This window comes from Arthrobacter sp. UNCCL28, from assembly GCF_900102805.1.
Taxonomy (GTDB): Bacteria; Actinomycetota; Actinomycetes; order Actinomycetales; family Micrococcaceae; genus Arthrobacter; species Arthrobacter nicotinovorans_A.
In genome coordinates, this window is record NZ_FMWE01000003.1 from 343,511 (window position 1) to 458,853 (window position 115,343).

At 61.8% G+C, this 115,343-nt stretch carries 99 protein-coding genes and 1 pseudogene (2 of these 100 running past the window's edge); 50 read left to right on the forward strand and 50 right to left on the reverse strand.

The genetic code is table 11. The annotated features are described in order from the left end of the window. On the reverse strand, window positions 1-1,196 hold the 5' portion of the coding sequence (locus BLQ01_RS10170; RefSeq protein WP_245232850.1) for an MFS transporter. Its footprint begins 157 nt before the window's first position; the window shows 1,196 of its 1,353 coding nt (coding positions 1-1,196); its start codon is at window positions 1,194-1,196; its stop codon lies beyond the left edge, outside the window. 182 nt (window positions 1,197-1,378) lie between these two features. On the opposite strand from BLQ01_RS10170, the gene BLQ01_RS10175 reads away from it, so the two are divergent. Both BLQ01_RS10175 and BLQ01_RS10180 read left to right on the forward strand, forming a co-directional pair. Then, complete coding sequence (locus tag BLQ01_RS10175) at window positions 1,379-2,005, forward strand: TetR/AcrR family transcriptional regulator (RefSeq protein ID WP_051420803.1); 627 nt, start codon at window positions 1,379-1,381, stop codon at window positions 2,003-2,005. Window positions 2,006-2,125: 120 nt separating this feature from the next. Continuing rightward, a pseudogene (locus BLQ01_RS10180) lies at window positions 2,126-3,579 on the forward strand (family 43 glycosylhydrolase). On the opposite strand, the gene BLQ01_RS10185 reads toward BLQ01_RS10180, so the two are convergent. Continuing rightward, window positions 3,571-4,053, reverse strand: coding sequence for a MarR family winged helix-turn-helix transcriptional regulator (locus tag BLQ01_RS10185; protein ID WP_091551574.1), 483 nt, complete (start codon window positions 4,051-4,053; stop codon window positions 3,571-3,573). The pseudogene BLQ01_RS10180 and the gene BLQ01_RS10185 overlap by 9 nt on opposite strands. A gap of 195 nt (window positions 4,054-4,248) precedes the next feature. Between BLQ01_RS10185 and BLQ01_RS10190 the strand changes: the two genes are divergently transcribed. Together BLQ01_RS10190 and BLQ01_RS10195 are read left to right on the forward strand one after the other, a co-directional pair. Then, window positions 4,249-6,081 carry a flavin-containing monooxygenase gene (locus BLQ01_RS10190; protein WP_026540417.1) on the forward strand — a complete coding sequence of 611 codons (1,833 nt, stop codon included), beginning with the start codon at window positions 4,249-4,251 and terminating at the stop codon, window positions 6,079-6,081. A gap of 32 nt (window positions 6,082-6,113) precedes the next feature. Then, complete coding sequence (locus tag BLQ01_RS10195; protein ID WP_217638370.1) at window positions 6,114-7,121, forward strand: SMP-30/gluconolactonase/LRE family protein; 1,008 nt, start codon at window positions 6,114-6,116, stop codon at window positions 7,119-7,121. Window positions 7,122-7,183: 62 nt separating this feature from the next. On the opposite strand, the gene BLQ01_RS10200 is transcribed toward BLQ01_RS10195, so the two are convergent. The 5 genes from BLQ01_RS10200 to BLQ01_RS10220 form a co-directional block, all read right to left on the reverse strand. After that, complete coding sequence (locus tag BLQ01_RS10200; protein WP_091551577.1) at window positions 7,184-8,005, reverse strand: HTD2 family dehydratase; 822 nt, start codon at window positions 8,003-8,005, stop codon at window positions 7,184-7,186. Continuing rightward, window positions 7,965-9,413 carry an MmgE/PrpD family protein gene (locus tag BLQ01_RS10205; protein WP_091551579.1) on the reverse strand — a complete coding sequence of 483 codons (1,449 nt, stop codon included), beginning with the start codon at window positions 9,411-9,413 and terminating at the stop codon, window positions 7,965-7,967. Before BLQ01_RS10205 ends, BLQ01_RS10200 begins: the two co-directional genes overlap by 41 nt. Beyond that, window positions 9,403-10,605, reverse strand: coding sequence for a cytochrome P450 (locus BLQ01_RS10210; RefSeq protein WP_091551581.1), 1,203 nt, complete (start codon window positions 10,603-10,605; stop codon window positions 9,403-9,405). The genes BLQ01_RS10205 and BLQ01_RS10210 overlap by 11 nt, the downstream gene beginning before the upstream one ends. Continuing rightward, window positions 10,602-10,793 (reverse strand): ferredoxin, encoded by a 192-nt coding sequence (locus BLQ01_RS10215; RefSeq protein ID WP_035760629.1) that lies wholly within the window; start codon window positions 10,791-10,793, stop codon window positions 10,602-10,604. The genes BLQ01_RS10210 and BLQ01_RS10215 overlap by 4 nt, the downstream gene beginning before the upstream one ends. A gap of 188 nt (window positions 10,794-10,981) precedes the next feature. Continuing rightward, on the reverse strand, window positions 10,982-11,881 hold the full coding sequence (locus BLQ01_RS10220; protein ID WP_091551582.1) for a LysR family transcriptional regulator: 900 nt from the start codon (window positions 11,879-11,881) through the stop codon (window positions 10,982-10,984). Between the two features lie 117 nt (window positions 11,882-11,998). On the opposite strand from BLQ01_RS10220, the gene BLQ01_RS10225 reads away from it, so the two are divergent. The 9 genes from BLQ01_RS10225 (at window position 11,999) to BLQ01_RS10270 (ending at window position 21,661) form a co-directional block, all read left to right on the forward strand. Beyond that, complete coding sequence (locus tag BLQ01_RS10225; RefSeq protein WP_026546638.1) at window positions 11,999-13,201, forward strand: FAD-dependent oxidoreductase; 1,203 nt, start codon at window positions 11,999-12,001, stop codon at window positions 13,199-13,201. A gap of 57 nt (window positions 13,202-13,258) precedes the next feature. Beyond that, on the forward strand, window positions 13,259-14,407 hold the full coding sequence (locus BLQ01_RS10230; RefSeq protein WP_026546639.1) for a CaiB/BaiF CoA transferase family protein: 1,149 nt from the start codon (window positions 13,259-13,261) through the stop codon (window positions 14,405-14,407). Beyond that, window positions 14,404-15,243, forward strand: a complete 840-nt coding sequence (locus BLQ01_RS10235) for an HpcH/HpaI aldolase/citrate lyase family protein (protein WP_051420764.1) — start codon at window positions 14,404-14,406, stop codon at window positions 15,241-15,243. Before BLQ01_RS10230 ends, BLQ01_RS10235 begins: the two co-directional genes overlap by 4 nt. 8 nt (window positions 15,244-15,251) lie before the next feature. Further along, on the forward strand, window positions 15,252-16,037 hold the full coding sequence (locus tag BLQ01_RS10240; RefSeq protein ID WP_091551584.1) for an SDR family oxidoreductase: 786 nt from the start codon (window positions 15,252-15,254) through the stop codon (window positions 16,035-16,037). 32 nt (window positions 16,038-16,069) lie between these two features. Then, window positions 16,070-16,786 (forward strand): alpha/beta fold hydrolase, encoded by a 717-nt coding sequence (locus BLQ01_RS10245; protein WP_026540425.1) that lies wholly within the window; start codon window positions 16,070-16,072, stop codon window positions 16,784-16,786. After that, on the forward strand, window positions 16,783-17,697 hold the full coding sequence (locus BLQ01_RS10250; protein WP_051420765.1) for a dioxygenase family protein: 915 nt from the start codon (window positions 16,783-16,785) through the stop codon (window positions 17,695-17,697). Before BLQ01_RS10245 ends, BLQ01_RS10250 begins: the two co-directional genes overlap by 4 nt. Then, window positions 17,694-18,770 (forward strand): maleylacetate reductase, encoded by a 1,077-nt coding sequence (locus BLQ01_RS10255; RefSeq protein ID WP_091551585.1) that lies wholly within the window; start codon window positions 17,694-17,696, stop codon window positions 18,768-18,770. Before BLQ01_RS10250 ends, BLQ01_RS10255 begins: the two co-directional genes overlap by 4 nt. 64 nt (window positions 18,771-18,834) lie before the next feature. Beyond that, window positions 18,835-20,109, forward strand: coding sequence for an NAD(P)/FAD-dependent oxidoreductase (locus BLQ01_RS10260; protein WP_217638371.1), 1,275 nt, complete (start codon window positions 18,835-18,837; stop codon window positions 20,107-20,109). Window positions 20,110-20,335: 226 nt separating this feature from the next. Continuing rightward, complete coding sequence (locus BLQ01_RS10270) at window positions 20,336-21,661, forward strand: MFS transporter (protein WP_043432139.1); 1,326 nt, start codon at window positions 20,336-20,338, stop codon at window positions 21,659-21,661. Between the two features lie 84 nt (window positions 21,662-21,745). On the opposite strand, the gene BLQ01_RS10275 is transcribed toward BLQ01_RS10270, so the two are convergent. After that, window positions 21,746-22,051: an antibiotic biosynthesis monooxygenase family protein gene (locus BLQ01_RS10275; protein ID WP_091551587.1), complete on the reverse strand. Its 306-nt coding sequence runs from the start codon at window positions 22,049-22,051 to the stop codon at window positions 21,746-21,748. A gap of 254 nt (window positions 22,052-22,305) precedes the next feature. Here BLQ01_RS10275 and BLQ01_RS10280 point away from each other — a divergent pair, with 254 nt between their 5' ends. Beyond that, window positions 22,306-22,494: a hypothetical protein gene (locus BLQ01_RS10280; protein ID WP_091551589.1), complete on the forward strand. Its 189-nt coding sequence runs from the start codon at window positions 22,306-22,308 to the stop codon at window positions 22,492-22,494. Between the two features lie 15 nt (window positions 22,495-22,509). Here BLQ01_RS10280 and BLQ01_RS10285 read toward each other — a convergent pair whose 3' ends face one another. Further along, complete coding sequence (locus BLQ01_RS10285; protein ID WP_217638372.1) at window positions 22,510-24,918, reverse strand: ATP-binding protein; 2,409 nt, start codon at window positions 24,916-24,918, stop codon at window positions 22,510-22,512. 445 nt (window positions 24,919-25,363) lie between these two features. On the opposite strand from BLQ01_RS10285, the gene BLQ01_RS10290 reads away from it, so the two are divergent. From BLQ01_RS10290 to BLQ01_RS10325, 8 genes are all read left to right on the forward strand, one after another. After that, window positions 25,364-26,554 carry an acyl-CoA dehydrogenase family protein gene (locus BLQ01_RS10290; protein ID WP_091551591.1) on the forward strand — a complete coding sequence of 397 codons (1,191 nt, stop codon included), beginning with the start codon at window positions 25,364-25,366 and terminating at the stop codon, window positions 26,552-26,554. A 13-nt stretch (window positions 26,555-26,567) separates the two neighbouring features. After that, the gene (locus tag BLQ01_RS10295; RefSeq protein ID WP_026540431.1) at window positions 26,568-27,074 is read left to right on the forward strand and encodes a flavin reductase family protein; all 507 of its coding nucleotides are present in this window, start codon (window positions 26,568-26,570) and stop codon (window positions 27,072-27,074) included. 45 nt (window positions 27,075-27,119) lie between these two features. Next, window positions 27,120-28,598 (forward strand): aldehyde dehydrogenase, encoded by a 1,479-nt coding sequence (locus BLQ01_RS10300; protein WP_026540432.1) that lies wholly within the window; start codon window positions 27,120-27,122, stop codon window positions 28,596-28,598. A 64-nt stretch (window positions 28,599-28,662) separates the two neighbouring features. Next, window positions 28,663-29,037 carry a nuclear transport factor 2 family protein gene (locus BLQ01_RS10305; protein WP_026540433.1) on the forward strand — a complete coding sequence of 125 codons (375 nt, stop codon included), beginning with the start codon at window positions 28,663-28,665 and terminating at the stop codon, window positions 29,035-29,037. A gap of 59 nt (window positions 29,038-29,096) precedes the next feature. Next, window positions 29,097-30,107, forward strand: coding sequence for a fumarylacetoacetate hydrolase family protein (locus BLQ01_RS10310; RefSeq protein ID WP_026540434.1), 1,011 nt, complete (start codon window positions 29,097-29,099; stop codon window positions 30,105-30,107). 70 nt (window positions 30,108-30,177) lie between these two features. Next, the gene (locus BLQ01_RS10315) at window positions 30,178-31,383 is read left to right on the forward strand and encodes a VOC family protein (protein WP_026540435.1); all 1,206 of its coding nucleotides are present in this window, start codon (window positions 30,178-30,180) and stop codon (window positions 31,381-31,383) included. 72 nt (window positions 31,384-31,455) lie between these two features. Further along, entirely contained in the window at window positions 31,456-32,397 is a 942-nt protein-coding gene (locus tag BLQ01_RS10320) for an NAD(P)H-binding protein (protein ID WP_091551593.1), read from the forward strand. Window positions 32,398-32,504: 107 nt separating this feature from the next. Further along, window positions 32,505-32,759: a hypothetical protein gene (locus BLQ01_RS10325; RefSeq protein ID WP_051420768.1), complete on the forward strand. Its 255-nt coding sequence runs from the start codon at window positions 32,505-32,507 to the stop codon at window positions 32,757-32,759. 135 nt (window positions 32,760-32,894) lie between these two features. On the opposite strand, the gene manA is transcribed toward BLQ01_RS10325, so the two are convergent. Genes manA through BLQ01_RS10365 form a run of 9 tightly spaced genes read right to left on the reverse strand, consistent with a single transcriptional unit; the run spans window position 32,895 to window position 43,623 of the window. Continuing rightward, window positions 32,895-34,082: a mannose-6-phosphate isomerase, class I gene (manA, locus tag BLQ01_RS10330; RefSeq protein ID WP_091551594.1), complete on the reverse strand. Its 1,188-nt coding sequence runs from the start codon at window positions 34,080-34,082 to the stop codon at window positions 32,895-32,897. A gap of 35 nt (window positions 34,083-34,117) precedes the next feature. Continuing rightward, window positions 34,118-35,059, reverse strand: a complete 942-nt coding sequence (locus BLQ01_RS10335; protein WP_091551596.1) for a BadF/BadG/BcrA/BcrD ATPase family protein — start codon at window positions 35,057-35,059, stop codon at window positions 34,118-34,120. Between the two features lie 15 nt (window positions 35,060-35,074). After that, window positions 35,075-35,551: a glycosyl hydrolase 2 galactose-binding domain-containing protein gene (locus BLQ01_RS22120; RefSeq protein WP_139183480.1), complete on the reverse strand. Its 477-nt coding sequence runs from the start codon at window positions 35,549-35,551 to the stop codon at window positions 35,075-35,077. A gap of 7 nt (window positions 35,552-35,558) precedes the next feature. Continuing rightward, entirely contained in the window at window positions 35,559-38,105 is a 2,547-nt protein-coding gene (locus tag BLQ01_RS10345) for a glycoside hydrolase family 2 protein (RefSeq protein ID WP_091551599.1), read from the reverse strand. 8 nt (window positions 38,106-38,113) lie between these two features. Further along, complete coding sequence (locus tag BLQ01_RS10350; protein WP_091551601.1) at window positions 38,114-39,028, reverse strand: ABC transporter ATP-binding protein; 915 nt, start codon at window positions 39,026-39,028, stop codon at window positions 38,114-38,116. Continuing rightward, window positions 39,025-39,924: an ABC transporter ATP-binding protein gene (locus BLQ01_RS22340; protein WP_175493409.1), complete on the reverse strand. Its 900-nt coding sequence runs from the start codon at window positions 39,922-39,924 to the stop codon at window positions 39,025-39,027. Before BLQ01_RS22340 ends, BLQ01_RS10350 begins: the two co-directional genes overlap by 4 nt. Then, window positions 39,921-40,916: an ABC transporter permease gene (locus BLQ01_RS22345; protein WP_175493410.1), complete on the reverse strand. Its 996-nt coding sequence runs from the start codon at window positions 40,914-40,916 to the stop codon at window positions 39,921-39,923. Before BLQ01_RS22345 ends, BLQ01_RS22340 begins: the two co-directional genes overlap by 4 nt. Before the next feature lie 13 nt (window positions 40,917-40,929). Then, window positions 40,930-41,919 carry an ABC transporter permease gene (locus BLQ01_RS10360; RefSeq protein WP_091551603.1) on the reverse strand — a complete coding sequence of 330 codons (990 nt, stop codon included), beginning with the start codon at window positions 41,917-41,919 and terminating at the stop codon, window positions 40,930-40,932. Between the two features lie 3 nt (window positions 41,920-41,922). After that, the gene (locus BLQ01_RS10365; protein ID WP_091551604.1) at window positions 41,923-43,623 is read right to left on the reverse strand and encodes an ABC transporter substrate-binding protein; all 1,701 of its coding nucleotides are present in this window, start codon (window positions 43,621-43,623) and stop codon (window positions 41,923-41,925) included. A gap of 151 nt (window positions 43,624-43,774) precedes the next feature. Here BLQ01_RS10365 and BLQ01_RS10370 point away from each other — a divergent pair, with 151 nt between their 5' ends. Further along, window positions 43,775-45,046, forward strand: coding sequence for an ROK family transcriptional regulator (locus BLQ01_RS10370; protein WP_091551606.1), 1,272 nt, complete (start codon window positions 43,775-43,777; stop codon window positions 45,044-45,046). Between the two features lie 17 nt (window positions 45,047-45,063). Continuing rightward, window positions 45,064-47,235, forward strand: a complete 2,172-nt coding sequence (locus BLQ01_RS10375) for an alpha-galactosidase (protein ID WP_091551607.1) — start codon at window positions 45,064-45,066, stop codon at window positions 47,233-47,235. 16 nt (window positions 47,236-47,251) lie between these two features. Here BLQ01_RS10375 and BLQ01_RS10380 read toward each other — a convergent pair whose 3' ends face one another. Further along, the gene (locus BLQ01_RS10380; RefSeq protein ID WP_091551979.1) at window positions 47,252-48,157 is read right to left on the reverse strand and encodes a LacI family DNA-binding transcriptional regulator; all 906 of its coding nucleotides are present in this window, start codon (window positions 48,155-48,157) and stop codon (window positions 47,252-47,254) included. Between the two features lie 59 nt (window positions 48,158-48,216). On the opposite strand from BLQ01_RS10380, the gene BLQ01_RS10385 reads away from it, so the two are divergent. After that, a complete protein-coding gene (locus BLQ01_RS10385) occupies window positions 48,217-49,440 on the forward strand; it encodes an ROK family transcriptional regulator (protein WP_175493412.1) in 1,224 nt (407 codons plus the stop codon). On the opposite strand, the gene BLQ01_RS10390 is transcribed toward BLQ01_RS10385, so the two are convergent. The 7 genes from BLQ01_RS10390 to BLQ01_RS10420 form a co-directional block, all read right to left on the reverse strand. Continuing rightward, a complete protein-coding gene (locus BLQ01_RS10390) occupies window positions 49,437-51,440 on the reverse strand; it encodes a glycosyl hydrolase (RefSeq protein WP_175493413.1) in 2,004 nt (667 codons plus the stop codon). The two genes, BLQ01_RS10385 and BLQ01_RS10390, sit on opposite strands and share 4 nt — an antisense overlap. 252 nt (window positions 51,441-51,692) lie before the next feature. Then, a complete protein-coding gene (locus BLQ01_RS10395) occupies window positions 51,693-52,061 on the reverse strand; it encodes a DMT family transporter (RefSeq protein WP_091551612.1) in 369 nt (122 codons plus the stop codon). Beyond that, the gene (locus tag BLQ01_RS10400; protein WP_091551614.1) at window positions 52,061-52,375 is read right to left on the reverse strand and encodes a DMT family transporter; all 315 of its coding nucleotides are present in this window, start codon (window positions 52,373-52,375) and stop codon (window positions 52,061-52,063) included. The genes BLQ01_RS10395 and BLQ01_RS10400 overlap by 1 nt, the downstream gene beginning before the upstream one ends. 249 nt (window positions 52,376-52,624) lie before the next feature. Then, window positions 52,625-53,842 carry a trans-sulfuration enzyme family protein gene (locus BLQ01_RS10405; protein WP_091551615.1) on the reverse strand — a complete coding sequence of 406 codons (1,218 nt, stop codon included), beginning with the start codon at window positions 53,840-53,842 and terminating at the stop codon, window positions 52,625-52,627. A 30-nt stretch (window positions 53,843-53,872) separates the two neighbouring features. Further along, the gene (locus BLQ01_RS10410; protein ID WP_091551617.1) at window positions 53,873-54,343 is read right to left on the reverse strand and encodes an Lrp/AsnC family transcriptional regulator; all 471 of its coding nucleotides are present in this window, start codon (window positions 54,341-54,343) and stop codon (window positions 53,873-53,875) included. Window positions 54,344-54,358: 15 nt separating this feature from the next. Continuing rightward, a complete protein-coding gene (locus BLQ01_RS10415) occupies window positions 54,359-55,096 on the reverse strand; it encodes a B3/B4 domain-containing protein (protein WP_091551619.1) in 738 nt (245 codons plus the stop codon). Further along, window positions 55,089-55,691 carry a helix-turn-helix domain-containing protein gene (locus BLQ01_RS10420; protein WP_175493414.1) on the reverse strand — a complete coding sequence of 201 codons (603 nt, stop codon included), beginning with the start codon at window positions 55,689-55,691 and terminating at the stop codon, window positions 55,089-55,091. Before BLQ01_RS10420 ends, BLQ01_RS10415 begins: the two co-directional genes overlap by 8 nt. 78 nt (window positions 55,692-55,769) lie before the next feature. Between BLQ01_RS10420 and BLQ01_RS10425 the strand changes: the two genes are divergently transcribed. Beyond that, entirely contained in the window at window positions 55,770-56,717 is a 948-nt protein-coding gene (locus BLQ01_RS10425; protein WP_091551622.1) for a LysR family transcriptional regulator, read from the forward strand. On the opposite strand, the gene BLQ01_RS10430 is transcribed toward BLQ01_RS10425, so the two are convergent. The 6 genes from BLQ01_RS10430 to BLQ01_RS10455 all read right to left on the reverse strand — a co-directional run bounded on the left by BLQ01_RS10430 (window position 56,693) and on the right by BLQ01_RS10455 (window position 64,837). Further along, window positions 56,693-57,625: an EamA family transporter gene (locus BLQ01_RS10430; protein ID WP_091551624.1), complete on the reverse strand. Its 933-nt coding sequence runs from the start codon at window positions 57,623-57,625 to the stop codon at window positions 56,693-56,695. The genes BLQ01_RS10425 and BLQ01_RS10430 overlap by 25 nt on opposite strands. A 467-nt stretch (window positions 57,626-58,092) precedes the next feature. After that, complete coding sequence (locus BLQ01_RS10435) at window positions 58,093-58,965, reverse strand: LysR family transcriptional regulator ArgP (RefSeq protein ID WP_091551625.1); 873 nt, start codon at window positions 58,963-58,965, stop codon at window positions 58,093-58,095. Between the two features lie 94 nt (window positions 58,966-59,059). Next, window positions 59,060-59,866 carry an amino acid ABC transporter ATP-binding protein gene (locus BLQ01_RS10440; protein ID WP_091551627.1) on the reverse strand — a complete coding sequence of 269 codons (807 nt, stop codon included), beginning with the start codon at window positions 59,864-59,866 and terminating at the stop codon, window positions 59,060-59,062. Next, on the reverse strand, window positions 59,863-60,852 hold the full coding sequence (locus BLQ01_RS10445) for an amino acid ABC transporter permease (RefSeq protein WP_091551629.1): 990 nt from the start codon (window positions 60,850-60,852) through the stop codon (window positions 59,863-59,865). Before BLQ01_RS10445 ends, BLQ01_RS10440 begins: the two co-directional genes overlap by 4 nt. Beyond that, window positions 60,849-61,874, reverse strand: coding sequence for an ABC transporter substrate-binding protein (locus tag BLQ01_RS10450; RefSeq protein ID WP_091551630.1), 1,026 nt, complete (start codon window positions 61,872-61,874; stop codon window positions 60,849-60,851). Before BLQ01_RS10450 ends, BLQ01_RS10445 begins: the two co-directional genes overlap by 4 nt. A gap of 584 nt (window positions 61,875-62,458) precedes the next feature. Beyond that, window positions 62,459-64,837 carry an alpha-L-rhamnosidase gene (locus BLQ01_RS10455; protein ID WP_254779349.1) on the reverse strand — a complete coding sequence of 793 codons (2,379 nt, stop codon included), beginning with the start codon at window positions 64,835-64,837 and terminating at the stop codon, window positions 62,459-62,461. 109 nt (window positions 64,838-64,946) lie between these two features. Between BLQ01_RS10455 and BLQ01_RS10460 the strand changes: the two genes are divergently transcribed. After that, window positions 64,947-65,594, forward strand: a complete 648-nt coding sequence (locus BLQ01_RS10460) for a TetR/AcrR family transcriptional regulator (RefSeq protein ID WP_254779351.1) — start codon at window positions 64,947-64,949, stop codon at window positions 65,592-65,594. On the opposite strand, the gene BLQ01_RS10465 is transcribed toward BLQ01_RS10460, so the two are convergent. Further along, window positions 65,591-66,418, reverse strand: coding sequence for an IclR family transcriptional regulator (locus BLQ01_RS10465; protein WP_216660100.1), 828 nt, complete (start codon window positions 66,416-66,418; stop codon window positions 65,591-65,593). The two genes, BLQ01_RS10460 and BLQ01_RS10465, sit on opposite strands and share 4 nt — an antisense overlap. A gap of 233 nt (window positions 66,419-66,651) precedes the next feature. On the opposite strand from BLQ01_RS10465, the gene BLQ01_RS10470 reads away from it, so the two are divergent. The 10 genes from BLQ01_RS10470 to BLQ01_RS10515 all read left to right on the forward strand — a co-directional run bounded on the left by BLQ01_RS10470 (window position 66,652) and on the right by BLQ01_RS10515 (window position 79,128). Next, window positions 66,652-68,208 (forward strand): ABC transporter substrate-binding protein, encoded by a 1,557-nt coding sequence (locus tag BLQ01_RS10470; RefSeq protein ID WP_026540495.1) that lies wholly within the window; start codon window positions 66,652-66,654, stop codon window positions 68,206-68,208. Window positions 68,209-68,259: 51 nt separating this feature from the next. Next, window positions 68,260-69,213 carry an ABC transporter permease gene (locus BLQ01_RS10475; RefSeq protein ID WP_026540496.1) on the forward strand — a complete coding sequence of 318 codons (954 nt, stop codon included), beginning with the start codon at window positions 68,260-68,262 and terminating at the stop codon, window positions 69,211-69,213. Then, window positions 69,210-71,261 (forward strand): dipeptide/oligopeptide/nickel ABC transporter permease/ATP-binding protein, encoded by a 2,052-nt coding sequence (locus BLQ01_RS10480; RefSeq protein WP_091551634.1) that lies wholly within the window; start codon window positions 69,210-69,212, stop codon window positions 71,259-71,261. The genes BLQ01_RS10475 and BLQ01_RS10480 overlap by 4 nt, the downstream gene beginning before the upstream one ends. After that, on the forward strand, window positions 71,258-72,265 hold the full coding sequence (locus BLQ01_RS10485) for an oligopeptide/dipeptide ABC transporter ATP-binding protein (protein ID WP_091551635.1): 1,008 nt from the start codon (window positions 71,258-71,260) through the stop codon (window positions 72,263-72,265). The genes BLQ01_RS10480 and BLQ01_RS10485 overlap by 4 nt, the downstream gene beginning before the upstream one ends. Before the next feature lie 137 nt (window positions 72,266-72,402). Next, entirely contained in the window at window positions 72,403-73,281 is an 879-nt protein-coding gene (locus BLQ01_RS10490) for an alpha/beta hydrolase (RefSeq protein WP_245232856.1), read from the forward strand. Continuing rightward, window positions 73,278-74,267: an alpha/beta hydrolase fold domain-containing protein gene (locus tag BLQ01_RS10495; protein WP_091551637.1), complete on the forward strand. Its 990-nt coding sequence runs from the start codon at window positions 73,278-73,280 to the stop codon at window positions 74,265-74,267. The genes BLQ01_RS10490 and BLQ01_RS10495 overlap by 4 nt, the downstream gene beginning before the upstream one ends. A gap of 94 nt (window positions 74,268-74,361) precedes the next feature. Continuing rightward, window positions 74,362-75,219: an alpha/beta hydrolase gene (locus BLQ01_RS10500; RefSeq protein ID WP_091551638.1), complete on the forward strand. Its 858-nt coding sequence runs from the start codon at window positions 74,362-74,364 to the stop codon at window positions 75,217-75,219. Between the two features lie 99 nt (window positions 75,220-75,318). After that, entirely contained in the window at window positions 75,319-76,176 is an 858-nt protein-coding gene (locus BLQ01_RS10505; protein ID WP_091551640.1) for a fumarylacetoacetate hydrolase family protein, read from the forward strand. Then, a complete protein-coding gene (locus BLQ01_RS10510; RefSeq protein ID WP_091551642.1) occupies window positions 76,176-77,897 on the forward strand; it encodes an FAD-dependent monooxygenase in 1,722 nt (573 codons plus the stop codon). The genes BLQ01_RS10505 and BLQ01_RS10510 overlap by 1 nt, the downstream gene beginning before the upstream one ends. Further along, window positions 77,875-79,128, forward strand: coding sequence for a DUF3500 domain-containing protein (locus BLQ01_RS10515; protein ID WP_091551643.1), 1,254 nt, complete (start codon window positions 77,875-77,877; stop codon window positions 79,126-79,128). Before BLQ01_RS10510 ends, BLQ01_RS10515 begins: the two co-directional genes overlap by 23 nt. A gap of 64 nt (window positions 79,129-79,192) precedes the next feature. Here BLQ01_RS10515 and BLQ01_RS10520 read toward each other — a convergent pair whose 3' ends face one another. The 4 genes from BLQ01_RS10520 to BLQ01_RS10535 all read right to left on the reverse strand — a co-directional run bounded on the left by BLQ01_RS10520 (window position 79,193) and on the right by BLQ01_RS10535 (window position 85,301). Further along, window positions 79,193-80,260, reverse strand: coding sequence for a quercetin 2,3-dioxygenase (locus BLQ01_RS10520; protein WP_026540505.1), 1,068 nt, complete (start codon window positions 80,258-80,260; stop codon window positions 79,193-79,195). An 82-nt stretch (window positions 80,261-80,342) separates the two neighbouring features. Next, a complete protein-coding gene (locus tag BLQ01_RS10525; protein WP_091551645.1) occupies window positions 80,343-82,622 on the reverse strand; it encodes a family 78 glycoside hydrolase catalytic domain in 2,280 nt (759 codons plus the stop codon). 48 nt (window positions 82,623-82,670) lie between these two features. Further along, on the reverse strand, window positions 82,671-83,942 hold the full coding sequence (locus BLQ01_RS10530) for a glycoside hydrolase family 1 protein (RefSeq protein ID WP_091551646.1): 1,272 nt from the start codon (window positions 83,940-83,942) through the stop codon (window positions 82,671-82,673). Between the two features lie 39 nt (window positions 83,943-83,981). After that, a complete protein-coding gene (locus BLQ01_RS10535) occupies window positions 83,982-85,301 on the reverse strand; it encodes an MFS transporter (RefSeq protein ID WP_091551649.1) in 1,320 nt (439 codons plus the stop codon). A 188-nt stretch (window positions 85,302-85,489) separates the two neighbouring features. Here BLQ01_RS10535 and BLQ01_RS10540 point away from each other — a divergent pair, with 188 nt between their 5' ends. From BLQ01_RS10540 to BLQ01_RS10555, 4 genes are all read left to right on the forward strand, one after another. Next, the gene (locus BLQ01_RS10540; RefSeq protein ID WP_091551650.1) at window positions 85,490-86,098 is read left to right on the forward strand and encodes a TetR/AcrR family transcriptional regulator; all 609 of its coding nucleotides are present in this window, start codon (window positions 85,490-85,492) and stop codon (window positions 86,096-86,098) included. Between the two features lie 61 nt (window positions 86,099-86,159). Beyond that, the gene (locus BLQ01_RS10545) at window positions 86,160-87,023 is read left to right on the forward strand and encodes a nucleoside hydrolase (protein ID WP_026540510.1); all 864 of its coding nucleotides are present in this window, start codon (window positions 86,160-86,162) and stop codon (window positions 87,021-87,023) included. 399 nt (window positions 87,024-87,422) lie between these two features. Next, window positions 87,423-88,523 (forward strand): ferredoxin reductase, encoded by a 1,101-nt coding sequence (locus BLQ01_RS10550; RefSeq protein WP_091551652.1) that lies wholly within the window; start codon window positions 87,423-87,425, stop codon window positions 88,521-88,523. Window positions 88,524-88,536: 13 nt separating this feature from the next. Beyond that, complete coding sequence (locus BLQ01_RS10555) at window positions 88,537-89,697, forward strand: fatty acid desaturase family protein (protein WP_091551653.1); 1,161 nt, start codon at window positions 88,537-88,539, stop codon at window positions 89,695-89,697. Between the two features lie 495 nt (window positions 89,698-90,192). On the opposite strand, the gene BLQ01_RS10560 is transcribed toward BLQ01_RS10555, so the two are convergent. Beyond that, window positions 90,193-90,681, reverse strand: a complete 489-nt coding sequence (locus tag BLQ01_RS10560; RefSeq protein WP_026540513.1) for a MarR family winged helix-turn-helix transcriptional regulator — start codon at window positions 90,679-90,681, stop codon at window positions 90,193-90,195. 106 nt (window positions 90,682-90,787) lie between these two features. Here BLQ01_RS10560 and BLQ01_RS10565 point away from each other — a divergent pair, with 106 nt between their 5' ends. Beyond that, entirely contained in the window at window positions 90,788-92,059 is a 1,272-nt protein-coding gene (locus tag BLQ01_RS10565) for an amidohydrolase family protein (RefSeq protein ID WP_091551655.1), read from the forward strand. A gap of 50 nt (window positions 92,060-92,109) precedes the next feature. Here BLQ01_RS10565 and BLQ01_RS10570 read toward each other — a convergent pair whose 3' ends face one another. The 4 genes from BLQ01_RS10570 to BLQ01_RS10585 form a co-directional block, all read right to left on the reverse strand. Further along, window positions 92,110-93,507 carry a TrkH family potassium uptake protein gene (locus tag BLQ01_RS10570; protein ID WP_091551656.1) on the reverse strand — a complete coding sequence of 466 codons (1,398 nt, stop codon included), beginning with the start codon at window positions 93,505-93,507 and terminating at the stop codon, window positions 92,110-92,112. A 399-nt stretch (window positions 93,508-93,906) separates the two neighbouring features. Then, the gene (locus BLQ01_RS10575; RefSeq protein WP_091551658.1) at window positions 93,907-95,316 is read right to left on the reverse strand and encodes an MFS transporter; all 1,410 of its coding nucleotides are present in this window, start codon (window positions 95,314-95,316) and stop codon (window positions 93,907-93,909) included. 601 nt (window positions 95,317-95,917) lie between these two features. Continuing rightward, on the reverse strand, window positions 95,918-98,134 hold the full coding sequence (locus BLQ01_RS10580; RefSeq protein WP_091551659.1) for a catalase: 2,217 nt from the start codon (window positions 98,132-98,134) through the stop codon (window positions 95,918-95,920). Window positions 98,135-98,293: 159 nt separating this feature from the next. Then, entirely contained in the window at window positions 98,294-99,178 is an 885-nt protein-coding gene (locus BLQ01_RS10585) for an aldo/keto reductase (RefSeq protein ID WP_091551661.1), read from the reverse strand. A gap of 166 nt (window positions 99,179-99,344) precedes the next feature. On the opposite strand from BLQ01_RS10585, the gene BLQ01_RS10590 reads away from it, so the two are divergent. Beyond that, window positions 99,345-100,226 (forward strand): helix-turn-helix transcriptional regulator, encoded by an 882-nt coding sequence (locus tag BLQ01_RS10590; protein ID WP_091551662.1) that lies wholly within the window; start codon window positions 99,345-99,347, stop codon window positions 100,224-100,226. A 174-nt stretch (window positions 100,227-100,400) separates the two neighbouring features. On the opposite strand, the gene BLQ01_RS10595 is transcribed toward BLQ01_RS10590, so the two are convergent. The 4 genes from BLQ01_RS10595 to BLQ01_RS10610 form a co-directional block, all read right to left on the reverse strand. After that, entirely contained in the window at window positions 100,401-101,168 is a 768-nt protein-coding gene (locus BLQ01_RS10595) for an SCO1664 family protein (protein ID WP_091551664.1), read from the reverse strand. Then, window positions 101,168-101,722: a DUF3090 domain-containing protein gene (locus BLQ01_RS10600; protein ID WP_091551666.1), complete on the reverse strand. Its 555-nt coding sequence runs from the start codon at window positions 101,720-101,722 to the stop codon at window positions 101,168-101,170. Before BLQ01_RS10600 ends, BLQ01_RS10595 begins: the two co-directional genes overlap by 1 nt. A gap of 18 nt (window positions 101,723-101,740) precedes the next feature. Next, entirely contained in the window at window positions 101,741-102,439 is a 699-nt protein-coding gene (locus tag BLQ01_RS10605) for a histidine phosphatase family protein (protein WP_091551667.1), read from the reverse strand. 68 nt (window positions 102,440-102,507) lie between these two features. After that, the gene (locus tag BLQ01_RS10610; protein WP_091551669.1) at window positions 102,508-103,917 is read right to left on the reverse strand and encodes a MocR-like pyridoxine biosynthesis transcription factor PdxR; all 1,410 of its coding nucleotides are present in this window, start codon (window positions 103,915-103,917) and stop codon (window positions 102,508-102,510) included. A gap of 114 nt (window positions 103,918-104,031) precedes the next feature. Between BLQ01_RS10610 and BLQ01_RS10615 the strand changes: the two genes are divergently transcribed. Then, complete coding sequence (locus tag BLQ01_RS10615; RefSeq protein ID WP_091551670.1) at window positions 104,032-104,919, forward strand: dihydrodipicolinate synthase family protein; 888 nt, start codon at window positions 104,032-104,034, stop codon at window positions 104,917-104,919. A 3-nt stretch (window positions 104,920-104,922) separates the two neighbouring features. Next, window positions 104,923-106,197: an MFS transporter gene (locus BLQ01_RS10620; protein WP_254779353.1), complete on the forward strand. Its 1,275-nt coding sequence runs from the start codon at window positions 104,923-104,925 to the stop codon at window positions 106,195-106,197. Window positions 106,198-106,221: 24 nt separating this feature from the next. On the opposite strand, the gene BLQ01_RS10625 is transcribed toward BLQ01_RS10620, so the two are convergent. The 3 genes from BLQ01_RS10625 to BLQ01_RS10635 are packed head-to-tail and all read right to left on the reverse strand — an operon-like array spanning window position 106,222 to window position 110,103. Further along, complete coding sequence (locus BLQ01_RS10625) at window positions 106,222-107,640, reverse strand: aspartate ammonia-lyase (RefSeq protein ID WP_091551672.1); 1,419 nt, start codon at window positions 107,638-107,640, stop codon at window positions 106,222-106,224. Next, window positions 107,637-109,064: an aldehyde dehydrogenase family protein gene (locus tag BLQ01_RS10630; protein WP_091551673.1), complete on the reverse strand. Its 1,428-nt coding sequence runs from the start codon at window positions 109,062-109,064 to the stop codon at window positions 107,637-107,639. Before BLQ01_RS10630 ends, BLQ01_RS10625 begins: the two co-directional genes overlap by 4 nt. Then, window positions 109,057-110,103: a homoserine dehydrogenase gene (locus BLQ01_RS10635; protein ID WP_091551675.1), complete on the reverse strand. Its 1,047-nt coding sequence runs from the start codon at window positions 110,101-110,103 to the stop codon at window positions 109,057-109,059. Before BLQ01_RS10635 ends, BLQ01_RS10630 begins: the two co-directional genes overlap by 8 nt. Window positions 110,104-110,476: 373 nt before the next feature. Between BLQ01_RS10635 and BLQ01_RS22635 the strand changes: the two genes are divergently transcribed. Both BLQ01_RS22635 and BLQ01_RS10645 read left to right on the forward strand, forming a co-directional pair. Further along, entirely contained in the window at window positions 110,477-111,166 is a 690-nt protein-coding gene (locus BLQ01_RS22635) for a GAF and ANTAR domain-containing protein (RefSeq protein ID WP_368086116.1), read from the forward strand. Window positions 111,167-111,264: 98 nt separating this feature from the next. Beyond that, window positions 111,265-112,299, forward strand: coding sequence for an AAA family ATPase (locus tag BLQ01_RS10645; protein WP_091551679.1), 1,035 nt, complete (start codon window positions 111,265-111,267; stop codon window positions 112,297-112,299). Window positions 112,300-112,305: 6 nt separating this feature from the next. Here the strand turns inward: BLQ01_RS10645 and BLQ01_RS10650 are convergent, their stop codons facing one another. Further along, window positions 112,306-113,334, reverse strand: a complete 1,029-nt coding sequence (locus BLQ01_RS10650) for a DUF808 domain-containing protein (RefSeq protein ID WP_091551680.1) — start codon at window positions 113,332-113,334, stop codon at window positions 112,306-112,308. Window positions 113,335-113,540: 206 nt separating this feature from the next. On the opposite strand from BLQ01_RS10650, the gene BLQ01_RS22790 reads away from it, so the two are divergent. The 3 genes from BLQ01_RS22790 to BLQ01_RS10660 all read left to right on the forward strand — a co-directional run. Next, the gene (locus BLQ01_RS22790) at window positions 113,541-113,669 is read left to right on the forward strand and encodes a hypothetical protein (protein WP_280642487.1); all 129 of its coding nucleotides are present in this window, start codon (window positions 113,541-113,543) and stop codon (window positions 113,667-113,669) included. A 166-nt stretch (window positions 113,670-113,835) separates the two neighbouring features. Further along, window positions 113,836-114,906: a LacI family DNA-binding transcriptional regulator gene (locus BLQ01_RS10655; protein WP_026540531.1), complete on the forward strand. Its 1,071-nt coding sequence runs from the start codon at window positions 113,836-113,838 to the stop codon at window positions 114,904-114,906. Between the two features lie 80 nt (window positions 114,907-114,986). Then, on the forward strand, window positions 114,987-115,343 hold the 5' end (the start) of the coding sequence (locus tag BLQ01_RS10660) for an ABC transporter substrate-binding protein (protein WP_026540532.1). Its footprint extends 1,317 nt past the window's final position; the window shows 357 of its 1,674 coding nt (coding positions 1-357); its start codon is at window positions 114,987-114,989; its stop codon lies off the right edge, out of view.

Genomic DNA, 115,343 nt, shown 5'->3' on the forward strand with positions numbered 1-115,343 from the left:
TTTTGGGCGAAGGCGACCACGGCCATGTAACGCGCCGTTTCGGTCCGGTTGGGCAGGATGGCGAAAATGATGGCCTGATCCACGGTGGCGAACACGGCAATGGCAGTCTGCATGAGGACCGCGCCAATGATCAGTTGGGGCAGCGACCACGCGAATGCCTCAGCCAATGCGCCGCCGACGAAGAGGATCGCAGCAACCAGGACAAACAAGCGCCGCCTCTTGAGCCTGTCTGACAGGAATCCACCCAGAAGCGCACCAGCCGCAGCGGCCACCACGCCAAGCATGCCGATGGTTGCCACGACTCCGGCCACTTCCCGTACCGGGAGATCAAGGCGCTGGGCGTAGAAAAAGGTGCCGAAGGTGGTGTTGAAGTACAGGCCCATAAAGAAGACGAAACGGCCCAACCAGTTCCACGCAAAGTCCGGGTACTTGCGGACGCTGAAACCATAGCTGGCAACAACTGACCGGAAGGTGACCCGCGTGTCGACAGGGATATGCTGCGAGCTTCCCTCCGGCTTGATGAGCGGGAACAGTGCCAGGAGGACTGCGCCGATCACGCCGGGTACCACGAAGACCAGGAAGGTGTTCGACGAAACAGCATACGCAACGCCAATGCCCAAAACAGGAGCGATCTGGGTCATCAGGCCGGTCAAAGCAGAGACCCGGCCCCGCTGGCCCTCGGGCAACTTATCAGCCATGAGGTTCTGGATGGCGGCACCGGATATGGACCAACCCGCCATGCCCAGGATCCATCCGGCGCCCACCAGCAGAAGGTTGGGTGCGAGCCCCATGACAACCAAGCCCGCAAGGCCGATGGCTGTTCCAAGGAAGATGAAGGGCGCGCGCCGGCCGAAGCGGGACCGCGTACGGTCACTCCAGATGCCGATGAGCGGGCTGACGATCAAATAGATTCCCTGCGCCGTGCCCGTAATGAACCCAAGCATCTGCTCCTGGCCGGGAGCGAGTTCGGTGATCCGCACAGCGATGCCATAGGACAGTGGCACCATCATGGCGATGGATGCCCCGAAGCTGGCAAGCATGAGCCAGAAAATGTAGCCCCTGCTCACGGGAATCTGGGGCTCTTCCGTGAGCTCCGGAAGTTCAACGGGGCCGAGCGGCAGATGACTGCCCGGCGATGGTTCGGCGGCTGCGATGCCGCCGGCGAGACGGGGAGCCCCGTGCTTGTCAGTAGTCACCAATGACTCCTCATTACAGTAGATGGCCCATCCGCTGCGTCGCGGATGAGAGCTGGGAAGTGTGGGGACTTCCCCAGCAAAGGGTAACCATGATGGTTACTATTCGTGAATAGTAGTCATAGTGGTTACAATTGACAAGACCCAGCGCAAAAATGGTTTCCGTTGACGAGAGAAGGCTGTTCGTGACCATCACTTCAGAGCAGAAGACCGGCAAAAAAGCCGGCTCCGGGCGGCGTGGCCCCTATGCCACGACACCGGCCCGTCGGGCGGAGATCGTGCGCGCAGCTTCGGCCAGCTTCGCTGAGCATGGCTACGAACGAGCCAGCCTCAGGGATATCGCCTCGCGGGCCGGTGTAACCCACGCAGCCCTCCTGCGTCACTTTGCCACCAAGGATGACCTCCTTCTGGCCGCCCTGGCGGAGCGGGATGCGGACGACGCCGAGCTGGCCAACCGCATCGTGCAGGCCAAAGTGCCGCGGGAGTCGGTGTTGAGCACCATTCTGGGCGAAGAATTCGCCAGGCCTGACCACATGCGGAACTGGCTCTCAATCACGATCGCGGCGACCAATCCCGAGCATCCTGCCCACGACTTCTTCATCGCCCGACGCGAGCGCATGCGTGATCACTTCACCAGCAAGCGGCTTGCTACGACAGAAGACAGCGAGGAGCTGACAGCCGACGACAAAGTCACCATGGTGATGGCCATGATCGACGGCCTTCGGATTCAGTTCCTCCTGGACCCGCAGCGCAAAACCCTGCACCTGCTGGAAACGCTCTTCCGGTTCATCGACTCGCCTGAAGAAGGCTGATGGTCCTCAAGGGGCGTTTGGTCATATCCCTGGTACGCAGTCATTCCATTACCGCCAGCTGATGCCGCCGCTTCGTGGGCTTACCCGGGATCAGAAATCGAGAGAAAGTCACCTACGCCAATGAGCACTCCAATCCTGCCGGGCTACCACCCGGATCCCTCAATATGTCGAGCAGGCGAGGACTACTTCCTTATTAACTCCAGTTTCGAATACTTCCCCGGAGTGCCGGTCTTTTCGAGCCGCGACCTACTCGAGTGGCACCAGATCGGCAATGTGCTCGACCGCGACGGCCAACTCAATGTGGTGTCCGGCATCGAGGGTGCGAGCGGGGGCATTTATGCCCCGACGATTCGCTATCACGATGGCCGTTTCTGGATGATCACCACGAACCTTCATGATGTGCGGGAGGGGCACATCATTGTCTCGGCCGATCACCCGGCAGGTCATGGACCGATCCGGTCTACACGCCGGGACTGATTGGCATTGATCCCGACCTTGCGTGGGACGAGCGAGGTGACTGCTATATCACGTGGGCAGACGTTATTAGAGGCGGCATTTCACAGGCGCGGATTGATCCGGTGACTGGAATCGCGTTGTCCCCGGCGCGGGAACTATGGCGCGGCTCGGGTGGTGCTCATGTTGAGGGGCCGCATGTCTACACACGCAATGGCTGGTGGTATCTCCTGACCGCGGAGGGCGGCACCGCAGCTGGTCACATGATCACAGTAGCCCGCGCAGAAGCCATTGGTGGCCCCTACTCACCTTGTCCTGCCAATCCGATTCTGACGCACCGCAGCACTTCACATCCCGTGCAGGCGGTGGGGCACGGTGACCTGTTCGAGCTTCATGACGGCAGCTGGGCGATGGTACATCTCGGGACTCGCCCACGCGGTTCTTTCCCCAAGTGGCACACCAACGGCAGGGAGACGTTCATCGTCGGAATCGACTGGGTGGAGGACTGGCCTGTCGTGGTAGAGGATCGATTCACGGAGCCTGAGATCGACACTTCGTTCGAGGACAGATTCCTTGAGGGCCGGCTACACCCGCGGTGGCTTGCGCCTGGAGTTAATCCGAGCTCCTTTGCCACGCCGGGCGAGAATGGACTGACGCTGCTTGCCGGCCGCCAGCCCGCGAACGCGCGGGCATTGCGGCTCCTCGCAGTTCGGGCTACGGACCTCGAATGGACCGCCAGCGTTCAGGGCATCGGTGACCTGGCGCTTACGGTGCGCATTGATGACCTTCACCAGGCAACTGTTCAACGGGTCGGAGGGAGGGTGGCGGCGCGTGTCGTCATCGGCCCCACGGATCAGGACCTCGCTGTTTTGGATGCCGTATCCGAGAGCAGCGCCCTGACAATCCGCTCGGTACCTTACGACAGCCCGGCCGGCCAACGCAAGGGGCCGGACCGGCTGGTCCTGGGAGTGGGCGCCGGCGCTGATTTCCAGGAACTCGCGGCCATTGATGGCCGCTACTTATCAACAGAGGTTGCGGGAGGTTTTACGGGTCGCGTCGTGGGAATGGAGGCCCTGGGCTCCAACGCCGTCATCAGCCGCTTCACGTACAGCTCACCTTAAGGTTTCCAGGCCGGCGTTCTCTGGGTTTTTTGCTTCGCGCAGTTCGCGGCCCACTGCCCTGAGGCCGGTTTCGAGCGCCTTCAGCTCTTCAAGCGTCAGTCCAGCCAGCACCTCGCCGCCCAATTCCGGACGCGCAGCCATGAGTTCACGAACTACAGACCGTCCAAGGTCGGTGGCAGAAATTCGCCTGACCCGCTGGTCGTCCGTATCAGTGGATCTGGCGACCAACCCCGCCGCCGCGAGGCGATCAACAAGCTTGGACATGGATGCCATCGAGACACCGAAGGTCTCTGCCAGCCCCACTCCAGTGGCTCCGCTCTCCGTGGTGACCACGACGGAGAGGACCTTCAGCTGTTGGATGGTCAGATCGGTGGTCAGTAGTGGCTGGAGGATGCGGGGGATGGAGCGGATCGTGATGGCTATGGCCAGAGCGTCTATGCTCTTCAGTGCTGATTCCCGATCTGATTCCACCATGCCACTAAAGATATCGCGGACCGGCTTTGCGAAATTACTTAGCTTAAGGCTAAGCTTTTTTCATTAGCCGACCCGTTGTCGTGTCGACGCGTACCAGAACCACCTGCCGGGCTCTTTCCCGGATCTGGGCGCGGGCGCGCATTGGGGGCGGTCGCGCAACGTGCGCATGGCGCAGTAGCGAAGCGAGGACGATTCATGGGCAGCGCCCACAACCTATCGAAGAACCCACAAGAGCTTGATGTTGAAGAGCTCCGCGCAAAGTACCGGCGGGAGCGCGACCGACGTCTCCGGCCAGAGGGCCTGGGGCAGTATCAAAGCGCAGCCGGTGAGTTCGGCTACTACTCGAAGGATCCTTACACCGAGCCAATACAGAGGGATCACCGCGCTGACTCAGTGGAGGTGCTGGTCATCGGCGCTGGATTCGGCGGACTGCTCGCCGCCGCGAGGCTGCGGGAAGCCGGGGTGGAGTCCATTCGCCTGATGGACGAGGCCGGCGATGTGGGCGGCACGTGGTACTGGAACAGGTATCCGGGCATCCATTGCGATATCGAATCGTACGTCTACATGCCACTTCTCGAGGAGGTCGGTTACATGCCGGCATGGCGTTACGCTCCCGGTGAGGAGATCCGGCAGCACGCCATCGCCATCGCGAAGCGTTTCGACCTGTATCGGGATGTACTTTTCCAGACCAGGGCAACAGCGCTGACCTGGGATGACGCCGCGGAGTTATGGACAGTCGAAACCGACCGCGGGGATCGGTTCCATGCACGTTTCGTCATCACATCGTCGGGGACTCTGACACAACCCAAGTTGCCGGGGATCCCTGGCATGGAGAAGTTTCGCGGACATACTTTCCACACCAGCCGGTGGGACTATGCCTACACCGGTGGCACCGCGGAAGGTGGCATGACCGGACTTGCCGACAAACGGGTGGCAGTAGTGGGCACAGGGGCCACGGGCGTCCAGGTCATCCCGCATCTGGGCCGCGATTCTGAGCAACTCCTCGTTTTTCAGCGGACACCGTCCACCATTGACGTTCGTGGAAACCGCCTGACGGACCCAGCGTGGGAAGCATCCCTCAAACCAGGCTGGCAGCGAGAACGGATGGAGAACTTTCTCTCCGTTCTCGCCGGGGAGCCGGTGGATGAAATCCTCGTCAAGGATGGGTGGACGGAAACCATCCAGCTGCAACGGCAGATCCTTTCCGGCGCGGTGGAGGCAGGCCTCACCCCAGCCGATCGGGAACGCAGGGATGAACTGAAGGACTTTGAAACCATGAACCGCCTCCGTTCGCGTGTGGATGAGGTAGTACTGGACAGCGAAACGGCAGAGGTTCTCAAGCCCTGGTACCGGTACATGTGCAAACGGCCATGCTTCAGCGATACCTACCTACAGGCATACAACCGGCCCAACGTGACGCTGGTGGATACTGCCGACCACGGCGGCATAACACGCCTGACTGAGACCTCGATCGTGGTGGGCGAAACGGCGTATGACGTGGATTGCATTATCTTCGCTACAGGCTTTGACGTTGGCGTTTCCGGTGTGCTTTCCGGCTCCTTGCCCGTCCGGGGGAGAGGTGGGCGCTCACTCCTGGAAACATGGGCGGGCGGACTGCGCACCCTCCATGGCTTTTACAGCCACGGCTTTCCCAACCTCTTCCACCTTGGCGCACTGCAGAACGCCAATTCCGTCAACTTTGTCCACATCCTGCAGGAGCAGGCTGAGCACATTGCCGCAGTCATCGCCAAGGGGCTGGCCGTCGGTTCGCGGGTGATTGAGCCGACCCTCGAGGCTGAGGATCGCTGGGTCAAGACTGTCAGTGACACAGCGGCCGATACCTCGCACTTCCAAGCAGAATGCACCCCTGGGTACTACAACGGTGAAGGTACACGGGCGATCTCCGGCAGCTCGTTCAGTCCAGGACCCGTAGCTTTTCACCGGATACTTCGGCAATGGCGGGAAGGCGACATGAGCGATGTCCTTGTTCCGGCGCCGCCGGCTGGCCAAACTGTGGCGGGCAAATGAGGCCTGATCGGGGGAAGCCACTCCGGACACGGTTGAATTTCATTGCGGTTGCGGTTGCGGTTGTCCTTGTCTTGTCCGGTTGCACGGCCGGTACTTCCGGCGAACCCGGGGCTGGAGCAGAAAAGCCCAAGCCGTCGGATCAGATTGCCAAGGCTTTGGCAAACGTCACATCGGTCCACCCATCCACCGGAATGACGCTGTTGGAGGGGCCCGTGGTGGGTCCTGACGGTGACCTCTATTTTGTGGACGTGACGGCACCGCCAGGGGCGCCCAAGGTCATGGCACTGGATGTGGGCTCCTTGGAGAAGAGGACCATTTTCACGGACGGCACCAGTGCTGTCACATCGGCTCAATTCAGCCCCCGCGATGGGCGCCTCTACCTGACGGACTACCTGGGAACCATCATCAGCATGACTCCTGAGGGCAAGGACCAGAAGGTGTTCCATTCCGGTCCCGTCAACGGAGCGACGCTGCACGCGGACGACATCAGCTTCGACCGTGCGGGCAACCTTTATGTGACGGATGCTGCGGGAGCCCAGGAACCCTATTGGAAACCGCAGGGAAGGCTGATTCGCATTGATGGTGCCACGGCGGAGCCAACGGTGCTGGCAGATCGTTTGGCCTCCCCGAACGGAGTCGCCTTTACACCTGGGTTTGACGGGTTGTGGATGAGCCTGAACACCGCAAACCAGATCGACTACATCCAGTTGACCGACGATGGCCGTGGAGTAAGCACAGCTCATCCGGCGATCCACGTCAGCGCGGGCATGGGCCAAATCGATTCCTTGGCCGTTGACGCTGATGGGAATCTCTACGTCGGCTTTCACAACCGGGCGGCAATAATTGTCTTCGACGCCACAGGACAACAAACAGCCACCGTCACCATTCCGTCCAAGGAAGGCGAGATAACGTCAGCTACCAACGTTGCTATCAAGCCTGGAACGAAGGACGCCTACGTTACTGCCAGTGGCAAAGGGGGCGGCTGGATCCATACCTTCACGGCGCTTGCGGAGGGGATACCCCAATCCAACGGTGGCTGATGGGCAGATGGTGGCACGCGCATCGGGAACCGGGTGGTGATCCCCTCCGGAGGTTACCTCTTTCAGACCTCGGAAAGGGTGCTGATCGCGCAAATTGCATCGTCGGCACTGCGGGCTTCCGCGCCCTTCTCCAAGCCGTCGGGGCCCGGCACAACCGAGAAGGTCTGCGGCTTGGTCATGGGGGAGGCAAGCCGGTAGCTGAAAGTTTTGCCCAACAAGCCGATTCCCTCACGGCGCATGTGCTCGCCCATCATCAGCGCCAGCAGCGGGCCGTGGATCACCAGCCCGTCGTACCCCTCGTTCAGGCACCAATTGTGGTCGTAGTGGATTCTGTGCGCGTTGTACGTGAGTGCGGAAAACCTGAACAGCAGGCGTTCATCGGCAGCTTGGCTCAGCACGGGACCCGCCGGCGGCGCAGGAGGGGATGGCGGGGCAGGGAGCGATCCTTTGCCAGGTGCGCGGTATACGATGTCCTGTTCTTCACGGATGACGAGCTGGTTGCTTTGGAAGATTTCATGACGGACCGTGGTGAACGTCAACGGTCCGGTCCGGCCCGTCTTCTCAACGGAGCCTGCGATGGAGATGACTTTTGTAGCCGGCGTTCCAACGGTCAGATGACCGAAGGTTGAGACGCGCCCTCCGGCGAACATCCTGCGCCGTCCGGGACTGGGGGGCGCAGGAATGCCTACGGTGGGATGTCCGTCCGGACCGAGTTCACTGTGGCGGTTCCGCTCCAACAAATAGAGCCAATGCCAGAGTGGGGGGACGGATGTGCCTTGGGTGAAAGGGACTTCGATGTCCAGTGCGGCAGCCAGGGCTTCTACGGGCTCAGAAGCGATGACTTCAGTGCGAACGACCTGCTCGGTCAAGGTTGTTGGTGTCATGATGGGTCTCTCTCCAATTGGCTAGGGGTGTGGCGCCCAGGGCGCTGACCAGGTTGTCAAGGGTGGGCTCGGAATCCAGATTTTCCACGGCGTCGATGAGTTGGGCGGTGGCCTCGTTGCCGTAGGGGCGGAGGAGGGACCGTGCTTTTGCGACCACCTCGTCATGGGTCATGGGGTTCTTTTCAGACCCCTTGGCATCGGTCGGGTTTCCGGCAAGGAGCGTGATTCTTTCACCGGACGTCAGCTCGAACTCAAGGCGCGGTCCTTCTTCAAGTTCGATTGAGGGGTCCAACACCATGGAGATCTTGGCGAAGGTTTCCTGGATGCGGGGTTCCGATATTCGGGGTGGATCGAATTGGTCCAGCCCGACTGAACGGTTTTCCAGCGCCACGCTGATGGCGTACGGCAGGCTGAACTGAGCGTCGAACACGGTTTCTATGGGATCAACGGTGAGCATGTTGATGGCAGTTGTCCCCGCGGTGACAGTGACGCTGCTGACATCGGAGGGCTGCAGGTTCCGCTCCGAGATCAGCTGCATCACGGCATCGATTGTCGAATGGCTTCCCCTGCAGCAGGCATATGGCTTCAGATAGGAAGTGGAGACGTTGAAGGTCCGGCCCAGTCCGGCAGTAACCCGTTCCGGAAAACCCCGGCCGCCGGCGTACGTGGCGATGATTCCACCCCACGGTGCCTCAAAGACCTGATGCGGGCCGGTGATGCCCGCCCTCGCCAGGAAGGCCGCGTCAATGCCCGATTCGCCGGCTTTACCCGGATGCAGCCTTTTGGTCCACGCACCGTCCTCGATGAATGCCCAAATTCCCCCGGTAAAGGAACCCGCAATTCCCAAAGCATTGGCGAATGCAGCAGGTTCCAAGCCGAGTATCTTCGCGCACGCGGCAGCCGCCGCGAAGGTGCCAAAGGTTCCGGTGGAGTGCCAGCCGCGGTCGGTGTGGGCAGCGAATCCACCGACTCCCTGCAAAAGCCGGTAGCTGATGTCGTATCCCGCGCACGCGGCGACGATGAGGTCCCGGCCGTTGGATCCCAGAAGTTCTGCAGCAGCAATCGCTGCTGGAAGGGTTGCAGAGCCGGCGTGACCAGGGCCGCCGCCGTCGTCGAAATCCCGGGCATGGGCGGAGGTTCCATTGGCAAGCGCCGCGTGGGCGGGATTCAGCCGATCGCGGGTACCCCACACAAGGCAGGGGCCGCCGTTGGACATGCCGGACAGCGCATGCCGGACACGGCGGGACTCCTCTGATGGGATGCCTGCCATCGCCACGGCCAAAGTGTCCAGGATGTGGTCCTTCATAGTGGACACCACGCCGGGCGGCAGGTCATCAAAGCTCATTCCGGACCAGTGCGCCGAGAGAATTTCCGTCAGCGACTGCGGGGAGGGGTTCTCAGATGTCATGGGTGTCCTCAGCCCGGGTGCCGGTCTCGACAGTGAGCTGCTTGATGGTCCATCGGCCGGCGGTCCGGGTGATTGTCGTGGCATCGTCAACCACCCGGGCGTTGGGATAATGGCGGGCCAGGTAACCAACTACCTCCTCGATTTCCACCTTTGCCAGTCCCTGTCCCAGGCAATTGTGCGGGCCTGTGCTGAACGTCAACGGCTGGTTCCGCTCCCTGCCCAGAATGAACTCGCCGGGGTTCTCAAAACGTTCCGGGTCCCGATTGGCGGACCATACGGCAACGTGTACGTCGGCCCCCGCCGGGATGGTGGTGCCGCCCACCTCGATTTCCTCTTCGGCGATCTTGCTGATCACACCTGTCCGGGGGTAGAGGCGAAGCGCTTCCATGACCGCAGCGGGTATCCATGAGGGATCGGCTACGATTTCACGCCAGACTTCACGGTTGCCCAGCAGATTCCACACGACCAGACCGATTTGGTGTCCCGTATTCACGGAGCTTGCCTCGAGCATGGACGTCGCTTCATCAAAGAGTTCCTGGTCTGTGAGTTTGCCGTCGTCGGCCAGTGTCATCAGATGGGACAGCATGTCCTCGCCCAAACCCGCTTGGCGTTTGCGCTGCATCAGATCCTGAAGGTACTGGAACAGTTCGTCGTACGCGGCCAGGATGTCGGGCTTGAGGCTGGGGTCCCGGGCAAGGAGGGCCAACGTCCGTTCTGACAGCTCCTGGACTTTGGGCGCGTCGCTTTGCGGGGCTCCGGCCAGGTGGCAGTAGACCAAGGAGGGGATTCTGCGATCCACGCTGGAATGGAAGTCCACCGGTTTCGTGTCGTCCACATCGTCGAAGATCCCCTGCACGATCTCCGTCAGCACCTCACGGGTGTTCTGGACTGTTGCCGGGCCCATAAAGCGGGCGAGTGGAGTACGCAACCGTAGTTGCTGCGCTCCGTCCTGCATGATGATGCTCCGCGCCCGGAATCCATGGACAGGGCCGTTGCTGATGCCAAATTCTTCCATCAGTCTCAATGCCGAGTTGGCGAACCGGGGATTGCGCAGCACCTCGGTGGCAAGTTGGTAGGAGAGTACGGCGTAACCGTCGGAACCGGCCGCGATTCCCCCTTGGGCCAGCGCACCGCCGGCGTGATCCGCAGCGTGCGGGGAGAAGAGCTCGAAGGTTGGCACTGTGGCGGTCATGACCGTGAGATCGCTCCCATCGGGCAGCAAAGAATCACTTCTTCAAGATCGTTTTCGCGATCATCCTGGACCTCTGATGCCAGCTGTACCAGGGTTCCGTCTTTTTCGATCTGGAACACGTCCGGCATTAAGGCTGCGCAGGTGCCATTGGCATCGCAGCGTTGCAGGTCCACGTTGACTTTGATCATGGGGATGCCCTTCCTCGTAAATCCTTGGGCCGTTGCGGCCCGGCTATCCGGGCAAGGGGTGCAGCGACCATTCAAATGGTTCATGGTCCAGATTGCTGCTGTTCGAGGTATTTCACAAATACCAATATTGCGGGGTACCCATCTACAGGATATATACCGTTTATTGCTGGTCGAGCTGCCCTGACTGCTCAGTCACCCTGAAACAGCTCGACAAATCGCTCCGCGATTGGCGTGACGATTCCTTCCTTGCGCCGCACGATGGCGATCGGGACGTTGGGCCATCCGCCCACCACAGGAACCTGGGCTACGTCGGGATGAAGGCGGGCCATTTCCAGGCTGGACAACGAAACCCCGACGCCGGCCCCCACCAGTTGCGCGGCGGTCATGACGGTAGGCACTTGAATTACCTCGGTGGGGGCCGCTCCGGATGGTGCAAATTTATCGGCCCAAATGCGCCAGAGAATGCGCACGCCGGGAATCCGCGCCGGAAGGATCCACGTGGAATCTTTCAGTGACGCCACATCCAAGGGTTCGGATTCATCCAAGCCCCAGGCCTTGGGGGCGATCAGCGTCAGGGGCAGCTCGTCCACCACTGTGACATCAAAATGCACCCCGTTGACGGCCTGCAGCGGCTCCTCGGCCACGATCGGCATGATGGCCAGGTCGAGTGTGCCATCAGCGAGCCGGTCCAGTTGCACCCTGGGATTGGCGTCTGTGAGATCGAGGGTCACATTGCGATATATCGAGAGGAACTGGGAAATTTTGGTACTGCCGATCCGCCATAGGCACATCGGTTCGCACCCAAGGTGCAGTTCGCCCGCAAGCCCCTGACCCATGGACTTGAGAGTGTCCGAGATCCTGCGCTCTTCAGCCAGGAGCCGGCGGCCGGCGTGGTGCAGGTACTCGCCCGCAGCCGTCAGTTCGATCCCCCGGGGCTTCCTGTCAAACAGGGTCACTCCCAGCTCCTTCTCGAGTTTGGCCATGGCCATGCTCAACGGCGGCTGGGATATGCGCAAGGCATTGGATGCCTCAGTAATGGAGCCGTTCTCGGCCACGGCAATGAAGTACCGAACGTTTCGAAGATCCATCCATTCAGTATATGGAAACCCCTACAAATTGGTATTTGAAGTATGACGTCCGGTGGATCACGGTTAGTGAAGGAGGTGACGCTGACGTCACGTCACAGGGTTTACAACGGAGGCAACATGGAATACGAGCAACAGGTCATTGTGGCCGGGGCCGGTCCTACTGGTCTGCTCAATGCACTGGGCCTGGCGCAGCAGGGGCTGGACGTTACCGTCGTCGAACGCTCTTCCGAGCCGAACGACGCCCCGCGGGCGATTCTCTACCACTGGTCCACCCTGGATGGCTTGGAACGGCTTGGGCTTTATGACGACGCCACCCAGGCGGGATTCCTGAAACAGGACTATGCCCATCACGTCCGGGACACGGGCGAGACGATCCACTACGGTTTGAAGGCCCTGGAGGGGCGTGTAAAGCACCCGCATAACCTCCACCTTGGGCAAGGCGCGCTGGCCAGGATCATTCTCCGCCACCTTGAACAACTGCCCAATGCACGTGTCTTGTGGGGACATAAGATCACGGGGATTTTCCAGGACGAATCTGCGGTCAGAGTCGCAGCTGAACACGATGGAAATCCTGTCCAGCTGCGGGCGCCATGGCTGATCGGTGCTGACGGAGCCGGATCCGCGGTGCGCAACGCACTGAATCTTCCTTTTGAAGGCTTTACGTGGCCAGAGCGCTTTGTCGCGGCCAATATCCGGTTTCCCGATGACCGCAAAGGGTGGGCCCAAACGACGTTCTATGTGGACGACGTCTTGGGGGCAATCATCGTCAAGATCGACAATTCGGGCCCGCATGGGCTCTGGCGGTACACCTATATGGAGGACGCAGTGCTCCCGGAAGAGGGAGTCGTGGAGCGGTTGCCGCGGTTTTTGGAGCAGATTTTTGGCCCTGAGGTGGCTGCAGGCATCACGTTGGATGCCATTGCGCCTTACCGGATGCACCAGCGCAGTGCTCCAACCTACCGGGTTGGCCGCGTTCTCCTTGCCGGTGATGCTGCCCATGCAACCAACCCGACAGGCGGTTTCGGCCTGACCATGGGCCTGTTCGACTCTTATGTTCTGAACGAAGCACTGGGAGCAGTCATTGCAGGACGAGCAGGAGAATCCGTCCTGGATGCCTACTCGGAACTACGCCGCTCCGCTTTTATTGATAAGGCCAGTCCCCGCGCCACCGCGAACAAGCGGCTGATCTTCCACTCCTCTGACCCGGTTCAGAGGGACGGTGACTTGGAATTGTTCCGGCGGATGGGCAACGATCCCGACTTGGCAGCAGAGGTTCTGTTCTTCACCAAAACGCTTGAAACGCCGTCGCTTGTTCATTGACAGAAACGCATCTGCCTCCGTCTGCAAGCCGGCACCACTACTTTTAGGAGTTTTATCATGCTTCCTCTGAGCGGCGTTACTGTCGTCTCTCTTGAGCAGGCAGTGGCAGCACCGTTTGCCACCCGTCAGCTCGCCGACCTTGGCGCAAGGGTCATCAAGATTGAACGGCCCGGAGCGGGTGACTTTGCCCGTGGATATGACGAAACCGTCAAAGGCATGGCGAGTCACTTTGTGTGGTTGAACCGGTCCAAGGAGTCAGTGGCCCTGGATCTTAAGAGCACCGAGGGAAATCGTGCGGTACACGAGTTGGTCCGGAACGCTGACATCTTCATCCAGAATCTTGCCCCTGGCGCTGCGGAGCGCTTGGGACTGGGCGCGGAGGCCCTGCGGGCGGAGCGGCCCGGGCTGATACATGTCTCCATTTCAGGCTACGGCGCGGACGGCCCCTATTCATCCAAGAAAGCGTACGACCTGTTGGTGCAGTGCGAGGCGGGACTGGTGTCCATAACGGGCACCGACCAGACACCGTCCAAAGTAGGGATTTCCATTGCGGACATTGCCTCGGGAATGTACGCCTATTCAGGAATTCTTACTGCGCTGCTCCAGCGAGGGCAGACCGGCGAGGGGGCAACCATCGAATTGTCCATGCTTGAGGCGCTCGGTGAATGGATGGGCTATCCCATGAACTACGCGGTGTACGGGGATGCGCCGCCTCAGCGGACCGGCTCTTCCCATGCTGCAATCGCTCCTTACGGCCCCTTCACCTGCGGTGATTCCCGGCAGGTCTTCCTGGGGATTCAGAACGAACGGGAGTGGGCAACGTTCTGCGAACGTGTGCTGGGGCGCGCCGAGCTTGCACTGGACGAGCGCTTCGCGCGTAATTCCCTGCGTGTTTTGCACAGTTCCGACCTCACCTCGGCCATTGAGGAGGCCCTCACCGGATACACGGCTGAGGACGTGCTGGACCTGTTGGAACAAGCCGGCATCGCCAACGCGTTGTTGCGGGATATGCGCGGCTTCGCGGACCATCCCCAGCTGAAGGCACGCAACCGGTGGCGCAACTACGATTCACCGGTTGGACCCTTGAAGGCACTCATTCCTCCTGCCACCTTCGTGGGGCAGGAGCCTGTGATGGGCACCGTGCCGGAAGTCGGCGAACACACAGAGCGCGTACTGGCAGAGTTCGGAGTGCTGGAAACATCATGAGTCATTGGAAGAAACTTCAGGATGCCCGTTCCTTTCTCTTTGTCCCTGGTGACCGGCCTGAGCGTTTCCGGAAAGCCGAGCAATCAGGTGCTGATGTCGTAGTACTGGATCTCGAAGACGCGGTGAGCGGCGTGAACCAGGACGTGGCCTTGCAAGAGGTCACTACGTGGTTGGGGGCCACTGGCCAGGCCGTGGTGCGGATCAGGGCAGGGCAGGACGTTACTCCGCTGAAGGGGCTCGCCGGTCTCCTGGGGGTCATGGTGCCCAAAGCGGAGCGCCCCGCGCAGATTACCAGTGTCCATGAAACGCTGGGTAGCCCCGTCATTGCACTGGTGGAGTCCGCTGCGGGAGTCCTGGCAGCAACGTCGCTGGCCGGTGCCCGCGGTGTGGCCCGCCTGGCCTTCGGAGAGCTTGACTTTGCGGCGGACGTTGAGGCTCACCCCAACCAGCGCGCCATGCTGATGGCACGGTCAACCCTGGTGCTGGCCTCCCGTGCAAGCGGCCTGCCAGGACCGCTGGACGGCGTCACAACAAAGTACGACGACGACGCCGGTCTGGCGCGGGACCTGCGCGCTGCCATGGAGCTGGGGATGACCGGAAAGCTCCTCATCCATCCCCGGCAGGTTGCCGTGGTCCACCACATTTTCCACCCCGGAGACGATGACGTCGCGTGGGCACGGCGCGTTGTGGGATCCATCAACAGCGGGGGAGGTGTGGCCACTGTTGACGGGTCCATGGTGGACGCTCCTGTGCTCCGCCGCGCACACGCCATACTGGACCGTTTCACGTCCGGCGCCCACGCGCTGGCTACCAAGGAAGAAGAGGGCTCAGCGTGAGTCACCCTATGAATGATCGCCCGGTTGCTGTCATCACTGGCGGAGGTGGCGGACTCGGAAATGACATCGCAGACCGTCTGGCGGATGACGGTTTCGATCTGGCCCTCCTTGATATGTCCGGGCCGTCGCTTCAGTATGCTGCCGCGCGATTGAAGGAGAGGGCCCCGGAGGCCAAAGTGCTGACGTTTTCCGGGGATCTGGCCGACGAGGCCATGGTTGAGGAGGTGTTCGCCCGTATTGAGGCGGAATTCGGCCGCATTGATGCACTTGTCAGTGCTGCCGGGGGAAGCGGCACGGCGGTGGTCCGTGAATTATCCGAGCTCAGCGGCGAGGTATGGCGCTCGGTCATTGATGGCAACCTCACCAGCACCTTCCTATGCGCCCGGCACGCAGTACCGGTCATGCTGAAACGCGGCTACGGGCGGATCGTGAATTTCTCGTCGCTGGTTGCGGACGGGCTTGCCGGCCCGTCGGGCACCGTGGGGGCCCGCCTGGCTTATGCGGCCTCGAAGGGCGGAATCGTCAGCCTCACAAAGCAGCTGGGCAAGGACCTTGGCGGCACCGGAATTACCGTCAATGCCATCGCCCCCGGGTTGATCCTTCCCACCAGCGGCAGGGTCAGGGATTCGTTCGAGGCGATGACGCCGGACGATAGGGCTGCCACCTCTGCCGCGATTCCCGTTGGCAGGCCTGGAACCGGCCACGAAATCGCCGCAGCTGTGGCCTACCTCGTATCGGACGCCGCCGCCTTTACCTCCGGAACCGTGTTGCACGTCGACGGGGCAGCGTCATGACCTCCGCAGCAATCACCAAGGAAGGACCTGCTATGAAGACTGTTCCCCTGATCATGTTGCCAGCTTTGGGCGCAGACTCCCGGCTATGGCAGCCGGTCATTGATGAACTCAAGGGGGAGTTCGACTGTACAGTGATCCGCGGCGAAGGGCGGACCATCCAGTCCATGGCTGATCACGTTCTGTCCTTGGCACCTGAGGAGTTTGTGCTGGTGGGGATTTCAATGGGAGGTTATGTCGCGCTGGAGGTAGCGCTCAGGAACACGGGGCGGGTCAAGGCCCTGGCTTTGTTCAACACCTCCGCAATTGCCGCACCCGAGGACCGCCGGGAGAACTCCCGGAACCTTGTGTCCCTCGTAGAATCCGGAGGGTTCCAGCAAGCCATCAGTCGCACGGCCCCGGCCGTATCCCGGGGAATTCCCGCGGTCCTGAACGTCGTGGAAACCATGACCAGGGATCTGGGCGAGCGGGTCTTCGTCGACCAGCAGCTTGCTGTGCTGGACCGCAACGACCGTCGGGATGATTTGGAGGGGCTCAACTGCCCGGCCCTGGTTGTTGGAGCGGCGGAAGACACCATCACGCCACCGGAACTGGGCGAAGACCTGGCCACCGGACTCCCGGATGCCCGCTTTGTCGTGATCGAAAAGAGCGGGCATTTTCTTCCCCTGGAGCAACCGAGGGCAACAGCAGCGGCGCTCAGGGCTTTTCTTCAAGATCACTCCCAGCAGATATCGAAAGGAAGTCAGCCATGACCACGGATCTCGGCCCGGAATCCCTGACTGAGGCTGTCATTGAAAGCTTCAAGAACACCTCGGATGAGCGGCTCAAGGCCATTCTGGAAAGTTTGACACGTAACCTCCATACCTTTGTCCGTGAGATAAGCCCCAGCATCCCGGAGTGGGAGGCGGCCATCGATTTCCTCACATCGACGGGTAAGAAGTGCAGCGACGTCCGGCAGGAGTTCATTTTGCTCTCCGACGTCTTGGGAGTTTCCATGTTGGTGGAGACCATCAATGACGCAGAGACACCGGATGCAACGGATTCCACTGTGCTGGGGCCCTTCCACATGGTGGAGTCCCCGGCCCGGGAGCTTGGCGAGAACATCTCACCGGAGAGCGGCGGTGCGGTCTGCGTGGTCCGGGGCAAGGTCCTTTCGGTCGATGGCAGTCCCCTTCCCAATGCCCGGATTGACGTCTGGCAGGCCAATACCAAAGGCTTCTATGACGTTCAGCAGCCCGGGATTCAGAGCGTTGGCAATGGCAGGGGTCTCTTCATAACGGACGACGACGGCGCCTTCTTTTTCCGAAGTGTTGTTCCCAGCTACTACCCGATTCCCACAGACGGCCCGGTGGGGGACCTGCTTGAGGCCACGGGCAGGCACCCTTACCGGCCCGCGCACATCCACTTCATTGTCGCTGCGCCGGGTTTCAAGGAACTGACAACCCATATCTTCATCGGCGGTAGTGAATACATTGAATCCGATGCTGTGTTTGCGGTTAAGGAAAGCCTCATAACGCCCTTCACTACCAACGAAGACCCTGTGGCTGCCTCAAGATTCGGTGTGGGTTGCCCTTTCGTTGAGGGGGTCATTGACATTCGGCTGCACCCCGAAATCCAGACGTCCAAGCAGCATATCCATGTCCCCGAAGAGGTGTCCCGATGAAGGATTTCAGTTATCAAGCACTGCCGATGCGGGTGGTTTTCGGAGCAGGGTCCATCAAGAAACTCTCCGAAGAAGTTGAAGCCCTGGGCCTCAAGCGAGTGTTGGTTCTGTCCACCCCGTTCCAGGAGGAGCTGGCCAGGGACATCTCCCGGCAACTGGGCGATGCGAGTGCGGGTGTCCATGCTGAAGCGGAGATGCATGTACCTATAGAGTCAGCACACCGTGCCCGTGCGGCAGCGAAGGCCGCGGATGCTGATGGATACGTTGCAGTGGGAGGCGGGTCCACCACCGGATTGGGGAAAGCCATTGCCTTGGAGTTCGGCGCCCCCATCATCGCGGTGCCTACGACCTATGCCGGATCAGAAATGACCCCTATCTGGGGGCTCACCGCCGACGGTGAGAAGAAGACCGGCCGCGACCCCAAAGTGCTGCCAACAAGCGTTATCTATGATCCCGATCTGACGTTGACGTTGCCGGTGGGGATGTCGGTGACCAGCGGTTTCAACGCCATAGCGCATGCGGTGGAAGCCCTGTACGCACCCGATGCCTCGCCCATCATCTCGCAGATGGCGGAGGAGGGAACCCGCGCCATGATCAGTGCCCTGCCATTGATTGCGGGAAACCCGGGCCATCCCGAGGCCCGTTCGGATGCCCTTTACGGCGCTTGGCTGTGCGGAGCAACGTTGGGGGCCACCACAATGTCCCTCCACCACAAGCTGTGCCACATTTTAGGGGGCACCTTCAACCTGCCTCACGCTGAGACACACGCGGTAGTGCTCCCTTACGCACTGCACTACAACGCCCCATTTGCCCCGGAGGCAATTGCGGCCCTGCAGCGTGCCACTGGAGCCGGAGATCCGGCAGGCTACATCCGTCGGCTGAGCGTGGAACTGGGCGCCCCGGCTTCGCTGCGCAGCCTCGGGTTGGGCGACAGCGACGTCGAGACGGTTGTTGCCATGGCAACCCGCAACCAATACGCCAACCCGAGGCCATTGACGGAAGAGGGAATCCGCGGACTCGTGACGGCGGCCTTGAACGGGGACGACCTCACCTCAGTGCCATCAATTTTATAGATATGTAGCCTCAGATTTTGGTATTTGTGAAATATCAACGCCAGTCCCACAGTAGAGGAAAGCGGTGATTCAGCTCACTTTGGAAAAGACGGGAAGTACGGGCATGCTCCACAAAACTACGGACATAGCGATCTTTGGGGGCTCGACGGCGGCACTCCGCGCGGCAGAGGCCGCAAGCCGCCGGGCACCTGGCCTCAAGGTCACGGTGATCAGTTCAGAAGAGCACCTGCCGTATGAGCTGCCGCCGCTGTCCAAGATCCCACTAAGCGATGAGGTCGATATCGAGTCGCTGATCTACCCCTCGGCGCGGGCCCTCCAAGAGCAAGGCGTGGATTTTCAACTCGGACAAAGCGCAACTGCCCTTGACCCCCACCGCAGGGTGGTCAGCACGCACCACGGCGATCTCACGTACCGCGCAGCCGTGATTGCCACGGGCTGTGAACCAATAATGCCTCCCGTTTTCCGCGGCGAAAGGGACGTTTTCGTGTTGCGGCGCTTCGAAGACTCGGTGGCCCTGCGCCGTAGCCTCACGGATGCCGGTCGCTCCGTGGCCATCGTCGGCGCCGGCTTCATTGGCGGGGAATTCGCATCCACGCTTACCAGTGCCGGGCGTGCGGTGTCTCTGATTGACCTCGCCGAGCATCCGTTAATCCGCTTCGGCGAAGCCATTTCCACTGTTTACGAGGATTTGCACCACATCAATGGGGTGGACACCTTTTTTGGAGTGGGTGCAACCGGCACTGTGGAACGGGATGGCCGGCGATTCCTGATACTCAGTGACGGTCGTGAAGTCGCCGCAGACGTGATCGTAGTGGGGGTCGGGGTCCGGCCGGCCGTTTCGTGGTTGGCCTCTTCGGGTATCGAACTCGAGAACGGAATCCTCACAGACCGCTACCTCCAAAGTTGCCAGGGCGTGTTCGCGGCGGGTGACGCCGTGAGGTGGCCCAACGGCCGCTTCGACGCCACCATGAGGATCGAGCACTGGACGACGGCGGCCGAACAAGGCCGCGCTGCGGGGCTCAATGCCGTCAGCTTCGTGGAGAAGGCGCCCCTCACTCCGTTCGTCAGTGTTCCCTTCTTCTGGTCCGACCAACACGGTCAACGGGTGCAGTGGGCCGGCTATCAGACGGCGGGACAACCAGTCCTTTCCAGTCGGAGTGATGACGGATCGATGTTCTTTTTCCGCGAAGGTGACTTCGTCAGTGGAGTCCTGGCCTTCGAGCGGCGCCAGGAATTCGTTCAACTCCGTGCCAAACTTCGCAGACCCGTGGCCTGGGGCGAACTCCCGGACCTTGTTGCCGGGCTGGAGCCAGTCATCGCAACGGTCCCAGTACCATGACCACCAGCCGCCGTCGATACGTTTCATGCCCCTGCGGCTCCCTTCTTGAGGGGGGCAACGACGATGAGCTTGTCCTTGAGGTGCAACGCCATCTGAGTGAGAGCCACCCGGGCCTGCAGTACGGGCGGGAACAGATCTTGTTGCTGGCCTACTGACTTGCGGCCGCTATCGGGACCTTCGTGGGGTTACCACAGCAATTAACGAGCATCAAAACAAAGGAGTTTCAGTGTCAGTTAAAACATCCGGCCGAATGAAGACGGTGCTCTTCTCAAGCTTCATGGGTACAGCGATCGAGTTCTACGACTTCCTGCTCTATGGGTTGGCGGCAAGTCTGGTGTTCGCCCCTCTTTACTTCGCCAACATGTCGCCGGCGCTGGGTATCGTGGCGTCTTTCGCCACACTGGCGGTGGGATACCTCGCAAGGCCCCTTGGCGGATTGATCTTTGGGCACTTTGGGGATCGCCTTGGACGGAAGCGAATGCTCGTCCTGACCATGCTGATGATGGGAGGCGCGAGCTTCTGCATCGGGCTTCTGCCAACACAGGCGATGATCGGACAGTGGGCGCCCTTACTGTTGATTCTGCTTCGTATCATTCAAGGCATCGCCGTGGGCGGGGAATGGGGTGGTGCGGCGCTGATGGCCATGGAGCACTCAACCCCTGAGCGGCGCGGCTTCTCCGCCAGCTTCGCCAACATGGGCGGCCCGGCCGGCGCGGCCCTCGCCACGGTGGCATTTACCCTGAGCAGTTTGTTGCCGGAGGAATCCTTTATGAGCTGGGGATGGCGCCTGCCCTTCCTCTTCAGCGCTGTCCTGGTGGGCGTGGGACTCTTCGTGCGACTCAAAGTGGCAGAATCGCCCGTCTTCCTGGAATCACAGCGGCAGGCGGCATCGTCACAACTACGCCGCGTACATCCACTCCTGCAGGTCCTCCGGAAATACCCCCGCGCGGTGGTGGTCGCTTGCCTCGGAACGATCATGGCTTTCGCGGTCCAGTCACTGCTGGCTACCTTTGCCATGCCGTATGCCGTTGCAGCAGGACATAGCCGCTCGGATGTTCTCTGGATCAGCCTGGCCACACAGGTGATCCACGTGTTCACCATCCCCATGTTCGCTGCTTTGTCCGACAGGATAGGGCGACGCAAGGTGATGATCACCGGCGTCGTAGGCATGATCGTCCTGATTCACCCGCTGTGGCTGATGATTGGCGCCGATAACCTGGCGTTGCTCTTCTTGGCTTTCCTGATTGGGAACCCGTTGCTCCAGGCCATGGTTTACGGACCCACCGCTGCCTTCATCTCCGAGATGTTCGGTGCGGAGTCACGCTACACGGGCGCATCCTTGGCTTACCAGGTGTCGGCGACTTTGGGCGGCGGGCTGGTTCCTCTTGCAGCCACTGCGCTTCTGGCAGCGCGTGGCGGCAACGATCCCATCTATGTCTCCGCCCTGATCGTGGCCATCGGCATCATCAGCCTCATTGCGCTTTTGGTACCTCAACGCCCTGCCAAGGAAGTGGCGGCGGAGGATGCTGGAGCCGCGGTTTCAGTATTTTGATTCCTGCACCACGATAAAGCGGAGTGCCCAGGTTGATGCCGGGGCACTCCGCTTCCTGCCGTCGCGGTACTCATGGGAACCTGCTCACCGGGTGTTCAGCACGTCCTGCCCACTGAAATGAACCACATGGGGTGCCTCGAGGCAGTGGGCCAGGAGAATCTTGTAAAGAACTTCAGCCTGGGATGTGCCCGGAAAAACAACTGTGTGGTCCTCGAGGCTCTCCCACCCCACCCTCAGCAAATAGATGCCGGCTGTATCCACGCTGGCCTGCAATTCCACTGAATGGCAACCTTGGGCGGCCAGCAACAGATGAGTAGCTGCCGTAAACTCTGCAAGAAACTCTTCTTCAGTTTCAGGATTGATCCTGAGCTCTGCGTGTTCGTAAATCATCTGCTACCTTTCCAAAACCTGTGAGGTGCGATCTCTGTATCCTGCCAAAAGGAAATGGCTGATCATTAATAATGTAACGGAAAACTGAAGGATTCAAACTCTATTCCTTTTTATGGAAACATAGATGATGGTGGCATATGCAAGGGCTATGGCAGTTGTCGAATTTAGTATTTGTTCCTGGGTTCAAAGAAGTGCACGCTGGTCATAGTCGCCTGCAGAAGCCGGCACAGCACGAAACTCAATGAGGAGTTCCCATGACCATCACCGGTATCAGCCTCGGAAGGCTGCTTGGCCTGCACTTCGTCTCGCCATCCACCCCCCGGTCCCCGTCCCCAAAGTTTCCCGGCTCCCGGACTTCCGGGAGTATCGTGGCCTACCCATGGGCAGGCTGGGACGTCGAAGACCCGGACGAGGGAACGCCCCAAGTCCCCGTCGGCAGCTGACCACGGACCCACGCACTAGGGACCGGATGAGCGGCCTGCCACCCATGTGGCAACTTGGGTGCGCGAGGTAAACCCAAGCTTCGAAAGAATGCGTTCGATATGTCCGCTGACAGTTCTTGGAGACAGCACCAGTTCGGCCGCTATCTCCTTATTGCTTTGCCCCAGAGCCACAAGGTTGGCGACTTGCTCCTCCCGCTCAGTCAGCGCGGGTCCGTTTGCGGTGAAGGCTCCAACGAATTCCGGCCTCTTGGTCCGGCGGCTGGCGTGGCGTCCTTCATCAACGGCGCGTCCGGGGGACGAAACATAGGAGGTCGTGGCCAGGCTCAATGCCAGCTCAACAGCCTGGTCATTGGACAGGGACTGTCCGCCGTTCAGAATCGCCTGGAAGCGCGACTCTCCCAATCCGTTCCGGATCCGATCGGTTGTTTGCGTGGAGTCCGTCGCCAGAGGACCGAAGGCCAAGACAGTGGTGCCGATCCCTTTCCATACGGACTGGGTCGCGCGAAGAAGTGTTGCCGCTGTTTCCAGCTGGCCGCTGGACGCTGCCGTCCACGACATTTGCTCTACGACGAGTGCGATGCACAGTCCGTCGTGAAAATCCCGCTGGATCTCCAAGGCCTTGACCTGGCATGTTCGGGCCTCATCAAGCCGGCCCAAGTGCCAGTAACAGAGGCCCATGACGGCGTAACCGTAAGCAAGGCTCCACCGTTCCCCATGCTTTCCGCTTTCATTCAGGACTTCGTGGCACGTGGCCAAGGCTTCCTCGATCCGCCCCCCGTACATCTGGGCCCACGCCAAAAGGAACATCGCCGTGAGTTCGGATGCGGGGTCTTCTTGAAGGCGATGGACAATTGCTGCTATGTTGAAAAGTTCCATGGCGGGCCCGATCCGGCCTCCAAGAACCTCGCACAAGGCTTGCCAGTGATCCGCATGTGCGGCCAAAACAGGGTCTTCAAGTGATCGGGCGATCTGACGGCATTCGGCCAGAAATGCTTCAGCAGGTCCGCGATCACCCTGGAGGAGGGCCACCCACGCTGCCACCCACAGAGCGTTTCCGCGTTGCGGTGTCATGTCGGTGGCGAGGGCAAGCATCCGTTCCAGCCATAGACGCCCGTCAGAGAGTTTTCCACCAGCTATCCAGTGATACCTCAGCAGGGCCGCCAGCTCCATCCCGGTTGTTTCCTCCCCGGGCGTGCTTGCTGACCATTCCAAAGCCAAGAGGATGTTGGTGTGGTCCCGATGTGCGGCAGCAAGCCGGCTCGATTGCCCAGGTCCACACCATGTCGCGACCGTGTCGCAAGCCTTTTGGAGGTAGTGGTTCCGCTGCCGACGCCGTAGGTCGGCCGCTTCGCCCCGACGCTCAAGCAGGGATGCTCCATACTCGCGGAAAGTCATTAGCTGCCAGTATCGCCGCGGCTGGTCGCTTGTGTAAGCGTGATCGATGACATTTCCGGCAACCACCAGGGATTTTGCAACAAGGTGGTCCAGGAGATCCAGGATGCCTGCCTTGCTGATCTCGCCGAAGCCGCAGACTTCCTCGGCCGCTTCGACGTCGAAGCCGCCGGGAAATACTGAAAGCCTCGCCCACAGTGTTTGCTCTTCCCGGGTACAGAGCTCGTAGCTCCAGTCGACCAAGGCCCTTAGCGTCTGTTGCCTCGGGATGGCGGCCCGGCTTCCGCCTGTCAATATTTCAAAGCGACGATCGAGTCTTTCGACCAGCTGGATCACGGAGACCGAGCGAAGCCGTGAAGCCGCGAGTTCGATTGCAAGTGGTATCCCATCCAGCATCCGGCAGAGTTCGGCGATAGCCTGCCGGTTGCCGTCGGTGACCTCGAATCCGGCATGGACGCTTTTGGCGCGGTCAACCAGCAGACGGACGGATTCAAAGGACTCAATGGTTCCGGCTTCGATGTCAGCGGCAGCGGGAGCGCTGAGCGGAGGTACCTGGTAAACCTGTTCGCCGAAGATCCCCAAGGGCTCCCGACTGGTGGCTATGACGCGCAATTGCGGAGCGGTTTCCATGAGTTTTGCCACCAAAGCGGGCACTTCGCCGAGCAGATGCTCGCAGTTATCCAAAACCAAAAGGAGCTGGCGGTCCTGTATGTAATCCGCAAGCCTTTCCGCGGGTGACCGGTTCGACTGATCGGGCAGGCGAAGGGATGCGGCAATCTGCGAAGCCACCAGGGAGGCGTCGTCCAGGGCTGCAAGCTCAACGATCCAAACACCGTCACGAAAGGCCTTGCGGGTGCGGGTGGCCAGCTCCGCTGCAAGCCTGGTTTTCCCGACACCACCGGGGCCGGCCAGCGTCAGAAGGCGGGAGCGTGACATCAGCTCCCTTGCTGCTCCGAGTTCATTGCGTCGACCAATGAAACTCGTCAGGTTGTGGCCCCCCAAGGAGCCAACAGTCACTGCCTCGTTACTCATGACCCTCCTGTGATGCAGACAACAATACAGGTATCGGATGGGGTCATTTGACCCGTCCAATACCAAGTGCAGCGGAGCACACTGGATGCAGTCACAACAACTCTTTGGAGAAATTGGAAGGTAAGCGCGATGAGGCGCAGAACAGCTAATCCAGCAGCGTGTCGGAACGGCGCGAATGTACCACTTCCCGGCATTGGGGGATCTGCTGGAGATTCCATTTTCTTTACAAACCTCAAAGCTGCGGATGATGTGTGCAATTCGTGGGCGGCGGACAACATCTGGCCGGACTGCGAAGACACGAATTACACCCAAAGGGCATCGACTCTCCACGAATCTTATTACATCAAGCAGCATCTGAATGATTGCTGACGAATATTTCACACTTCACTTGAAGATCAGCGGTAAAAGCCTGCCGATTTTATTTCACCCACATGAAAGAGGAACCATGACAGCGACGTCAATCACCGAATTGTCTGATATCAACGTGCCGGATTCTGAGCTGGTAGCCCGCGCTACCGCACTGGTTCCCTTGGTAAGGGAGTTCGCGGCCCAGGGTTCAGAAGCCCGCCGTGTGGCTCCGGAAGTAGTTGCAGCTTTGGAGGACGCCGGCCTTTTCCGGATGTTGGTTCCCAAACGTCACGGGGGAATGGGGGCCTCCTTGCGTACAGCGGTTGAGGTAACCCAGGAGATTGCCCGGGGTGACGGTTCCACAGGCTGGGTAACAACGCTGATGATGGTGGGCACCGGCTTCGCTTCAACCTTCTCCGAGCAGGCGCAGGAGGAAGTGTTCGGCAATAATCCCTTGGCCAAGGTGGCAGGAACATTCAGCCCCGGAAGCAAGAGTGAACGCGTTGAGGGTGGCTACCTGGTCAGCGGCCGGTGGCCATATTCTTCAGGTTCTTTCGCTGCAGACTGGGCAACCCTGGGTGTATTGCTCGACGGTGATGATCCCATGGCGCTGGCGTTGATTCCCGCGGAAGCCTGGACGATTGAGCCAACCTGGTTCGTGGCTGGGATGAAGGGCACCGGCAGCGACACGATCGTCGTTCAGGACCACTTCGTGCCGGATCACCGGGTGCAGCGCCTGAGCAACATGCTCAGCTCCAACTTTTTGTCACCGTACAAAGACGATCGCATGGCAAATGTCGCTTTCAACGCTGTTGCAGCAGCGATCCTGATTGCTCCGCAGATCGGCTTGGCACGCCACGCACTGGAGATTACGTTGGCCAAGCTCCCGGGCAAGCCGGTGGCGTACTCCATGTACAGCAACGCCAAGGATTCACCGACGCATCAACTGGCAGTGGCCAAGGCAGCTTCGAATCTGCACATGTCCGAGTTGCTGTTGAACCGCATGTGCCTGGACATTGACACCGCAGCCGATGCCGGTGAGCAGCTGGATCTGACTACCCGGGCGCGTATCCGTAACGACACCGGGGTTATTGCCGAACTTGTTGGTCAGGCAATCGATGCCCTGATGACCGCCAACGGCGCAGGGTCATTCGCCGAGGCCAACGTCCTTAACCAGATCTGGCGTGACTCCGAAATCGCCGCCCGGCACGCTTTTGTCACTCCTGAAATCGGCAAAGAAGCCTACGGTCGGGTCCTGATGGGCCTGGAACCAACCATCAACCTTTAAGGCACGGTCACCAATGTCCATCCCCACCATTCCCGAAGCATCAGTTGAGGACCCATCACTAATCTACCGTCGCGTGCTGGGCCATGTGCCAACAAGCGTCGCGGTAGTGACAGCCGGCACCAGGTCCGGACCGGTAGGAATGACGGTAGGTTCCTTCACGTCCGTGTCATTGGAACCGCCTTTGGTGGCGTTCTTCGTGGACAAGGCATCTACAACCTGGCCCCGGCTCTACGAAGCAAGCCATTTTGGAGTCAACATCCTGGGGCAGGACCAAACCGCACTCTGCAAGGCATTCTCCCGGCGCTCGGAAGACCGCTTCAGTGACGTCGACTGGACCCCGTCCAGCAGGGGAGTGCCCCTGCTCAACGACGCCATTGTCACCTTGGAATGCACCCGCTACAAAATCGACCTCATAGGGGACCACTACCAGGTTGTCGGCCGCGTCGAGTCCCTGGAGCTTCGGGCCACCAACCCACCACTCATCTTCCTGCAGGGCACCTTCCTGAACCTCCCGGCCTGATGCCGCGGTGTCCTGAATTTCCACAACTCTTAGCTAGGAGAACACATGTCCCTCATCGTTGAGAAGCAACATGATCTGGACCGAAGGCACTTCTTTATTGATGGTGTGTGGGTCAAGCCAGCCGGGGATCTGCTCCGGGACCAAGTGGAGGCAGCTACTGGTGAGGTCATTGGGGTAGCGGCCATGGGGACTGAAGCGGATATCGATGCCGCTGTCCTGGCAGCCCGGCGGGCCCTCGACGAAGGGCCCTGGGGCAAGACGACGGCACAGGAACGGGCTGAGGTTCTACGGCGTTTCGCCAATGAGCTGAATCTGCGGTCCGCCGGCACTTCCGAACTGGTTTCCAGGGAGAACGGCATGCCGATCGGGCTCTCACAGATGCTGAATGGAGGTGCTCCCGGAGCCCTCCTGAACATCTACGCCAACGTGATTGAAAACCTGGCATTGGAAGAAGTACGCACCAGCCAGGCAGGGTCCACCATTGTCCGAAGGGAGCCGGTAGGTGTGGTGGGCGCGATCGCACCATGGAATTTCCCGCAAGCGCTGGCCATGTTCAAGATCGCTCCAGCCTTGGCTGCCGGTTGCACGGTGGTACTCAAGCCATCTCCGGAAACCGCCTTGGATTCCTACGTCTTTGCTGATGCGGCCAAGGCTGCAGGACTGCCTGACGGTGTCCTCAACATTGTCCTGGGGGATCGGGACGCAGGGGCTGCGCTGGTGTCACATCCTCTGGTGGACAAGATTGCCTTCACTGGTTCCACGGCTGCCGGCAGGATCATCGGCGCCGAATGCGGTCGCTTGATCCGTCGATGCACCCTTGAACTGGGAGGCAAGTCTGCCGCCCTCTTCCTCGAAGACGGTGACATCAACACCCTGCTGGCCGGACTAGACAACGCGTCCTTCCTGAACAACAGCCAAACGTGTACCACCCAGTCACGTATTCTCGTTGCCCGCTCACGCTACGAGGAAGTTGTAGAGGCGGTGGGGAGCTTTGCTGCCTCGTACAACGTAGGAAACCCGCTGGATCCCACAGTGACCATGGGGCCCATGGCTACCAGGGAGCATCTGGCGCGGGTGATGGACTACATCGATATGGCAAAAGCCTCCAGCGCCCGTCTGGTAACGGGGGGAAGCCGTCCTGCCGGGGCTGACAAGGGATGGTTCGTTGAGCCCACAGTATTTGCCGATGTCGCCAACAGCGACCGCCTGGCCCGGGAGGAGGTCTTTGGGCCGGTCATGGCACTGATCCCGTTCGACGACGACGAGGACGCTGTGCGGATGGCAAACGACAGCAACTACGGTCTGGGCGGATCCGTGTGGAGCGCCGATGAGGACAGGGCCTTGTCTGTGGCCCGGCGCGTCCGCACAGGAACCATAGGACTGAACTACTACACGCTGGACCTCGGTGCCCCGTTCGGCGGGTTCAAGGATTCCGGAGTGGGCAGGGAACTCGGACCCGAGGGCATCAACGCGTACTTGGAGTACAAGTCGATCTACGCATCTGCCAAGTACCTCAGCGCCTGACACCGACCCCCAGACCAACCCGACGTAAACCGGAACGGTTTGCAGTGGAAGGAGACAACACCAAATGACTACCTCAACCGAAATTGTCGCAGCCTACTTCGACGGCGTGAAGGCCGGGGACGCAGAAGCCGTAGCCGATCTGTTTGCTTCGAATGCGCGGCTGACCAATGCTGCAGGAACCCTGCAAGGCGCCGATGCCATCAGGCGGATGTACCGCAACGGACTCACCGCCGGAAAAATGACGCCCAGCCCCCATGCTCCGGTGGTACATGGAGACCACGTAGCTGTGGAGATCGACCTGGATGCCAACGGTAAGAGCCTCAAGCTGGGCGATTTCTTCACAATCCGGGATGGGAAGATCCAGGGCCTCACCATCTACAGCCTCACCCCAACAGACGCGCGCGTCTTCGAGGACGTCGGCGTCGATCCTCTCACGTGAGCCGGCATGGATCCAACAACGCACCAGACCACCAAAACACTAAATATCCAGGAGAACTGATGAAGATTGCTGTTTTTGGCCCCCACCGACGTGTGGGCGTCATCGTGGAAAACAAGGTGGTGGACGCAAATGCCGCCTATGCAAAATATCTTGCCGAAACCTCCGAGGAGGCGCGGCCGCAGGCCCGGGCCGACGCAGAAGTGCCGGCGGAGCTCGGGGAGTTCATCACCGAAGGAAACCGGGCACTCGAAGGCGCGCAATCCGCCGTCGACTATTTGTGGTCCAAGGCCGCCGACGACCGGGGACGCGACGGAGAGCCCCTGTTCTTTGACCTCGCTGAGACGAACCTGCACGCTCCGGTTGCCCAGGGATCCCGGATCTATTGCGCGCTGGCCAACTTCTTTGACCACATGGAAGCTGCCAGCAAAAACAGCGCGGGAAATGATACGGCCGAAGTCCTTGACCGGCTGGTTCAAGGCGGACCCAAGTATTTCCTGAAGGATCACCGGGCAGTCGGGGCGGATGGGGAACCGGTACGTTACCCCGCCAGGACCCGGCGCCTGGACTACGAAGCCGAAGTAGCGGTCATTGTCGGGAAGCAGGGCCGGGACATCGGCCGGGATGATGCCCTTCCCTACATCTGGGGATACACGCTTCACAACGACTGGTCGATCCGGGACAACGTTTCTTTTGGGCCGGACTTCATGCACTCAAAGAACTTTGACACCTCGGCAACCATCGGACCCTGGATCGTTGTCAACGAGGGTCTTGACCCGCAGGACATTCCGCTGGAGTGCCGGGTGAACGGCGAGATCCGGCAAAGCGGCAATACCAAGTCCATGGTTCACGACTTCTCCACCTTCATCCAGCATCTGTCAGCGGACACCACCCTCTACCCGGGTGATCTCATCAGCAGCGGCACACCCAAGGGAACCGCGGTGGATTCAAGCCGCCAGCAAACGGATGGCTCGCACCCGGATGCCTTGTTCGTGAAACCCGGCGATGTGGTGGAGGTGTCCTCGTCCCTTATTGGCACCATTCGAAACGAAGTCATCAGCCCGAGTGCCTAGGTACTCCAATCACCTCCCTTCCCGGGTGTAGCCCAGGCTTTCAAAGGACCACGACAAAGAAATGAGCATCATGAGCGAACAGCAGCACAACGTTGGCGGTGTGCTTTATGACCGTCCCTTCAAAATCCGCCGACTGAACCACTTCGGCATCAGCGTCGAAGACACCGGTGCATCGTTGGCCTTCTACAGGGATCTTTTGGGGTTCCACGTGGCGGACGCCTTGAACCTTGAAAAGTACGATCCAGGCACGTGGCTCGATGGCCTTGCCGACAAACACATCTATTTCCTTCGCCACAACAGCGATCACCACACCTTCGTCCTGATGCCGAAGGCCTGGGTGGACCACATGGATTCGCCGGCCAGGGGCGATCTCACCATCAACCAGATCACGTGGCAGGTTGGCAGCCTCCGCGAAGTGGTCCAGGCCCGGCTGTGGCTCGAGTCATTGGGCAACAAGATCGAACGGTATGGCCGGGATCCGGGCTCCAACTGGCACACGTACTTCCCGGATCCCACAGGGCACACCAACGAGCTCGAATACGGGATCGAACAGGTGGGATGGGATGGCCGGAGCAAACCCGAAGTCCTGTGGCCGTGGGCCAATGAGCACCCATCGCTGCCGACGAAGTCCGAGAGCAGCGAGTTGGCCGATGCTGAAGCGCAGGGTGTGGACCTCACCAGTGGTTACCGCTGGGTGGACGAGTTGCCCAAAACGTTCGACGTCGGCGGCGTTCTCCTTTCGCGACCCTTTAAGCCAGTGCGTATTGGACCGGTCAGCATTTTCGTCGAGGACGTCGCGGGCGCTGAAGAGTTCTACACGCAACGGCTCGGCTTGGTAAAGAGCGAGGAGACGATGGTGGACGGCCACCGTGCGGTCTTCCTGAGGACCAATACCGAACACCACAGCCTGGGACTCTTTCCGATGGAACTCCGGAAGAAACTCGGGGTCAGTGAGCACACCACGCTGCTTTCTTTCGGCATTCAGCTTGGTTCATACGAACAACTGAAAGCTGCACGCGCTTATCTCGAAGAGCGCGGAGTCAAGCTTCTCGATTTGCCGCAGGACATCCACCCTGGTGTCGATTACACGGTTCACGCCGTAGATCCCGACGGCCACGTCATGCAGTTGTACTACTACATGGAACAAGTGGGATGGGACGGCTCCGTCAGGTCAGCTTCGCAACGACGCGTTGTCGATCCCGATGTTTGGCCCGAAGCGCTTTCTCCCATGTCCGATACCTATGGCGGGGAGACGTTCTGGGGACCGCTCGGCTGACATTGCACCACCCGCAGGACCGTTCCCGCCAAAGAGGCCGGGAACAAGAAACCGAACAAAAGGAGGCCTGAAGTGGGCCGTATTATCATCAGCGGGGCGTCGGGAGATCTTGGACGCAGGGTTACTGAACTGCTTTTGGCAGCTGACCCGGACATCGAATTGACTCTGGTGTCGCGTACCCCGGAGAAGTTGTACAGACACAAGAATCCGGGGATCCGCGTCATGCGGGGCGATTACCAAGAACCGGAATCCCTCAACGAGGCCTACAGTGGTGGCGACGTCCTGTTCCTCATCAGTGGACTTAACCTTGGCCGGCGGGTAGCGGAGACCAGGAACGCAATTGCTGCGGCACAGCATGCCGCTGTCCGTCACATCGTGTACACCTCTGTGGGTGGTATCCATCCCACCAACCCGGCACTCTCAGCCCGGGACCACTATCAAAGTGAGCTTGATTTGAGGGAATCCGGTATGGCCTACACCTTCCTCCGCAACGCGTTGTACTCGGAAATCATCAGCAATATCCTCGTCGCTCCAGCGGCGGCCTGTGGTGTTATGGCACAGGCTACCGGACATGGGCGGTTGGCGCCGGCCGCCAAAGCTGATGTCGCCCGCAGCGCCGCCGCTGTACTGCTCGCCGCAGAAAAGCATGAGGGTGCTGTCTACGAAATCACCGGACCGGACCTTTTGACTTTTGAAGACATTGCCCGCATCGGGTCGGAGATACATGGCGCACCCATTGACTATCAGCCGATTTCCGCTGATGAGCGTCTCGCCTTCTTCGATTCAATCGGCATCCCGAGGACTTACGACCCCTCCATGCCGCCCAGCGCCGACGGCCACATGTGGGCGAGCGATGAGTTGGTCACCGCTGAAGTCGCGATTGCGGAGGGCTATCAGACCGTACTTTCAGGGCACGTACAACTGATCACTGGTCGGAATCCGGAAAGTTTGCAATCGGTGATGGAAGCCGTCAAATCCGTGCGGTACGACCAGATCCCGGCGGAGGCGTCCTAGAACTCCTCCAGGGCACCAGCGACAGGACGGCTTCGCTCAAGGATCTTGGGCGAAGCCGTCTCCACGCTGAATTATCCAGTACCTATCAGCGATGCAAGGAGACACTGATGACGCTCCAAAACTACCCGGATTGGTGGAGGTTGGAGGGAGCCCTCGTCCAAATACGCATGGACGAGGACGTAGTCGCGACAGGGTTGGTTGACAGCGTCATGCCTGACTCATCGGTCCTCTGGCTCGCAGCAGCAGGTCTTCAGTCGCGGCGGATGTATGTCGCCGCAGAGGGATACACCGCCTGGGTCGAACCAATGTTGCTGGCTGGAGACGCCGCTTATAGGATGACCGCTTCGCGACTCTATGGCTAACCGCTGTGCTCCGATGACCAGTGGGTTGAGCTAACTGGGCAGATAATGGGTATCGCTGGAGCTGGATCCCGAACGGCCGTAACAGGATCGTCGGGCGCAGGTTTCGATAACGGAAGTAGCTTCTCAGGCCCTGTTTCAGGGAACGAAGGCCTGGGCGATTGTGCCCGCGCCTTCAACGCGGATCCCGCCTTCGTTGGCCGGGACAAAGACAGACTGGCCACGCGTGATGGTAGGGGTATCCGCTGAGACTTGCGTCTGTACCCTCACGTTGCCTTCGAGGCACACCAGAATGCGGGGACCGCTGCCCGGTAACGTGACGCAGCCTTCGCCGGACCGCTCCGGCCGGGTGATGCTCAATGCGAAATCGGGGACCGGCGGCCGGAAGATGTGGGTGGCGGCGTTGATGGGTCCAGAGGTGATATCGACGCCGCTTGAGGAGAAATCCACCGCCCCGAGCATGGCCTGGATATCGATGTGCTTGCTTGTCAGGCCCAGCCTCAGGACGTTGTCTGAGTTGGCCATGACCTCCAGGCCGAATCCGGCCAGATATGCGTGAGGAACGCCATCAGCGAGGAACATCGACTCCCCGGGTGCAAGGCGCACCCTGTTCAGAACCAACGAAACTATGGCACCGACATCGCCGGAGTAGGCGGTGGCCAGTTCGCACACTGTGGCACAGGCCTCCCGAACCGCAGGATGCCGATGATCCAGGGCTAATGACGCAGCAATCTCCAGCACGGTCCGGATGTCCTCCGGGGACAATCCCACCAGTGTTTCCAGCATCAGCTTCATGCCTTGTTCGCCCGGCGCGTTGAGGCGGTCTTGTGCAGGTTCCAGGGGCCCGGCGATTTCCCCAAGGAACAGGGCTATCTCTTGCCGTGGTCGGAATCCTGCCAACCCCTCAAAATGTGAGATGGCGTAAACCATTTCGGGCTTGTTGTTTGTGTCCTTAAAGGTCCGGCGGGGATCGTCCAAGGGAATGCCCTGCCGTTCTTCCTCCAAGTAACCTTTCGCGGCCAGCTCGCGGGTGGGATGCACCTGGATGGAGAGAGGTTTGGCGGGTGCCAGGAGCTTCACAAGAAAGGGCAGGCGTCCGAATGAAGTATCAACGCTATGCCCGAGATTGCCCAAGCGGTCCCGGGCGACCCAGTCATCCAAATCCTCAGTTCCCGCGGGACCGGTGATGGTGGACGGACCTGTTGGATGCGCTCCCAACCACAGTTCGGCGAAGGGCTTTCCGTCGGAATCCGTACCTAGGAATTCGGTCATGGACGTGGTGGAGCCCCAGTCATAGGAGCGCCGGGCGCCGGTCAGTAAATGCACGTTTCTGGTCCTTAACAAATGGTTGGAGGGTCCTGCTACGACAAGCCCTGGAGAGTCGCCGAATGTAACTGTGGGTGAAGCGGGTGGTCCGGAGGAAGAATGGCGAGCTGGGCAACCCCGTCCAAGGGGCCACCCAAAGGTGCAAGTATTTCCGCAGATGGCCAGGCCTGTTCGAGTTTGCGTTGCAGCGGCAGGGCAACTTTGGGGTTCGACAGGATTTTTCCTACCCAGCTGATGGCGGGGCTGTCCTGCGGCGTCCAACCGGTGTTGCGCAGCCCCGCACCGACAGAAAGGGCCAGCTCGTCCGTAGCCTGGGCAACAATCCGAGCCGAGACTTCATCCTCTTCAGAGAGGTCGATGATGGCCCGGGCATAGGAAGCCACAAGGGAGACTCGTTCGGGATTGGACTGGATGTCGATGTACGCAGCCTCGACGTCGGGGAAGTCGCGCCGAAGAATGTCCAGGATGGCAGTGGGCCGGCCACGGCCGTCATGAGCCCGCATGGCAGCGTCCAGGCCGGCCCGGCCTATCCAGTACCCGCTTCCGGCGTCACCCATGATGTTCCCCCAGCCATCCACCCGGGAGTACCCGGTGGGTCCGGTAGCCAAGGTCACGACGCCGGTGCCGGCGGCGAGCGCTGCTCCACCGCGCTCGCCGAGGCAGCCGAGATAACCCGAGATGGAGTCGTGCGCCAAACGGATCGCGGTGACGCCCAAGTCTTCGCACGCCTGCAACACTCCATCGGCGTCGGCATTATCCGGAGTCAGGCCCGAAAGCGCTGCCGCGACGTGCACTTCCTGCCGCGCCTGGTTGGCGAGGACCGAGCGGATGACGCTTTCGAGCTGGGGCATGAGCGGCCCGTGGGTGAGGAGGGGAGGAAATTCCCGCTCCAACTCGGTGGTCGTACCGGCCAGGAGCCTGGCGCGGATTGAAGACTGCCCGCCGTCAATGGCGACGACGGTGGAAGGAAAGGTCACAGGAGTTTCTTTTCGTCAGCTGGTGGGAGCGTCCACACCCGCGGGCGCGGGTGCCGCTTCCGGGATGAGGGTGATTTTGAGGGTATTGATCCCGTTCAGGAGCAGGGCGTCAACATCATGGAATGCCGGTCCCTGGCCGGGGTCGGGCTGCAATGCATGGCCGTTGATGCTGGCCGACGCCGTGGGGGAGAGCCCGTGGAAGATCAGCTTGGCCCTGCCTTCTCCTGAGGAACGCCAGGGAAAGTCCACGCTGTACTCCCATCCGCAGCGTGCCACCCAATCCACGGACTGGGCGGTCATCGACGCAGATGCAGCGGACAGGAGACCCACGGATGTGAGGTCGTGGGAGATCGCTCCCGGCCGTGACGCTGGTATCAGTTGGCCCGATACCCGGCGGGGCGCCGGCCCCTCTACAAGGCGCATGTACCAACCCGAACTGAGTGCCCGATTGCGGGCTCCCATTTCAAGTTCTGCCCTGAATTGATGTGTCATGGTGAGCCTACGCAGTGGTTGCAGCAGTTGAGTCGAGCGCCTGGGTGGGGACGGCCCGCAGATCGTTGGCCGTCCTCAGCACTGCTGATGAGAGGAACTGTGCCGGGTCCAAACCTTCGACGTCGGAACTCACCTTGAAGCTCCACTCCGCTCCTGCAGGCAGGGTGACCAGGGCGTGATCGACGCTGGCAGCCGGGTCCACCCGATCAACGTGGAGGGTGATGTCGCGGGCCAGCGAGTGAGCCTTCACGGTGATCTCGTATCCACCTGCCACGGCGTTGGCCGAGGCTTCCAGTGGGGCAGGGCTGAGACGCAGATCGACGTCCTCCACGAAAGTGTGGACAACCAGCCCCGGTCCCATGCTGACGATCAGGGCTTCCGTGGACGGGTCCTGCGGTGTACTGAGTTCCGGCCTGACCGGCAGCGTAAGCACGCCCCGGGCTGGGACCTCAATGTGTTCGTCGTGGTGGCTCCGGACCTCGCCATCAAGGGTTTGCAGGGAGAACGCAATCGGTCCGCCCCAAGGCTGATCTGTGTCATTGACCAATGACACAGAAAGCTGCCCATCGCGTTCTCCAAAGGAAATGATCCTCGGTGCGTAGGCGAGGCGGAGGGCGTGCCATAGCGGCTTGGGCCGTTCCTCGGAATCCACGGCCGCCCACGATGTCACTGGCCAGCAGTCATTGAGCTGCCAGACGATGGCACCGGCAGTGCGCGGCCACCAGGAGCGGTAGTGCTCGATAGCGTAGCGAACAGCGCGGGCTTGGTTGAGCTGTGTAGCCCAGTGCCAGTCTTCGAAGTCGGCCGGAATGCCCAAATGTGGAGCGAGGCCACGGTCGAGCTTGCCGTTGCCGTCGTCTGCTTTTTGGTGCACCAAGAAGATGGGGTCTTCCTTGGGGTCAACAGCGTTGGCCAGCGGTCCGCCCTCGTTCGCGTGCACGAAGTCGCTTAGCGTCCGCCACGTTGGCGGGCCTTGGAAGCCGAATTCCGAACAGAACCTCGGCACCTCGCTTCGGTATTCGGAGTAGTCAATCCTGTTCCAGACTTCCCACTGGTGATGTGTTCCGTGGTCCGGGTGGTTGGGGTGGATGTCCTCCGGCTTCCGGCCGGGGGAGTAGGGGCTGTTATCGCAGTAGGGGCGCGTGGGGTCGAGTTCGGCCACAATGGCCCCCAGGAGTTCGTGGGCGTAGCGGTCTCCCCAGCTGCCACCTGCCAGCTCTTCCTTCCATCCCCAGTCCTCGTGTCCCCACACGTTCTCGTTCCCGCCATTCCAGATCACCAGGGAAGGGTGCGGAGCCAGGCGCACAACGTTTTCGCGGGCCTCAGCCTCGATCTCCTCCCACAGCGGTGACTCCTCCGGATAGGCAGCGCAGGCGAGCAGGAAGTCCTGCCACACCAGGATTCCGCGCTCATCACACGCCGAATAGAAGTCCTCGGTTTCGTAGATCCCCCCGCCCCACACGCGTAGGAGGTTCATGTTGGCACCCAGGGCCTGATCCAGCCGGCGGTTGATCCGGTCCCGGGTGATCCTGGTCAGCAGGTGGTCATCAGGAATCCAGTTGGCACCCTTAACAAAAACAGCTTGCCCGTTGACGAGGAGAGTGAATGCCGTGCCGTTCTCGTCTTCGCTGGTGTCCACCTGCACCGTGCGGAAACCAATCCGTCGTTCCCACGCATCCAGTTCTTCGCCGTCGGGTCCTTGCAGAGAAAGTTGCAGGGGTGCCAGTGGCTGTTCGCCGTAACCGGCAGGCCACCAGAGCGGAGCGTTCGGCACGTCCAGGGTAATGACCGTCGCCGGACTCCCAGCAGGTAGGTGGCCCGTAACTGCCTGACCAAGCACAGTGGCTGTCAGGGTGAGTTCGCCTGCTTGGCCCAAGCCCGAGCGTTCAACCGAGACCCGAAGCTCCACGTGTCCCGTGCCGTCCGCAGTGACCGTGACCAATGGAGTGACCTGGGCGAGCCGCGCCACAGACCACCGCTCGATCCTGGCTTCCTTCCACAGCCCTGCGGTCCTCAGGTCCGGGCCCCAGTCCCACCCGAAGCTGCACGCCATTTTCCTGACGAAGTTGAAGGGCACCGGGTGGTAGGCGCTCGGCCGGTCACCCAGGCGGGACCGGAGTTCCTCCGCGTAGGCAGTTGCTGACCGCAGGGTAACCGCCAGTGTTTGCTGACTGCCGTCAAGGAGGGTGCCGCCAGCGGCCGCGCGGGTGTCGAACCTGTAGGAGCGGTGCATGTTGGCCGTGCGTCCCAACTCGTGCGCTCCCAGAGCAATGCTGCTGACGGTGTCCAGACCGTCGAAGACCAGATCAACGCGCTCCTCAGCGTCCGGTACAGGAAGCGTCAACGGGAGTTCGTAGCGCCAGTCCACATGGTGCATCCACTGCAGCTTCTTTTCGTTGTCATCCAAGTAGGGATCCGGAATGAGCCCGGCACGGAGCAGGTCAGTGTGTGCTGAACCGGGCACTTCGGCCGGGATGCTTGCCGGAATGTTGGCCGGTACCGGGCCCGCAACGGGCGAAACAGTCCATCCTGCGTTCAAGGGTGTGGAGATCATTGTGTGTCCTAGCGGTGTTCGAGAGTTGAAAGATCTGCGCTGATTTCATCCATGTGCACCCACCGTTTGCTGAAGTGGTTGAAACACACAGTGTTGTCTATGGCGTCACGGTCCGGGGGAAGCTCGCTGGCGGCCACCTTTCCGAGTCGTTCAGGATCAGGGGCAGCTTGGGCCAAGAGCTGGGTATAGGGGTGTTGGGGGTTGAGGATGACGTCATCCGCCGGCCCGCGCTCCACCACCCGACCCCGGTACAGGACGAGGATCTCGTCGGAGAAGTGCCGTGCCGTTGCCAAGTCATGGGTGATGTAGAGAACTGCGAGATTGTCCTCTCGCTGCAGCCGCCCCAACAGGTTCAGAACGCCCAAGCGAATGGAAACATCCAGCATGGAAACCGGCTCATCCGCGATCAGGACCTGGGCTCCCGGGGCCAGCGCCCTGGCAATGGCGACGCGCTGGCGTTGTCCACCCGAAAGCTCATGGGGACGTTTGGCCGCGATGATTTCGGCGGGGGTCAGATTGACGCGTTCCAGCATTTCCAGCACACGCTGATGTGTTTCGGCTGACGTCCGCGTCCTGCCGTGGATCCTTAACGGACGGGCAATGTGGTGCTCTATGGAATGGAACGGGTTCAATGACGCGAACGGGTCCTGGAACACCATCTGGACGTGCCGGCGGTAAACAGACCCCAGCACTGGAGTCTTGTCATCCAACCGCACCGAGACCGAGCCGGAGGAGGGTTTCTCCATTTTTGTCAGGAGCTTGGCGATTGTTGACTTACCCGATCCTGATTCGCCTACGAGCGCCACCGTTTTGCCCGGCAGCAGATCGAAGCTGACGCGATCCACCGCCCGCAGGTTCCGCCGTCGGATGCCTTCACGAAGTGTGTAGTCCTTGGTCAGGTTGGTTACCGAGACAGATGTCATGGCTGCTCCTCAAAATCTGTTGCCTCGCCGGAACGGATGAACGCCCCTCGGCCGCCGCTCAGGCTGGGAAATGAGGCGAGCAGTTTACGGGTGTAGGGGTGGGAGGCGGAACGGTAAAGGGCCTCGGCCGTGTCCAGTTCCACGATTTCGCCGCGAAGCATTACGGCGATGCGGTCGCTGATTTCCAAGAGCAGAGGGAGGTCGTGGGTGATGAAGATGACGGCGAAGTTCAGTTCTTCCTTCAGTCGCACGATTTCCCGGAGGATGTCCCGCTGAACCACTACGTCCAAAGCCGTGGTGGGTTCATCCATGATCATGACCTGTGGTTCCAGCAGCATGGCCATGGCAATCATCACGCGCTGGCGCATTCCACCGGATAACTCATGCGGGTAGGAACGCAGGCGCTTGGGATCTACGCCCACCAAGGTGAGGACCTCTGCGCACCGGTCCTGGCGGGCTACCTTCCGGAGGCTTGGGTTGTGTGCCCGCAACGTGTCATCCAGCTGGTTTCCAATAGTGCGCACGGGGTTCAGGGCGTTCATGGCGCCTTGGAAGACCATGGACAGTTTGGACCACCGGAAACGGCGGAGTGCCTCGTCCTCCAAGGCAAGGAGATCGATGTCCTGGCCATCGCGGTCATGGAAGGTCACCTGCCCGGACGAAATCCGGGCCGGCGGCTGGTGAAGGCGGTTGATGGCATAGGCGAGGGTGGTCTTACCGCATCCCGATTCCCCGGCGAGTCCCAGGATCTCGCCGCGGCCAAGCTCGAAGCTTGCGTTCTTGACGGCCGGGACAGGGTGCTCCGTCTCATACACCACGCTCAAGTCCCTGACCGACAGGACGGGCCCGCGGGATGTCAGCCCGGGCGCGTGCTCCAGGGAGAGATCTGCGCTCATGATGTGACTGCTTTCTTCTGGATCCTGGCTGTTTGGCGTGCGCGTTTACGTACCAGCCGGGCGTTCTTGAGCTTGGGATTGATGATCTCGTCAATGGAGAAGTTGATCAGGGAGAGCCCCATACCGAACAAGGCGATCATCAGGCCCGGCGGCAGGAACCACCACCAAGCGCCCAGCGGTAAGGCGAAGCCGTTCTGGGCGTAGAACAACATGGTTCCCAGCGTCGATGAGCTGGACGCCCCCAGTCCCAGGAACGACAACCCGGCTTCGCCGAGAATCGCCGCTATCACCGCGAAGACGAACTGGGAAGCCAGCACAGGCAGGAGGTTGGGCAGGATTTCGACGGCGATTACCCGCCAGGCGCGTTCTCCGGACACCCTGGAAGCTGCAACGTAGTCCCTGTTCCTCACGGACAGGGTCTGCGCCCGGAGGACACGGGCCGAGGCTGCCCAGCTGGTCAACGCCAGAACCACGGCGATGGTCCACAAGCCACGGCTTTCGCGGGGAACGAAACCGGAAATGACGATGACCAGCGGAAGACCGGGGATCACCAGGAACACGTTGGAAAGCAGGGAGAAGACTTCATCCGCGAATCCGCCGATGTAGGCGCCGTAAATGCCAAAGAATGCCGACAGGACTGTGGCAAGGACGCCTACGAGGAACCCGATCTGAAGTGAGCCGCGGGTGGCGTGCGCAAGCTGGGCCAGGACGTCCTGGCCGGTTTGGGTGGTGCCCAGCCAGTGTTCTGCGGAGGGGCCGCTGAGCCCCACGTTGCTGATGGCTGCGGGGTCGCCCACCAACAGCGGACCTATGGCTCCGAACACGATGATGGATCCGATGAGAACCAGGCCCGTGATCAACCAGGGAGTACGGGTGGGGAGCATGAGGCGCCAAGCCGGCTTGGGGCGCTGGCCGCGGCCCCGCGAAATGGTGGCCAGCTCTTCCGTGGGATCGGCCGGCGCCTGTCCCGTCATGGATTGAATGTTGGTCATGTGAATCTGCTCCTTAGCCCCTGGCCCGTGTGCGGGGATCGACCAGGCTGTAGAGGAGGTCGACCAGGAGGTTCGCCGCCAGGACAGCGATGGTGATGTAGAGGAACACGCCCTGCATGAGTGCGTAATCGTTGTTGGTTACTGCTGCCAGCAACCGGGATCCGATTCCCGGGTAGGAAAAGACCTGTTCGGTCACCACGGATCCCGAGACGACGAACCCCAACGAGATGGCAAATCCAGCTACGGATGGGAGAACTGCGTTGCGGGCAGCGTAGTTACGGAGGATCCAGCGATCCGGAAGTCCTTTGGCCCGGGCCGTCAGCACGTAGTCTTCGGACAACGTGGAAACCATCATGTTGCGCATCCCCAGAAGCCATCCGCCGAGGGAGGCGATGACAATGGTGAGCGCCGGCAGGATCGCGTGTTCTATTGCCGAGAGGATGAAGGGCCCGTTGAAGCCGGGGTCCAGCACCACGTTGTAGCCGCCTTGTCCCGGGAACAATCCCAGTCCACGGGACAGGATGTAGACCAGGACCAGGGCCAGCCAGAAGTAGGGAACAGCTGCAAGGAGCGTGGTTGCCGGAACCAATGAGTCCAACCACGTGCCCGGTCTCCAGCCCACGAAGGCCCCGAGAAGGATCCCCAGAAGGGCTGCGATGATGGTGGAAACACCCACCAGGATCACCGTCCAGGGCATCGATGCTCCGATGACGTCGGTTACCTTTGCCGGGAAGTAGCTGATGGACACCCCGAGATCGCCCTGGAAGATGTTGACCAAGTAGGTCCAGTACTGGGCGAGGATGGGCTGCGTGTCGTCGCCGCCCAGGAGGATGGCGTAGGACTTTCTGGTCTCCTCGGTGATGCTTCCTCCCCGCTGTTGAAGCTTGGCCAGCAGGATGTCTACGGGGTTGCCGGGAAGCAGCCGGGGAATGATGAAGTTCAGGGTCAGTGCCGCCCAAAGAGCCGCGGCGTAGAAGCCCAATTTTCGGATGACGTAGTTCACGGTTTAGCCTTCGGCGGGCTTGAGGGACTTGAAGACCTGCGCCGCGTCCAAGCGGGACCACACTGCAGGGAAGGCGTACATGTTGTCCTCGCTGGGCCAGCCACTGAACTTGGCCTTGTTCCAGATGCTGGTGGTGCCGCCTGTGACAACCGGGATGTAGGGCATATCCTCAACGATGGCGGACTGGATGACGTCGAACTGCTGCTGCCGTTCCGCCTTCTTGTCGAACGGGAGATTCTTGACTGTTTCCAAGGCCGCATCGACCGCGGGGTTCGAGTACCGGGCATAGTTGGTTCCTGCTGACTGCCCCACAGGTGCGGAAGTGGCCGAGGAGAAGAAGTAGTTGTAGACGTAGTACGGATCCGCCGCTGGCCCTTGGTAGAGGGAATCGATGGCCAACTGGAACTTGCCCTTGGTTCGCTTGTCGGTCCACTCGTTCCAGGAGGACTGTGAAGCCTGAACGTCGATGCCAGCGGCCTTGGCCTGCTCTGAAATTGTTTGAATAGCCGTGATGTAATCGGTCCAGCCGGTGACCACTTCAACGGTCAGAGTCAGCTTCTGGCCGTCCTTGGCATAGATTCCGTCGCTGCCCTTGGCCCAGCCGGCGGCCTCCAGAGTCTTTTGCGCGGAGGAAGCGTCTGCCGTTTCGGGCGCAACGGCGGGCTTGACCGCCGTCGAGATCCATTCGGACTGCGTGTCTGTCAGGGCGAACGAAGGCGAGATGGATGAGGCCGTGTTTTCGTAGGCCAGCTTATTGAGCTGGGTTCGGTCAATGGCCAGGTAGAGGGCCTTGCGGACGGCAGGATCCGTCTGCGGTCCCGTGCAGCCCAGCTGGACATTGGCGCAGGCGGCGAGGACCTGCTGGCTCTGGGCGACTGTCTGCTTTTCATACTTGGGGAAATTCTTGGACACGTTCTGGATGTCCGGAACAGGCCCCGTCTGCCAGTCGATGGTGCCCGAGGCGATGGCGTCTGCGCCGGCGGTGTTGCCTGACAAGGCGATGTACCGGACGTTCTTGACGGCTGGTTCGCCGCCCCAGTAGGTGGGGTTGGCTTTGAGGGTGAACGCTTGGGGCTTGAAATCGGCCAGCTGGTAAGCGCCGGTTCCTACAGGCTTTTCCACGACGTCGGTTTCAGGGTTGATCTTTGACCAGATGTGTTCGGGAACGATCACGGCCTGGGTGAGGATGTCCGGTCCGGTGACGAAGGCCGCAGTGTCCCAAACGAACGTGATGTGGTTCTGGTCCACCACGTTCACGGTGCCCTTGAAGCCCAAGCTATTCAGGGCCGGATGCTGCTTAAGGAGGTTGAACGTGAAGGCTACGTCATCTGCCGTGAAAGCCTCGCCATCGCTCCACTTCACACCCTCCCTGAGGGTCACGGACAGCTCTGTACCGGCCGCATTCCAGGCGTATTCCGTGCCCAGCAACGGCTCGGGCTTGGCATCGGCCGAAGCCTTGTTTTGGTAGAAGAGCGGTTCGAAGATGGCTCCCGGCCCAGCAACTTGCGAGGGGGAGAAGGGGTTGAAGTTGATTTGGTAATCGCCGGCCTGACCGGTGTAGGCGATCAGCGTGGAGTCGTTTGCTTCAGACTTTCCGCCGCCTGAGCAACCACTGAGGAGAAGGCCGAGTGCCGTTGCGCCGGCGGCCAAAGCGAGGGTGCTGCGCCGGAAGCCGGCAGCCCGGTTTCGAGAGGTGAGGAGCATCTCTGGTCCCTTTCATCTAGCCGGACCGCTGTGACCGGCTGGGGTTTTTGTGTGCCGTGGATCACGACCTATGAAAAAGTTAGGTGATTAAATTAAGTCAGTCAAGTTATTATGGAAAACGAATCCCAGACATCCGACCGAAAAGGAAAGAGTGACTACCATCACCACGCATCCGCCCCCGGCCGCTTCAACCAAGGCCAGGCTGCTGGACATCATGCGCACCCGCGGAACTGTCAGCAGGGTGGAACTTGTGGGCGCTACCGGCCTCACCCCCGGAACCATCACCAATGTGATCCGCGAACTGCTCGACGACGGCCTGGTGCAGGAAGTGGGACAGGCACGCTCAACCGGCGGGCAACCGCGGCGCCTCCTCCAGCTCTGCGCCCAAGCCCATTACGCAGTGGGCGTCCAGATGGATCGATGCACCAGTTCCATAGTCCTGGCCGACTTCACCGGCCGTCTCGTGGCACAGAAAACCCTTCAAGGCTCAGGCAGTCACGCTCCCGGGGAGATGCTCGAAATCATCGCGGCGCAGATTGTGACGCTGCTTCAAGCCGCCAAAGTGCCCGTCGAAGATGTCCTCGGAATCAGTCTGGTCACCCACGGACCACAAAACCGGGTTGAGGGAACACTCCTCGCGCCACGTCCCACTCCCCGGTGGTACGGCTTTCCGCTGGTGCCCACGCTCTCGCGGCTGACGGGCCTGCCAGTCATTCTTGAGAATGACGCCACGGCCGCGGCCATGGGCGAGCAGTGGCTGGGGGACGTATCCGCGGATTCCTTTGGAGTGATCTACATGGCCAGTGGCTTAGGCGGCGGAGCCATAGTGAACCGGGAGGTTTACCGGGGCGGAGGCTCCAACACGGTGGAACTCGGACACATCACCCTGGACGCCTCCGGACCAGCGTGCGAATGCGGCAACAGGGGCTGTGTGGAGAACATCTGCGGTACGGCGGCAGTGGTGGCCCGCGCAGTACGGGATCCCGCACTTTGCAGGAGGTTGGAACTCAAAGACAATCCAGCAGAGACGCTCAATGATTTTGATCGAATCTCCTTTGCCGCAGTGGAAGGTGACCTGCCGGCCCGACGCCTGCTCGAGGACGCGGCACGCGGTCTCGGGCAAGCCGCAGTGACGTTGGTGAACCTGTTCGACCTCAGCACAGTGGTGCTGGCCGGGCCTGCCTTCTCCACTGCGGGCACACTCCTGCGGGACCGCATTTCAGCCACGGTTAACGCCGCAGCCTTCAACCGCGAACTGCAACCCATCAGTGTCGTCCTGTCCTCACATGGTTCGCTCGCAGCAGCGATTGGAGGGTCCTTACAAGTGCTCCGCACCGCCAGCGACCCTCAAGGACACGGAGCCGTACCGCCGTCGTTCGCTACCGGGCGCAAGCAACCCCGATTTGCCAACCTCAACCCATGAGAGATCCGGAGAAAAGCATGTCCCAGTCCCTACAGCCCTCACCCACCATCGAGCAGGTGCAGCAGTTCACCGTGCTGCGCCGCGACGGTGTCAGCGTCGTCCTGCGCCACCTGACCGCTGGCCTTCCATCCGTGCTGCACTGGGGCGCCGACCTCGGCCCCTTGTCCATGGACGACCTCAATGCAATGGTCCTCGCCGGCGGCCGACAAACGGCGCCCGGAACGCTCGACGCCGCATGGCAGCTGAGCGTCCTTCCCCAGGAAGGTGACGGCTGGGCTGGGCGACCAGGGCTCGCCGTGACGCGGGAGGGAAGACCGGTCTTTCCGCGATGGACCGTCAACGAGGTCACCGCCGACGAACACGAGGCTTTCATCACCGGCTCCGATGCCAACAACGGCCTGCAAATCCATTGCTCTTTCGCACTGACGCCCGGCGGTGTCCTCACGGTGGTGCATCGCGTGATCAACCAGGGAGCAACTCCGTTGGACGTCCATTGGGTTGAAGCCACCCTGCCGCTGCCCAAGGCCACGGACCATCTGACATCGTTCACCGGACGATGGACCAGGGAAAAAGCTCCGTCCACCACACAAATGCCGCGCGGGGCAGTCAGTCGCGAAACACGGCGCGGCAGGGGCGGACACGATGCACCCCACCTGGAAATTGCGAGCATCGGCAAGCCCCGGAACCGTGCCGGGGAAATGTGGTCCGTCCATCTGGGCTGGAGTGCCGACTGCACCTACCGTACAGACCGGATGACGGACGCCGTAACGCTGTTGGGCGCGGGCGAGCTGCTGCGGGCGGGCGAAATCAGGCTCGCTCCAGGGGAAAGTTACAGCACCCCTAAAGCCTGGTTCGCTTGGACGGATGCGGGGCTCGATGGGCTCTCCGCACGATTCCATGAGTCACTGCGCTCACGCGATCAACACCCGCGAAGCCCCAGGCCGTTGGTGCTCAACACCTGGGAAGCGGTCTATTTCGATCATGATCCGGCCACCCTGACGCGTTTGGCAGAACGTGCAGCCGAGGTGGGAGTTGAGCGTTTCGTCCTGGACGACGGCTGGTTCATGGCCCGCCGCGACGATACCAAGGGGCTGGGGGATTGGACTGTGGATCCCGCCGTGTGGCCGGAGGGTTTGGGGCCGTTGGCGCAGCGCGTCCATGACCTGGGAATGCAGTTCGGCCTATGGTTCGAGCCCGAGATGGTGAACTTGGATTCCGATCTGGCAAGGGCGCATCCGGACTGGCTGCTGCACAACCCTGACCACGTTTGGTCATCCCCGGATGAGCTGTCCTGGCGGACGCAGTACGTCCTGGACCTTGCGGACGCCGGTGCCTATGAGCACGTCCGAAGCCAGATGAGCTCACTCATCGACGAGCTCGGCATCGACTTCATCAAATGGGACCACAACCGGGACCTGGTGGAATCCATGCATTCCGGACTTCCCGGCATCCACGAACACACCCTGGCCACCTACCGGTTGATCCGTGAACTCAAGGAAAGCCACCCGGGACTGGAAATCGAGTCCTGCTCCAGTGGAGGAGCGAGGACAGATCTGGGGATCCTGGAGTTTGCGGACAGGGTGTGGGCGTCGGATTCCAACGATGCCGTGGAGCGGCAGGATATCCAGCGATGGACACAGTTGTTGCTTCCTCCCGAGATGGTGGGAGGACACGTTGGACCAACCACGTCGCACAGCTCGGGCCGGACCGTGGATTTGTCCTACAGGGCAGCCACCAGCCTGATGGGATCTGCGGGCTTCGAATGGAATCTGCTCGAATGCGGCCCCGATGAGCTGGAAGCGGTGCGCGCTTTTGGTGCCCTCTACAAAGAGTTGCGTCATGTCCTGCACACCGGCGTCCCAGTGCACGCAGATGTCCTGGATCCGGCATTGCGGGTCACAGGTGCCGTACTTCAGGATCAGAGCGAAGGCGTTTGGACTATTGCGTCGGTTGCCACCTTGGAAGATGCACTGCCCGAACGGGTGAGGCTGCACGGCTTGGATGTATCGCGGCGCTACCGGGTAAAGGTCCGAAAGGAACTTGGCGAGGCCCGACATGGTTGGATCACTCCGCCGTGGGTTTCAGCCGGTGAAATCACCCTTCCCGGGAGCGCCCTGGTGCAGGACGGCCTGCAGATTCCACTGCTATGGCCCGCCCAGGCCCTGGTGCTCCACGTCCAAGGGATGTAGTCGGGCCAGCTGGACTTTAGATCTGCCGAACGTGCGCGGGGTCTGTCGATTGACCGGACCCCTCGCCATCCGGCCCGGCAGTACTGCTTCTTTGCACGATACGGCCGGTGGGTACGTGGACCACCGTCTGGACGGCACCAGAGTATGTCTTCATTAAGGCATCGGCCACGGTGCGCCCCAGCTCATGGACATCCAAACTGAGAACCGACAGGGGCGGTGAGGCGAGCCGGCATGCGGGCCCGTCATCCCAAGCCAACAAGGACACGTCATATGGAACTTTCAGGCCAAGGTCCTGAGCTGCGCCCAGACCTGATACGGCCATCATGCTGTTGTCATAAATGATGGCTGTGGGAGGAATGGGAAGTGCCAGGATTTCCCGTGTCCGTAAGTCTCCCGAAGCGGCTGAGTAGTCACCTTCAATTGACAGCCCTGTGACACCGCGTCGCTCGAGAGCTTGGTCAAATGCGACGCTGCGGGACTTTGTATGGTGAAGGTGCTCCGGTCCCGAGACGCGTCCGATGACCTTGTGGCCCAAGCCGGAGAGATAAGTTACGGCCATTTCCATCCCACCGGAATTATCAACATCAACCAAGGAGGCGCCATCCACGGGTGGGCCGCCCAGAATGACTACGGGCAGGCCAAGCTCAAGGCACAGTTTCGCCCTGGAATCGTCCTCCTGGGAATCTGCAATGACTACGGCGTCCACTTCTCCGCTCCCGGCCCACAGCGGATAGGCCTCCAGTTCCTCGCGATAGGAGCCGAACTGCCGCAGGAAGACGTTGGCACCGGCCATGTCCAAGGCTTCCTCCATGCCGGTCAGGAGATCTTCAAAAAATGGATCCGTGCCGTGCGGTCCGTTCTTACTTTGAACACCCAGAGCAAAACGAGGTGGCCGATTTCTTGTCACTGCGGCATTGTCCATGTGCTAAGTATGGCTTCGACCGGCGATACTTGGCACATGAGCCGAGCCGTGAAACACCCATGACTGTCCTGCACTCCTCGTCCATCACCCCCACCAGCAGGGCCCTGATCCTTGACCGCGTGCGGGCAGAAGGCCCGGTCAGCCGTGTCGAGTTAGCTGAACGCACTGGCCTGACGCAGGCCTCCATTTCGAATCTCGTCCGGGCTCTACTGGGCGAAGGATTGCTTGTGGAGACCGGCGAAAAGACCTTCACCGGCGCGAAAGGCAAACCTCGGGTGCTGCTCGGGCTCAATCCCGCCGCCCGCTGCAGCGTGGGTGTTCAGCTGGGTGCGGACTGGATTGTTATCCTCGTCTCGGATGCAGCCGGGTCAGTCCTCGCCAGGACACGAATACGGGGTGCCCGCTCGAGGAATCCGCTGGAAGTTGTCCAGGATGTAGCCGGTCATATCAACGTGCTGCTTCGAGTGGCGGGCCAAGAGCAGAACCTCGTGGCAGGCATAGGCCTTGTGGCTCCAGGAGCGCTGGACCTCGACGCCGGTTCCATCCTTTCGTCGCCCACGATGCCAATGTGGGAAGGCTTCCCCGTCAGGGATGCATTGAGTGAGGCAGCTTCCTTGCCAACGTTGTTGGACAATGTTGCCACCGCTGCTGCCATGGGAGATTTCTGGAGTGGTGCCATCCCTGATGCGACAGCTCACTGCACGGTGTACATGGGTGCCAGCATCAGTGCCGGGTTGCTCATTTCCGGGTCACTGTATCGTGGTGCCAGCTCCAACGCCGGCCCCCTGGGAAGTGTGCGCTTCCAAGGAGACCGGCGCTCAGGGCTGACGTTGGATGAAGTGGCTGGTCCACGGGCTGTTGCCGAGCGCGCCAGGGAGGCCATGTCAGCTGGAAAGACCACGATGGTCAGGCTCTCCAGTGACAAGGATCCGTTCCGGGATTTTGCCTTGATTGCAACTGCAGCCGTCCACGGCGATCCGTTGTCAGCGGCGCTCATCAAGGAATCCGCAGAATATGTGGCCGATGCCGTTCTGGCCTTGGCCAACATCCTGGATCTTGATTCGGTGACCTTTGCCGGCCCCTCATTCACCACAGCTGGTTCCTTGTACTTGCCCGTGGTGGAACAGCGGCTCCGCGAGGAGGCATTTGCCTCACTGAAGCACAGCGTCACAGTGCGGCTGGCAACGCAGGTGACGGACGCGGCGTCGGTGGGCGCCGCAGCCTTGATGCTTCAACAGAGCATCAACCAGCCTGCGGCCAACCTCCTTGAGCAGTACAACTAGCCGGCTTTCAATTCATCCAGGTAGATCGTTCCCGTTGTTGTCCTTCCTTCGGGAACCTGGTTGATGAAGATGTTGAACTGGGACAGATCCTTAAGGTCCTCAGCCGTGATCCGCCGCGCGGCATTGGCTGTGTCCCAGGGAGCCGGCCGGAAATCGGCAAAGGGGATGCTGATGTTCTGGCCTTCCGTTCCGCTGAGGGAGGGATACGCCTCGTAAGCCACTCCACCGCAGACCAGTTGGAGAACCAGTTTCTGCTGTGATTCGTCCCCTTTCAGCCACAGGGAAAGCGCGTTGAATCCGGACCAGTCGCCCTCTATCCGGCGGGTGATGCCGGTGTAATTCTGTAGGCGGAAGTCGTAGTCGAAGCGCAACGCCCGTTCACCACTTCCCACAGGGCTGCTGGACAGCGAGATGCTGTTGGCCCCCACCGCGCTGTACGTAGCACGGAGCTCGCTGTCGTCGGCATATGTCTCAAAGTCGTCCACCACGCCGGGAGCCGCATCCGGCTTCGCGCCAAGGACCAGTTGCTGTCGCGCAGTGAGTTGGGCTTTCCCGGCCAGCGCCGCAGTCACCGCGAGGTTGGTCCGGGTATTAACCAGATCAGCTTCGGGTACCTTCAGGGTGCCGGTGAAATACCCGGAAGCAGCGTCATAAGTCAGCTGCTGTTTGGCTCCGTGATCACCCACGGTGAACCATGCTTCCTTGGTCTTTGCATCGCTGACGCGGACGCGGACAGTAGTGTTCGTCTCCGTGATCCGTGCTCCATCAACAGGTGACACCACATGCATGGCGGGTGCATGATCCGCGGTCTTCACTTTTCGCTGCCAAAGCTCGCTCTTGGACAATCCTCCGCTGAAGACCGTGAAGTCATCCGCCGCGAAGGCGCGGAAGTCCGGGAGCATTTCGTGCTCCGCCAACTCACCGGTTGCCGGATACGGCACGAAGAACTGGCCGGTCCCGTAGTTGGTCCATGTCAACATCCAAGCCATGCGTCGGGCATCAGGGTCCGCTTTGAGTGCTGACAGCACATGGCTGTACCAGGCAGTGTCCGCGTTCTGCCCGTTCTCCTTGAGGGCACCGCTGACACCAACTTCCGTCAATGCCGCCACCTTGCCCCGCTCATCTGCCAGACGCGAGATCATGCCCAGATCCGCTACGAGTCCATCCAGCCACTGCTGCGAGCCGCCGGAACCGTCATAGTTGTCATAGCCAAGCACGTCTACGAAATCGTCGCCGGGGTAGGTGCGCATGAATACATCACTGGTTCCGCTGAAGCCGCCGCCGGGTGAGTAGGAGTAGAGAAAATTGTGGACGTCCTTGGTGTCGCGGAGATACTCCACGGTGTAACGGAACAGTTCCACGTATTGGGAAGAGGAGGCATGGGCTGCTCCCCACCAAAACCACGAACCTGCGTTTTCGTGGAACGGCCGGAACACCAACGGGATGGACTCACCGTTTTCATCAACAGCGGCTTTCGCGATGCGGGCTACGCGGTCGAGGTAGTCAGTGAAGTCCTTGTTTTTGTCTCCGCCGGGCATGATCCGGGGAACCACGCCACCATCTGTATCGTCAAAGGCTCCACCCGTAGCGAAGTTGTCCATGTGGGCGGAAAAGGTTTGGATGCCGCCAATTTTGTCTGCGGTTTTGACGAGGTTGACGGTGTGTTGAAAATTCTCCTCCGGGGTGGGACTCCCGGGCGCGGATCCGTATCCATCGTGGCCGAAATCCCATCCGAAGACGGCGGGATGTTCTCCGGTGGCTGCTTTGACGTCAGACTGGAAGCCGTCGGCGCTGTCCGCTGGAAACGTTACGCCAAACTCCGTGTCCTGCTGGTGGCCAAAGAGGATGCCTTTGCCCTGCTGGGATCGCAAGTAGGCGAAAAGTGAAGCCGTCCGGGACGTTGCTTCGGGATCGACGATGGAGACGCGCTCAGGAGGGCCGGAGTTGCCCGGTGCAGGGGGTGGGGCTGCCAAGGCAGGCGTAGCGGTTGAGGTAGCCAAAGCGGCGATGAGTACGGTCAGGCCGCATGTCCTAAGGCGGCGTAGAAGCTCACTTGATGATTTCAATGTGGTCCTGTCTTCTCGGGGGATGCAACGGCGCATCACCTTCGGACCACAGTAAGTGATTAACTTAAGCAGGTAAAGTAATTATGTCTGCAGTAGCTGTTCGGCGTGAAGCCCCCTTGGCGGGGAATTTCCTCACGTCAATGGTTTCCCGCCCGCATCGTGGGGTGATGTTCCCGTGGAACCAGTTCACACGGACCGTGTAGTGGACCCATTTGTATCCCGCGTGGACTCCACCGCCTTGGCAGGCACAAGTTTCAGGCCGATCACGCAGGCGACGATGCCCGAGAGGAAAAGAATCCGCAGCGCGGTGGGTGTCTCGTTTCCTTCGATCATTGCCCAGCCAACCGTCAAAGCTGCTCCGGTTCCGGTCCACACGGCGTATGCGGTGCTCATTGGAATCCGCTTTGCTGCATAACCCAGGCCGAGCATGCTGAGGGTGAGGCCCGCAGCGAACACGCTCGTTGCCAGGGGGTTGGTGAATCCCTGGCTTTGGCCCAAAGCTGTGGCCCATACGGCTTCCAGGATGGCGCTGGCAATGAGAACTATCCAGTGCATCAGCTGACCACCTTCAGCCCGACGACGCACCCAATCAGGGTTGTGAGCAGTGCGGCGCGTGTCAGGGAAAGCCGCTCCTGCTTACGAACGACGGCAAGCGCCGCGGTAAGTACAGCGCCGATGCCCACCCAAACGGCATAGGAAGTGCCGGTTGCCAGAGCGGTCATCGCGTATGCCAAGCCAGCCATGCTAACGGCCATCGAGACGATGAAGATCAAGGTTGGGAGTTTGCGCTTGAAGCCGTCCGAGGCCCCGAGCGCTGTAGCCCAGACTGCTTCGAGTACACCGGAAAGTATGAGAACGAGCCACGCCATGAACTTTTCCTTGCTGAAGAGAACGTCATCTACACCGTGGTGCGATGGGATAAGTGAACAATCGGATGCGTCATATCACGCACTGTTGAGGCAGTAGAACGCCTAAGTTTTACGATGCATTGTTGTTGCCGGTTCGACCGGCATAGCAGTGGTGCGCTTGCCGCCTCTTTAACCCGACGAGTCTGAACGAAGGGGCAGCCGGGGACGGACGGTGCTTCCAGCGTCCGTCCCCGGCTGTAGATGTGGTGGCTACTTGTCCCCGAAGGTCTTGTCCAGTGCGCTCAGGATGTCGTCGATGATGTCCTCGGGGTCTTCGAGCCCAATGGACAGGCGCAGGTGGCCGTATTTGTGGAAAGAAGCAGGGTAGTTCTCTGAGCCGCCGCGTGCATCCGGCCCAACGTGGACGATCAGCGTTTCATCGTGGCCGAGCGAGACTGCCGAGGTGATGACCTGAAGGTTTTTCACGAAGGTGTTCTGGGTGTTCGAGTCACCTTCAACAGCGAATGCGAGAACACCCCCGAACCCTCGACCTCCAAATTGTTTGCCGGCCAGTTCGTGCTGGGGATGCGAGGCAAGGCCCGGGTAGAGCACATAGGCGATCCGCCGGTCGGTTTCAAGGACCGCGGCTACCTTCTCCGCGCTCGAGAATTGCTGCTTCAGACGCAGCGGGAGCGTTACTGAACCGCGCATGATCATCCATGCGTTGAACGGAGAGATGACACCGCCGGCATCAACGATTGCATCGTGTCGGATGTGCTGGATAAGTTCCCGGCGTCCAATGACGACACCGCCCATCGCGTCGCCGTGGCCGTTGATGTACTTGGTCAGCGAGTGGATGACCAAGTCTGCGCCGTCGTCGAGGGCTCGGTAGAAGGGTGCGGGAGTAAAGGTGGCATCAACGGTCAGCAGGACGCCGGCGTCCTTGGCGATCTTGGACAGGGCGGCGACGTTGGCCACCTTGGTAGTTGGGTTGGCGATCGTTTCGGCGTGAATCAGTTTGGTGTTCGGACGCACGGCTGCCCGGACTGCTTCCAGGTCGTCGGCATCAACGAATGTGGCCTCAATGCCATATTTTTCCGGAAGGAGCTCCCCGAACAGGCGGTAGACAGCTTCGTAGGTGACGTTTGAAACCACTACGTGGTCGCCGGACTTCAGGAGGGCGAAGAACACTCCGTGAAGGGCGGCGACGCCCGTGGCGAAGGCAGCTGCTGCTTCTGCGCCTTCCATCGCGGCGAGTTTTGTTTCGAGGGCGACCTGGTTTGCGCCGGCGTTTCGGGTGTAGACCAGTCCGTCGTCAACGCTCGACCAGTCCATGTCGGAGGGGTCTTCGGGGAGAACGTAGGAGTTGGCCATGATCAGGGGCGTGCGGAGGGCGCCGGTGCCCTTGTCAATGCTGTTTCCTCCATGAACAGCCCAGGTGCTGTCATGGACGGAGGCGCGGTTGTGCTTGTCAGGTGTGCGGTTCATTGCGGGTTTCCTTTCGGAGGATAGGCCCCGTCAGCGGGCAAGGGCCCGTGGTGCTGGACGGCGGCTGAAGAGTGGTTGTGTTGTGGAGACGTCGAGGGATAGCACGGCTAACTGAGCCCGAAAGAAGTGGGTAATGGCTTTCAGGCGGTCCCTGCTTTGGACCAGAAGCCTGACAAGGACAGCATGATCGCCGTCCACCAGCTCGGCGGTAGTGATCTCCGCGATGGATTCCATGCTGCGGTACAGGTCATCGCCGGTGCGTCCGGGCGCCATGACGATCCGGATACACGCTGACAGGGGACTCAGTGCCGGATCTGGAAAATTGCGGATGATGGTGTACCCGGCTATGTGGCCATCCAGCTCCAGGCCAATGACGCGTTCTTCGCATTCACGTTCGGTAAGCCCGGCGCGGGCGGCCAAAACCGTTGTGGATATCCTGCCCTCATCTTCGAGAATGCCCAGGATGAGGAGGTCAAGGACATCTGGTTCGCGGGTCGTCATGTTGCTACCCCTTCGTCATGTCCCTTCCTGGGTAGGCGGGAGGCCGATAAGGCGCTGGACGCTGATGACCTCTGAACCCAACGTGGACAGGTGGCCCGTAAGGTCGGCTCCTGCGGCAAGCAGGGACTCATTGCTCATGGGTGCCAGGGCATCGAGGATGAACAAAGCTGAGGTGGTCTCGTCCCGCAGTTGTGTGCGGCGGCCTTGGCGCCAATTCCATCGGCGGCAAGTGACGCCGTCGTCGTCGCACCAGAGCACCTCGCCGGCATCGGGGTATTCGACGATTGGTTCGCCGCTCGCTACCGTGTCGAAGGGTTCTCGGCCCGTTGCGCGGATGAGTCGTGGTGCTCCGCTGTAGCGGGCGAGGTCTTCGCCGCCGAGCGGAATTTGGTGGAGGACGGAGATGGCGTTGTAAATGTCCGTGAGTTTGTTGACTCTGGGGAGGCCGGCGTCGGCCCGGCGGATCAGCGCTTCAAGGCTGTTCCGTGTGCGATTGGGCTTGGCGCCGAATGCCTGGTAAGCCTCCCGCCATGCGGCTATATGCGGAAGGTGTTCGGCCTTACGCTCGCTCAACGCACTCCGCGCAACCATTTCAGCTTGCTCCAACAATGCGTTGCCCGCTGCATCGCTTGCACCGGGGATGAGGCCATCCACTGCGATCAGCAGGGCTCTGTAATCGGGCCGAAGCTCGAAAACGGCGGGCTCCACGTAAGCGGATTCAAGGGTTTCCTGGAGGGCTTGGATGCTAAGCATTCCCTGCCTCCCGATGCCCTGATCCCACGCCGCGTTCAAATACTGCAAGGGAGAACCGCGCCGGCTCGGAGGTGCTGTTGCTGTAGGAGTGGGCCAGGTCCCCGGGGAACGTCACGGAGTCGCCAACGTCAAGGACGAATATTTGTTCTGCTACACCAACGGTGACGGTGCCCAGTTGAACCTGCAGAAGTTCCTTGGTGCCCGGCGTGTGGGCTTCGCTTGAGTGTTGGTCGCCCGGACCCAGGATCCAGTCCCACAATTCCACCACTTCCGGCGGCTCCGTTCCGCCAACCAGCACGCCGCGTCCACCGGCTTCGCTGCTCCACAGCACTGCACCTTCACCCTTGCGTGTAACTTGGACGGCCTTCTGTTCGGGTGACTGGACCAGGTCCGGCAGCCCGACGCCAAGGGCGTCGCTGATCCTCAGTAGAGTACCGACGCTTGGATTCATGGTGGCCTGTTCAACGTTGATCAGCATTCTGCGGCTCACGCCCGCCACTTCCGCCAATTGGTCCAGCGTCATGCGCCGGGATAGGCGCTCCTGCTTCACCCGTGAACCGATAGCCGAGGCTAAGGTTGCGATATTTTCGTCCATAAATGCATCATACTGCACCATGAGTGCACTTTCAATGCTCCAATGGGATAGGTTCGTTTCAACTATTAGGGAAGGCTTATGGATCCGTATCAACTCAGTGTGTTGCGTGAGCTGGGCGACCACGGCAGTGTGGCCGCTACTGCCCGTGCTCTCGGCGTGAGTCCCTCGGCAGTCTCGCAGTCGCTTGCCGCACTTCAACGAAAGTTCAAGGCGCCCCTGACTCAGAAGCGGGGGAGATCCGTTGAACTCACTGATGCGGGCCAAGCCCTCGCCGTGGCAGCCATTGCTGTTGCCGAGGCGATCACCCGTGCCGAAGCTACGGTTGATGAGTTCGTCGGCGGCGTTGATCGGACGGTGCGTGTCAGTGCATTCCATAGCGCGGCCATGTCTTTCTTCCCCGGGCTGGCCGCCTTGGAACATGCGGAAGGATTTCCGGTTGTTGAATGTGTCGATGAGGACGTCGACCGTGTCTCTTTCCCGGCCCTGACCGCCAACTATGACATCGTGATCGCTCACAAAATGAGCCACACGCCCCCTTGGCCCAGGGACAGGCTTGCCGTGTTGTCCTTGCTGAGGGAACCCATGGACGTGGCGATGCATTCATCCCATGATCTGGCCATGAAAAAGACTCTGAAACCGGTAGATCTAGTGGGGACGACGTGGGTTTCCACGCATGCCGGTTTCTCGCCGGCGGACATGCTTGACGCCGTAGCTGCTGCGGCCGGGTATCCAATGCGGGTGGTGCACAGAATCAACGACTTCAGTACAGCTGCTGCCATGGTGTCCGAAGGTGGGCACCTGGCGTTGCTGCCCCGGCATACCGTCAGGATTCCCGCATCGCAGGATGTGGTCCTGCGCCCGCTTGAAGGCGTACAGACAGTTCGTCACGTGGACATGCTGGTCCGACCCGAACGGGTGGTTCACCGGGCTGTATCCGTTGTCATTGATGCCTTGCGTGGAATCGCCCGGACACACGTTCAAACCCCATCACCCAAGAGCGCCTATGCCAAAGGATCCGCGCCATGAGATAGACGTGCAGATTCCTGTCTGACTTCAGCCAAACGCCCGCATTGGCTGGCCCCACTCGGCTGTTGGCGGCGCCCTCCACGTTGTGCTGCTGCGCCGGCGAAAACCACGAGCACAATTCCCAGGAGTTGGAGAGCCGAAGGGGACTGTGCGAGCACGATCATGCCGAGCAGGAGGCCGATGGCCGGTTCCAACGCCAGGAGGGTGCCGAATGCCGTGTGCGTCATTCGACGAAGTGCCCGCATTTCCATGATGTACGGCAGCACCGGGATTAATACAGCAAGGGCGGCGGCGACGCCAACGAGTTCCCAAGTGATGTGCCCGAAAGCCTGCGGCAGTCCGAATGGTGTCACAACCAGGGCTGCAATAGGGATCGTCAGCGCCAGGGCGCCGATTCCGCTGAAACGGTCCCCGATTTTTTGAGTCAACAGAACGTAGGCCGCCCACCCGATCGCGCCCATGGCAGCGAAGCCGACACCGAGGAGGTCCATCTGGCCGGACCAGGGCTCGGTGAGCAGAAGGACTCCGGCCAAGGCGGTTGCCGGCAGGACCAACGAGCGCACTCCCTGCCCTCGAAGGGCGGCGACGCTGAGCGGGCCAAGGAACTCAATGGCGACAGCAGTGCCCAGTGGAAGACGTTCCATGGCAGCGAGGAACGTCACTGACATGATCCCGACGGAGATACCGAGACCGAGAACCGCCGGGGTGTCGCTAAGACGCAGGGACTTCAGCGGTGGACGGGCCAGGAGGAGCAGGATGATCGCGCCCATACTGAGTCTCAGCCAGGCCGTACCGATAGGTCCCAGCGCCGGCATCAATCCTGCGGATAGGGCGGAGCCGAGTTGGATGGAGAACATGGCTGCTATGGTCAGCGCCCATGGTGGGATTGCGGGTTTGGTGGTGCTCATTGCTGGTTCCCCTTGGTCTGGCACTCATCGCTTGCAGGCGACCTTGGAGGCCTGGTCGCGTCAGGATGGTTTTGTCGATGAGTCGGTTGGTGATGGTGAGGTCGGGCCCAAGTTGGCTGAGGTGGGTTGCGAGGTCTTCGGCACTGCCCGAAGGGCGTCGGTAGTGACCGGGTCAACGGGGGGAGGGCCTCGACCTTTGCTCCTGAAGAACCATTCGCGCGGAGGCTTCGGCCTGTTGGAGCAGAGCCTCGCTGGCGTCGTTGCTGGCCCCCGGAACGAGCCCATTGACGGCCAACAAGAGAGCTTGGTAGTCGGGGCCGAAGTTCACAGACGGCAGGATCGATGTAGCCGGCGTCGAGGAGTTGCTGGAGGTGGGCGGTCTTAGGCATCAGCAAAACCGTTGGTTGCGCTCAATGATAATTTCTCCATAGAGGCATCATACTGCACTTTTAGTGCATAGGTTCTCGTCAGCTTTGGCGCAGCTTGTTACCGGCCCTGCGGACGGCTGCGGTGATGCGCTCAAGTCGTGGCGTGACCATCGACCAGCATTGCCAATAGAGGGTTACATCGTCTGGGGCTCCGCCGGAGATAGCGACCAGCCCGCTGCGGGCGAGGTCCTGCTGAACCTGCTGCTCGGGGATCATGCCCCAACCAAGCCCAGCCCTGGCGGCTTCCAAAAAAGCTTCAGAGGAGGGGATGGTGTGGGTCGGGGGGAAGTGTTCAACGCCTTTGGACCGGAGGATTCGGTGCTGCATGTCATCATTGGCGCTGAAGCGAAGCATCGGCATCTCGGACCAGTTCACTCCATCAGGGGTTTTGTGGCGTTGAACCAGTTCGGCTGAGGCCGCCGGTACGTAGCGCATCACGCCGAGCAACTCCACCCGGCATCCGCCTACGGCTTTGGGCTCTGTGGTGACCGCCCCGAGTACGTCTCCTTGGCGCAGCAGCCGGGTGCTGTGATCCTGGTCTTCGATGTGAAGATCCAGCACTGTGTCCGGCCATGTAGCTGCCTCGTGCAGAACGGGCGTGAACCAGGTTGCCAGCGAATCGGCATTCACGGCCACAGCGACGGTGGCTCGACCTTCAGGGCCCTTGCCCAGGCAATGCAGGGCGTCTGCCTCCAGTGCCTGAATCTGTCGGGCTGTCCGCAGGAGTACGGCGCCCGCTTCGGTGGGGCTGCTCGGCAGGCTGCGACGAACCAGTATTTGCCCGGCTGAGGCTTCCAAGGCTTTGATGCGTTGGCTGACGGCCGACGGCGTGATTCCGAGCAGGTTTGCGGCCGCGTCGAAGGATCCGGTCTCGACGATGGCACTCAGTGCCTTCAAATGTTCGAAGTTCATGGTGTAAACGTAGGGTACCTTGGCTGGTTTGGATCCTGCCTCCGTACGGGCCGCTTTGACTCGGCGGCCCGTACCGGCATGAATGGAAGTTGTTTTACAGGACTTTGCTGAAGAAGCTCTTGGTACGCTCCTGCTGAGGGTTGGATATGAGTTCGCGGGGATTGCCCGACTCCACAACAACCCCACCGTCCATGAACGTCAGGGTGTCTCCGACCTCCCGGGCGAAACCAATCTCGTGCGTCACCACGACCATCGTCATACCCGACTTCGCGAGGTCTTTCATGACATCCAGGACGTCTCCCACCAGTTCGGGGTCCAGTGCGGAGGTTGGTTCGTCGAACAGCATCAGATCCGGGTCCATGGCCAGAGCCCGGGCGATGGCAACCCGCTGCTGCTGGCCGCCGGACAACTGAGCTGGGTAATAGCTGGCACGGTGAGCAAGTCCGACCCGGTCGAGAAGTTCCTGGGCACGCCGTTTGGCCGGAATTTTCTCAAGACCACGGACCTGGATGGGGGCCTCGATGATGTTCTCCAGGGCTGTCTTGTGGCCGAAGAGGTTGAAGCGCTGGAAGACCATGCCGATGTTCCGCCGTTGGCGGGCGATCTCCTTGAGATGCAGTTCGTGCAGCTTTCCGTCCTTTTCCCTGTATCCGATGAGTTCGCCGTTGATGCGGATCCGGCCTGCACTAATGCTCTCCAGATGGTTGATGCAGCGCAGAAGTGTGGACTTTCCTGACCCTGAGGGGCCGATCAGGACGGCGACTTCACCTTCCTTAACGGTCATGTCGATGCCGCTAAGGACGTGGTGGTCCCCAAAGTACTTGTGTACTCCCTCGATCCTGACCACGTCGTTCGCAGGAGCGGTCACCGGGCTGGGCAGGGAATGGACCGACGCGCTCATCGGACGTTCTCCTCTTTGTTTGTTGCGGCCTTAGGGGTAGTGGTTAACGTCGGATTGACGCCTGCGCCGGCTGCCTGAAAGGCGGCTGTATTGACGCTGATGCGAGTGGAGACGTCCACACCCTTTCCATAATGCTTCTCGATAAAGTGCTGGCCCACCATAAGGACGCTGGTGACCACCAGGTACCAGAACGCGGCCACGATGAGCAATGGAATGGGGAGGTAGCTTCTGTTGGCAAGGGTGTTGGTGACGAAGGTCAGGTCCAAGGTGAACGGAACGGCGAGCACCAAGGAAGTTGTCTTGAGCATTCCGATGGTCTCGTTGCCGGTTGGGGGAACGATGATGCGCATCGCTTGGGGGAGGACAATGCGCCACATGATTTTCGAGCCCCGCATGCCCAGGGCTTCGGCAGCTTCAATCTGCCCCTTGTCCACTGACTTCAAACCAGCGCGGAAGATCTCCGCCAAGTAGGCCGACTCATTGAGCGCGAGGCCCAGAACGGCAGCCCAGAACGCGTTGAGCAGGTCCTGGGTTGTCAGGCTGAGCAGTTCCGGGCCGAAAGGGACGCCTACGGTGATCTTGGGGTAAAGGACGGCTACCAATCCCCAAAAGATCAGCTGTGTGTAGACGGGGGTACCTCGGAAGAACCAGACCCAGAACCAGCTTGACCATCGGAAGATCGGGTTCTCTGATTGGCGCATAAAGGCCAACAGGATAGCCAGGGTAACTGCTAAGGCCATCGAGAGAACGGTGAGCAACAGCGTCCAACCGACACCCCGGATCACGTTTTCGTCGAGGACATACAGGCCGAAGGTGTCCCAGTGGAAGTTGGGGTTGGTGGCCAGGCTTTGGATGCCGACCGCGGCCACGAGGACAATGATGGCAGCTCCCACCCAGCGGCCGGGGTGGCGGACGGGAACTGCTTTGATCAGTTCCGGTGAGGGGCTCGTGTTTGTGGTGCCCTGTTCGTTTGTAGTGAGGCTCATGACTTAACTGCAGGGTTGACTTCGGGGTTGGTGATGGCGCCGTCGGAGTTGTTCCACGAATCGAGAATGTGCTCATAGGTGCCCTCGGCGATCAGCTTGGCAACCACTTTTTGGATGAGTTCGGCCAGTGCCGTGTCATTCTTCGGAACAGCGATGCCTACCGGGGAGGTGTTGTAGACGCTTCCGGCTTTTTCTACGGCCCCGTTGGTCTGCTGGATGGCGTAACCGATCAAGGTTGACTCGGCGATCATGGCGTCAATGCTTCCGTTAACAAGGCGGGTTGTGACATCCGTCTGGTTCTTCAGGGTGACGATGTCGATGGGTTGTTTTCCGGCTTTGAGGCATTCGTCGTTGCGGTTCTTGAGGTCAGGATCTTCCTGGGTAGTTCCGGTCTGAACTCCGACAGATTTTCCACAGACGTCATCGGGGGAGAACTTCTTGGGGTTGCCCTTCTGGACGGCCCAGGTGGTTCCGGCGTTGAGGTAGCTGACGAAGTTGACGGCTTTGAGCCTCTCATTGGTGATGCTGAAGGAACTGATGCCGAGATCATATTTTGGGCCGAGTGCTGGGAGAATGCCTGTGAACTCGGCGGTCTGGACGTCCACTTTCAGATCCAGGGTCGCTCCGATGGCCTTCGCCAAGTCCACGCCGTATCCCATCGGAGTGCGGTTATCCGCGCCGCCGAGGAACTCAGCCGGAGCGTACGTCGTGTCGGAGCCAATGACCAAAGTTCCTTTGGATTTGATCGATGCAGGTACCTGGGAAGCGAGCGATTGATCCGGGATGACGCTGGCCGGGTCGAACGTGGAACTGGACGAACCGGAGGTTGTTGGATTCATGGCCGAGCCGGATGCAGACCCGGAAGCATTCGTGCACGCAGACAAGACGAGTACGCAGGTGGTCAGGACGACCGCGCCCTTGGCGAATGTTTTCAAGCGGCGCCCGACCGGGCTGTCGATGGAGCCCGGATCCCGTGCCAGCGCAGGCTGATGGTGGGTGGAGGTGTCTATTGTTTGGGACATGCTGTCTCCTGATAGTGATGATGCGCCGATGCGGGCGAAAGATGTGGGTGCTGGCGCATGACGGGTCTGCAGCGGTGCAGGCTCGTCATAGGCTTGAGGGAAGGCTTGCTTGGACCGGCCGGGCCCGACCATTCGTTGGCAAGGAATTCGGAGAGGGCCTGCTCTCCGGGTTGACATGCATGTCGCACTGACCTATTGGAGTGAGTGCGATGGCTCAATGCTATGGATCACAACACCAGAGACCAACGGTCTATATTCGAATCGACGGTTAAGGCAACGCTTACGGAAGTGGCAGCTATCGGGACGCCAATGGCGACCGGCCGGACAGGCCACGGCAATGGACGACGACGCTCTCGCTCACTTTGATTTGTCGCACCCACGGGCGAAATTCGTGGACGTCATCCAGGAGTGCGAGCGGGTTGCTGCCCCCGGCAACCCGTGGGGGGCGCGGTGGGCCGCCGCCCACCGACCTGGTCATCACGCTCGACTGTCGGGGGGAGCAAGCGCTCGAAGCTTTGGATGTGGTCTGCAGCCCGGCAGAATCAGAAGGTGCTTTTTGTGTTTTGCAGCAGGGGAGGCTAAACCTAAGTCGACGCCTGTGACGTGAAATCGTGGGAACCTGGACCTGCACTGTGGCTTGTTCCGTCCGGCATCTTCACCCTCGCGTTCACGGACATCGGGATTTCCACGTGGAGCGTGAACTTTCCATGCTCGATGCTCCAGGCGCTGCTGATCCGGCCGTGGACGGTATCGACGGCGGCACTCGCCCAGGCGATGTCGCCCCCCGGCTGCGGGGCTATGGTCACCGTGCGGTAACCGGTGTGTGCCTCGTCTGGATACTCCGGAAGGCGGATACCAGCCACGTGTGTGTAGAGGAACGATCCCACTGCGCCTTTGCTGTAGTGGTTGAGGGACCCACGGGCACCACTGGTTGTCACTCCATCCCACCATTCCCACATGGTGGTGGCCCCGGCGTCGAGCATCCCCAGCCAGGAGGGTGAGCCGGTGGAAAGCAGGAGCTCGTAGGCAACGTCGGGATAACCGTGGTCAGCGAGCGTTGGCAGCAGGAGGCCTGTGGCGAGGAAGCCGGTGCCCAGCCGGTTTCCGTTGAGGCCGATGAGTTCAACGAGCCTGGCGGCAGCGAGGGGCGCAAGGTGGGGCGGTACGAGGCCGAAGGCCAGGGCTCGGACGTAGTGTCCTTGGGACTCTTCGCTCAACAGGCCGGAGTCCTCGAGGTACTCTTCGCGCCAGGCCGCGAGGACTTCGGCGGCCAGCGCGCGGTAATGGTCAGCGGTCGGGAAATCACCGAGTACGCCGGCCGCTTTCGCCAGCAGGTCAGCAGACCGGTAGAGGTAGGCCGTAGCAACGATGCCATGATCCCGCGCGGGGTCCGGATTCGGTGGTGTGTCCGGTTCCAGCCATTCGCCAAAGTGGAAGCCGGTGTCCCACAGGTACTGCTCGTGGGGCAGGGGAGCGGGCCGTAGGGCTGCCCGCTCAGGGTGGCGTCCGCTGGCTGCGGCTCTGGACGCGTAGTCAACCCATGAGCGCATGGCGCCGAAGGCCTCCCGCAGCGCCTGTCCGTCTCCATAGGCACGCCACAAGGACCATGGGACGAATACGGCTGCGTCACCCCATCCGGCAGAGCCTGCGGCTGAATCTTCGAAGAAGTTGCCGGAGGGTCCGTCGCCGGCCGGATTCGGAACCACAGTGGGCACACGGCCGTCAGGCCACTGGTCCGCTGACAGATCCCGGAGCCACTTTGCGCTGAATCCCGAGACATCGAACATGAGGGCGGCCGTATCGACAAAGACCTGCCAGTCGCCGGTGAAGCCGGACCGTTCCCGTTGCGGGCAGTCAGTGGGCACGTCGCACGCGTTGCCGCGGAAACTCCAAAGTATGGCGTCGTGCAGGGCATTGAGACGGTTGTTGCTGCATTCGAAGGTGCCGGTGCGCTGGAGATCGGAATGGACCACGACGGCGGTGAGGTCCTCGTGCGCGATGGCGCCGGCGTTGCCTTCAACTTGTACGTAACGGAAGCCGTGGGTCGTGTGCCGCGGTTCAAATACGTCACCTGCGCGGCCGGCTGAGATGATTTCGTCGATTTGGCCGGCGGGCAGGGGAGTTTTGCTGGCGAAGTCGAAGGCCCGGATGTTTTCCCGCGATACCAGGCCTGCGTCGTCCAGTATTTCGCCGTGCTTTAGCGTGATGCGTGTTCCGAAGGGCCCCAGCGCCCGCAGGCGAACCCAGCCGTTGATGTTCTGGCCGAAGTCAACCACGGTGATCCCTGACGCAGGAACAGCCACAGTGACTGGAGCCAGCTCCTCGATGCGCCGCACAGGAGGGGCGATGGGCCGGATGAGCCGCTCCCGGTTGTCGTACAACCCGCCCTGGCGGGGGACCACGGGAAGCCAGCCATCCGCCGTCGTGATTTCCTCCGCGGAGCCTACGAGTCGGAAGTCGATGGTCTGGCCGTCCATGAGGTCGGCGCGGGTGATGTGGCTTTCGCGCGATTCCCAGTCAGCGCTTGTTGCGGCAAGGTTTCCCCGGGCAGACGTTACGGATGCGAGGAAGGCAGTGGCCGTGCCGAAGCCATCGGCCCGGCGTTCAAATCCATGCCTGCCGCGGAACCAGCCATCCGAGAGTAATGCGGTGATGACGTTCCCGCCACTGACCAGATGGTGGGTGATATCCCAGGACTGGACCTGCAGCCGCTTGCGGTAGGAGGTGAATCCTGGAGTCAGTTCCTCGTCCCCTGCACGAATACCGTTGACGAACAGCTCGTAAATGCCGTGGGCCGTGGCATGTGCTGTTGTCTCGCCGTCGTCCGGGCTCCACGTGAAGTGGCTGCGCATCCAGTACGCAGGCCGCTTGCCGGGTTCAGCCGGTTGATCTTCTGCTGGAGAGATCCAAGTGGCGGCGTCAAGTGCCGCCTGCGGCGACAGGGAAGATCGGTGGTCAGTCAAGGGAACTCCTCTGGGAAAGCCGGCATAGTCACCGCTTTCGCCAATGGTAGAACATAAAAACAACGTGTGCACTGTTTTTATTTGCTACAGCTATGTCTACGCTGGGAAGGTGCGAACACGTCGGAAAACAGGAAGCTATGAAGTTGGGCGTGCCAAGCGCGCCGAAATCCTGGATGCCGCAACCAGGCTTTTCGCAGCCTCCGGCTATCACAAGGTTCCCCTGTCCCAAGTGGCGGCGGACGCCGGCCTCAGTGAAAGCGGCCTCATGCATCACTTCCGTTCCAAGAAGCACCTCCTGCTCGGTGTTGCGGAGCAGCGGTTGGAACGAACGGCAACGTGGTGGGGTTCGCGCCAGGAAGGCAATGCCAAGGAGCCGGTTGCGCTGTTCCACAACATGGTGGACTCCACGCGTGAGCTGGTGGGGGAGCCGGGCCTTATTGAGCTTTTCGTGCTGATCTCCGCCGAGGCCGCGGACACCACCACGCCCGCGCACCAGCTGTATGCCTCATGGTACGAACGGGCCGTGCGTGAGACGGCCGGGCGGCTCGCCGAGGGCGTTGAGCGTGGCTATCTCCGGGCGGACACCAACCCGGCAGCATGCGCCCGGGAAATCATCGCCGTCAGCGACGGCCTGCAGTTGCAATATGTGTTGTCCGGGGGAACCCTGGACCTGGTGGAGGGTGTCCGGGACTACGCGCGTCGCCTGGCCAGGTCGCTCCTTGCCCCCGAACATCTGGACGCCGCTGAAGCGATCTAGCGCATCCGCACACTCTCGCTGGGTCCCGGGTTGAAGCCCAGGTTTCGCGATACCGCCCGGGCAGTCGCCTGAACAGCCGGCGCCAGGACATTCGGAGGCGTAGCGCCATCAGGAACCACAATGGACAGCGCCGCCACCACGGACCCTTCCGCGCCGTATATGGGTGAGGCCACCGATACGGTTTTTGAGGGTGCAGATCGCCGGATCATGGCCAGGCCCGTCCTGCGGACATCGGAGAGCGTGCGCCTCAGTTGACCTTCCGGCATGGAATCCACTCCCACCTCGGCGTCGGGTGGCTGAGTGATCACTGACTCCTGGAAGTCTGCATCGGCGCCGGACAGCAGGACCAGGCCCACCGCCGTCGACCTCAACGGCGCCCGCCCGCCGACGCGATAGGCGACCTCCGTGGCCTCCTTGGATGACAACCGCTCGATCAGCACGGCCTCGTTTTTGTCCCGCACGGCGAGCAGCACATGATGGCGCGTCACTGCGAAGAGGTCCTCAAGGTAGGGCAGTGCGATCTCCCGGACGCCGTGCCCGCGGGGTGACAGCGATGCTACCTCCCACAACCTGACGCCAACAACGTAACGCCCGTCCTCCAAACGCTCCAAGGCTCCCCACGCAACAAGGCGCCCGATCAAGCGCAGGGCAGTGGGAGCCGGCATATCAGCCAACCTCGCCATGTCCGACAACGTCAACGCACGACGCCGGTCGCTGAAGACGGCGAGAAGGCTCAGGGCGCGGTCGATCACGGGTTCGCCCTGCTTGGGCCGCTTGCCGCGCTGCGGTTTTTCGATGCCGTTCCCATCGTTGGCCTGCGTCAACCTGAATCCTTTCAACGCTCTGAGTGATCTCCACCACAATACTGTTTCAACCAATGAAATACACATGGGGTGAAGCCCTGCCCTCAAAGGACTCTTGAAGAAGCCGGTTACCGGAAGCCATCTGACGAGAGGGCGCCGACGGATCGGCCCGGACAGGTCACAGCCGACCAAGTCCAGGCCGCCGGTCCCACATCTCGACACACGATTCCATCACGAATGCGAAGGCGCAGCACATGAATCTCCTCACCTCACCTGCACGTCGGAGCGCGGCCGTCCTGGCCGGTGCGCTCCTCCTTGGGTCACTCACAGCCTGCGGTGGCGGGTCAGCTGCCACATCCAACGTGGACAAGAGCACGCTGACCATCGCAACAGACAGCGACAGTGCATCGTTCGGCTATGACCCCCTGCGGGTTTCAGACGCTCAGCGCCAGTTCTTCGAAGGCCTCTACGAGAACCTCATGACCCTCCAACCAGATGGCAGCGTTGGTCCCGGCCTTGCCAAGGAATTCAGCTACAACGCGGACAACACCGTCCTCACATTGACCCTCAAGGAAGGCGTGACTTTCACTGACGGGTCCACCTTGGACGCAGCCTTGGTCAAGGCCAACCTTGACCGTCGCACCGACACTGCCCTCAGCGCGTACTCGGCCATAGCGAAGGGCGGTGCGCAGGAAATTGCCTCCGTGGATGTTGTCAGCCCCACCCAAGTGGCCATAACGTTCGCAAAAGCCCAGCCGGGATTCGAAAAGAACCTCACCTCCACCTTGGGCATGATCGTAGGCAAGAAAGCCGTTACGGACACAGCCAGCCTGGCCACCACCCCGGACGGCTCCGGGCCCTACACCCTGGACAGCGCCACAACTGTGAAGGGCAACAAGTACGTCTTCACCAAGAACGACAAGAACGCTGACGCCTCCAAATACCCGTACAACAAGATCACCTTCAGCGTGATCATGGACCCCCAGGCCCGTGCCAACGCGCTGGTTTCCGGCCAGGCGGACGTCGCCTCCCTGACCTCTCCCACGGTCGACTTCGCCAAGTCCAAGGGAGTGGGCGTATCCCAGATCGGCGGCACCGTCCAGACCATGATCTCCTTCGACAAGATCGGCAAGACCGCACCTGCATTCGCCAGCGAAAAGGTGCGCCAGGCCTTCCAGTACGCCATCAACCGCCAAGCTTTGGTGGACGCGCTCCACAAGGGCGACATTCCTGCATGGAACGCACTGCCCAAGGACTCTGCGGGATTCTCGGAAGAACTGAACAAGACCTACGCCTATGATCCCGCCAAGGCCAAGAGCCTCTTGGAGGAAGCCGGGTACGGCAGCGGCTTCGAGTTCACCATCATTGCCGGCCCCCAGACGCAAACGGACCTGCAGGCAGTACAAAAGGACCTGGCAGCCGTTGGAATCACCATGAACGTCAAGCTGGCGGCCTCCACGGATGAAGCCTTCGCAGCCGTGGCTACAACCCCGCTGGGTTACGCCCCCTTGGGCTGGGACAACCCGGTTGGACTGATGTACGGAGCCGTCCTCAGCGGCTTCACCAATGTCCAGAAAGCTACGGATGATCAGCTGAATGCTGCGACGGCCGAGGCTGCGGCGGCGAAGGACGATGCTTCCAGGAAGACCGCCCTGACCAAGCTCAACACCCGCCTGGTGGAGTCCGGTTGGATGATCCCGCTCTATGAATCCCTCACCAACCAGGGCTACAACACCAAGAAGGTCCAGCAGGTGAAGTTCGCCGGAAGCAACGTGTACCCGCTGCTGTCCTCGTACGCACCCACCAACTGATCCACCGATGACAGGGCGTCGGTTCCCAGGAACCGGCGCCCTGCCCGACCAATGGAGGTCACCATGGCAATGTTCGTCACCAAACGCCTGCTGATGGCGCTCACCACCGTGCTGGTGGTGGCGGTACTGGCGTTCCTGCTGGTCCACGCCATGCCAGGCAGCCCAGGTGCGGTGTCGCTGGGAGCAGGCGCTTCGCAGGAGGCCATCGACCAGTTGAACCAATCGCTCGGCTGGAACGATCCGCTGGTGGGCCAGTTCTTCCGCTGGCTCGGTGATGCCGTCCAAGGCAACCTCGGAAACTCCCTCATTGACGGCCGGTCCGTTAGTGCAGACCTGGCCAACAGGCTTCCGGTCACCGCTTCCCTCGCCGCCGGCGCCACCGTCCTCAGCGCAGTCTTCGGCATCGTCCTCGGCGTCACAGCAGCTGTTCGCGGTGGCCTCCTGGATCAGCTCATTGGAGGATTCGTCGGGCTCCTCGTCGCGCTGCCTGCGTTCTGGATCGGCGTCATCTTCGTTTACCTCTTCGCCGTCCAATCGTCCGTTTTCCCGGCCACCGGCTATGTCCCGTTCGACGTCTCCCCGCAGGATTGGGCGATGTCCCTGGCCCTTCCCGTGATCACGCTCGCCGTTGGCGGCGCAGCGTTTATTGCCCGGCAGACCAGGGCTTCCATGCTCGAGGCGTTGCAGCAGGAACACATCCGGACGCTCCGCGCCACAGCTACTCCCACATGGAAGATCCTCTATATCCACGCCCTGCGCTATGCGAGCTTGCCGATCGTGGCAGGCATCGCGCTGCAGTTCATCGGCCTTTTCGGCGGTTCCGTCATTGCCGAGCAACTATTCGCCATGCCGGGCCTTGGCCAAGCCGTCCAAACCTCCGTCAGCACCCACGACGCCCCGGCAGTCCAAGGCGTAGTGGTGATCGCCACGGTGGTTGTGGTCGCTGTGAACCTGGTGCTCGAAATCGCTACCAAATTCCTTGACCCGAAGTTGCGTGCCTCATGATTCCCACCCTTCCAGCAACAACGCCGGCAACACCCCCGGCATCCCCACGCAGGACAGCCCTGGCCAGGCTTTCAGGGCACCGACTGCTCACCTCCCCAGCGGGGATGGCCGGCACCCTCTGGCTGGCGGCGATGATCATCGCATCCCTGACGGCGCCCTGGTGGTTGCCCTTCAAAACCGAAGACCAGGACTTCACCGCCGTCCTGTCCGGACCGACCGCCGCGCACTGGCTTGGCACTGATGAACTGGGCCGGGACATCCTCAGCCGGATCTTCGCCTCAGCAGCCGGGACACTGGGGACCTCGTTCATCACGGTGTTGGTCGGCGTCGGGCTTGGGACCCTGATGGCACTGGCCGCGGCCAACAGCCTGCGGGCCGAAGGCGTCATCAGCCGGGTCACCGAGATCATGATGTCGTTGCCCGGAACGGTCATTATCCTGGCCGTCATTGGCGCCGTGGGCACCAACATCCCCCTGATCATGGCCATCCTGGGCGTTCTGATCTCAGCCGGCATTTACCGGGTGATGCTCGGCCAGGCAAAGTCCTTGCAAAACCAGCTCTACGTGGATGCGGCCAAGGTGGACGGCCTGGGCCCTGTTGCCATCAGCGCCCGCCACGTACTGCCCGGGCTGGCGACCACCGTCGTGGTGCAATCGGCGCTGATCTTCGCAGTGGGCCTCCTGATCCAGGCCGGCCTCGCGTTCATCGGCTTCGGTCCACCGCTGCCCCAGCCCAGCTGGGGCGGCATGATCCAGAGTGCCTCACAGCATGTCTACGACGCCCCATGGCTTATGGTTCCCACCGGCGTTGTGTTGGCCCTGACGGTTCTGTCGGCCAACGCGATCGGCAACGCCCTGGGCAAGGCCCCCAACGCCACAGCTTCGCACCTTCCCTCCGCCGCCATCCGGCGAAAGCGGGCCGCTCAGGCTGCCGCCGCAGCCGCGGCCGCCCCTGCTGTGCGCGACGCACCTGGGGCCGGCAAGCTGAGCGTCCGCGGTCTTTCGGTAGGGGTCGACGGCGGCACTCCACTGGTCACGGACGTCTCCTTCGACGTCGAGCCGGGAACGGTCCTTGGGCTGGTGGGCGAGTCCGGCTGCGGCAAGACCATGACCGCGTTGTCGCTGATGGGGTTGCTGCCTTCCGGCGTCGCCATCACCGGCGGGCAGATTCTCTGGAACGGCAGGAACCTGGCCGCTGCCACGGACAAGGACTTGGAAGGCATCCGGGGGCGCGACATCGCCCTCATCTCCCAGGAGCCAATGCGGGCACTGGATCCAATGTTCACCGTGGGCTACCAGCTGATTTCTGCCATCCGCCGACTCCGTTCGGTGGGAAAGACGGCAGCGAACGCCGAGGCGTTGGGCCTGCTGGAGAAGGTGGGGATCGTTGACGCGAAGCGCATCCTCAAGACCTACCCGCACCAGATCTCGGGCGGCATGGCACAGCGCGTAGCCATTGCCCTGGCGTTGTCCGGTAATCCACGCCTGTTGGTTGCCGACGAACCGACCACCGCCTTGGACGTTACCGTCCAGGCAGAGATCCTGTCCCTCCTCCGAACGCTCGTGAAGGACACGGGCATGTCTGTAGTCATGGTGACGCACGACCTCGGAGTAGTGGCCGACATCTGCGACCACGTTGCGGTCATGTACGCCGGCCAAGTGGTGGAGAACGGCCGCACAGCCGGCATCCTGGACAACCCACGGCATCCTTACACCCTGGCACTGCTTGCGGCCGATCCCCACGCGAATACGGCCCACGACATGCCCGAACGCCTGGCCACCATCCAGGGCCAGGTGCCGCAGCCCAAGGACTGGCCAGCAGGCTGCCGGTTTGCCGCCCGCTGCCAGTTCGCAGGATCTGCCTGCCTGGTACCTGTGCCCCTCCTGCCTTCGGGAACGGGGTCCGGCCTGGTGCGTTGCGTCAAGGCCGATGAACTGGCCATTGAAGGGTTGTCATGGGTGCCCACTGAGCTCCCTTCAGAACACCCGGTTCCGGCGGACGTACCCGCCCGGCACAGACTGGACATCGTAGAAAAGGACCTGGCATGAGCATCGAAACCCCGCTGTTGAGCTCCGCGGCCATGGCCGTCAGGCCCGGGCCCATGCTCGACGTCAAGGACCTGGTGGTCCGCTACGGCACGGGTCGGAAGGCCTCTGCAGCACCGCCAGCCGTCGACGGTGTCAGCTTCACCATCCAGCCCGGTGAAACGGTGGGTCTGGTGGGGGAGTCCGGCTCGGGCAAGTCGACCATTGGCAAAGCGATTCTTGGCCTGCAGAAGGTGTCCGGCGGTTCCGTGGAATTCAAGGGTGAGGACATCACGCATGCGGGCTCGGGCAAGCGCCGCGCCATTGGCAGTGAGCTCCGGGCTGTGTTCCAGGACCCCAACTCTTCGCTGAATCCCAGGAAGACAATCGGCGCCTCACTGGCAGAACCCTTACGCGTCCGCGGTATTGCCGGCGGCGAGGCCCGCACCAAGGCGGAGGACATGCTGGAACGGGTGGGACTGCCGCGGGAAGCCGTGGACCGGTACCCGAGCCAGTTCTCCGGCGGGCAACGGCAGCGCATTTCGGTGGCACGGGCGCTCATCTGCGAACCACGGCTTGTAGTCTGCGACGAAGCTGTCAGCGCCTTGGACCTGTCAACGCAGGCGCAGGTTTTGAACCTCCTGGCCGATCTGCGGGACGAGCGCGGCCTGAGCTACCTGTTCATTGCCCACGACATCTCCGTGGTCCAGTTCCTGGCCCAACGGGTGGTGGTCCTGTACCGGGGGCAGGTCATGGAGGCCGGCCCTGCCGCAGCGGTCACGGAATCGCCGAAGCATCCCTTTACCCAAGCCCTCGTTGCGGCATCACCGGTGCCACGCCCGGCCGAACAAGCGCAGCGCCGGGCTGTCCGTGAATCCATGGGAGTCAGGACTGCCGCCGCTGTCTCAACGACCGCCGGCGGATGTCCTTTCCGTCAGCGCTGCCCGCTGGCCACGGAACTATGCGCCTCCGAACGGCCCGCCTTGCGGCGCGTCGGCGAAGCTGACGTCGCCTGCCACTACGCCTGATTTTCCGTCCAAGACTCCAGGAGCAACCAGTGACCCTTCAAACACCAGCAAAGACTGCCGATATCAGCCCTGATTCACACCGGGTACCCACCCCGCCGCCGTTTCCCGCCTTTCATGCGCCAGTCAAACCTGAAGAGGTGTCGGAGGAATCGCTGCTGCACCGGGAACTCAGTTACGCCATCACGGTCGGTTTCCGCCGCCTTTCCATGGACGTATGGCTGCCCCGGAAGACTTCCGAAGCCGCCGTCCCGGTGGTCGTGTGGATCCATGGGGGAGCGTTCCAGTTGGGCGACCGGAGGGAGCTCCCGCCGACCTTCGCCCCGGACTCTGTGTTCCGGCTGTTGAACGAGGCTGGGATCGCGTGCGCAACGGTGGACTACCGGCACTCCCTCGAGGCCCCTTTCCCCGCCCAGCTGCACGACATCAAAGCAGCGGTCCGCTACCTCCGGCACCACGCTGATGAGTTGGGAATCGATCCCGACAGGATCGGGGCGTGGGGCGAATCGGCAGGAGGCCACCTCGCTGCACTTCTGGGGCTCACCGGTTCCCGGGACGACCTCGAAGGCGGGCTCGGCGTGCAGGGCAAGTCCAGCGCAGTCAACGCGGTGGTGGACTTCTACGGCATTTCTTCGCTCAACGATGTTTCAAGACGGCAAGGAGTGGAGTCCTTCCTGAACGGTCCACTGACCGCGGCCGTCCCGCGAGGAGCTTCGCTTGATCCCGGAACGATGCTCGTGGGAGGCTCACCGGAACCGGCACTGCTGCACGCAGCCAGCCCCCTTGGATATGTCACAGCCGGAGCACCTCCGTTCCTGCTGATTCATGGCAACAAGGATGGCCTGGTGCCGCACTCCCAAAGCGAACTTCTCGCCGATGCCCTGGAACGGGCAGGCGTACAGAATAAACTCATCACCATCGAGGGCGCGGACCACTGCTTCTTTTTTGCCGAAGAGCAGGTGGATTGGATCCTGGAGACGTCCATCGACTTCTTCCGGCGTGAATTCGGGCAGCAATGAGCCTGGACGCCGGGCTCCGTGCACTGATGGAGCCAGTGGCCGGGGAGGCGTCCTTCGCTGAGTTGCTTGCCAATCCATCAGGGATGAACAGGCTGGAGGCGTTCGGCGGGGCGGGCCTCCCGTATTCGCCTCCCCGGGTCCACGTCATGGAGGCGCAGGCACTAGGTCCCAACGGCCTGGTCCCGTTGCGCGTGTACGGTCCTCTGCGCGTGGATGGCCCGCTGCGGGGCAAAGCGGACGACGGCGGTGGTCCCGGTTTGGTCTGGTTGCATAGTGGCGGGTTTGCCGGCGGCGACCTGGAGATGCGCGAAGCCGACCAGCTGGCCCGTGAACTCGTGGCCAGGACCGGCGGAGTGGTCATTTCCGTTGACTACCGGTTGGCCAGGGGCGGGGTGCATTTTCCCGTCCCGCACGAAGACGTCATCGCGGCATGGTTCTGGGCCGTTGAACAGGCCAGTGGCCTGGGAATCGATCCGGGCAGGCTTTGCCTTGGTGGGGCGAGCGCGGGAGCCAACCTGGCATGTGGGGCCGCCATGTACCTTAAAGATATCGGCTCGTCGCTGCCGGCGAAGATGCTTCTGGCCTATCCGTTCCTCCACTCGACGGTGCCACCATTGACCGTGCCGTCCGCGGTGATGTCCTCACTGCCACCCTTTTTGCGGTTCTCGGCCGAGGACTGCACGGCCATGTTGGAAAATTTCCTCGGCGGCCCGGCAAGCACGGCATCCTCCTATGCCGTGCCCGGGCATGGAGATCCCACAGGGTTGCCTCCTGCTGCCGTCGTGGCCTGCGAATACGACGACCTCCGTCCCTCGGCAGAACTGTATGCACAAAGCCTCCGCGGCGCGGGGATCAATGTAGCGTTCAGACTCGAGCAAGGAGCCACTCACGGATACCTCAACCACTCCGCAGCATTGGACATAGTCCAACGCGGGTTGGCGTTCCTGGCTTCTGAACTGGCCAGTGCTGACGGTTCCAATGATTGAAATCGACTGTTCACGCCGGGGAGCGTATTCGACATCCTTGGAGGGAACGCCCGGAACATCGAGGATCCGGCGAAAGACGCAGAGGGAGTCAACGATGACGGAGGGCCGCATACTCACCGGGATTGAGTTTGCCCGCACCGGCGACGACGGCTCGCGGCCGCTGTTGCTCGATCTCTACCTGCCGGAATCCGCGCCCGGGTCCGCTGGCCACCACAAGCTGCGTCCCGCCGTCGTTCATTTCCACGGTGGCGGCTGGCGCGTAGGGGAGCGTTCCTCCCTGGGGCCGGTGTGCGATGGCTTCGGCCTGACGCCCTTTGATGTTCTTACCGAAGCCGGATTCGTCGTGGCGTCGGCGGATTACAGGCTGAGCGCCGAGGCGCAGTTTCCAGCTCAGCTCCACGATGCCTTGGCCGCAGTGCAATGGCTCCGGGAGCATGCTGACCACTACGGCGTTGATCCCCAGCACATTTATGCCTGGGGCGACTCTGCAGGCGGGCACCTGGCCAGTCTTGTTGCCCTCACCGGGGCAGGCGAGAGCAAGGTCGCCGCGGTCGCCGCGTGGTACCCGCCCACCGATCTGGTTCACATGGGGGAGCAGGCGCTGCCCGACGCTGTCGCGCGGGCCAGCGATCCCGGGTCCCGGGAAGAGCTGCTGGTGGGCGCGGTGTTGGCTGAATATCCCGGTAAGGCAGCTGCAGCGAGCCCCATCAGCTTTGTCAATCCGGACGCTCCGCCCTTCCTGTTGGTCCACGGCACGGCAGACAGGTTTGTTCCCGCCGCCCAATCGGAGTCCTTGGCCGCCGAACTGCAGAAGGCCGGCGCCGACGTCGAACTCCTCCTCATCGAGGACGCCGACCACATGTGGCGGCTGGAGGACGGAAGTCCGGCCGCTGCCGAGAAGGCCCTCGCGGCCACAGTCTCTTTCTTCCGCCGCCAGTCCGGCCATCCGTAACTTTTCCGCACTACTGGCTGCGGCCCGGCCTTCAGGCCCGACTTTGCCGCGCCCTCTACCTTCCGACAACCGCCTTCGGGCGAACCTGAAAGGCCCATCATGCAGTACATAGGTATCAACCACGACGGCGGCCCCTGGGTCGCGGCCCTGAGCGGCGAGCGCGTTTTCCCGCTGGCGTCCGTGACGGACTTTTGGGCCGACGCAGCGAGGTGGCAGGAGAAGGCACCGGCGCTCATCACCGACATTGCTGCCGGCCTCGATCGAGCGGCTGTTATTGAGGTTCCACTGGTTCCGGCGTCCGCGCGGGTGATTTGCGTGGGCCTGAACTACAAGGCCCACGCCGCCGAAGGCAGCTATAAGGACCAGGAGCTCCCGCCTTATCCCACCCTGTTTGGCCGGTGGACTGCCTCCTTGTCCGTGGGCAACGTACCGGTACCGGTTCCGGGGAGCGAGGCGGGCCTGGACTGGGAGGGCGAGGTAGCTGCCTACATCGGTAGGCGGGTGGAGTCTGGTGACGAGGCTGCAGCCGAGGAGGCCATATTTGGGTACTCCACCTTCAACGACATCACCGCACGGCGTGCCCAAAAGCTCACGTCCCAGTGGACACTGGGCAAGAACGGCGACTTCACCGGTCCCATGGGCCCACTGGTCAGCCGCGATGACGTGGGCGACCTCCGCGATGGCCTCCAGGTCCGCACCCGGGTCAACGGCACGGAAGTTCAGAACGGCAACACCCGGGACATGATCTTTTCCGTCCCGGCCATCGTCTCGCTGATCAGTGAAACCTTCACCCTGCACCCTGGAGATGTGATCGCTTCCGGCACGCCTGAGGGAGTCGGCTATGCCCGCACGCCACAGTGGTTGTTGCAGGCAGGCGACGTCGTAGAGGTCGAGATCGAGAAGCTCGGCACTTTGGTGACTCCCGTTGGTGAACCGTCGCTCCGGGCGAGGGCCTGATGGCTGTTATCAGCCCGGCGCTCGTGGCGGATCTGCCACCCGAGGTCCCTGTACTGATCTCAGGTGGTGGCCCGAGCGGGTTGTTCCTGGCTTTGGACCTTGCCCACCGGGGGATCCGCAGCGTGGTCATTGAGCCGCGAACGGCCATAGACCAGGACCGGCCGCGTGCCAAGACCACGAATGCGCGAACCATGACCCACCTGCGCCGGCTCGGACTCGCTGCACAGTTGCGGGAGGCAGCCCCGCTGCCTGTGGACTTCGCCCAGGACGTCATCTTTTGTTCGTCCCTGACCGGACGCGAGATCCGGCGGTTCCCGAACGCCTTCCAGCTTGAAGCAGGCCGATATGGGCCGCAACCCGAATGCGGGCAGCAGGTACCGCAACCGGTGCTGGAAACCGTGCTCCGTGAGGCCGTGGCAGCCTCAGCCCATGCCACACTCCTGACCGGATTGAGGGTGGAGGACTTCACCGCAAGGGCAGGCGGCGGGCAGTCCGTCACCGTGACCGACGGTGCAGGCAGCCGGACCGTTGGGTGCAGCTTCCTGGCCGGGGCCGACGGCGGTTCCTCCACCGTCCGCCGCGGGCTGGGAATCCGTTTCGAAGGCGGATCTGCAGCCCTGTCCAACATCAGCATCCTCTTCCGTTCCAGCGACCTCGCCGAAACGATCAGCCTGGATGCTGCCGTCCAGTATTGGGTCCTCGGCCCGGGAACAGCCGGGATGGTTGGCCGGATGAACCTTGGCCAAACGTGGTGGGCGATTATTCAAGGTGTCGACGCCACGGCAGAGGGGATTGACCTGGATCCGGCAGCGATGGTCCGATCCCTGGTGGGTGCCGACGTCGAGGTTGACGTTATCGCGACCGATCCCTGGACCGCGCGTATGCTCCTTGCACCGTCCTACGGAAGCGACGGCGTGTTCCTGGTGGGCGACGCCGCTCATCAGAATCCGCCCTGGGGCGGCCACGGCTTCAACACCTGCATCGGAGACGCCGCCAACCTGGCATGGAAGATCGCCGCCGCTTTGGATGGTTGGGCCGGGCCGGACTTACTGGACAGCTACGTGCTGGAACGGCGCCCCGTTGCCGAGCGAACCATCAACGACGCCGCAGCCAATGGCAAGGCGCTCGCGTACCACTTCGCGGACCCGGCTTTGGAACGTGAAGGCGAGGACGGAGCGGCTGCCAGGGCACGCGCCCATGCAGCACTGGGCGTGAAGCAAAGCGAGTTCGATTCCCTGGGCCTGGTGTTGGGGTACAACTACGCAGCATCGCCGCTGGTTGTCCCGGACGGTGCACCCGTGCCTGCGGAAGATCCCATCCTTTACGTGCCCACAGCCACTCCGGGAGCGCTGCTTCCGCACACCTGGCTGCCGGACTCAACATCCCTCTACGACCATTTGGGCGCAGGGTTCACGTTGCTGGTGGACGTCGAATCCCTGGCAGGTGGCGACGTCGGAGAAGTGTACGCGCCGGTCCTGTTGGCCGCCGCGGAGCTCGGCGTTCCCATGGCCACGATGGCAGTAGGACCTGACAGTAAGGGAACGCGGATGGCGGACCTGTGGGCAGCCGACGCAGTCCTGGTCCGCCCCGATCAACACGTTGCCTGGCGGGGCAGCACCGCCGAACCGGCAGCACATGCCCTCCGCATTGCCGCGGGGTGGTCCCACACCGAAACGCATGAAGCAGAGGACGCCTCCCATGTCGACGCCGTCATTTCGTGACTACCTCTACACGCCGGATCATCCACGTGTAGCGAAACTCCGCGGCCTGGACGCCCGGGCATACGCCGAAGCCGCCAAAGACGATCCGTTTGCCGGCCCCATGATCGAGGGGTGGAAGAAGCTATATCCCCAACCCTTCGTCGGTGTGACCAACGACGGCGTGGTGCGCGAAGGGCTGTACACGCTCACTGAAGCGATGCCAGGCGAGGAAGCACCGACGTCGGACATGCTGGCAGCAGCTGAAAAGCTGCTGGCGCTGCTGCCTCAAGAATTGCAGAACCGCCTGTGCTACGACGTGGATGCCCCTGAATGGCAGAGCTGGGCCAACCCGGAATTCATGCAGCATGACACCGGGCTTCGCCTGGACGAATGCGAACCAGCAGTCCGGGATGCCGCCTTGGCCGTGGTTGAAGCGAGCCTCAGCCCCGAGGGTTTTGCGCTGACACGAAACCTCATGCGCATCAACGGCCTTCTGGGCGACCTCGTGGACCTGCCGCTGCTCATGAACGAGTACAGCTACAACTTCGCGATGTACGGTGCTCCTTCAGGGGCGGAGCCTTGGGGCTGGCAGCTCTTCGGCCACCACGTGGCACTCAACTGCCTGGCAGCGGGCAGCCAAATGGTCATTTCACCGGTGTTCCTGGGCGCCGAACCAGACACCATCGACGACGGTGCCCACCACGGCGCTGAGCTTATTGAAGAACGGGTTTCCAAGGAACGGGTCTTCAAAGAACGCATCCAGTGGGCGCGGGAACTCATGGAGGCCCTGACACCTGGGCTCCGTGCTGAAGCAACCGTCTACCAGCAGATGCAGGACCCATCCATGCCGGAAGGGCGCCTGCATGCAGGGGATGAACGGCACCTTGCGGGTTGCTTCCAGGACAACCGGATCATCCCCTATGAAGGCATTCCGGTCTCATCAATGCCGGCCACCGCGACAGCGCTCCTGGACAGGATTGTGGAGGAGTGGATCTCCTACCTGCCGGCCGGCCCGCGGGCTGCCCGCCTCCGGGAAATCCAGGGACACTACGACGAAACCTGGTTCTCCTGGATTGGCGGCTGGCAAGGCTCCGAAGCCTTCTACTTCCGCATCCAGAGCCCGGTGGTCATTCTGGAATTGGACCACCACTCCGGCGTTTTCCTGAACAACGACACCCCCGCGCCCTTCCACATGCACACGGTGGTCCGCACTCCCAACGGCAACGACTACGGACGGGCTTTGCTCGCCTGAGAAGCCCAACAACGACAAAAAGGTCCGGACTCCCTGAAGAGTCCGGACCCTTTGTTGTTTCAGCCTAGAAGTCCAGGCCCACACGCCGCTGCGGCGGAGGGCCGACGACGGTCAGGTCCATCTCTGCCTGTGCCCGGCCAAAACCCTCCATGTCCATGTACGGCGCACCGCCCTCGGTATAGATGTAGTCCTCTGTGGGCTCGTTGAAGTACTCGAAGAAACCATTGAAGACCGATGGCGTCAGGAAGCCCACCATCTGGGTGTTGTGGGCATCGAACGCGAAGGAATGGATGGTTCCTGCAGGGGCGTGGACAAAGTCGCCCTTGGTCAGCAGCATCTCCCGGCCGTTCGCATAGAGCCACATGCGGCCCTCCGTGCACAGGAAGTTCTCCGTGTGCTCGGAGTGGAAGTGCAAGGGGATATAGGGAGATTTGGCGCCCTTGGTGTGGACGGCAAAATAGTTATCCCCGGTATTCTGCGGCCGTGAAAGGTAGGAGAACATGGTCTGGTAGCTGACCAGGCGCTCGCCTTCGCCCGCGCTGAGGAAGTAAGGGCTCAGCGTTGCGGGCAGGCCGGCGTTTTGTTGCAGTCCCGGCTGGACGCGTTCCACATCCGGGAAAGTGATGCCGAATTCGGCACCGACCTCTGCTTGTTCCCGGCTGGTCAGCGTGTGGCCGGCGCGGGCGGGCGGAACGTGTGAGTCGATGGGAGTGCCCACACGCTCGTAGTAGGCCTCCGCCCCGCCGGGTGTCATCCAGTTGAGGAAGCGGGTGTAGTGGCTGGCCATGCGGTAGGCGTGGGGAGTACCCGGCGGAATGACTACTGAATCTCCGGGTGTCAGGATGCGGCTTTCGCCCGGCAGCCACACGTGCAGGATGCCGTCGAAGACGTACAGCGTTTTATGTTCGATCGCGTGGCTGACAAAGGGCGACTCAGCACCCAGGCCACCGGAAACGTAGGCGGCACTGAAGATGCCGCCCGTGTCTGCCGCCCGGGCGATCACGGTGATGAGTTGGCCGTTGATCTCGTAGCGGGCGCCTTCGCCGGAGGCCATGTAGTAGGGGACAGCTTCGCCCGGGAGCGTGTTGGCCAGGGGAAGTGTTTTGTTGATTTCCTCGACGCTGAGGGACATGTGTTCCTTCTTTCCTTCGTCAGGCTGTGTGTCTGCTTTTAGCTTCGCGCACCACGCCGGTGGCCCGGTGCTGGATTTTCAATCATTGGAAGGTGAGCTCGGCGGGGTGTGCACTCCTGGTGTGCTGGCCCGGGCCGACTGTTTGGTCGTCCTCGCCCGGGAGCCGCAGGACTGCCTCGGTGCCCTCCGGAACCGTCGCGGAGACCTCGAGCCGGCCATCAACCAGGTCCCATCGGACCGAGGCAATGCCGTGGGGCGTCTCCAGGGTGGTTTCTGCCCAGGTGAGTCCTCCGCCGGGCTGCGGGGCAATGAGGATGCGGCTGTAGCCGGGGTCCAACGGCGATAGTCCGCCGATGGTGCGGTGCATCCAGTCCACCACTGCGCCCAGGGCATAGTGGTTGAAGCTGGTCATTTCGCCCGGGTTGATGCTGCCATCCGGAAGCATGGAGTCCCACCGTTCCCAGATGGTGGTGGCGCCCATGGTGACGGAGTAGAGCCACGAGGGGTTTTCGGTTTGGAGCAGGAGCCGGTACGCCGCGTCCAAGTGGCCGGTGACCGTCAGGGCATCGGTCACAAAGGGTGTGCCCGCGAAACCTGTGGAGATACGGAAGCCCGACTTTTCCACCAGTTCGGCCAGCCGATGGCCTGAGAACTTACGATCCGGCTCCCCGAGAATTCCGAAGACAATGGCCAACGCATAAACAGTGGTGCAATCGCTGGTGATGACGCCTTCTGCGGACACATAGTGCGCCTTGAAGGCCGTCCGCAGGTCCGCCGCCATGGCATCAAACTCGGCCATGGCCCCCTTGTCCCCGAGAACTTTGGCAGCTGCAGCCACCAATGATGCGGTGCGGTAAGCGCACAACGTCGCCACCACGTGCTTGTCAGCTTTCGCCGCCCACGGCTGGTCCGGCGAGGCATCGGGATCGAGCCAGTCACCAAACTGGAAACCGGTGTCCCACAACCCGTTGGGCGAGAGCTTGCTGCGCAGCCGCCGGGCGTGCCCGGTCATGGAAGCGAACTGCTCCTCGAGTACTCGTCGATCACCATAGGCCTCCCACAGTGCCCAAGGGACCCACACGGCAGCGTCGCTCCACACCGCAGCCGTGTCCGGTGCGCCGAACTCCGCAGGCTGCTCAATGTACTTCAGGACGTTGGGCACCACGAAAGGCACCAGGTCCTCGTCGTGGCTCTGTTCCAAGGCCAGGTCACGCAGCCAATCCCGCAGGAAGTCACGGCTGTCGAACAGGAAGGCAGCGCTCGGTGCGAACGCCGAGAGGTCACCTGTCCAACCGAGCCGTTCATCCCGCTGCGGGCAGTCAGTGGGGACGTCCACGAAGTTTCCCCGCATGCCCCACACCGCATTTTCATGGAGGCGGTTCAGCAGGGGATTCGACGTTTGGAAAGTGCCGATCCGCTTCATGTCCGAACTGATCACGACGGCGGTCAGGCCGCCGTCGAGCAGGGCGTCGACACCTCCTGGCCAGCCCTGAACCTCCACGTACCGGAAGCCGTGGAACGTGAGGGTCGGTTCGAAGACGTCTGCCCCGCCCGAAAGCGTGAACCGGTCAGTCGCCTCAGCCGAGCGTAAGGGCCGGGTGCCCAACTCGTCATGCTCCAGCACTTCTGCGTGACGGACGGTCACCACATCACCGGCAGTACCAGTCACAGACGCCCGGACCCATCCCACCAGGTTCTGGCCAAAGTCCACCAGGACCTTGCCGGCGGGCGACGTCCATACTTTCGTCGGCTGCAGCTCCATTTGACGGCGTACGGGCGGACCGATGTAGGGCTCAAGACGGCTGAGGTCATCGTCAAGAATGCGCACCGGTGTCCACTGCCCTGAGCTGAACCCGGGGGCGAGCCAGGCGTCGTCGAATCGTCGGGCGTCTATTGACTGCCCGTCATAAAGGTCATTGGCCGTGGTGGCCGATGGCCCGGCGGTCCACGAGCCGTCCGTACCGATCACTTGCTGGTGGCCGTCGGCGAACCGAACCCTCAACTCGGCAAACGCGCCCAGCTCCCCACCGTAGTACTTCGAACCCCCCGACCAAGCCAGCCGGCCCCTGTACCAGCCGTTTCCCAGCGCGAGTCCGATGACCGTCGTCGTGCTGATCAGCGCGGTGACGTCGAGCTCGCTGTACCGGACCCGCCACTCGTAGCTGGACCAGCCCGGCGTCAGCAGGTCCTGGGAAGCACGCTGGCCGTTGACCCACGCTTCCACCACGCCAAGTGCGGACAGGAAGAGAGTGGCGGACTCCACATCGCCGTGGCCTTCGTCGAGCTCGAACTCGCCGCGAAACAGCGGTGCGCCGTCATGCTCGTTGTCCGCAGCAATCATGCGGGCGTGCCAGGTAGTCATCAGGGTAGCCTCCAGGGTTTTAGGGATTTGCAGGTGGTGCAGTCAGGATCAGGCAGGTTGGCTTGCGGGCTCCAGCGAGGCGCCGTTGCTCTGCGCTACGCTGCCCAGCCAGTGCGCACTGGGCTTGGGAGTGCGCTCCTGCGTTGCCCGGTCCACCGCGATAAGTCCGAACTTGGGAACGTATCCGAACACCCACTCGAAGTTGTCGAATGCGGTCCAGGCGATATAGCCACGAACGTCGATGCCGTCCGCCAGGCAGGAGGCAACGCCTGCAACAGCGGTCCGCAGGTAATCCAGGCGCTGGGTGTCGTCCTCGGTTGCCAGCCCGTTCTCAGTGACGATGACGGGGATCTGTGCAATGCGGGCAGCCTCGCGGATGGTCGCCTCCAAGCCCTCAGGGTAGATTTCTTCGCCCATCTGGTTGGTGGGAACGCCGTCCTCGGCGTGGACAAGTCCCTCGGCTCCGAACACCGTGCGTCCGTAGGTTTGGATTCCCACAAAGTCGTCTCCGCGGGAGGCTTCCAGGAAGCGTTCATTGACCTGGCGGCGTATCCGGTCCGCGTTGGCTTCCCCGCCCGGTGCGGCGTGGATGTCCGTGTTGGCCAGGGTCCAGCCCACCATGAGCTCAGGGTAGCGGGCTTTGATGGCGTCACGGCCGGCGTGGTGCGCTGCAAGTTTTACGTCGAAGCCTGCATCGGAGACGGTGAACTGGAACGGGGCCACTCTTGCCGCTTCGATGTTGAGGCGCTCGGCCGCAGCAGCCCAGACGGGCACCTGGCCTCGGGTCTCGGCGGGGCCGCCACCAATACCGAGTTCCTTGAGCAACCACGGGAGGTTGGGTTCATTCAGCGTGCAAGCGACGCCGATCAGGTCACCGAGGTGCTCGGTAACGCGGGCGCAGTAGCGCCCGAAACGCTCCGGAGTGGCCGCGTCTTCCCACCCGCCTGCGGCCAGCAGCCAGAGCGGGGAGGTGAAGTGGTGGAAGGTGACCACCGGGGTCAGTCCGTACTCGTGGCACGCCTCCAGGACGCGACGGTAGTGGTTGAGCGCCGCCGTCGAGAACTGTTCTTCTTCGGGCTCGATCCGAGCCCACTCCAAGGAGAACCTGTAGGTGGTGAACCCGAGGCTCGCAATAAGGGCGATGTCCTCGCGGTAGCGGTGGTAGTGGTCGATTGCATCGCCGGAGGGCTCGGCGAAGATGGTGCCGGGAAGTTGTTCCAGGAACCAGGTGTCGCTGTTGACGTTGTTGCCTTCAACTTGGTGGGCGGCGGTGGCGACTCCCCAGAGGAAGTCGTTGGGGAACGATGCGGAGCTTGTCATGGTTTTCCTTTTCGAGGCGTGAAGTTGGTTGTCCGCTGCTTAGCGAACACCCTTGATGAACGTGACGGTGATGCTGCCCAGGGCGCAGAGTGCTGCTGCTGCGAACCAGAGGAAGCCGTAGTTGTGTCCGCTGCCGATGGCCAGGATCGCCGGGGCGGCGGCGGGAACCATGATGTTGGGGATGCTGAGGGCGAGGCTGAAGACGGCCATGTCCTTGCCGGTGTCCCGGGCGTCCGGGAGGACGGCGGCGCACAATGCCAGATCCACGGTGAGGTACATGGCCTGGCCCATCGCGAATACGATCCATGCAACGACGAACTGTTCAAAGGACGTTGCCGTGGCGCCGAGCACCAAGGCCGTGACCATGAGGAGCGCCGCCGCGATCACGAACGGCTTGCGGCGACCGATCTTGTCTGAGAGCCAACCGGAGGCTGTAAAGAACAGGATGCTGACGGGAGCCGAAATCAGGGTCAGCAAGCCGGCGCTCTTTCCGGCCTCGGCGATCGGCATCCCCAGGCCGTCCATCAGGAAGAAGATGAAGTAGGCGAAGAGTGCTGTCATGGCGATGCCGGCCAGGAATCGTGAAACCCAAGCCCAGGCAAAGTTGGGGTGCTTTCGCGGGTCGACAAGGAAGGACTTCGCGAGTCCCTTAAGGTCAAGCGGAGGGAGTTCGGCACGTGTCTTCGCCGGATCCTTGTAGAGGACCAGGAGCGGGATGCTGCAGACGAGGGCCAGCAGGACCGGCACGCACATCATGAGCAGCGGGGCGTCCACCAGCCAGGCGGCAAGGTAGGAGCCCGCGGACATTGCCAGTGCGCCGGCCATGCCCATGGCACCCATGACGCGTGCCCGTTTGTTGTCTGGAAGGGCCTCGATGGGAATCACCGCGTAGGCGTTGAACGCCGCTTGCGCAGAGACCAGGGCTACGACGTACGCGGCGATGATCACGGGCGTGGACGGCACGGTACCGATCACGGCTGCGGCGAGCAACGCAGGTACCAGCCCGCCGATGATCCAAGGCCGACGGCGACCGAACCGGCCGGCCGTGCGATCGGACAGGGCGCCGGTGAGCGGGATGGTGACGAGCAAGAGAAGTGAGCTGATGGAGACGGCCATGCCGTAGCTTGCCTCTTTGGCCGCCGGATCAACTACTGCCAAGCGCAGGGAGAGCGCCGTGCCCAGGGTCAGGCTCATGATGTACATGCCCAGGGCTGCGATGAGGACCAGGGCCATGGTCTTTTTACTGGACGGCAGCGTCTGAGGCGAAACGTTCGACGCCGGCCTGGCGGCTTCTGCTGATGAGCCAGGTGCGGCATTGGCAGGTTCCATGACCTGTGCCTGAGCTGTGGGGTCACCCATAAAAATCCTCCTTTGGATCAGAACCACCTTTGGCTCTCTGTGACCGGTGATGAAGGCCTCGGGCAGTAACGGCTGGGCCTTTCATGCAACGGTAACCAAACCTGGACCACATTGGAATACTTTAGTGAAGATTTCTTTACCAAAGTGGAAAAGAAACTTGGTAGCCTCGTCTGAAAGGAGGTCTATCCATGGATCAGGAAACCCGCGGGCCGGCCCGCACGGGCAAGCGCGCCCCCTACGCCAACGGGGCCAGGAAACGAGCCGAACTGGTAGAGGCGGCGTTCCAGGTCTTCGCCGAGAAAGGCTATTTGGGATTGTCCATCCGGCAGATAGCGGAGGCCGTGGGCACCAGCCATACCGCACTTCTCCATCATTTCGGCAGCAAAGAAGCGCTGCTTGAAGCCGTGCTGGTACTCCGTGAAGAACGGGAGGGGCCCTGGAGGCAGGAGCTGATCAGCGAACAGGGCCTCTTGGGAACCGTCCCCGCCGTGATGAGGCACAATGCCGGTATCCGGGGAGTGATCCAACTTGATGCCACGCTGCGTGCGGAGGCCATCAGCCCCGACCATCCGGCCCATGACTTCCTGTTGAGGCGCAACCAGGACTTTGTTGACTCAGTCGTCGCCGAGCTGGAGCGGGAGCGTGAGGCCGGGCGCCTGCGGCAAGGCATCCAGCCACACATAGTGGCCCGCCAGATCACCGCCCTTGTGGACGGAATCCAACTCGCCTGGCTCTATGACGAGTCGGTGGACATGGCCGAACACCTTCAGGCATTCATGGACCTCATCAAGGGCTAGGTCGAGGACTGCATCGGGACAACCACTTCGCAGTACCGTGTCAGGAGAGGCTCGCATTTACATGCCAATGATCAACATCGCAGCAACCAGCAGAGTGGTCCTGGATAACGACTGGGCCGGTGATCCCGACGGACTCGTCGCACTGGCCCACCATGCCATGGCGCCGGCCAATCGGATCACCGCCATCACGAGTTCACTGACCAACCCCATGTTTGGGCCTCCCGCCGGCCAGGCGCAGGCTGGAGTACAACTCGCACAGGACTTGCTGGACACTCTGGAGCAGCGGAACCCCGCAACCGTCCAGGCAGGACTGGATTCAACTTTTACAGGGCGGTCCCGAATGAACCCGGCGGCCCAATCGATCATTGACGCCGTGCGTGAAGAGGACGAGCTGCCCTTGACACTGGTGTGTGCAGGGCCGCTGACCAATGTGGCGGATGCCCTTCTTCAGGAGCCGGAGATCGCATCACGGTTCAAGCTGGCCTGGGTTGGTGGATCTTCCCAGGGGTTGGTTGACGATGAATACAACTACTTCACCGACCCCATGGCTGCGAAGTTCGTCTTTGCCAACCAGCAGCTGGACATTGACCAGTTTCCTGCGGAGGCGTACCGACCAGTTGTTATTTCCGTGGCGGAGCTTGATGAGGCACTGAGGGCCGGCGGCCGCGTAGGTAGGTGGTTATGGGATCACTTTCATGGCTTGGAAGTCCCGGACTTCATCAAGTTTGGGCCCTTGTGGTGCCTGGGTGACAGCGCCCCCTTGGTTGTCACCGGGCTCGGCGAAGTGACCAGTACATTCGAGACTACGAGCACAACTCCGCAGAGGCGCATGTGCCAACGGGTTGATGGGCGGCTGGTTGTTGCTGACTTTCTGGCCAGTCTGCGGCTGCAGGCCGCACGTCACTCCACGTCGGCTGCCCGTTGACGAGTCCAATTGAGCCAGCCCGTCGGTAAGCTTCCACGTGCGCGCGGACGTGGCTGCCGTCGTCGCTGAGCCCTGGATAAGTCTGAGGTTGTTCATCGAGGGAGAGCAAGAAGGTTGCCAGGGTTTGCGTGGAATCCAGTAGACGTATTAACCTCTTCCTACTGAAACCGGCATGGGCCACCGAAGCCCGGAGAGGAGGAGCGCATCACCGCTGACCAATCCAAGCATCACGTCCCATTCCCGTTGAAAGCCCCTCCCGAGGGGCTTTCCCTATGCATGGAAGCCAATGAGGCGTCAGCATGAGGCAAATCGTAAGCATGCTTACTGCAGTTGGTAGTGTGGATGTCCCGATGGACCCAGCCGGGGTTCTCGTTCTCCGTCGTTGTGAGGAGTACCCCCATGGTCAGCTTTCGGCCCTTGGCCCGTATAGCTTCAGTTTTGACGAGCCCGCTTGCGCCGGAGGACGTTCTGGCGCTCTTCAATCCGGTCTATTCGTCTCGTCAGCTGCGTGGAGTCGTTACTAAGGTAGTCCAGGAAACAGCCCAATCAGCCACTATTTTCTTCCGTCCCGGCCGCGGCTGGCATGCCCACCTCGCCGGCCAATGGGCGCGGATAGGGGTGGAACTGAACGGGGTGCGCCAATGGCGGTCCTATTCGCTGAGCGCGAAGGCAGGTAAGGATCCGGCCATCACGGTCACTGATGTTGGATCCGTGTCCGGGACCTTGGTCCGTAACACGAAAGTGGGTGATGTCCTCTTCCTGGCGCCACCCCAGGGCGACTTTGTCCTCCCTGAGCATCCACGGTCACTTCTGATGCTCACTGCGGGCAGCGGCATCACCCCCGTCATGTCAATGATTCGGACACTGGTCCCAAGCCGCCCCGACGCAGATGTTGTCCTGATCCACTCCTCCCGCGAAGAGGGCGACACCATCTTTCGTGAAGAACTGGCTGAACTCGCTGACCAGTTTCCCAACTTCCGTTTGGTGCAGTGGCACACGGGCGGTCGCGGCCGCCTGAACTTTACGTCCACGGCCGCACTGGAAGAGGTCTGCCCGGACTGGCGGAACAGGGCAGCATATGCGTGTGGCCCTGAATCGTTCCTGAACGATGCCGAAGATATGTGGAACCGGGCTGCGTTGCCTGCAGACGCCACAGCAGTGAAGGAATCCGATGGTGGAAGCGGGCACGGCTCGCTCACTATCGAACGATTCAGCACCGAACTCTTGGGAGGGGACGGCAGTGAAGGTGGCGTGGTCACCTTCGAAGCTTCTGACCGCGAGGTCATGGCCGACGGCGGGGTCCCCATTCTCGACGTCGGGGAGGACGCGGGGGTGCTGATGCCCAGCGGCTGCCGCATGGGTATTTGTCACAGCTGCCTGACTCCGTTGCTCGCCGGAAGAGTCCGCGACCTGCGTACCGGTGAAGTCCATGGAGCGCCCGGGGAACTCATCCAAACCTGCGTCTCGGCAGCCGCCGGGCCAGTCAACCTCGAAATCTGAGGAGCACAACCGCATGTCAGTAGTTTCAACCAAAAGGTCCGCCGCCGCCGTCGAACCCAAGACACGTCCTGGTGCCCTTGCCGATGAGGGCAGGCCCACCGTGCGACCTCCGGCGGCCGCACACCTCAGCGACGAGCAAGTAGCTGAACTGGGCCGTGAACTCGACGCGCTTCGCGACGAAATCCTCGCCAAACGAGGTTCAAGCGACGCCGCGTACATCAGGCGCATGATCAAGATCCAACGCGGGTTGGAGATCTCCGGTCGGGCCGCGCTGCTGGCAGGCAAGAACAGGGTGGCCTGGTTCACCGGCACAACACTGCTCAGCGTGGCCAAAATCCTGGAGAACATGGAACTTGGCCACAACATCCTCCACGGCCAGTGGGACTGGATGCGTGACCCGGACATTCACTCCACCACCTGGGAATGGGACTTCGTCACCCCGTCGCGGTCGTGGCAACACACGCACAACGACCTCCACCACCGCTGGACCAACGTGGTGGGCAAGGACCGCGACGTCGGCTATAACCTTTTGCGCATGGACCCCGACCAGGAGTGGAAGCCGTTCAACCTGGGCAATCCGCTGTACAACGCCTTGCTCGCGCCAGTGTTCGAATGGGGCATCGCCATCTACGATCTGGAGATTCCCGAGTACAAGGAAGGCCTGAAGTCAAAGGAGGCCATGAACAAGGACCTCAAGGCGCTGGGTCGAAAGGCGATCAAACAGTTCGCCAAGGATTACGCAGCCACCCCGGCCTTGGCCATGCTGTCGGGTTCAGGGAAACAAGCCCTCTACGGCACGCTCGTTGCCAATGCCGTCCGCAACGTCTGGGCCCATGCGGTTATTTTCTGCGGACACTTCCCTGAAGGAACAGACACGTTCACCGAAGAAATGGTGGAAGGCGAAACCCGCGGCGACTGGTACGTCCGCCAGATGATTGGCTCCGCCAACATCTCCGGCCCCCGGTTCATGCACCTCATGACAGGGAACTTGTCGCACCAGATTGAGCACCACCTCTTCCCCGACCTACCCTCCAACCGGTACGCCGAGATCGCACCCAAGGTCCGCGACATCTGCGAACGCTACGGCTTGAAGTACACCACGGGACCGCTGCCCAAGCAGGTCGGCTCCGCGTGGGCCAAGGTCTTCAAACTCGCGCTGCCTCCCAAAAAATAGGCAGCACGGCGTTCCAAGCGGCGGTCACTGGGTATCCAATTCCTGGGGGACAGTACGAACCTCGCTGAAAACGCTACCTATTGACACTGCGGCGGCGCGGCTTGTCACTATCCGACTCGTGACTAAAGAAAATAGCCTGCCCACAGCCACGGATCCATCTAAGCCTGTAGTTGGCTGGTCCTTTTGGTTCCGTGGACGAGGCCGAGCCGGTCCCGGCTCTTCGCCAGGTGGCTGGGACGTCGGCGTGCATGACCCAGCGCCAACTTGGATCTTGAGGAAATCTTGAGGTATTACTGAGCAATTCTTGAGGTTGCGCCACCATTTTTAATAGCGTCCGGGCGGAAGCATGGACATCCTGGGTGGCAGGTCTTGCAGTGGGCCGCCTCCCAGACTCCTCCCACGGCTGGTAAGGCGATTCCGAGAGGCAGAGGTCCCTAACTCGGACTTGTCCTTTGCCGGAGCCGGCGCGTTGGGCATTAGCTGGCCTGTCTACCGTTAGTCCTCCAGTGAGGGCCGGGGGAGTGACGCCGTTGCCCTCACGTACTTATGCAGCAACCTGGCGAATTGGATCCGCTCGTCGTGGTCCCAATCTTGGGTGATGTAGTCGAATGCTTGACGTTGTTGGCGGCGGGAGTATGCCAACGCCTCGTGACCTGCGGCGGTTAGTCGCAGGGTGATGCTTCGCCCGTCCGTTTGGGAAGCGACCCGCTCCAACAGCCCCTCGCCCACACAACGGGCTACGAGGCGGCTCACTGCGGTGCGGTCCATGCTCAGGGCGGCGGCAACGGCGTTGACGCTCAAGAGTCCGTCCGATTCCTCTACTACTGCCAGCAGAAGATCACGTTGAATGTCCGTGCGCACGATGGGCGGGTCCAGCGGAACGCTCGACGTCCGCCGCCGCAGCTTGGAGAAGGCCGTGCCGATCGTCTCGAGAAGAGCTTCATCATCCGGGCCGGCCCCCGACTCTGTGGTGCGGTCATTCATTGCAGCTCCTAAAGTACGTGCATTCTGTCACCTAGATGATACTATGCACGTACATGGACGGGGTCATCGACTCATTCTCGACGACATTGAAACGGGGACTAATCCTATGCGTACTGCAATTGTGGCCGACCGCGTATTTGACGGTACAAAGAACCTTGGGCGAAAGGTAGTTGTTGTCGTCGACGGCCTCATCGACGCCGTCACGGATCGGGTCCCGGAAGGTGTTGGAATCGTTGAAGCTCCGGGAACCACACTTCTGCCCGGGTTGATCGACGCGCACGTCCATACTGACGTCAGTGGACTGCGGATGGCGCTGCAATTCGGTGTGACCACGGAGTTGGAAATGCAGGGCGTCAATACTGCCCGCGATCGCGACCATATTATGCAGGACGACGCCCTTGCTGATGTCCGTTCCGCCGGCTTCGGTCTCACTCCGCCCGGTGGCCACCCGGAGGAATTGTTCCCCAAAGACTTCAATCCACAGCGCGGCAAGGGTCCTGGCGGTCCCGGTGCGCGGGTGCGCGTTGATCCCATTGTGCGGGCGAAGGTCACCTCGCCGCAGGAAGCTGTTTCCGTGGTCCAAAAGCTGGCCGGAGCCGGTTCCGACTACATCAAATTCATGGTTGACGACGGAACCGTCGAAGGCCACCCGGGCTTGCCAATGCTCGATCAAGCCACACTGAATGCCGGTGTAGCCGAAGCGCGCCGACTGGGCATGACCACCATTGCCCATGCGCTCACCCTTGACGCAACACGGATGAGTATTGAGGCCGGGATTGATGGCCTGGCGCATTTGTTCATGGACCGCCCGCACACTCCGGAGATCGTCAATGCGATCGCTCAGTCCGAGACATTCGTGGTCGCGTGCGTGGTGCTGAATGCCTCCATGATGGGGATCACCGGGGCCGCCCTTGCAGATGACCCAAGGGTCTCCTCGAAGCTCTCAAAGGAATGGGACGAAACTCTTAGGAGCAGCTTCAACCATTTCCCCCAAGGCCGCCTCCAAGACGTCCTGAACACTGTGCGCGCGCTGGATGAAGCCGGAGTTGACCTGCTCATCGGAACAGATGTCTCCCAACCCCTGCCGTTCCTCGGAGGCCTGGCCCACGGCGCCAGCGTTCATCAGGAGCTTCAACATTTTGTTGACGCCGGACTTACGCCCACTAAAGCGCTCAGAGCTGCGACGGCAGTCACCGCAAGACGTTTTGGCCTCACTGACCGGGGAAGTATCGAGGTTGGCCAGCGCGCAGACCTCCTCCTTGTCGACGGCGACCCCACTTCCACAATCAGCGACACCCTCAATGTCCGCGACGTCTGGCGACGAGGAACGCGCGCAGAGCACTTGGTCTCCGTAAACGAGGGTCTCCCATTGTCCTGAACAACCGGAAATGCAGTTGCAGGGGGTTTCGCGCACTGTCCATTCCCGGATCAGCCGATAATTGGCCGTTCTTCGGGAAGCATGAAATGCCTTGGCCGGGAAGCGAGGGCAATGGCTGAAGCCACGGTGATGGTGCCGATGCGCCCAGTAAACATCAGGGCCATCAGCACCCACTCCGCGGTTGGAGGCAGGTTGTAGGTTATTCCAGTGCTCAGGCCAACAGTTCCGAACGCGGAGATGGATTCAAAAAGCACTTTCTCCAAGCTGTAGTCGGTGGTCATGAGGAGCAGCATGGTCCCTAAGATCACTGCTCCTACGCCGAGCAGGGCGACAGTGAGAGCCTGGCGTTGCGTGGAGGAGCTAATGGACCGGTGCGCAATGGTCACTTGCTCGCGTCCACGAATCTCGTTCCAAATCGCAAAAGCCAGGACCAGGAACGTAGTGATCTTGATACCGCCGGCGGTTCCTGCGCTGCCGCCGCCAATGAACATCAGGACGTTGGTGACCATGAGTGTTTCCGGGGTTGCGGCCCCGTAATCGATGCTGTTGAAACCCGCTGTCCTGGGAAACACTCCACCCGCCAACGAGCCCAGGACTTTTCCGCCGAAACCCATCGATCCCAGAGTCTCGGGACGGTTCCATTCAAAGGCCGCGAACAATGCGATACCCACTGCCAGAAGCAACAATGATCCGTAGACGGTCAGGCGAAGGTGGATGGTCCAGTTCTTGAACCTCAGACGGTCCCTGCCCAGTTGGATGATCACAGGGAAGCCCAGCCCGCCGGCAATGATGGCTGCGCAGATAGGAACTATGATCCACGGATCTTCTGCGAACCCAATGAGATTGTCGCTGTAGAGGGCAAAGCCTGCGTTATTAAATGCGGAGACGGCGTGGAAGATGCCGTGCCACACTGCTGCGCCAGGGTTGTCGTCATAGGCGATCCAAAAGCGTACCGCCAGGACGATGGCTGTGAGGGCTTCAAAGAAGGCCATGATCTTCAGCACCCTGAACAGCACGGTCTTGACGTCACCGAAGTTCAGGGTGTGGGTTTCCGATTGGGCCACGAGCTGGCCTCGAAGCCCGATGGTCTTGCGCACGAACAACGCCAGAAGGGTTGCCAGGGACATGATCCCGAAGCCTCCCACCTGAATCAGTGCCAGGATCACCACGTGGCCGAATGGGGTCCAGAAAGTTGCTGTATCAACGGTGATGAGTCCAGTGACGCAAACAGCTGAAACCGCGGTGAAGAACGCGGTGGTAATGATGTCTTCGGCCTCGCCTGTCCGCGAGATGGGCAGCATCAGGATTCCAGCGCCGAGGATGATCACTGCCAGGAACGCCATTGGCACTGAACGGACCGGGTGCAGAAGGGAAGCCTTGAGACGTTCTCCTTCGTTGGCCAGAACCCGCAACACAGGGCTGAGCTGGGTGGTGGAGCGCGCTGTCATGCCGGTCCGTCCTGGCCGGTACACAAAGGCCTCGCATCCGCGAGCGACGTCGTCACCGTGTCCCTTTCCGCACGGCACATCCGCACTTCTTTCCGTGCGAAATCTAGCAGCGAACGCGCCGCCACGGGCGGAAAAGGCGAATACCTTGACGAATCCTTAACACCGCGGTGCACGTCATTCACATACGTCGCACGACGGCGGTGCGGAGCCAAGTGTAGGGGCAAAGGCGCCGGAGCCCGTCTACCCGATGGGCTCCGCAGGCGCGGCCCTGGCGGGCCTTTTGGGCGCGCTTGGCAACCTGAGGGCCGGCTTTGAGCAGTTTGCTGCTGATGTGAAGGCTGAGGCTGAGGAGGGCAGTTGACCGGGCCCGCTATGGCCGGGGAGCAGTTTCCTGCCGGTTTAGTGGGAGAAGTCTGCTGAGATCTCGGCGAGGGTGCGACCCTTTGTTTCGGGAGCGAGCCACTGGGAAAGCAGTGCGCCGAGCAACGCGACGGCCGCCGCTACCACCATGCTTGGTCCCATCCCGATGTTGCTGATCGCCCAAGGCAGGGCGAAGGTGCCAAGCGCAGCTCCGATGCGGCTGAAGGCGGCAGAGAAGCCCATGCCAATGCCACGCAGGTGGCCGGGGAATACCTCGGCGGGATACACCTGGGTCATGGTGGTGTAGCCGGCATTGAAGAAGGAGAAGGCGAGGAACAGTACGAGCACCAGGATCGCAGGTGCGTCCGCCCAGAGTCCGATGACCAGCAATATGCCTGCGCAGAGCCATTGCCCAGGCACGGTAAGGATCCGGCGTCCGAGCTTGTCAATCAGGAGCACGGTGGTGACGACGCCCGCGGCAGCAAGTGCGGAGAGTCCGACTCCACCCGTCCAGCCGCCGCCGAAGCCGAATTCATTGAGCACGTCGTCGGCGAAGGTCGCGATCGCGAAGTACGGGGTGACCGCGCAGAACCAAAAACCTGCAGTGAAGAGGGTGGTTCGCCAGTACTGCTTCGAGAACAGCATTCCGATGGAGGCGCCCTTGATTTTGGTCCTGCTCTTCGCGGCCTGGGCCTCCTGGACCATCCTCAAGTTGATCTCCTCGGTGATGCTGTCATGCATCTCAGGGGATTCAACATATCGGCGGGCGATAGCGAGTGCTTCTTCACGCCGCCCTTTGGTAATGAGCCAACTCGGCGATTCGGGCAGCCCCAAGCGGGCGATGAACAAAACGAGTGCCAGTATCGTGCTCGTGCCGATGACCAGGCGCCATGGGGTGCCTGCATCGTGCAGGAGCGTGCCAATGATGAATGCCATCATGAAACCGACGTACCAGGCGATCAGGGTCAGTCCGAGCAAGCGCCCACGGAGTTTTGGCGGCGAGAACTCTGAGAGCAAGGGGCCGCCAATTGAGTACTCGCCGCCGATTGCGACGCCCATAAGGAACCGGATGGCAGCCAACTGGATTACAGCCCCGTCTCCGGAGGTTACGAAGAACTGGGCTCCTGAAGCAACCAGGAACAGGCCCATGTCCAAGAGGAACATGGGCTTGCGCCCGAATTTGTCAGTAGCCCAGCCGGCCAGCGGGGAGCCGACGAAGATACCAACCAGTGGTCCTGCGGCGATCATGCCCAAAGACAGTGCGTCCAGCTGAAGCTCTGACCGCATGGGCCCGGTGACGGGTCCAATGATTCCGAGGATGTAGCCGTCAAGGAACATTCCGCCGATGAAAACAGCCACAAGCCGCACCATAAAGCGGCGCTTGAACTTGGAGCTGGTCTCCGGCGTGGAGGTGTCGACGGGATCCGTCGTCCTGGTTGGATGAATCATTGAGATCTATTCCCTTCTGGCTTCAGTGGAAACCACTGACGGCACCAGAGTGCTGTTCCCTGGACGGACGGATGGTCGGACAGCCGGAGCCCTCTTGGGAGCGCTGGACGATGCCGGCTGGCTTGATGCCAACTGGCCGCGCAGGACCCGCGAAACGATCTCGGCGTCGTCATGTATCACTGATCTCCAGTACGGACCGGCAAGACCTTGGATCCGGCACCCTCGTGCCGACCCATCCAAGCAACCACAATTTGGTCGCCCGAATGTGACATATGACTCATATATCAGAACTCTAAGCGTAGGTTCCCTCTCGGTCAAGGGCTTAACAACGAAAGGCTGCCGGGGCGCGGCAGCTGTAAGCGGCTGATGAATCGAGGGAAGTGCCGCGCTGTGCCCGCTGCGTTCGGAAGCAAAGCCAACCCCACGGCGTCGTTCCACTCGTGCTGCCGGGCATGATCTGTACGCAGAGCGACCGCCGCTGCGTGCGCCTTTAAACACAGCCGACCAGGGGCCCTCCGCTGCAAGATGCGGCAGAAGGACACTGGTCGGCTGGCTCATGGGGAGGGTTAGGCAGCCACGCGGCTGCCGGGCCGGCCTACCCTCAGGCTGACACTGCGGGGAACCGTTCCCATACGCGGTGGGCGGAGAGCAGGCCCGTCAACTCCTGGAAGACACCCTCTACCTTCTTGCCGGAGACGATGCCCGGAGCATCCGCGGGGATGCCTGCGGCCTTCAAGGCAGCTGAATTGCTGTCCAGGGTCGCAATTGCTTTTGCGTGGCGGAACGCCTCCGTCAGCAGCAACACCGCCCGCGGATCCAACGCATCCCCGGGAGCGGCGGCCTTGGCGTTCAGCCCCGGGGCGGCATCAGGCGCCACAGTGCCGGGCGTGGCGACCAGCACTGCATCAAACTCAGTTGAACGTGCGGTGAGATAAGTTCGCTGAACGGGGACCCCGCCGTCGTTCCCCGATCCAAGGAAGCCACCCGCCGGAGCGATGACCAGCGGGACGATGCCCTCGGCGTCCAACGCCTGCCGTGCCGCCTCGACGGCGGCAAGATCGCTTCCCTCGTCGGCAAGGATCCCAACGATCCGACCGGCAACAGGCCACTTCTTGCCAACCTGGGACAGGGAAGGGCTGGGCTTGGACTCCTGGACCTGTTCGCTCGGTGAGGGGGCCGGCAGGCCAAGGCCCTTGGCAACAGCGGCGCACAGCCGCGCATCCACGTTGGCCAAGGCTGCGAGCTGCCGTTCGCGGACGGACTTCTCGTAGCACTTGCCCAGTTCAAACGTGTAGGCCTGGATGACGTGGTCTTGTTCCACGGGGGTCAGGCTGCGGAAGAAGAGCCCCACCTGGCTGTAGTGGTCATCAAAGGATACCGGGTTTCTGCGCTCCTTGATGGAGGCGGCCAGTTCTTCGGGGACGTCGATGAATGCGCCCATATCCTGTCCGGCAAGGAAAGGGCAGCCGCCGTCGAGCGAGTTCGGGTGGTAGGGAGCAACCCCGGCGTGGACAGCTTGCTGGTGCATGCCGTCCCGCAACATGTCGTTGACAGGCGCCTGCGGCCGGTTGATGGGGATCTGCCCGAAGTTGGGGCCGCCGAGGCGCGAAATCTGGGTGTCCAGGTAGGAAAACAGGCGTACCTGCAGCAGGGGGTCATTGGTGACATCGATCCCCGGAACCAGATGGCCGGGGTGGAAGGCCACTTGTTCGGTTTCGGCGAAGTAGTTGGTGGGGTTTGCATTGAGCGTCATGAGGCCGATGGGCTGTACCGGCGCGAGTTCCTCCGGGACGAACTTGGTGGGGTCCAGCAAGTCAATGCCTTCAAACATCTGGTCTTCGGTGTCCGGGAACGTCTGGACGCCGAGCTCCCACTCCGGGTAGGCGCCGGCCTCGATGGCGTCGGCAAGGTCCCTGCGGTGGAAGTCCGGATCCATGCCATTGATGATCTGGGCTTCTTCCCATACCAGTGAATGCACGCCCTGCTTTGGCTTCCAGTGGAACTTCACCAAAGTGGTGGCGCCTTCGGCGTTGACGAACCGGAACGTGTGTACGCCAAAACCTTCCATCGTCCGGTAGGAACGGGGGATTCCGCGGTCGGACATGTTCCACATGGTGTGCGCCTGGGCCTCGGTGTGGAGCGAGACAAAGTCCCAGAATGTGTCGTGCGCACTCTGTGCCTGCGGAATCTCGCGATCCGGATGGGGCTTGGCCGCATGCACGATGTCAGGGAACTTGATACCGTCCTGAACAAAAAAGACGGGAATGTTGTTGCCAACCAGGTCATAAGTGCCCTCGTCGGTATAGAACTTGGTAGAGAACCCGCGGGTATCGCGCACGGTATCGGCGGACCCCCGTGACCCCAGGACGGTGGAAAAGCGAACGAACACCGGAGTCTCAACATCTTTGGCCAGGAAGCCTGCGCGGGTGATGTTGGCTGCAGTGCCGTAGGAACGGAAAACACCGTGGGCGCCGGCGCCACGGGCATGGACTACCCGCTCCGGGATGCGTTCGTGGTCGAAGTGGGTGATCTTTTCGCGCAGGTGGTGATCCTGCAGCAGGATGGGCCCGCGCGGGCCGGCCTTCAGGGAATGGTCGGTATCGTGAAGACGAAGCCCCTGGGCCGTTGTGAGGTACTGGCCGGACTGGGCGCGTGCGGTGGCCGGCGCCCCGGTGGGGCTTCCAGTGGGGGAGACCGCCTCAGGTCCGCGCTGATCCGGCTTGGGCGGAAGGGGCTCCCTGGGGGTTGTAGGTTCTTCCAGGCTGGCAGGTTCGCTTGCCGGGGCGCCGGGGATCTGAATGCTGTGCTTTTCTGGCATGAGTCTCTCTCCTCAGGGTGGGCGAAACCAGCGGGCCTCGGCTGATCCGCAACTTACTAAGCATGCTTAGCATGTTCTGTACCCTAGGCAACGTTTTCCAAGACTGCAAGTTACTTGGGTACGTTCCGGAGACATCCGGCAGGTCGGCGGCTTGGGCCTTCACGCTTCGGGAATGACCATGGCAAAGCGTTCTTCGCGGGCTTCGTCCGGGTCGGGGCCGCTCCGCACACCGCTGTCCAGCGCGTCGATGATGCCTAGTTCCGGTTCTGAAAGCTCGAAACCGAAGACATCGAAGTTCTCGGCGATCCGGCCCGGGTTGGTGGACTTTGGGATGGCTGACCGGCCCTGCTGCAAGTGCCAGCGAAGCATCACTTGGGCCGGTGTCTTTCCGTGGGCCTGGCCGATGCCGGCAATTACGGGATCCTGCATGACGTTCCTGCGGTCCTCGCCGCCCCAGCCCGGGTAGAAGGTGATTCCACCGATGGGCGACCACGCCTGCGTGAGGATCCCTTGCTCTTCATCGGCTTCCTGGACGTCCGGTTGGGTGAAGTAGGGGTGCAGTTCAATCTGGTTGACAGCAGGCACCACGTCGGCAGCGGCGAGAAGTTGACTCAGGTGGTGTGGCATGAAGTTGCTGACACCGATCGCCCTGACGCGTCCGTCAGCGAGCAAGTGCTCAAGCGCCTTGTAAGCGGAGATTGTCTTCTCGAACCGGTCCGGAGCGGGCTGGTGAAGGATGAAGAGGTCCAGATAGTCCACACCGAGTTTGCCGACTGCCTTGTCCCAGGCATGCAGGGTCTGGTCGTAGCCATAGTCGCTGACCCACACCTTGGTCTCGATGAAGACCTCCGAACGGTTCAGGCCTGAATTGCGTATGCCTTCCCCGACTTCCCGTTCATTTCCGTAGGCGGCGGCGGTGTCGATATGGCGGTAGCCAGTGGCCAGTGCGGACTCGACGGCCGCCGTCGTGTCCGCAGGGGCGCTTTGGAAGACGCCGAGCCCTATGGCCGGCATGGTGATTCCGTTGTTGAGCGTGACATCCATGGGGATCCCTCTCCTTTGTGGCTTGTGCATCAGTTCCCAGTGAACACCAGGGCCCGATTCCCAGGGAGTGCACGTCAGTACCCCCTTGAACAAGCTACGTGCTCCGGTCCTCACGGGTATTGCCAGTGCCTCCCTGGGCCCAGCGGCCGGGCGTAGCGTTGAGTCCATGACACTTAGCGAGGATGTGCGGAAATTCCTGACGTCGCGCCGTTCAAGGATCACCCCTGAGGAAGCCGGCCTGCCGGCCTATGGTGGGAACCGGCGCGTCAGTGGCCTGCGTCGCGAGGAGGTGGCGATGCTCGCCGGGATGAGCATCGACTACTACATCCGCCTTGAACGCGGAAACCTCTCCGGTGCTTCCGACAGCGTTCTGGAAGCGCTGGGACGGGCGTTAAAGCTGGACGACGCCGAATTGGCGCACCTTTTCGATCTCGCACGGGCTTCCGGTGCTGTACCCCGTGTTCGGCGCAGGCGCAGTCCCCAGGCTGTTCGTCCAAGTGTCCAACGAGTCCTCGATGCCATCACGGCCGCACCTGCCTGGGTGCGGAACGACCGTGGTGACGTTTTGGCCGCCAATGATCTTGGCAGTGCGCTGTATATGGAGTTGATGGCTGAAGAAACCACGCCGCCCAACAGTGCCCGTTTCACGTTCCTGAACCCGAAGGCACGGGAGTTCTTCGCCGACTGGGAACGTGCGGCAGATGACATAGTGGCTGTCCTGCGGTCCACGGCAGGGAAAAACCCTTATGACAAGGACCTCACGGACCTGATCGGTGAACTTTCCACCCGGAGCGGGGAATTCCGGACCCGTTGGGCCCGGCATGACGTCAAGTACCACCGAAGCGGCCGGAAGCGGCTCCATCATTCGATCGTGGGGGACTTGGACCTGACTTTCGAAGCGCTCGAGCTGGCAGCGGATCCGGGGCTGCGCATCAACATCTACACGGCAGATCCCGGCACGCCATCAGAAGACGCATTGAAAGTCCTCGCCAGTTGGGCCGCGACCAGGCAGAGCACCACGGGCGCTGCCGTGAAGCAAGCGAAGTGAGTCCTGCGCAGTAGACGGCGCCGTTATCCCGTGGGCCAAGGGACACCCTTGAGGAGCGAAGTTCTGATCGGGTTGCCGGGCCTGTCCGCCCAAGCCGGGGAGCGGCGTCGTGCGTTACTTAAAGCACGACGGCGGCGGGCGCAGTCTGCGCTGTCCGTGGCCGCAGGCTGCACCTTAGAAAAGGGGCCACGGTACCGCAGGCATGCCGCCGCTCGGCGCAGGGAACCGGGCGGTTGAGCGCAGCCGAACGCAGCGGGCGGTCAGAGAGGCGATTTCTTCAGCGGTGATCAACTCCGCAAGGTCACGGCCCAGCCCGCCATCCAGTGCTTCGGTGAGGCGATCAACGCCGTCGACTTCCCCGGTGTTAAGCGGCTCTCCCAACCAGCCCCACAGCACGGTGCGCAGCTTGTGCTCCTGGTGGAAGGTCAGCCCGTGATCCACCCCATGCCGATGACCGTCCGCCATGGACAGAATGTGGTGGCCCTTGCGGTCGGCGTTGTTGACCAGCATGTCAAAGACCGCCATGCGCCTCAGCGCGGGAGAGTCCTCATGGATGAGGGAGACCATCCGCCCGTTCTCATCCTGCCCTTCGAGAACGTGTTTCCACCCAGTCTCCGGTGCTTGTTCAGTCGCCACGAGATCGACTGCCTGCTGGGCAGGGTCTTGGTCCTGCCACAGTTGGACCATGCCCTCGCCCAACGGCCCATCGCGCAGCCAGGTGCGTGGCACGATGTTCCAACCCAGCACCTCCGAAACCAGGTAGGCTGCCACTTCCCGTTGCGCGAGGCTTCCATGCGGGAAATCCCACAAGGGACTTTCTCCTGCCACCGGCTTATAGACCACGGCGACATCGCCGATGCTGCCCAGGAAGGTTGCGTTTGAGGCCGTAGTGATGCGGCCAGTGAGCGTCAGCTCGGCGGTGTCCAGGTCCGGTGCCGGCATCAGGCCTCGGGGAGGGTGCAGCTGTGTCCTTCGGCGTCCATGGGGTAACCGCACAGCGGGCAAGTGGGGCGCCCGGCTCCTACAATCTCACGGGTCCGCTTGGCGAACGCGCGGGCTGTGCCTACCGGCATGCGTACCAGCAGCATCTCGGATTCGTTCGCGCTGTCCTCGTCAAAGGCTTCGTCATTGTCCTCGGCATCGAGATCGGCGATGGGGTAGGCCTCAACGACAACCTGTGCGGTGGTGGGATCCCAGCCCAGGCTCATGGCTCCGGCACGGAACTGCTCTTCAACGGCTTCAAGGGGGTCGTTGTCCACGAGCTCGATGGGGGTCCCTGTCGGCACGCTGAACGGGTTGCCTTGAACTGTGATGAGCTGGTCTAGTATTTCGTCGATTTTCTCTGCGAGCTGGGCCGACTGCTGCTTCTCCATGGCAATACTGACGATCTGTTTTCCCGCACGTACCTGCAGGTAGAACGTCCGGGACCCTGGGAGGCCAATGGTGCCAACTACAACCCGGTCAGGCCAGGCAAACTCGTGAACACGTGTAGGCATGTCAGTATTTTAGGCACATCAGGTTCGCTCCGCGTTCTGCCCTGCTCCGCCGCCCACCGGAGCATCGCCGGAATGGATGCCGTTGGACAACCATGAGAGGTCGCCGGCGTCGGTGTTGGTCGCGTGGACGCTAGGCCGGTCACGGCCGTAACGGACAATCGATACGGAGGCGGGGCCAACATTGATGCGCTGGAAAAGGTCCAGGTGCATGCCGAGGGCATCGGCGAGGACCGACTTTATGACGTCACCGTGACTCACCGCAACCCACACGGCACCCGGGCCGTGCTCAGCTTCGAAGGCAGCGTCGTGGCGTCGAATCGCCGCCACCGCCCTGGCCTGCATCCCGGCCATGGATTCACCACCGGGAAACACGACGGCGGATGGTTGCGTTTGCACCACGGGCCACAGGTCCTCGGTTGCGAGGTCACTGAGCGAGCGGCCCTGCCACTGGCCGTAATCGCACTCGGTGAGGTCGGCTTCGAGGGGCGCGTGAGGCGAACCGGCCTGGTGGTCAAGGATGAGTTGGGCAGTCTCCCGGCAGCGCTCCAGCGGGCTCGAAACCACTCCCACCAACGGTACGGTTGCGAGCCTGCCTGCTGTCACGGCAGCCTGTTCGAGCCCGGTTTTGTCCAGCCTGACGCCCGCGGCCCGCCCGGCCAGCAGTCCGGTGGCATTGGCTGTGGTGCGGCCGTGCCGCACGAGGATAACTGTGGCCATGCACCCAGCCTAGTCATCCCGAAGGTGGTGTTCTGACCAGGCGCCCAATAACTGCGGGGCCACCCACATCAGTGCACTGGTTCTTCCTGTCCTCCGATGAGGCCCGATAAAATCGCCAGGGCTTTGGAGAGCTGGAGGTCGGTGACGGCCCCATAACCAAGGACCAGCCCATTCCCGGGACGGCGGTCGGCATAGTATCCGGCCAGGGGGACCACCAGGACTCCCCGTGCCAGGGCCGTGGCGGCAACTTCTGTTGCCTGCGGGTCCTTGAACCGCACCACGGCATGCAGTCCGCCATCCAAGGCTGAGAGCTCAAGGTCCTTCCGGTGGCCCAGCCGCTCGATGATGAGGGCCCTGCGGTGCGCGTATTCACGTCTTGCCCGTGTGATGTGACGGGAAAGGCCACCTCCCTTGATGTAGTGGGCAATTGCTGACTGCAGCACTCCGGCCACCGGGGTGTCCAGGGCTTGGCGGGTTGCTTTCAGCCGTCTGCCGGCATCGCCCCGAACCACCAAATAGCCGCAGCGCAACCACGGACTGAGGTTCTTGGAAAACGTTCCCAACAGGACGACGTCGGCAGTGCTCGGGAGGGAGGCAACAGCGGGGAGGGGCATGCGACTGTGCCGGAATTCGCTGTCGTAGTCGTCTTCGAGCACAAGCACACCGTGCCGGCCGGCCCACGCGAGCAACTCTATTCTTTCCTGGACAGCCATCCTGCCGCCCAAGGGGTATTGGTGGCTGGGAGTTACCAGGACTGCGTCCGGTATGTGCTCCAAGGCCTCCAGCTGTGAGCCTTTCAGGCCGTCTTCGTCCACGGGAAGTGTTACCAGCTCCGCGCCTGAAGCCTCCATGACCCGGCGCGCAGTGGGGTAGCCGGGGTCCTCAACCAGCACACGTGGCCGCAGGCCTCCGTGCCGGAGCATGGCAACCACCAGGTGCAGCGCATCGCTGGTGCCGCCGGTGATGATGACATCGTCGGGATCGACAACAAGGCCCCTGGAGACGGCCAGGTGGTCAGCAACCGCAACACGGAGCTCCGGTGTTCCTTGTGCCGGTGGGAGCTGGACCTTTACCTGCTCCGTGACGGCCGCCTTCCATGCGCTGCGCCATTGGCGGTCCTGGAAAGGTGATCCGGAGGGTCGGCCGGGCGTCAGGTCAATGACCTCGCTTCGGGGTGGGGGCGTGGACGGCCGATTCCCTTCCAAGGGGCGGGTGTTGATATCCGGACGGATGGCTACTTTGGTCCCGCCTGCGCCATTGCTGACCAGGAATCCCTCACCGGAGAGTTGTTCGAAGGCTCGTACCACCACTCCGCGCGAGATACCGAGCTCTGTCGCGAGCCTTCGAGTGGCAGGAAGCGTATCCTCCGGCTGCAGGACGCCATCGAGTATAGCGGCCCGTAGTTGGCTGGCCACTTGGGCCGCAAGGGACGTGACGCTGTTCCTGTCCAGCTCGATGGGTATTTCGGCTTCACTCATTTGGACCTCCAGACTCTTACATTCTTGGACCTAGTGTAGGACCAAGACCCTTGGCAGCATGGACAGTGATACCCCAAGCGCTGCGTTCTTGCAGCACGACGAAAGCAGGAAGCAGTGTTCAACGGCCTCAGCGCTTTTCCGCTCACTCCCATGGACGGCGAAAGCGTGGACCTCAATGCCCTCGACAAACTGGTGAACCGTGCCGCGCAAGCCGGAGTTGATTCGCTGGGGGTTCTCGGTTCAACGGGGAATTATGCCTACCTCTCCCGAGACGAACGCAGGGAAGTCCTGGAAGTCGCAGTGGAAGCTTCCAACGGCGTTCCGGTCCTTGCCGGAATCGGCGCTGTTCGCACCCGGGACGTACTGATGCTGGCCGGTGACGCCCAGGCCGCCGGAGCGTCCGCATTACTGCTGGCCCCTGTGTCCTATCAGAGGCTGTCCGATGCAGAGGTATTCGGACTCTTCCAAACCGTGGCGGCACAGTCCGATCTTCCCGTTGTTGTCTACGAGAACCCCGGCACCACCGGATTCACCTTCAGCGCTGCCTTGCACAGTGACATTGCCAAACTTCCGGGGATTGCCTCCATCAAGATCCCGCCGCCGGCGTCCGGTGACGTTGCGTCCACAGTCTCCAGGCTCAAGGCCGGCTTGCCGGACCAAACATCTGTGGGTATCAGCGGCGACTGGATCGCTGCGGAAGCCCTGCTGGCCGGATGCAATGTTTGGTACTCGGTGATCGCCGGGGTGTTGCCGCACCAAGCTCGGACCCTCGCCGATCATGGTCTCGCGGGCAGGTGTGAGGCGGCCATGCGCGCCTCTGCGGATCTCGAACCCCTGTGGTCCCTCTTCCGCACCTATGGAAGCCTTCGCGTGGTTGCAGCCCTCGCCGAGGATCTTGGTGTGGTGCCGTCCTCCACTTTGCCGCTACCCCTCCGGGGGTTGGACGCCGAGGGGCGGAACAAGGTGGCGGATGCCATCCGTGAATGCGGCTTGGAGGCCTAGGAGTTGGTCCGGAACGAGTCTTCCCAGGAAAAGACGGGCAGCAACGGGGGGAGTGCCGGAGTGGCCCTGGCCGGGAGAACCCGGCACGCCGGGACGGAGCGCCCAGGCTCCCCGGGTGGCCTTGCCCGTTATGTCCTCGCCGCCACCCTTGCACGCAGTTCCGATGGTGGAGCTGTTGTAGCAATCGTCCTGCTGGCAACCACCAGCGGTTCACCAGGGTGGCTGGCTGGAATATTGGGCGGATGCATTACTGCGCCACATCTTTTCGGCCCGCTGATAGCCCGGGTCCTCGATACAGCCAGGGATGGCAGGACAGTGATCGCCTGGGCGTGTGTCATCCATGGCGTGACATTGGCTGCAGCTGTCCTCCTTTTCCCGCTGGCTCCGCCCCTTATCCCGGCGATGCTGCTCATTGCCTCCGGCTTGGTGGGTCCCCTCCTGACAGGAGGCATCAGCAGCAGGTTGGCAGCCATCGCCGGCCCCGGAAGGACCAGCCAGCGGCGTGCCCAAGGCTGGGATGTAGCCACGTACGGCCTCAGTGGAACGATCGGGCCGTCGCTGGTTGCGGCAGTCTCGGCTTGGGCCAATCCGGCAACTGCAGCGTTGATTCTCGCCGGCTTTACCTTCGTGGCGGCTGCCGTCGTCAAGCTGTTGCCCTCTTCGCCTCCGGCTGCTGTTGCTTCCGAGGTTCCCCGGCCCGGCCGGACTTTGCTGATGATGATCTCCAGCGGACCCCTCCGACGCACCCTCTACATGACAGTGGTGGTGGCCATGTCAGTGGCGGCCCTGCCGATCACCGCGGTTGCTTCCACCGGCGGGCTGGGCGTCGTTCCGGCGGCGGCAGGCCTGCTGACTGCTGCCTACGGGCTTGGTGCACTCCTGGGATCAGCCGGGGTCATGATCCGGCCGCTGAGAACCGATGCGGATCCCTTGATGACGTGGTTGGCTGCGGCAGTAGGGATTGCCTTGTGCGGTGCAGCCCTGGCAGGGACATTTCCGACGGCGGTTGCAGCCTTTGCCTGCGCCGGCGTACTGAACTCGTACTTTTTCGCAGCCACTTTGGCGGCGCGCAGCGAGTACGCGCCACCGGCCGTCCGCGGTCAGGTATTCGTCTGGATCGGCGCCCTGAAGATCACTGCCGGATCAGCCGGCACGACCTTGGCTGGAGCACTCATCGCCCCTGCAGCCACGCTTCCTTTGTATCTGGCGTCCGGTGTTGTCATCCTTGCCGTGGTGACCTCGCTCCTGGACCGGGGCCGGGAGCGTTCTGCAGCCTGACATCCCCCTCCAGCCCGGGGGGCCCTATCCTGGGGTGCCCGGGGTGGGCTGCCCTGTGTCGCCGCTTTGGGGTCCCACCAGCGCCTCGACTTGTTCAGGCAGGAGCAGGCCTTCGCTGACGGCGATGTCCAGGACACTTTGCCCTGAAGCGAGGGCCTTATGGGAGATCGCCGCTGCCACGGCGTAGCCCAGCAGCGGGAGCAGTGCTGTGGCCTGTGCCGTGGAGGCCCTTGACCGGGAGCGCAGCAGAGCCTCGTTTGCCTCAATGCCCTCGACGCAGAGGTCCCGCAGTACGTCTGTGCCGTTGGTCAGCCAACTTAGTGATTGCAGCAGGGCGTGGGCGATGACAGGTTCGAAGGCGTTGAGCTGAAGCTGCCCGTTGTCGGCAGCCATGGTGACGGTGAGGTCGGCCCCGGCCACGAAGAAGGCAATCTGGTTGACCACCTCCGGGATCACCGGGTTGACCTTGCCGGGCATGATCGAGGAACCTGCCTGGCGTGGGGGCAACCGGATTTCGCCCAAGCCCGTTTGCGGTCCGCTGGAAAGCAGACGCAGGTCGCTGCAGATTTTGGAGAGCTTGATGGCGGTGCGTTTGAGCGTCCCGGAGAACGTCATGAAGGCCCCGGTGTCCCACGTTGCTTCGACGAAGTCATGGGCCCGGACCAACTGCACTCCACTCACCGCCGAGAGCTGGTCGATGACGCGCTCAACATACAGCGGATCAGCAGTGATTCCGGTCCCTATGGCAGTGGCCCCCAGGCTGCACTCGAGCAGGAGTGCAGCCGCTTCCCGGAGGCGCTTTTGGTCTTCCTCCAGCGTGACGGAGAAGGCGGTGAACTCCTGGCCAAGGGTCATCGGCACCGCATCCTGGAGTTGCGTGCGACCCACCTTCGGGATGGCGGCGAAGGCCTGGCCCCGTTCGGCAAACGCTGCCGAAAGCAGGTCAAGACGTTCCAACAAGTCCTCCAGCCCGAACACCAGGGCCAAGCGGACCGCCGTCGGATAGACGTCATTGGTGGACTGGCACTTGTTGACATGCCCGATCGGGTCCACCAGCTCGTAGGAGCCACGTGGATGGCCCAGGGCTTCCAAGGCGAGGTTGGCGATGACCTCGTTGGCATTCATATTGGTGGATGTTCCGGCACCGCCTTGGATGACGTCCACAGGGAAAGCGTGGTCGACGTCGCCCGAGGCAACCGTGTCGCAGGCTGCAACGATGGCCTCCCCGATCTCCGCCGGGATCAAGCCGAGCTCGGTGTTGGTCAGCGCGGCAGCCTTTTTCACAAGCGCGAGGGCCCGAATGAGGTGCCGGTGGGTCCCGAGTTGGATGCCGCTGATGGGGAAGTTCAGGATGGCGCGTTCGGTGTGGATTCCCCACAACGCTGATTCCGGGACAGCCATGGAACCGAGGCTGTCGTGTTCGATTCTTATCCCGACGTTCATGAGGCGATCGCGATGACTTTGGGCTGGGTCATTTCCTCGTAGGCGAAGTGGACGCCTTCGCGGCCCATACTGCCGTATTTGGAACCGCCGAACGGCATGGCGTCATGGCGGTAGTCGGAGGAGTCGTTGATCATCACGCCGCCGGCGTCAATGGCCTTGGCGGTGGCCAAGGCCTGACCCAGGTCCTTGGTGAACACTCCGGCCTGCAGGGCGTACTCGCTGTCGTTGGCCAGCTCGATGGCTTCCTCGGCGGTATCGAACGGCTCCACCAAAACCACCGGTGCGAACAGTTCCTCGCTCCAGGCCTCACAGCTGCGGGGGACTCCGGTCAGTACTGCGGGCGTCAATACAGCTCCGGCCAGGTCGCCTCCGGTCAGCAGCTGGGCCCCGGCGGCCACGGCGTCTTCGATCTTCCGCTTCGCTTCGGCGGCAGAGGCGTTGCTGATCATGGGCCCGACGTCGGTGTGTTCGTTGCGGGGATCTCCGGACTTCAAAGCCGCGGTTTGGGCAACGAAGTCCTGCACGAAGGCATCAAAGATTGATCGTTGGACAAGGACGCGCTGGGCGCCGATGCAGTTTTGCCCTGCAGCCCAGAAGGAACCTGAAACACAGGCTTCGACGGCGGCGGGAAGGTCGGCGTCGTCGAAGACAATCACAGGTGCGTTGCCGCCCAGTTCCATGGACAGGCGCTTGAGGCCGGCGTTCGCCGCGATGGCACGCCCGGTGGCGAAGCCGCCGGTGAAGGAGACCATGCGGACCAGTTTGGAGGAGATGATGGTTTGCGCGATCGTGCGATCGCCCAGAACCACGGTCACGAACTCTGCAGGCAGGCCGGCTTCCCGGAGCAGGTCCACCAGGAGGATGGCCGTCAGGGGAGTCAGCTGGGACGGCTTGAGGATGACGGTGTTGCCGCCGGCAATCGCCGGGCCGAGCTTGTGCGCTACCAGGTTCAACGCGTCGTTGTACGGCGTTATCGCGGCGATGAGTCCCAGTGGTTCGCGGGTGAACCATCCCTGCCGGTTCTCAGAACCTGCGAAGCAGTCGAACGGGATGACTTCGCCGACGTTCCGGCGTGTTTCCGCCGCTGAAAGTTTGAGCGTATTTACTGCGCGGGAGACTTCCTTGCGGGCCTGCTTGATGGTCTTACCGGCTTCGGCGACGATCAATTCCGCGACTTTTTGGGATCGCTCCTGCAGAAGGTCGGCCGCGGTGTCCAGGATCCTGCCCCGCTCATGCCGGGGCATGGCGGCTGCTGCCGGAGCGGCGGAAGCGGCACGGATCAGTTCCACCTGGACATCGGACTCACTGCATTGGGGCAAGGATGCCAGGACGGTGCCGTCAAACTTGTTGTGCACCACCAGTTCCCGGGTTGTCACAGCGGTGGTGGCTTCGTTCCTTGTTTCGGCGACTGCTGTTTCAGGCACGGACTGCTCCTTTGGTGAATTCGTCGACGGCGATGATGTCCGATATGAGGGCGTAGGCAGTTTCGACGCGGCCGGCTCCGGGACCGGAAACGGTGACAGCACCGAGGAGGTCGGTGGTGAACGAGACGGCGTTGGTGGCACCTGAAATGCCGGCCAGCGGGTGATCTGCCGGGAGGGCGATGGGCCGGACGGAGGCAGTGAGGCTGCCATCGCTCCCGCGGCGGGCTTCGCCGATCAGTTTCCAACGGAGGCCGCTGGCCAGGGCGTGGGCCACATCATCGCTGCTGACATCCTGGATGCCGGTGGTGTCCACATCGCCGGGCAAAATGGTGGCGCCGAGAAGTTCGTTGGCCAGGATGGCGACCTTGAGCCTGACGTCCGAGCCGCCAATGTCAGCGGTCGGGTCCGCTTCGGCGTAGCCGAGGTCCTGGGCTTCGGCGATGGCCTCGTCCAGTCCCAAGCCGGTCTCCATGCGGCCCAACACGTAGTTGCTGGTACCGTTCAGGATTCCTTGGACTGCAGTCACCTCAAGGCCTTCGAGCATCTTGTGTGCCAGCCGGATCACGGGCGTGCCGCTCATGACCGCGCCTTCGTACTCGAAGCGGACACCGTGGCTTGCAGCAAGCCTGCTCAGCTCAGGGCCTCGGAGTGCCACGGGTCCCTTGTTGGTGGTGACGACGTGCTTGCCGGACTCGATGGCCCACTTCACATGCGAAACTGCCGGTTCGCCGTCGACCGGGCTGGTGAAGGTGGCCTCTACGATGATGTCGGCAGGGCTGTTCTTGATGACTTCCTCGTTGCGGGGGTCGGAGCTGCCGCCGGGGAGCCCGTCAAAGGAAGCTCCACGGGGCATGGCCAGAACGGCGGCAAGGTCGATGCCATCGCCTTGGACGAGGGAGCCAAAGGCAAGGTCAGTGATGGCTACGACCCGGAGCTCGAACCCGAGGGCAGAGAAGCGGCGCGGTTCGTCGCGGATCAGTTCAGCCAGGGCGCGGTTGACGCCTCCGAAACCGATCAGGGCCAGGTTGTAAGTAGTCACTTCGATCTCCTTTGTAGGGCGGTGATGCTGTCCTCCAAGCCTCCGTCCGGACGGCGTCAGTTACCTATGTCCGAATTGCCCGTCAAGGATGCCGATATGCCCAATCGGCGACATTCCGGTCAGTTTCCATGTATTGACTCCACAAAAGTGCCAGCGACCGCCAGTTGCCGGCATAGCAGTGGAGTCACCCCCTGCCCCGGAAAGAAGGAAACCAGCCACCCCTTTGGGAACCGGCGAAAAGCGGCCACAATAGTGTCATTGCAATCAGCCGGAGGGTTCCAGAGCTATGAGCAAACTTCAGCAGACGAAGGCCCAAAACGTCACCACCGTCATTCCTGAGCGGGGCCCTGATCTTGGTTGCACCCTGCAGGACATGGTGTTGGACAGCCCAGACGTGGGGGAGTTTCTTTGCAATTTTTCCGCCCTGGCAGCGTCCAGGTTTTCAACCCCTGCAACCAAGGTCAGGTGCGGCGTTACCGTTATCAGGCGGAAAAGAGGGGTTGTCGCGGCCAGCAGCGATGAACGGGCCAATCGCTTGGACACACTTCAGAACAGTTTTGGGGACGGGCCATGCCTGACTGCGCTGCGGGAGAGAACTGTCATGTACGTCCCTGACACCAGCGCCGAGACCCGCTGGCCCCAGTACATGGAGGCAGTGAGGGAGGAAGGCACGGGATCAATTCTGGCCGTTGCCCTGGAACTCGCCGGTGAAGCTGAAGCCGTAATGAACCTTTACTGTGATGCCACCGAGGGATTTTCCGAGCCCCGGATCCTGGCTGCTGGAGCTTTCGCCGAAAACGGGGCTGTTTCGCTGAGGCTGGCTTTGAGGATCGCCCATCTCAAGCACGCCCGCGATGACCTGGCCTCGGCCATGCAGTACCGGACGGCCATTGACAACGCCGTGGGAATCGTCATGGCACAGAACCACTGCAGCCGGGAATCGGCATTCAGGGTCATCGCTGAAACCTCCAGTCACCGGAACATCAAAATCCATGACGTTGCGGCTGTCATAGTTGCCTCCATATCCGGCGAACACAATCTCGCTGCCCACTTCGAGGACTAGGGCACTGCGCGCTGATCGTTTCGCCGCCGCTGGACATCAGCATTTTCCTGTCCATGCACCCCAGGTCCTTGGGATGGATCCGGTATTACAGTGGATGCATGGCTGCTAGCCGCAATCCGTTGGATGAGCTGAGGGAAACCATCGGCCATCTGGCCAATCAACTCAAGCTGCCGGGTTCAGAACGCGTTGATGACCTGGTGGGCGATCTGGTCGGTGCGCGCTCCGGTCCGGCCCGACCGTTGTCCGAGGTCCAGGCCGAACTCGACGCCTTGGTGGGACTTGAGTCCGTGAAAGAACAGGTCAGGGCGCTGGTGGCACTGCTCCAGGTCCAGGCGCGCCGGAAAGCGCACGGCCTGCCGGAAGTTGCCACGTCCCAGCATCTTGTCTTCCTTGGAAATCCGGGCACCGGGAAGACCACCGTGGCGCGGCTGCTGGCGGAGATGTACCGCGCGGTGGGCTTGCTGCAGAAGGGGCACTTGGTCGAGGTGGACCGCTCGGGCCTTGTGGGCCAGTATGTCGGGGCCACTGCCATCAAGACGGACAGGGTGATCCGGCGTGCGCTGGACGGCGTCCTGTTCATCGATGAGGCCTACGCGCTGGCCCCGGAGGACGGCCGGATGGACTTCGGTCCCGAAGCCATTGAAGTCCTGCTTAAGCGAATGGAGGACCACCGGCACCGCTTGGTGGTGATCGTGGCCGGGTACCCCCGGCTGATGGAATCCTTCCTGCTCTCCAATCCCGGCTTGCGCTCCAGGTTCGCCCGCGAAATTACCTTTCCGGACTACTCCGTGGACGAACTCGAGACGATATTCCACCAAATGCTGGCCCAGCACCAGTACACGCTGGAACCTGGAGGAGATCAGGTGCTGCGCCGTATCCTCGCGGGCCTCCACGCAGGCGGAGACTCCGGCAACGCCCGGTTTGCGCGCACCTTGTTTGAGCAAGCGCTCAATCGCCAGGCGCTGCGGCTCTCCCTGGATGAAGGGCAAAGCCTCGACGCCCTCGATCGTGAGGCGGTCGTGACCCTTACCGGGGACGACGTCGTCGAGGCAGCGCTGGCCTTGGGGCAAGAGCCGGAGCCCGAAATTCCGCCGCAACCGCCGCAATCCCGCTGGTGGCGCTGGCTGGCCTGAACGGAATCAGGCCCGTTCCTCCTGGGCGTGGTCTTTTGCGGGCTGATGTCCGGAGATCGCGGCGCGCAGATCGCCTTCCTCGTGCTCTTCCTTGCCCTTTTTCCCGAGCGGAAGAACCTTGAGCAGCGGGTGCACGATCACCATGACGAGCAGGCCCCAGATCGCGCCCAAGACAGCCGAGCACAGCGTGTTTACCAGCCAGGCAAAGAAGCCGCCCGCAACAGGGATTCCGGTGAAGGGCGATTCGAGGACATGGACGAGGTCGTACGGTCCATGCCAGCCGAGGTCGTGGGCACCCTGCAACATAATGTGGCCGCCGACCCACAGCATGGCGATGGTTCCCACCAAGGTGATCGTGGCCAGGACAGCGGGCATCCCCTTGACCAGAAGCCGGCCGAAACGCTGGGAGCCCTGGGAGTTTTTGGTGGTCAGGTGCAGTCCGATGTCGTCCATCTTGACGATGAGTCCCACTGCGCCATAGACAAGGACTGTGATGGCGATGGCGACCACCACCAGGATGAACGCCCGGATCCAGAGTGATTCCGTGGCGACCTCGTTCATGGCGATCACCATGATTTCGCAGGACAGGATGAAGTCGGTGGTAATGGCCCCCTTGGTCACCTTCGCCTCGGCTTCAGGGCCCCGCTGCACAGCGGGCGCCTTTTCGGCGTCAGCATGCCCGCGGAGTTTGTGCCAGACCTTTTCGGCGCCCTCGTAGCAGAGGTAGGTGCCACCCAGCATGAGGATGAACGGAATGATTCCGGGGATAAACGCACTTACCAGTAGCAGGGCCGGCAGGATGATGACCAGTTTGTTGCGCAGTGAGCCCCAGAAGATCTTTTTGATCATGGGAAGTTCGCGGGACGGATCCGCCCCGGATACGTACTGCGGGGTAACTGCGGCGTCGTCGATGACGACGCCGGCGGCTTTGGCTCCGGCCTTGGCCGCTCCGGCTGCGATGTCGTCCACGGAGGCGGCCGCAATGCGGGCCAAGGCAGCTACGTCATCGAGCAAGGCGACGAGACCGCCGCTCACAGGGCTGCTCCGTCCAGGCCGAGGGCGGATGGCTGGGCGTGGACAACTGGTGCGAGGAGCGTGAAAGGCATGCTCGGATTATACGGTGGCCAGCGGAACGGGAGGTGGCCGTGACGCACCTTGGCCTGCAGATTGGAACCCAAAATCACCCTCGCCTGGCTTGTTCATGCCGGGTATCACCGACGTGGTCCGCCTATGCTGTCCCCATGACTTCCGATGAAGAAAAAGACCCGCCCGTACCCGCTGACGTTGAGGGCAAGATGCCCAGAAAGGTGCACGACACCGCCGACAAAGAGGCGAGCAAAGCAGCTAAGGACAAGCCTCGCGGAAGCTGACGCACCGAAGCCCTAAAGGGGTGTTGACAGACTCGAAGTAACGCGGGTAACCTAAGTCACATGCCCGGCAAGTAACGCGCGTTACCCATGACGCTTTACCCCAGGCTTCCCAGACAACGAAGGTCCGGGGCGAACATCCAGATCAGCGAAGACACCGGAGCATTCGATGGCGAAAAGCACCACCCCTGGCGACCCCGCAGCCATACGGCAGCGTGGGGTCACCATGAAGGACGTCGCCAACCATGCCGGCGTTTCCAGAACTGCTGTTTCCTTTGTGCTGAGCAACCGCGAAAACGCCAGCATCTCCGAGGAAACCCGCAACCGCATCAACCACGCCGTGCAGGAGTTGGGCTACCGCCCCAATGCCGGTGCCCGGGCGCTGGCATCACAGCGCAGTGACTGGTACGGAATCGTGACGGAGATCGTCACCGCGCCCTTCGCCGTCGACATCATCAAAGGTGCCCAGGACCAAGCCTGGCTTGACCGCCGGTTCCTGCTCATCGCGCCCTCCGACCAGGCCGATGCCGTAGGACCCAACCAGGGCTTGGAAGATGCCGCCACTGAGAAGCTGTTGGAACAAAGGGTGGAGGGGCTTCTGTACGCAGCCACTTTCCACCGGGGCGTCCATGTTCCGGAGAGCGCCAATGAAGTACCAACCGTACTGATCAACTGTTTCGACGCCGACGGAAAGCTGCCCTCAATCGTCCCGGACGAGCGCGGGGGTGGCCGGGCGGCCGTAGAACGTTTGCTGCAAGCTGGTCACGAGAAGATCGGGGTCATCAATCTTGACCCCGTGATTCCCGCGGCAGTTGGGCGTTTGGAGGGTGCCCGCGAAGCACTCGCCACCGCCGGACTGGAGTTGGACCCCGAATTGGTGGTGTCTGGCTATGCAACGGCGGACGGTGGCTATGACGCTGCCTGCCAAATCCTTGACCACTATCCGCCACAGGACAGGCCTACGGCGCTGTTCTGCTTGAACGACCGTATGGCGATGGGTGCTTATGACGCCATCAAGGAACGGGGCCTGACCATCCCCGGGGACATCGCCGTGATCGGCTTCGACAACCAGGAACTTATTGCGGCCTACCTGAGGCCGAAATTGACCACGGTTGCGTTGCCCTTCGAAAAAATGGGCGCCCTGGGTGTCCAGACGCTCGCCGCTCTTACAGCAGGACAGCCGATCAACGCCGACCAGCAATTGGTCGACTGTCCGCTGCTAGAACGCTCTTCGGTCTGACCGCGAAATCAACGCCGAAGAGCCAACCCCTCACCCACCCCTTCACCTTGGACGATGAAGACAGGAAAGAGATAACCATCATGACACAACCCCGATACTTCCGGGCTGCCCGGATGACGGCGGCAAGCCTTGCCGTGGGCGCAATGCTGCTCACCGGCTGCACCGCCAACGTCACCAAGACCAGCACCTCCGACGCCGGAGCGAACGCCAGTGCCTTCCTCACCATTCCGCGGGAGGACATGGGCACGTTCGTGCAGAACTTCAACCCGTTCGCTCCCACCGTGAATCCCATGGTTCAGCAGTCCATTTACGAATCCCTCCTGGTTTTCAACCCGGCCAAGGGCGATACAGTGCCGTGGCTCGCCACTGAATGGGCCGCAGCAGAGGACGGCAAGTCCATCACCTTTACACTCCGGGACGGCGTGAAGTGGTCCGAC

What these genes read in the sequence shown, in the direction of transcription:
- BLQ01_RS10350 (WP_091551601.1), bottom strand. Translation starts at nt 39,028, where the DNA reads ATGACATCTGTCTCGGTAACCAACCTGACCAAGGACTACACACTTCGT.
- BLQ01_RS22120 (WP_139183480.1), bottom strand. Translation starts at nt 35,551, where the DNA reads ATGACACATCAATTCAGGGCAGAACTTGAAATGGGAGCCCGCAATCGG.
- BLQ01_RS10645 (WP_091551679.1), top strand. Translation starts at nt 111,265, where the DNA reads ATGGCTGCTAGCCGCAATCCGTTGGATGAGCTGAGGGAAACCATCGGC.
- BLQ01_RS10275 (WP_091551587.1), bottom strand. Translation starts at nt 22,051, where the DNA reads ATGATTTACGAACACGCAGAGCTCAGGATCAATCCTGAAACTGAAGAA.
- BLQ01_RS10400 (WP_091551614.1), bottom strand. Translation starts at nt 52,375, where the DNA reads ATGGCGTGGCTCGTTCTCATACTTTCCGGTGTACTCGAAGCAGTCTGG.
- BLQ01_RS10380 (WP_091551979.1), bottom strand. Translation starts at nt 48,157, where the DNA reads ATGGACAATGCCGCAGTGACAAGAAATCGGCCACCTCGTTTTGCTCTG.
- BLQ01_RS10590 (WP_091551662.1), top strand. Translation starts at nt 99,345, where the DNA reads ATGACACTTAGCGAGGATGTGCGGAAATTCCTGACGTCGCGCCGTTCA.
- BLQ01_RS10420 (WP_175493414.1), bottom strand. Translation starts at nt 55,691, where the DNA reads ATGGACGAAAATATCGCAACCTTAGCCTCGGCTATCGGTTCACGGGTG.
- BLQ01_RS10560 (WP_026540513.1), bottom strand. Translation starts at nt 90,681, where the DNA reads ATGAATGACCGCACCACAGAGTCGGGGGCCGGCCCGGATGATGAAGCT.
- BLQ01_RS10545 (WP_026540510.1), top strand. Translation starts at nt 86,160, where the DNA reads ATGCCAATGATCAACATCGCAGCAACCAGCAGAGTGGTCCTGGATAAC.
- BLQ01_RS10565 (WP_091551655.1), top strand. Translation starts at nt 90,788, where the DNA reads ATGCGTACTGCAATTGTGGCCGACCGCGTATTTGACGGTACAAAGAAC.
- BLQ01_RS10325 (WP_051420768.1), top strand. Translation starts at nt 32,505, where the DNA reads ATGACGCTCCAAAACTACCCGGATTGGTGGAGGTTGGAGGGAGCCCTC.
- BLQ01_RS10550 (WP_091551652.1), top strand. Translation starts at nt 87,423, where the DNA reads ATGGTCAGCTTTCGGCCCTTGGCCCGTATAGCTTCAGTTTTGACGAGC.
- BLQ01_RS10405 (WP_091551615.1), bottom strand. Translation starts at nt 53,842, where the DNA reads ATGAACCGCACACCTGACAAGCACAACCGCGCCTCCGTCCATGACAGC.
- BLQ01_RS10375 (WP_091551607.1), top strand. Translation starts at nt 45,064, where the DNA reads ATGTCCCAGTCCCTACAGCCCTCACCCACCATCGAGCAGGTGCAGCAG.
- BLQ01_RS10580 (WP_091551659.1), bottom strand. Translation starts at nt 98,134, where the DNA reads ATGCCAGAAAAGCACAGCATTCAGATCCCCGGCGCCCCGGCAAGCGAA.
- BLQ01_RS10530 (WP_091551646.1), bottom strand. Translation starts at nt 83,942, where the DNA reads ATGACAAGCTCCGCATCGTTCCCCAACGACTTCCTCTGGGGAGTCGCC.
- BLQ01_RS10395 (WP_091551612.1), bottom strand. Translation starts at nt 52,061, where the DNA reads ATGCACTGGATAGTTCTCATTGCCAGCGCCATCCTGGAAGCCGTATGG.
- BLQ01_RS10520 (WP_026540505.1), bottom strand. Translation starts at nt 80,260, where the DNA reads ATGTCCCTCAGCGTCGAGGAAATCAACAAAACACTTCCCCTGGCCAAC.
- BLQ01_RS10610 (WP_091551669.1), bottom strand. Translation starts at nt 103,917, where the DNA reads ATGAGTGAAGCCGAAATACCCATCGAGCTGGACAGGAACAGCGTCACG.
- BLQ01_RS10190 (WP_026540417.1), top strand. Translation starts at nt 4,249, where the DNA reads ATGGGCAGCGCCCACAACCTATCGAAGAACCCACAAGAGCTTGATGTT.
- BLQ01_RS10540 (WP_091551650.1), top strand. Translation starts at nt 85,490, where the DNA reads ATGGATCAGGAAACCCGCGGGCCGGCCCGCACGGGCAAGCGCGCCCCC.
- BLQ01_RS10445 (WP_091551629.1), bottom strand. Translation starts at nt 60,852, where the DNA reads ATGAGCCTCACTACAAACGAACAGGGCACCACAAACACGAGCCCCTCA.
- BLQ01_RS10475 (WP_026540496.1), top strand. Translation starts at nt 68,260, where the DNA reads ATGGAGGTCACCATGGCAATGTTCGTCACCAAACGCCTGCTGATGGCG.
- BLQ01_RS10595 (WP_091551664.1), bottom strand. Translation starts at nt 101,168, where the DNA reads ATGCCGGCACCGGACCTGGACACCGCCGAGCTGACGCTCACTGGCCGC.
- BLQ01_RS10305 (WP_026540433.1), top strand. Translation starts at nt 28,663, where the DNA reads ATGACTACCTCAACCGAAATTGTCGCAGCCTACTTCGACGGCGTGAAG.
- BLQ01_RS10575 (WP_091551658.1), bottom strand. Translation starts at nt 95,316, where the DNA reads ATGATTCATCCAACCAGGACGACGGATCCCGTCGACACCTCCACGCCG.
- BLQ01_RS10220 (WP_091551582.1), bottom strand. Translation starts at nt 11,881, where the DNA reads ATGGATCTTCGAAACGTTCGGTACTTCATTGCCGTGGCCGAGAACGGC.
- BLQ01_RS10385 (WP_175493412.1), top strand. Translation starts at nt 48,217, where the DNA reads ATGACTGTCCTGCACTCCTCGTCCATCACCCCCACCAGCAGGGCCCTG.
- BLQ01_RS10570 (WP_091551656.1), bottom strand. Translation starts at nt 93,507, where the DNA reads ATGACAGCGCGCTCCACCACCCAGCTCAGCCCTGTGTTGCGGGTTCTG.
- BLQ01_RS10485 (WP_091551635.1), top strand. Translation starts at nt 71,258, where the DNA reads ATGAGCATCGAAACCCCGCTGTTGAGCTCCGCGGCCATGGCCGTCAGG.
- BLQ01_RS10500 (WP_091551638.1), top strand. Translation starts at nt 74,362, where the DNA reads ATGACGGAGGGCCGCATACTCACCGGGATTGAGTTTGCCCGCACCGGC.
- BLQ01_RS22635 (WP_368086116.1), top strand. Translation starts at nt 110,477, where the DNA reads ATGGTGTTGGACAGCCCAGACGTGGGGGAGTTTCTTTGCAATTTTTCC.
- BLQ01_RS10245 (WP_026540425.1), top strand. Translation starts at nt 16,070, where the DNA reads ATGAAGACTGTTCCCCTGATCATGTTGCCAGCTTTGGGCGCAGACTCC.
- BLQ01_RS10425 (WP_091551622.1), top strand. Translation starts at nt 55,770, where the DNA reads ATGGATCCGTATCAACTCAGTGTGTTGCGTGAGCTGGGCGACCACGGC.
- BLQ01_RS10215 (WP_035760629.1), bottom strand. Translation starts at nt 10,793, where the DNA reads ATGATCAAAGTCAACGTGGACCTGCAACGCTGCGATGCCAATGGCACC.
- BLQ01_RS10300 (WP_026540432.1), top strand. Translation starts at nt 27,120, where the DNA reads ATGTCCCTCATCGTTGAGAAGCAACATGATCTGGACCGAAGGCACTTC.
- BLQ01_RS10535 (WP_091551649.1), bottom strand. Translation starts at nt 85,301, where the DNA reads ATGGGTGACCCCACAGCTCAGGCACAGGTCATGGAACCTGCCAATGCC.
- BLQ01_RS10255 (WP_091551585.1), top strand. Translation starts at nt 17,694, where the DNA reads ATGAAGGATTTCAGTTATCAAGCACTGCCGATGCGGGTGGTTTTCGGA.
- BLQ01_RS10435 (WP_091551625.1), bottom strand. Translation starts at nt 58,965, where the DNA reads ATGAACTTCGAACATTTGAAGGCACTGAGTGCCATCGTCGAGACCGGA.
- BLQ01_RS10365 (WP_091551604.1), bottom strand. Translation starts at nt 43,623, where the DNA reads ATGCTCCTCACCTCTCGAAACCGGGCTGCCGGCTTCCGGCGCAGCACC.
- BLQ01_RS10295 (WP_026540431.1), top strand. Translation starts at nt 26,568, where the DNA reads ATGTCCATCCCCACCATTCCCGAAGCATCAGTTGAGGACCCATCACTA.
- BLQ01_RS10585 (WP_091551661.1), bottom strand. Translation starts at nt 99,178, where the DNA reads ATGGATGTCACGCTCAACAACGGAATCACCATGCCGGCCATAGGGCTC.
- BLQ01_RS10415 (WP_091551619.1), bottom strand. Translation starts at nt 55,096, where the DNA reads ATGCTTAGCATCCAAGCCCTCCAGGAAACCCTTGAATCCGCTTACGTG.
- BLQ01_RS10555 (WP_091551653.1), top strand. Translation starts at nt 88,537, where the DNA reads ATGTCAGTAGTTTCAACCAAAAGGTCCGCCGCCGCCGTCGAACCCAAG.
- BLQ01_RS10315 (WP_026540435.1), top strand. Translation starts at nt 30,178, where the DNA reads ATGAGCGAACAGCAGCACAACGTTGGCGGTGTGCTTTATGACCGTCCC.
- BLQ01_RS10625 (WP_091551672.1), bottom strand. Translation starts at nt 107,640, where the DNA reads ATGAACGTCGGGATAAGAATCGAACACGACAGCCTCGGTTCCATGGCT.
- BLQ01_RS10430 (WP_091551624.1), bottom strand. Translation starts at nt 57,625, where the DNA reads ATGAGCACCACCAAACCCGCAATCCCACCATGGGCGCTGACCATAGCA.
- BLQ01_RS22790 (WP_280642487.1), top strand. Translation starts at nt 113,541, where the DNA reads ATGACTTCCGATGAAGAAAAAGACCCGCCCGTACCCGCTGACGTTGAG.
- BLQ01_RS10290 (WP_091551591.1), top strand. Translation starts at nt 25,364, where the DNA reads ATGACAGCGACGTCAATCACCGAATTGTCTGATATCAACGTGCCGGAT.
- BLQ01_RS10285 (WP_217638372.1), bottom strand. Translation starts at nt 24,918, where the DNA reads ATGAGTAACGAGGCAGTGACTGTTGGCTCCTTGGGGGGCCACAACCTG.
- BLQ01_RS10480 (WP_091551634.1), top strand. Translation starts at nt 69,210, where the DNA reads ATGATTCCCACCCTTCCAGCAACAACGCCGGCAACACCCCCGGCATCC.
- BLQ01_RS10310 (WP_026540434.1), top strand. Translation starts at nt 29,097, where the DNA reads ATGAAGATTGCTGTTTTTGGCCCCCACCGACGTGTGGGCGTCATCGTG.
- BLQ01_RS10205 (WP_091551579.1), bottom strand. Translation starts at nt 9,413, where the DNA reads ATGACATCTGAGAACCCCTCCCCGCAGTCGCTGACGGAAATTCTCTCG.
- BLQ01_RS10280 (WP_091551589.1), top strand. Translation starts at nt 22,306, where the DNA reads ATGACCATCACCGGTATCAGCCTCGGAAGGCTGCTTGGCCTGCACTTC.
- BLQ01_RS10250 (WP_051420765.1), top strand. Translation starts at nt 16,783, where the DNA reads ATGACCACGGATCTCGGCCCGGAATCCCTGACTGAGGCTGTCATTGAA.
- BLQ01_RS10410 (WP_091551617.1), bottom strand. Translation starts at nt 54,343, where the DNA reads ATGACGACCCGCGAACCAGATGTCCTTGACCTCCTCATCCTGGGCATT.
- BLQ01_RS10240 (WP_091551584.1), top strand. Translation starts at nt 15,252, where the DNA reads ATGAATGATCGCCCGGTTGCTGTCATCACTGGCGGAGGTGGCGGACTC.
- BLQ01_RS10225 (WP_026546638.1), top strand. Translation starts at nt 11,999, where the DNA reads ATGGAATACGAGCAACAGGTCATTGTGGCCGGGGCCGGTCCTACTGGT.
- BLQ01_RS10605 (WP_091551667.1), bottom strand. Translation starts at nt 102,439, where the DNA reads ATGGCCACAGTTATCCTCGTGCGGCACGGCCGCACCACAGCCAATGCC.
- BLQ01_RS10440 (WP_091551627.1), bottom strand. Translation starts at nt 59,866, where the DNA reads ATGAGCGCGTCGGTCCATTCCCTGCCCAGCCCGGTGACCGCTCCTGCG.
- BLQ01_RS22340 (WP_175493409.1), bottom strand. Translation starts at nt 39,924, where the DNA reads ATGAGCGCAGATCTCTCCCTGGAGCACGCGCCCGGGCTGACATCCCGC.
- BLQ01_RS10185 (WP_091551574.1), bottom strand. Translation starts at nt 4,053, where the DNA reads ATGGTGGAATCAGATCGGGAATCAGCACTGAAGAGCATAGACGCTCTG.
- BLQ01_RS10510 (WP_091551642.1), top strand. Translation starts at nt 76,176, where the DNA reads ATGGCTGTTATCAGCCCGGCGCTCGTGGCGGATCTGCCACCCGAGGTC.
- BLQ01_RS10345 (WP_091551599.1), bottom strand. Translation starts at nt 38,105, where the DNA reads ATGATCTCCACACCCTTGAACGCAGGATGGACTGTTTCGCCCGTTGCG.
- BLQ01_RS10235 (WP_051420764.1), top strand. Translation starts at nt 14,404, where the DNA reads ATGAGTCATTGGAAGAAACTTCAGGATGCCCGTTCCTTTCTCTTTGTC.
- BLQ01_RS10200 (WP_091551577.1), bottom strand. Translation starts at nt 8,005, where the DNA reads ATGACACCAACAACCTTGACCGAGCAGGTCGTTCGCACTGAAGTCATC.
- BLQ01_RS10655 (WP_026540531.1), top strand. Translation starts at nt 113,836, where the DNA reads ATGGCGAAAAGCACCACCCCTGGCGACCCCGCAGCCATACGGCAGCGT.
- BLQ01_RS10470 (WP_026540495.1), top strand. Translation starts at nt 66,652, where the DNA reads ATGAATCTCCTCACCTCACCTGCACGTCGGAGCGCGGCCGTCCTGGCC.
- BLQ01_RS10505 (WP_091551640.1), top strand. Translation starts at nt 75,319, where the DNA reads ATGCAGTACATAGGTATCAACCACGACGGCGGCCCCTGGGTCGCGGCC.
- BLQ01_RS22345 (WP_175493410.1), bottom strand. Translation starts at nt 40,916, where the DNA reads ATGACCAACATTCAATCCATGACGGGACAGGCGCCGGCCGATCCCACG.
- BLQ01_RS10450 (WP_091551630.1), bottom strand. Translation starts at nt 61,874, where the DNA reads ATGTCCCAAACAATAGACACCTCCACCCACCATCAGCCTGCGCTGGCA.
- BLQ01_RS10600 (WP_091551666.1), bottom strand. Translation starts at nt 101,722, where the DNA reads ATGCCTACACGTGTTCACGAGTTTGCCTGGCCTGACCGGGTTGTAGTT.
- BLQ01_RS10210 (WP_091551581.1), bottom strand. Translation starts at nt 10,605, where the DNA reads ATGACCGCCACAGTGCCAACCTTCGAGCTCTTCTCCCCGCACGCTGCG.
- BLQ01_RS10230 (WP_026546639.1), top strand. Translation starts at nt 13,259, where the DNA reads ATGCTTCCTCTGAGCGGCGTTACTGTCGTCTCTCTTGAGCAGGCAGTG.
- BLQ01_RS10495 (WP_091551637.1), top strand. Translation starts at nt 73,278, where the DNA reads ATGAGCCTGGACGCCGGGCTCCGTGCACTGATGGAGCCAGTGGCCGGG.
- BLQ01_RS10515 (WP_091551643.1), top strand. Translation starts at nt 77,875, where the DNA reads ATGTCGACGCCGTCATTTCGTGACTACCTCTACACGCCGGATCATCCA.
- BLQ01_RS10525 (WP_091551645.1), bottom strand. Translation starts at nt 82,622, where the DNA reads ATGACTACCTGGCACGCCCGCATGATTGCTGCGGACAACGAGCATGAC.